The sequence below is a fragment of the Marinomonas profundi genome (assembly GCF_020694005.1).
GTDB classification, from domain to species: domain Bacteria; phylum Pseudomonadota; class Gammaproteobacteria; order Pseudomonadales; family Marinomonadaceae; genus Marinomonas; species Marinomonas profundi.
Window position 1 is genome coordinate 1,499,458 of sequence record NZ_CP073013.1, and the last position, 115,343, is coordinate 1,614,800.

Below are 115,343 nucleotides of genomic sequence, written 5' to 3' on the forward strand. Positions count from 1 at the left end.
TTGTTTTTAAAGGCTGAACCACACGTTACCAAAACAATCTCATTGGACAACGTACGAATTCGCAGACCGCTTTTTATCTCATCAACAGATAACTCACCCTCTTCAAGGTACTTATCCATCAACTCATCATTCGCCTCTGCTGCCGCCTCAACCATGAATTCTCGCCACTCTAGCGCGTCATCAAGCAAATCCGCAGGCACCTCCTCCAAAGTGAAGGTCATCCCATGGTCTTCTTCATTCCACACTATCGTTTTCATCAAGACTAAATCAATAACACCTCTGAAATCTTCTTCAGTGCCAACATTAATCTGAATCGGAACCGCATTAGCACCAAGACGCGTTTTTAACTGACGCACAACCGAAAAGAAATCCGCCCCAGTACGGTCCATCTTATTGACGAAAACCATACGAGGAACTTCATACTTGTTTGCTTGACGCCAAACCGTCTCGGTTTGAGGCTGCACACCCGAAGAACCACAAAGCACAACAACAGCACCATCTAACACACGTAAAGAACGCTCTACTTCAATGGTAAAGTCTACGTGCCCAGGCGTGTCTATAATATTGACACGGTGCTCTTCAAACTGTTTATTCATTCCACTCCAGAAGCAAGTTGTTGCTGCTGAAGTTATCGTGATACCACGCTCTTGCTCTTGCTCCATCCAATCCATTGTTGCCGCGCCATCATGCACTTCACCAATTTTATGAGACAAGCCAGTGTAAAAAAGAACGCGTTCAGTTGTCGTCGTTTTACCTGCATCAACGTGCGCACAAATACCGATGTTACGGTAGCGGTTGATAGGTGTTTTACGTGCCACTGTGTATCCTTCTCCGGATGATTAGAAACGGTAGTGAGAGAATGCTTTGTTAGCTTCTGCCATGCGATGAACGTCTTCACGTTTCTTAACAGCAGAACCTTTGTTTTCAGCAGCATCTAGGATTTCGCCAGCTAGACGTAAAGCCATGGATTTTTCACCACGCTTACGAGAAGCATCAACCAACCAACGCATAGATAAAGCGGCGCGGCGAGCTGGACGAACCTCTACAGGAACTTGGTAAGTCGCACCACCAACACGGCGAGATTTAACCTCAACCATTGGCTGGATAGACTCTAGTGCTTTTTCGAAGATAGCCATAGGCTCTTCAGTCTTAGCGCGTGCTGCAACAGTGTTTAGCGCATTGTAAACGATGCTCTCTGCAACAGACTTCTTACCACTAACCATTACATGGTTAATGAATTTAGCGAGAATCTGGCTTCCGTGTTTAGGATCCGGAAGGATTTCACGCTTAGCGACGACGCGTCTTCTAGGCATATCTATATCCTCTTCAGGTTCGCCCGAGACAATGCAATTATTGCTCGGCCTTACTGTATTAAAAAATTATGTCTAAACGATGAACTAAGCTGTTTTAGCTTACTTCTTAGGACGTTTAGTACCGTATTTAGAACGGCCTTGCTTACGATTTTGTACGCCTGAAGTATCCAAGCTACCACGTACTGTGTGGTAACGAACACCAGGAAGGTCTTTTACACGACCGCCGCGAATCAGCACTACGCTGTGTTCTTGCAGGTTGTGACCTTCACCACCGATGTAGGAAGTAACTTCGAAGCCGTTAGTCAAGCGAACACGACATACTTTACGCAAAGCCGAGTTAGGCTTTTTAGGAGTAGTAGTATATACGCGAGTGCAGACACCGCGGCGTTGCGGACAAGCTTGTAACGCAGGAACGTCACTCTTTGCCACTTTACGTTTACGTGGTTTACGAACCAACTGGTTAACGGTTGCCATTAGACAAGCTCCACAAATCCAATTCTTATGACGGAAATCGCCAAAATTAAGGAGGCGCAAGTTTAATTTGCGCCTATAAAACAGTCAATAGGGAGGCGACTAAAAAATCACCTCCCTTACGATTTAACAGCAAATAACTAGTCTTTCAGTGCAGCACTCAATGCTTCTTCCACATCTGAGGCGCTGACGGTCGAACTTCCTTCTTTTGCTGCTAGCGCAAGCTCTTTCTTTCTCTTGCGCTCACTGTGGTAAGCCAAACCTGTACCAGCTGGTATCAAGCGACCCACAACAACGTTTTCTTTCAAGCCACGTAAGTGATCTTTTTTACCTGTCACCGCACCTTCCGTAAGAACTCGAGTTGTCTCTTGGAAAGACGCTGCTGATATAAAGGACTCAGTAGCCAAAGAAGCTTTCGTGATACCTAGAAGCACGCGTTCAAACTTAGCCGGGAATTTACCCTCAGCTTGGGCTTTTTCGTTTGCATCTAGCAGGCGAGTAAACTCGACCTGATCACCTTGAATAAGATCTGTATCACCAGACTCACCAACCTCTACTTTACGCAACATTTGGTTCACGATAACTTCAATGTGCTTATCGTTAATCACAACGCCTTGTAAGCGGTATACTTCCTGCACTTCGTTGGTGATGTAATCGGCCAAAGCCTCTACACCTTGAAGACGCAAAATGTCATGAGGACTTAGAGGGCCGTCGGCAATAATCTCGCCTTTAGCCACTTCTTCACCATCAAAGATGTTGATTTGACGCCATTTAGGAATCAACGTCTCGACTGGATCATCACCGTTTTGCGGTGTGATAACCAAACGAATCTTACCTTTTGTTTCTTTACCGAAGCTAACCACACCGCTCGTTTCCGCCATAACAGCAGGATCTTTCGGACGACGCGCTTCGAATAGGTCAGCCACTCGTGGCAAACCACCGGTGATATCTTTGTTACCAATAGATTCTTGAGGAATACGCGCAAGCACCTCACCTGATTTCACGGTTGCGCCATGATCTAGGCTCAACAACGCTTTCTCAGGAAGCATGTACTGCACTGGCGATTCAGTACCAGGAATCAATACAGGGTTACCCTCTGCATCCACAACGGCAATCATTGGACGAAGATCTTTACCTGCCGCAGGACGATCACGAACTTCCATGATTTCAATCGTCGTCAGACCTGTCATTTCGTCAGATTGACGACGAATAGTGACATTCTCTTCCATACCGCTGAATTCAAGACGACCTTCCATCTCAGAAACGATTGGGTGTGTATGCGGATCCCAGTTTGCAACGATTTGACCCGCTGTCACTTGATCACCTTCACGTACACTCAATACCGCACCGTAAGGAAGCTTATAACGCTCTTTCTCACGACCCGCTTCATCGGCAATGGCCAATTCAGAAGAACGAGAGGCCACAACCAGATGCCCAGTATGACGCTCGATACTCTTCATCTTATTGAAACGTACCGTACCTGCACTCTTCACTTGAACACTATCGACCGCCGACGCACGAGACGCCGCACCACCGATGTGGAAGGTACGCATGGTTAACTGTGTACCCGGTTCACCGATAGATTGTGCTGCAACAACACCAATCGCTTCACCAATGTTCACCTGATGGCCACGAGCCAGATCACGACCGTAACACTTAGCACATACGCCATGACGCGTATTACATGTGATAACAGAGCGAATAATCATCTCATCCACGCCCGCTGCTTCAATCGTACGAACATCATGCTCGTCAATCAAAGTACCAGCCGCAAGAACGAAATCGCCTTTACCGTCAATAACATCTTGAGCCACGACACGACCCAGCACTCGCTGACCCAGTGGCACAACGACATCACCGCCTTCAATCATGGCAGCAACGAAAATACCGTTTGTCGAACCACAATCTACTTCAGTGATAACCAAATCCTGCGCCACGTCGACTAGACGACGTGTCAAATAACCAGAGTTGGCTGTTTTCAACGCCGTATCGGCTAGACCCTTACGAGCACCGTGAGTCGAAGTAAAGTACTGAAGTACCGACAGACCTTCACGGAAGTTTGCGGTGATTGGCGTCTCGATGATAGAACCATCTGGTTTCGCCATCAGACCACGCATACCACCCAACTGACGCATCTGCGCAACACTACCACGGGCACCAGAGTCGGCCATCATGTAAACCGAGTTGAAAGATTGTTGTTCAACCGTTTCACCCGCTTTGTTGACAGTCATCTCTTTTGCCAAGTTTTTCATCATGGCTTCAGTCACTGTCTCGTTCGTACGAGACCATAAATCGATTACCTTGTTGTACTTCTCGCCTTGCGTTACAAGACCATCAGCGTATTGGTATTCGATTTCTTTAACTTCTTCTTCCGCTTTGGCAATGATCGCGGCTTTTTCAGGCGGAATAACGAAGTCATCCACACCTACAGAAGAACCAGACGCAGTCGCGTAAGCAAAACCTGTGTACATCAATTGGTCAGCAAAGATACAGCTCTCTTTCAAGCCGACTTTACGGTAACACTCGTTGATCAAGTTAGAGATCGCTTTCTTCTTCATGGTTTGGTTAACCACGGAGAACGGTAGGCCATCAGGAACGATATCAAACAACAAAGCGCGACCGACTGTTGTATCTGCAATAAAAGTAGAAGGGACTTTTTCGCCTTCAAGTGTCGTATCAACTTGGCTGATACGGACTTTTACTTTGGCATGCAATTCAACTTGTTTAGCACCATACGCGCGGTGTACTTCTTTGATGTCAGAAAATGCCATGCCTTCGCCTTTGGCATTGATTTTCTCACGTGTCATGTAGTACAGACCCAATACAACGTCCTGAGAAGGTACGATGATCGGCTCACCGTTTGCAGGTGATAGGATGTTGTTCGTAGACATCATCAAAGCACGCGCTTCTAGCTGCGCTTCAATCGTCAATGGAACGTGAACCGCCATTTGGTCACCATCGAAGTCGGCGTTGTAAGCCGCACACACTAGTGGGTGCAACTGAATCGCTTTACCTTCGATCAACATAGGCTCAAACGCTTGGATACCCAAACGGTGAAGGGTTGGCGCACGGTTCAACATCACTGGATGTTCGCGGATAACCTCATCAAGGATATCCCACACTTCAGGCGTTTCACGCTCAACCATTTTCTTCGCTGCTTTGATCGTCGTCGCCATGCCACGAAGTTCAAGCTTAGAGAAAATGAATGGCTTGAAGAGCTCAAGTGCCATTTTCTTAGGCAGACCACACTGATGTAGACGCAGTGATGGACCTACTGTGATTACAGAACGACCAGAATAGTCAACACGCTTACCGAGCAAGTTCTGACGGAAACGACCCTGCTTACCTTTGATCATATCAGCCAAAGATTTCAGAGGACGTTTGTTAGAACCGGTAATCGCGCGACCACGACGACCGTTATCAAGCAAGGCATCAACCGATTCTTGCAACATACGTTTTTCGTTACGTACGATGATATCAGGAGCCGATAGCTCTAATAGACGCTTTAGACGGTTGTTACGGTTAATCACACGACGGTAAAGGTCGTTCAAATCAGACGTCGCAAAACGGCCACCTTCAAGTGGTACCAATGGACGAAGATCTGGCGGAAGAACAGGCAACACATCAAGCACCATCCACTCTGGGTTGTTGCCAGAATGATAGAAGGCCTCAACCAGCTTAAGACGCTTAGAAAGCTTCTTAATACGAGTTTCAGAATTCGTGCTGTTTAGCTCTTCACGCATGCTGTTGATTTCGACAGGCATGTCTAAATCGCGAAGCAACATCTGAACCGCTTCGGCCCCCATACGGGCATCAAATTCGTCACCGAACTCTTCTAGCGCTTCAAAGTATTGCTCATCGTTTAGTAATTGGCCTTTTTCAAGCGTCGTCATACCTGGATCAATCACGATGAAAGATTCAAAATACAAAACTCGCTCAATATCACGTAGCGTCATATCCATGATAAGACCGATACGTGATGGTAGAGATTTCAAGAACCAAATGTGTGCAACAGGCGATGCAAGCTCAATGTGACCCATGCGTTCACGGCGCACTTTAGACAGAGCCACTTCAACGCCACACTTCTCACAGATAACACCGCGGTGTTTCAAACGCTTGTATTTACCACACAAGCATTCGTAGTCCTTAATAGGACCAAAGATTTTGGCACAGAACAAACCGTCACGTTCTGGTTTGAACGTACGGTAGTTGATGGTCTCTGGCTTTTTAACTTCGCCGTAAGACCATGAACGAATCATATCTGGTGACGCCAAGCCAATGCGGATTGCATCGAACTCGTCAGATTGTCCCTGTGATTTTAGAAGACCTAATAAGTCTTTCATGGATATTCGCCCCACTCGTAAAGCTGGGGAGTCTTGCTCCCCAGCAGGTCAAATGTGATTAGTGCTTATTCGTTTTCCAGCTCGATATCGATACCAAGAGAACGAATCTCTTTCACCAACACGTTGAAGGACTCAGGCATGCCAGGCTCCATACGGTGGTCACCATCTACGATGTTTTTATACATCTTAGTACGGCCATTCACATCATCGGATTTCACCGTCAACATTTCTTGAAGCGTGTAAGCAGCACCGTATGCTTCTAGTGCCCATACTTCCATCTCCCCGAAACGCTGACCACCGAACTGAGCTTTACCACCCAGCGGCTGCTGAGTAACCAAGCTGTAAGAACCAGTAGAACGTGCGTGCATCTTGTCATCAACCAAGTGGTTCAACTTCAGCATGTACATGTAACCAACGGTTACAGGACGTTCAAAAGCATCACCAGTACGGCCGTTAAACAATTTAACTTGACCGCTTTCGTTGATTCCAGCCAAGCGCAACATACGTTTAATCTCAGACTCTTTTGCACCATCAAAGGCACCAGACGCCATTGGAACACCACCGGTAAGGTTGGACGCCAAGGTCAAAATTTCTTCATCTGTAAAGCCGTCTAAATCTTCTGTACGCGCGCAACGCAAGTCGCCTTCATAGCCATTGTAGATTTCATCAAGGAAACTACGCAGCTCAGCAACCGCTTCTGCTTTCTCACGCTCTGCAACCAGCATTTCATTGATCTTACGGCCCAAGCCTTTAGACGCTGCACCTAAGTGAGTCTCCAAAACCTGACCGACGTTCATACGCGAAGGAACACCAAGCGGGTTCAATACGATATCAACTGGATCACCGTTCTCATCGTAAGGCATGTCTTCAACTGGCATAATTTTAGAAATTACACCCTTGTTACCATGACGACCGGCCATTTTATCACCTGGCTGGATACGACGCTTGATAGCAACATACACTTTAACGATTTTAAGAACGCCAGGTGCCAAATCATCACCCGTTTGTAGCTTGCGTTTCTTATCTTCGAATTTCGCATCAAGTTCTTTACGACGCTCAATCAAAGCGATTTGTGCTTTTTCAAGCTGCTCACTCGCTTCTTCATTCGCGACACGAATTTTAAACCACTCAGGGTGATCTAGATTCGCCAAGTACTCTTCCGTAATGATCGCATTGCGAGCCAAACCAGGACCGCCTTCTGCTTGCTGGCCGGTTAGAGCCTCAGCAAGACGTTCAAAAGTCGCTTTCTCAACAATACGGAACTCTTCGTTCAAGTCTTTACGAACTTGATCAAGCTGCGATTTCTCAATGAACTTCGCACGCTCATCTTTTTCAATGCCATCACGAGTGAAAACTTGCACGTCGATAACCGTACCGCGCGTACCCGTTTTAACACGCTGTGACGTATCTTTTACGTCAGACGCTTTTTCACCAAAGATCGCTCGCAAAAGTTTCTCTTCAGGCGTCAGTTGCGTTTCACCTTTAGGCGTTACTTTACCAACGAGAATGTCGCCCGGCTCAACTTCTGCACCGATGTAAACGATACCGGATTGATCCAACTTAGAAAGTGCACCTTCACCCACGTTCGGGATATCAGCGGTAATTTCTTCTGGCCCAAGCTTAGTATCACGCGCCACACAGGTTAATTCTTGAATGTGGATAGAAGTAAATCGATCTTCTTCTACAACACGCTCAGAAACCAAAATCGAGTCTTCGAAGTTGTAACCATTCCAAGGCATAAAGGCGATACGCATGTTTTGGCCAAGCGCCAATTCACCCATATCAACAGAAGGACCATCAGCCATAATATCGCCTGATGCTACCTGCTCGCCCTTCATCACCAAAGTACGCTGATTAATACAGGTATTTTGGTTAGAGCGCACATACTTGGTTAAGCTGTAAATATCCACACCCGCTTCACCGGCAATCGTTTCTTCGGAATTAACACGAACAACGATACGGCTAGCATCAACCGACTCAATCACACCGCCGCGATTTGCAACGATACAAACACCAGAGTCTTTGGCAACGTTTTTCTCCATACCCGTACCCACTACAGGCTTATCAGCCTTAAGTGTCGGCACAGCTTGACGCTGCATGTTCGAACCCATCAAGGCACGGTTAGCATCATCGTGCTCTAGGAACGGAATCAAAGACGCCGCCACAGAAACAACTTGACGCGGAGACACGTCCATCAAATTTACTTTTTCTTTTGGAATCAAAGTGGTTTCGTGCATATGACGCACCTGAACCAACTCATCAACCAAACGGCCTTCTTCATCTACATTGGCAGACGCTTGGGCAATAACGTATTTCGCTTCATCAATCGCCGAAACATAAACCGTTTCGTCAGTCTGCTTGCCATCGACAATCTTACGATAAGGCGTTTCCAAGAAGCCGTAGCTATTGGTACGCGCATAAGTCGATAACGAGTTAATCAAACCGATGTTTGGACCTTCCGGTGTTTCGATAGGACAAACACGACCATAGTGAGTCGCGTGTACGTCACGCACCTCAAAACCAGCACGTTCACGAGTCAAACCACCAGGCCCTAACGCTGAAACACGACGCTTATGCGTTACTTCAGATAGCGGATTGTTTTGGTCCATGAACTGAGACAATTGGCTTGAACCAAAGAACTCTTTGATTGCCGCCGCAACAGGCTTCGCATTCAAAAGGTCTTGTGGCATAAGGCCATCCGCTTCTGCCATAGACAGACGCTCTTTCACGGCACGCTCAACACGCACAAGGCCAACACGGAATTGGTTCTCGGCCATTTCGCCAACGGAGCGAACTCGACGGTTACCCAAGTGATCGATGTCATCAACCATGCCGTTACCATTACGGATATCAAGCAAGGTTCTTAGAACCGCAACAATGTCATCATTATTAAGAACGCCCGACCCAGTGTCTTCTTCACGACCTAAGCGGCGGTTGAATTTCATTCGACCAACGCCAGACAAGTCATAACGATCTTCTGAGAAGAACAAACCTTGGAACAAACCTTCGGCTGACTCTTTAGTTGGTGGCTCGCCAGGACGCATCATGCGATAGATTTCAACCAAAGCTTCCAGCTGATTACTGGTTGGATCAATACGAAGCGTGTCAGAAATAAATGGACCATTGTCCAAATCGTTCGTATAAAGCGTATCCACCTCTGCAATACCGGATGACACTAACGCTTCCAGCAAATCAACAGACAGTTCAGTGTTGGCTTCCGCAATCAATTCGCCCGTCGCTGGATGAATAAGATTTTTTGCCGTCACCTTACCAAGCATATATTCAAGTGGGACAGATAAGCGCTCAAGTCCGGCCTTCTCCATCACACGAATATGCTTAGCCGTAATACGACGGCCTTCTTCTACGATTAGTTCACCATTGGCATCGGCAATATTAAACAGAGCCGTTTCGCCACGTAGACGATTTGCCACTAGATCCATTTCAAAACCATCACGCTTCAAATAGAAACGCGTAGAGTCAAAGAAGGTGTCTAGAATTTGTTCTGTTCCGTAACCCAAAGCGCGCAGCAATATAGTAGCCGGCAACTTACGACGACGGTCAATACGAACAAATACGCAATCTTTTGGGTCAAACTCGAAGTCCAACCATGAACCACGGTAAGGAATAATACGAGCAGAATGTAGTAACTTGCCTGAAGAGTGTGTCTTACCACGATCGTGGTCGAAGAACACACCAGGAGAGCGGTGTAATTGAGAAACAATAACACGCTCAGTCCCGTTGATTACAAAGGTACCATTGTCTGTCATAAGCGGAATTTCGCCCATGTAGACTTCTTGCTCGCGAATGTCTTTGATTGCCTTGTTGGACGACTCTTTATCATAAATAATAAGTCGCACACGAACACGTAAAGGTGCCGCGTAAGTGATACCACGCAACTGACACTCTTTAACATCAAAGACTGGCTTGCCTAAACGGTAATCGACGTATTCTAGCGCCGCATTGCCGGAAAAGCTGACCATTGGAAAGACAGATTTAAAGGCCCCATGCAGACCTAATTCCCCACGCTCTGCAAGACTTTTACCTTCCTGCAGAAAATTACGGTAGGATTCAAGCTGAATTGCCAGCAAGTATGGCACATCCAAAACGGGCGGCAGTTTACCGAAATCCTTACGGATACGTTTTTTCTCAGTGTATGAGTAAGCCATCAGCATTCCCCAGCTTGTGCACATTGACGCAAAAGGCCCAAATCAGGCCTTACCATATATGGGAGCATTATCTCCCACGTGAAAATTCTTTTAAGTTTTATTTGAGTTTCAGAAACCCAAAAAGGCCGGTGACAATAATGTCACCAGCCATTCGACTATTGGCCGAAATCTGGAAATGCAAGTATCATTACTTGATTTCGACAGATGCACCAGCTTCTTCAAGAGCTGCTTTAAGAGAGGCTGCATCTTCTTTAGAAACCGCTTCTTTAACAGTCATTGGAGCGCCGTCAACGATAGCTTTAGCTTCTTTCAAGCCTAGGCCAGTCGCTGCACGAACTGCTTTGATTACGTTTACTTTCTTCTCGCCTGCAGCCGTTAGAACAACGTCAAATTCAGTTTGTTCTTCAGCCGCAGCGCCAGCGTCAGCAGCAGGACCTGCCGCTACAGCAGCTGCTGCAGATACGCCGAATTTTTCTTCCATTGCAGAAATTAGTTCGACAACGTCCATTACAGACATTTCTGCTACTGCATTGATGATATCTTCTTTAGTTAGAGCCATGACTCAGATTCCTAGCATTCTTTAAAATTACCCGAAGGTAATAAAACAAAATATTTATCAAGAAGGGATACGGTAAACCGTATTACGCCGCTTCTTGCTCTTTTTGATCGCGAACCGCTGCAAGAGTACGTACAAACTTGCTTGTTGCGCCCTGAATAACACTCATCAGTTTCGCAATCGCTTCGTCGTATGTAGGCAGTGTTGCCAAACGATCAATGTCGCCAGCTGGGATCAACTCACCGTTGAACGCCAACGCCTTCACTTCAAACTTACTGTTAGTTTTCGCAAACGCTTTCAACAAACGAGCAGCCGCACCCGGGTGTTCGTTAGAAAAAGCAATTAGCGTAGGACCAACAAAGCTCTCAGTTAGACATTCGAAGTCAGTGCCTTCAACTGCACGGCGAGCCAATGTATTACGTACTACACGTACATAAACACCTGCTTCGCGCGCTTCTTTACGCAGTGCTGTCATATTGCTCACGGTAACACCGCGAGAATCAGCAACTACTGCAGACAGTGCAGTTTTAGCAGCTTCGCTAACTTCGGCGACAATGGCTTTTTTGTCTTCTAGACCTAATGCCACTGGTTTTCTCCTGGATTAGCAGGGAATAAATTCCCCTATTTTTACCAACTCTCCGATTACTCGAAGTACTTGCTGGTGAGTTAGATCCAGTTAATCTGAATCGGGCCACACCATCTGCGCAGGACAAACATTTTTCAACGTTGTAATTAAACCGTTAGGTTCCTGCGGTCTTTGACGGCCTGCTCAACAAATAAATGAAGGCAGACCCCAAAGCTCATGATCTAGATGCTTACTTAGTTGAGTTAAGCGCGCCTAGATCAATTTGTAGACCAGGTCCCATTGTAGAGGACAAAGTCACTTTTTTCAGGTAAACACCTTTAGAAGACGCAGGCTTAGCACGACGCAAGTCGGCTAAAAGCGCTTCCAAGTTACCTCTGATAGCATCCGCAGCAAACTCAATAGAGCCAACAGCTGCATGAATGATACCATTTTTATCTGTACGGTAACGAGCTTGACCTGCTTTTGCATTTTTAACAGCCGTCGCAACATCAGGCGTTACTGTGCCAACTTTAGGGTTAGGCATTAGACCACGTGGGCCTAAAATCTGACCAAGTTGACCAACGATACGCATCGCATCTGGAGAAGCAATAACGACGTCAAAATCAAGGTTACCCGCTTTAACTTGTTCAGCCAAATCTTCGAAACCAACAACATCTGCACCTGCTTCTTTCGCTGCTTCTGCATTTGCACCTTGTGCAAATACCGCAACACGAACATCTTTACCGGCACCATGAGGCAATACAGTAGAACCACGAACAACCTGATCAGATTTACGTGGATCAACGCCTAGGTTAACAGATACGTCAACAGACTCTTTAAACTTAACAGTAGAAAGCTCAGACAAAAGAGCAACAGCTTCTTCTACAGAGTAAAACTTAGTTGCTTCTACTTTTTCTGCGATCAAACGAGCGCGCTTAGTTAATTTAGCCATTAGTTCACACCCTCAACGTCTAGACCCATAGCGCGTGCGCTACCAGCAATTGTACGAACCGCTGCATCCATGTTAGAAGCAGTCAAATCAGCCTGCTTAGCAATAACAATCTCTTCTAGCTGAGCGCGTGTAACCGTGCCTACTTTCTGAGTGTTTGGACGTGGAGAACCACTCTTCAAGCCAGCTGCTTTTTTAAGCAACACAGCAGCAGGAGTAGATTTCGTTTCGAATGTGAAGCTACGATCACTGTATACAGTGATAATAACAGGCGTTGGAAGACCAGGCTCAACGCCTTGAGTTTTCGCATTAAACGCTTTACAGAATTCCATGATATTCACACCGTGCTGACCCAATGCTGGACCGACTGGTGGACTTGGGTTCGCTTGACCCGCTTTAACTTGTAGCTTGATATAAGCTTGGACTTTCTTAGCCATTTTTCAACTCCAAATGGGTCACCGCCCGAAGGCTACCCGTTCAACAAAATCAGGCTTTTTCAACCTGACTAAATTCCAAATCAACTGGTGTAGAGCGCCCAAAAATAAGCACCGCCACTTTGATTCGACTTTTATCGTAATCCACTTCTTCAACAACACCGTTGAAATCAGCAAACGGACCTTCGCTAACACGAACAACCTCACCCACTTCAAACAATGTCTTAGGACGAGGCTTATCAACCCCATCACTAACGCGCTGTAAAATGGCGTCCGCTTCTCGAGTGGTAATGGGTGACGGCTTATCTGCCGTACCACCGATAAAACCTAACACTCGAGATGTACCTTTAACCAAATGCCAAGAGGCGTCATTCATATCCATTTGAACCAATACATAACCTGGATAGAACTTTCTTTCACTCTTACGCTTTTTGCCATCTCGGATTTCAACCACTTCTTCGGTTGGCACCAAGATATCGCCAAAATTTTCTTCTTGCCCCATAACCTGCACTCGCTCAGTAAGCGAACGCATTACGTGCTTTTCGTACCCTGAGTACGCCTGTACTACATACCATCGTTTGGTCACGAGCAACTCCTAACTAATTACCGAGGAAACGATCCAGCCAAGGAGCGAATCCACCCCCCACAGCACGAGAGACATAAAAATAACAACCGCTAACACTATCAAGGTAGTCTGTACAGTTTCTTGCCTAGTTGGCCACACAACCCTGCGAATTTCAGTTTTAGCTTCTTTTGCCAAAGTAAAAAAAGCCTTACCTTTCACAGTCTGCAACGCAACAAAACCAGCAACACCAGCCAATACCAAAATAGCGATTAAACGATACAATAGTGACTCAGCGGAATAATAGTTATTACCAATCACGCCTACCGCAACCAGCAGAACAACAATCGCCCACTTAAATGCATCTCCGCGAGACGCTTGAGCTTCAGCACTCGAACTCATACTTCAGGTGATCCCTAATTAAGAAATAGGATACGAAAAATGGCAGGCCAAGAGGGACTCGAACCCCCAACAGCCGGTTTTGGAAACCGGTGCTCTACCAATTGAACTATTGGCCTACATTCGTATGGGCGGAGGATAATACCTAAACATGCTACATTAAGCAAGGGTATCTGCCCAAAAAACAGACAATAAAAAAGGCGGTTGAACCACCTATCTTTTGCATTGAAAATGCTGGAGCTCATGAGCAGATTTGAACTGCCGACCTCACCCTTACCAAGGGTGTGCTCTACCAACTGAGCTACATGAGCATTGGAGCGGGTAGCGGGAATCGAACCCGCCTCTTCAGCTTGGAAGGCTGAGGTAATAGCCACTATACCATACCCGCATTTGGTGGAGGGAGGTGGATTCGAACCACCGAAACTTTCGTGGCAGATTTACAATCTGCTCCCTTTGGCCACTCGGGAACCCCTCCACGTACTCAGCGCTACAACGCAACACCCCAAAAGGTGGGAGCCATTATATGAATCGCTTTCACAATTGCAACACCTAGCACGGGTTTTTTTCTAATTTTATCATCATCTTGGTCAGATCAAACCGAGAGAGGAACTGTTCCCAATTTTTTTCATTGACGGGCTGGCCTATATCAACCTGCCAAAGGGAAACCGTCCGCATGTGCTCATACACTTTCACCTGATAGCCAGAGATGTTTTCTATACGCTGACGAGCCTGATCAGCCCTTTCTTTAGAAGAATACAGGCCCAAGGATATTCGGTTTTTCATCTCCGCTCGATTAATAACAAAACTGTCAATCGATTTGGACGCTAGCTCTTTCACTATTGTCTCAGCAAGTTCTGGCGTCTCTGGCGCCGCAATATACAGCCAAAATTTAGGCCTCTTTCCCGACACTTCTCGCTCTTGATAGGGCCAACCAAAATCCTGCAACACTTGAGCAAGCTGTTTTTTGTCTTCCAGTTTCTCTGTTTCCAGGCGCGGACAAAATAGAGCTTCTACATCGCCAGCTGGCGGGCCGATTACTTGATTAATCGCCTCTTCTAGACCTTCATTTGACACTATCCCCGCACTGTAGTCGCGCTCGGTAACGGCAGGAGCCTCTGACAACAAATGGATCTTCTCACTAACAGGTGGTCCATAAATAGATTCTTTAATTTTTTCGGGCGTATCTTGCACAAAACTATGCCAGCTCAAAAAGCCCGCGTTAAGCAACACCACAAACAGAAATAGCCACTTCATTCATTGCCTCTTAAACTGCCTTTTAAACTGCCTTTTAAACTGCCTTTTAAACGCTCATCGCCAACCAACTTTGCACCGAGAGCAACAAGATTAGGCTGATACACCAGCGCAACACCCAGCAAATCTAATAATGTTTTTGCATCTCCTCCTGTCACCACCCACTTAAAAGTCGGATAGCGCTGATAAAGACGCTCTAAGAAACCCAATGCCATCTCATGACACCCCTCCGCCACGGCTCTTGCCGTTGAATTTGGCAGACCATGCCCCGCCACGACCTCATGAGCGTCATAGCGAATCCGTGCGGTTTTAGAAAGCAGCGCTTCTTCCATCATGGTAAGTCCGGGAGCAATGTAACCACCAAGATGAAGACCGTCTTGATTAACCACGTCGACCTTGATCGCCGTTCCAGCATCAACCACCACAACATCGCCTTTTATCAAGTGATGAGCCGCAACCACCCCCAACCAACGATCAATGCCTAGGCGCTCCGGCTCAAGATAGGCATTACGCACCCCACAGACTTGCGCTTGACTACTTAATGTCAGCCACTGACTGTGCGGAAACACCGCCTGAATATCCGCGTGTAACAAGGCACTCAACTCTTTGGAACGAACACTCGCAAAATAAATCACCTCTGGGATGAAATTTGGTTCAGCAGGACAAGTGTCGCCACGCTGAACCCATAATACTTGATCACCGGCCAACGCCGTAAATTTGATGCTGGTATTACCCGCATCAACCACCAGCACATTAAACACGACGGACACTGATTTCCCCTCCATGCAACGCCACCAGCTCACCATCTTCCTCTAGCAGCAACGCGCCTTTTTGATCAATACCTCTGGCAACACCATGGCGCTGCTGAGAAATCGTACTCACTGTCACCGACTGGTTAAAAAGCACATCGTACGCCTGCCATTGATGCTGAAAGTGCTTCATACCATGCCCTTCTTCAAACAATCGGCACACTTCAATCAACTCTTTGCCTAATTCCGCCAAAATAATATTTCGACTCGGGCGAGACTTGAGTCTAGATACCAGATCCGTCCAAGGCTGATCGACATGGGTCATAAAACCCTCGTCCATTTCGACATTAAGACCAATACCTATGACGACATGACATACGTCCTGATCCGCGACCATTTCCAGTAAAATACCACAAATTTTTCGACCATCGACCTGCACGTCGTTTGGCCACTTTAGCCCCGGATTTGGCACGCCGACCTTTTTTAACACTCGAGCAACCGCCACACCCACTGCTAGGCTCAACCCCTCAACCACACTAGGACCATTATCGAAACGCCACACAAACGAACAAGCAATATTTTTCGCCACGCCAGACTCCCATTGTCGCCCGCGACGCCCCTTACCTTGCGTTTGTCTTTCCGTCAAAATCAACGCAGGCAACGGCTGCCCCTGAGCAATATACAGCTTAGCATCACCGTTCGTGGACTCCGTTTCGAACGCCAGCCTAAGGTTAACCTCTTCTGGCAAGCCGCTATCGCGTAACGCTTGTTTGGATAACAGCTCCAGAGGCGACGGCAAACGATAGCCGCGCCCTTTCACTGAATGAACCGTCACGCCAATCGACTCTAACTTTTTTAGCTTTTTCCACACCGCAGCACGAGTCACACCCAAAGCGGCGCCCAACTCTTCACCAGAGTGAAATTCATTATCACTAAGCAGCGCCAATACAGCTTGCATTAATGCTCTCCCCTCTTTATTGACTCTTCATTGTGCGTATTTGACTTAATAAATACGGTCATTTCTTGCATTAATTCGTTAAAGTTCGGATTCCAAGACACTCTTGCGGCATGAGGGCTTTTTTCCAGCAACGCATCTGACTTCTCACCAAACCAATTAGCTTGATCTGTTCGGCATGACTGATACAGATCATCTTCCGAGCGATGCCAATCACAAATACGATACACCCCAGACTCACCATAGTAGCTATTATCAGGACTGCCATGCACCGCCATATGTGAGAGCCCTAAAATCTTCGCCTCTGGCCAGTTGGTATTATAAACCTTGATACGATCCGTATTGGCGCTCATTTGATCTTTACTGTACAGCACCATTTGACTTTTGGAACCTATCATCCCTCGTTTAAATAGCGTTTCTGTCACCGTTGAATCCACTGTCTGATCATCTGCTGACAAAGCAATGAAGACAGGCAAATCCTTCGGGCTATCCAACACGAGTTGCCGCACTTCTTTGGATAATTTATACACCTCAGCAATGGCAGGAAGAGGAATGGACGCGTATTTTGCGAAGTCATCACTAGGGTCATTATCTAACCAATCTTTCACTAACGCTAACCAAGGTGCGAGCCAATCGATATCACTGTTCACCTTAAATACGGGCGAAAATAACAACGCCCCCGCAACACGATCAGCATGCTGCCAAGCGTATTCAGTCGCCAATGCCCCACCCGTAGAAAAGCCGCCCACATATAAAACATCGACTTCTTTGCTGAATTCCTCTGCTGCATTTCGAAACGTATCACGCCAATCATCACGAGATACGTTCAATAAATCTTCCGCCTTCGTACCATGGCCTGGCAATAAAATAACACGCACCTGAAAACAAGCTTCCTGCAATGCACGCGCAGGGTCTCGCATTGAAAATGGGGAATCCGATAAGCCGTGCGACAAAAGCACACCAATATGGGCACGCCCTGCACACACATCTGGATCAGGCAGAAGCTCAAACGGCATCACAGCACCAAGCTCCCTAAACTTATTAGCCGGATTCACCCAGGCTTTATTTTTGCTGAGGTATTCTTCTGCACGCACTACGTAATGCGCAAAGGACTCTTCTGGCTCAAAGACAAAAGCGCTTTGCCCTTCCGCTGCGCTTAACACTCCAGCAATAGGCAAGATAAAAAAACACCCACACCAACGCTTTACTTTTTGCCACATGCCAATCCCTCTCAGTAGTTAAGTCACTCAATCTAACGAACGTTTTTGTACACCACACGCTATGCTAACATTGCGCTTTTAGTCACCACATTAATTCAATACCCATTCATTATGAAAAAACCCTACTCTAATGCTGAACAAGTGCCTTCGCTTTGGTTTCCTTTAGTAAAGAAGTTTTATCAAGCACATTACCCCAGCGGTAAACCGAATAAAGCAGATCCTATTTGGGTAATAAGACATGAAAATAAAATTCTTTGCGCGGTCAGGCTCAAACACATCGCAGGCGCTCAATTACTCACCGCGATGGTAACCGCCCCTTCTCATCGCAATATTGGCCTTGGCAGCCATCTAATCAACAGCATTCATCCTGCTTTAAGTGAAATGCCTACTTATTGCTTTGCATTTACTCATCTTGTGCCTTTCTATCATGCGAATCATTTTACGACCATCTCAGCAAAAATGTTACCAGAAGAACTAGAAAACCGTCTTCGAGCCTATACAGCACAAGGCCGAAACCTTACACCAATGTGCTACATTCGCCGCTAAAAGGCACTTAAAAAGCGCTTAAATAATCTTAAATTACTAAAATGATCACGTCATTATTGACCCTTTTCAATCCCCTCCAGTACCTTTGGAAGCATTACTTACCTTCCCGATGGGAACCAATAAGAATACCGAGGAAATAATGTCTATCAGCCTACCAGCAAACTCAAAAATGCTTACCTCCGATTTTATCTTCGGCGTGGCCACTGCCTCCTTCCAAATCGAAGGCGCAACCGCCGTCGACAATCGCCTACCCTCCATTTGGGACACATTCTGCGCGATACCCGGCAAGGTAAAAGGCGCCGATAACGGTGATATGGCGTGTGACCATTATCACCTCTGGGAGCAAGATATTCAGTTGATCAAAGGCCTTGGTGTAGACGCCTATCGACTATCCATTGCGTGGCCACGCGTAATGGACGAAAAAGGCGAAGCAAACCAAGCCGGACTCGATTTTTATCGCAACTTACTTAAACAGTTGAAAGCCGAAGGCCTAACGGTATTTGTGACACTTTATCACTGGGATCTACCGCAACACTTAGAGGATAAAGGCGGTTGGCTTAACCGAGAAACCGCTTACCAATTCAAACGCTACGCCGATTTAGTGACCAAAGAATTAGCCGAATGGGTCGACAGTTGGGCCACCTTTAACGAACCTTTCTGCGCCGCTATTTTAGGGTACGAATTAGGCATACACGCCCCCGGTTTAAGCAAACCAGAATACGGCAGACAAGCCGCTCACCATATTCTGCTCGCCCATGGTCTGGCCTTGCCCGTTATTCGCAAAAATGCGCCAACATCGCAGGTTGGCATCGTCCTCAACATGAATCGTTCCTACGCAGCCAGTGAGAAAGCCGAAGACCAATTCGCTTGTTTGATGCGTGAAACACTAGACAACCAGTTTTTCATTGAACCCTTAATGAAAGGGCAATACCCACAACTCCTTAAAACCGTAGCGCCGCAATATTTGCCAACGGTATTACCCGGCGACATGGACATCATCAGCCAACCAATTGATTTCTTGGGTATGAACTTCTACACCTGCAATCACAACGCCTACGATGCCGATAACCTGTTCAAAAACGTAAAAAACAGCCAACCAGTTGAATACACAGACATAGGTTGGGAAATCGCACCTCATGCCTTCACCGAGTTATTAGTGACGCTTCATCAACAATATACCTTGCCACCCCTTTATATTACCGAGAATGGCGCGGCGTGCGCCGATCAGATCATTGATGGCGAAATCAACGATGAGCAGCGTATTCGTTATTTGAATGGGCACTTAAACGCGGTGCATCAAGCGATGGAAAGTGGCGTCGATATTCGCGGTTATTTCGCGTGGAGCCTAATGGATAACTTTGAGTGGGCAGAAGGCTATAGCAAGCGCTTTGGGCTCACTTACGTTGATTATCAGACTCAGAAAAGAACCATCAAACACAGCGGTTATGCCTATCGTGACTTTTTAAACCGTCGCAAACGTTAAAAACGCTATCGCCTATAATTGAATAATAAAAACGCCCGATGCATCACATCGGGCGTTTTTTATTGGCTTTTATTGATCGCCTTTTAGTTATAACAAAGACGCTACTTCAAATGCCCCGCATTATGCAGCGCTCTCTCTTCCTCAGCAGGCGGCGTCCACTGGTATTGCCAAGTCTCTGTCAGCGGCTGGCCATTGGCTTCCAAGTGAACCGTTAAGTTAATTGGCTTAGACTTGCCTTTGGGTGGCACTAAATCAAACATGGCACGATAACCATCAATGGAGTGCAGTGGACGAGCCGATTCAATTTCTACTCTTCCCTCGGAAGACGTAATCACCGCATTCACTTTGGTGTCCTTGCCCAGCATGGCCAAAGAACCGCCTGCGAAGTCCACCACAAAGCGTTTGCTATAATAATGGCGCTTCTTACCAATCACACCACCGATGCCCGTAAAGGTGTCGACAACACGAGCGCGATTAGATTGCACCGGTGGATGACTTCCCCAATACATGTTGTAGCTATAGAGCAACTCTTGTCCGGCTTCAACGGGCGCGGCTGGATTCCAAAAAGCAACAATGTTGTCGAACGTTTCGTCCAGCGTCGGAATCTCTACCAATTGCACCGCCCCTTTACCCCAGTTACCGATCGGCTCAATCCACAAACTTGGGCGCTTCTCATAGAAGACACCGTCATCTTGATAATGGTCGAAATTGCGGTCTCGCTGTAACAAACCAAAGCCTTTGGGATTCTCATCACTGTAGGCATTAAATTGTAAGTTCGCAGGGTTGGTTAATGGGCGCCAAATCCATTCGCCATTGCCTGTCTGCATGGCAAGACCATCAGAATCATGGATCTCAGCGCGCCAGTCATAATTGGTTCTACGATCATTTTCACCCACCATAAACATACTGGTCATTGGGGCGATCCCCAAACGCTCGACCGATTTGCGGGGATAAACAGCAGAATCTACGCGCATTTTGAAGGGTTCTCCCGGCGTCATATCAAAACGATAAGCGCCAGTCACACTAGGAGAGTCCATTAAGGCATATACGGTCACTACATCCGAACCCGATGTTGGTTTTTCTAACCAAAAATCCGTAAACGTTGGAAACTCTTCCGGATGCGGCATGGCGGTGTCGATTGCCAAACCTCGAGCAGAAAGACCATACTGCATTTCGCTGCCCACGGCGCGGAAGTAACTCGCCCCTAAAAAGGCGACGACATCACGTTGCCAATCCGTCGCAAACTGCATTCTAAAACCCGCAAAACCAAGATCTTTAGGGAGCTTATTACCGTCCACTTTGGACTTACCGTAGGTAAACTCAGAAGGCATGTAAGGAATTGGCGTTGATTTACCATTTTCCAATTCACTCATATGAATCGGTGTGTCAAAGCCTAAACCAAGATGAAAAAGCTCTGTACGGAACTCTGATTTTTGGTCGCGCCACAAGGCCGCGTCTTTATTAAAGCGAATCTCTTGGTAATCATCCCAATCAAGACGCTTTAAACTCTCTGGCATCTCACCTTGATGGCTTTCATAGGGTTTAGTCGCCAATTGACGAGCATGGCCTTTTAACCAAGCATAGCTGAACGCTTCGCCTTTCTTCGGTTGAGCGGCAGATTGAGAGGCTTGTGACTGCGATGATTGTGATGGGGCAGCACAAGCCGTCAGACTAAACAAAACGCCAACCGCCAATAGAGAGCAACTCGCCAGGCGCTGTAAACGATTAGAGACATTTACCTTGTGAGGCAGCGGCACCACGAATGTTGAGTCCTTCGTGGACTCGGACACACTATGAAAAAGCATATAAGACAACCCTATCAACTTAAAATTTAATGCCTATATTAGCGAATTACGGCCTTACCAAGTGTTCAGATAGAGTAAATATTTAACATATTAACGCAGACAATTTAGGGTAACGCGTCACCTTACCAATGCGGTCAAAACACTCCGCCCAAAACACAGTCAATATCATGATAGCGCTGCTAGCGACTTACCTATAAAATTCTGACAAATCAAACCATCGCAAGGAATTCTAACTATGAAAAATGCCGTTTTAGGCATTCAAATGCTGTTTGTTGCATTTGGCGCCCTCGTACTCGTACCACTACTCACAGGGCTTGACCCTAACGTTGCCCTGTTTGGTGCCGGCGTCGGCACCCTACTATTCCAATTAATGACACGTCGAACCGTTCCCATTTTTCTCGCCTCATCTTTCGCCTTTATTGCTCCGATTATGTATGGCGTGCAAACATGGGGAATTCCCGCCACCATGGGCGGACTAATGGCAGCAGGCCTGGTATACGTCATTCTTGGTGGATTCATTCGCTTAAAAGGTGCCGGCTTTATCCACACATTATTACCGCCCGTGGTAATTGGCCCGGTGATTATGGTAATCGGCCTTGGATTGGCTCCTGTCGCTGTCAATATGGCATTAGGTAAAAGTGGTGATGGCCAACTACAGCTCGTAGATGCTGACATTTCAATTTGGATTGCTATCGCCTCCTTACTCACAACCATCTTCATCAGTGTGTTCGCCAAAGGCCTGTTTAAATTACTACCTGTCTTCGGCGGTATAATAGTCGGCTACATATTAAGCCTGCTATGCGGCATCGTCAGCTTCGAACCTATATATAATGCCCCATGGTTTGCTGTACCTAACTTCACTGCGCCAGAATTCAACATCAACGCCATTTTATTTATGTTGCCTGTCGCGCTCGCCCCCGCCGTCGAACATGTGGGTGATATCCTCTCGATTTCCAACGTCACCGGTAAAAATTATCTGAAAAAACCAGGCCTACATCGCACTATTGCTGGCGACGGTATCGCGACAATGGCCGCCGCTATGGTCGGCGCGCCACCCAACACAACCTACAGTGAAGTGACCGGTGCCGTCATGCTCACCAAAGCATTCAACCCTATCATCATGACCTGGGCCGCGATTGCCGCGATCGCACTTGCATGGATGGGCAAATTAGGCGCAACACTACAAACGATTCCATTACCTGTCATGGGCGGCATTATGATTCTATTATTTGGCTCCATTGCCGCCGTTGGACTCAACACCCTAATCAAAAACCAAGTCGACCTTCATAAGTCACGCAACCTAATCATAGTCGGCGTTACATTGGTATTTGGTATCGGCGGCATGGCATTTGGGATTGGTGAATTTAGTCTACAGGGCATCAGTCTTTGTGGCATCGTCGCGATCACGCTAAACCTCATCCTACCAAAAGATATAGGTGATAATCACATCGTCGACAAAGCACAAATGGAAGACTAATCCTATTTATCGACCTTGTTCCTATTTAAAACGGCCCTAACTTGGGCCGTTTGTTTTTGCATAAGCCTCCGCTATTTACGCCCACTATATTTTTTAAGCATCGCCTAATGTACAAAGCCAACCCAATGGCCATGCTACTAGAACAAGCAGGCGGTAAAGCCCATACCCACACACAACGCATTCTAGACAGCCAACCAGAAGCCATTCACCAACGCGTCGCCGTCATTCTTGCCGTCGCCAACGAAGTGGATAAGTGCCTAAGTTATTAACATTAAAGCCCGCGGGGTTTTTCCATGGCAGTGAATAAATAAAAAACAGCCTTAATCAGCTACACGCGGTTAAGGCTATTTTTATGATTGCAGGTCTTGGTGTTGGATTTCCGCCTTCGAGGGTGTCGCTAAACGGCTTCTGTCGATCTTGTAGGTCGCGATTTACCCTGAAAAAATAACATGCAGACAAAAACTCACCTCGACAAATTACGCCTTGTCGGGCTAAAGCCACGACCTACAAAAAAACAATATAAATCAACCTATTACAGGCTAAATAACGTCACACGCCTGATTACGGTCGTGCCTCCCTCATCAGGCCTACAAACCTATCCAACCTGCGCAAAAGCTCGTCTTGGTGTTGGATTCGCGCTGACGCGTTGAGCCCGCGAAACAGGCGCAAGCGAATGAAATACCAAGACGAGTGTATTTCTGATTTTTCTACAGACAAAAAACTCACCTCGACAAATTACGCCTTGTCGGGCTAAAGCCACGACCTACAAAAAACCAATATAATCAACCTACTATAGGCTAACGCCTGATTACGGTCGTGCCTCCCTCATCAGGCCTACAAAACCTATCCAACCTGCGCAAAAGCTCGTCTTGGTGTTGGATTCGCGCTGACGCGTTGAGCCCGCGAAACAGGCGCAAGCGAATGGAACATCAAGGCGAGTGTGTTTCTGATTTTTCTACAGACGAAAAAAAGCCCTGACAGGATAACCTATCAGGGCTTTCTAAATTAAAGCTTGACGACGACCTACTCTCACATGGGATCTCCCACACTACCATCGGCGATGGCGCTTTTCACTTCTGAGTTCGGGATGGGATCAGGTGGTTCAACGCCTCTATGATCGTCAAGCAATTCTGTTGCGTTCGTTCTGGCTGGACTTTTCGTCTCACCAAAACACGCGAAGACGTGCTTGGATCTTTAACAATTCTGTTTTGAAATAACAATAATCAAGTATTAAACCGATGCTCATCATGACTGATGCGTTATCGTAATCTGTGTCTCTATGTGTTTACTGTTCGACTTTCGTCGAGTCAGCAAAACCACTTTGGTGTTATATGGTCAAGCCTCACGAGCAATTAGTATTGGTTAGCTCAATGCCTCACAGCACTTACACACCCAACCTATCAACGTCCTAGTCTCGAACGGCTCTTTAGGGAACTTAGGTTCCAGTGAGATCTTATCTTAAGGGAGGCTTCCCGCTTAGATGCTTTCAGCGGTTATCCCGTCCGAACATAGCTACCCGGCAATGCCACTGGCGTGACAACCGGAACACCAGAGGTTCGTCCACTCCGGTCCTCTCGTACTAGGAGCAGCTCCTCTCAAATCTCAAACGTCCACGGCAGATAGGGACCGAACTGTCTCACGACGTTCTAAACCCAGCTCGCGTACCACTTTAAATGGCGAACAGCCATACCCTTGGGACCGGCTTCAGCCCCAGGATGTGATGAGCCGACATCGAGGTGCCAAACACCGCCGTCGATGTGAACTCTTGGGCGGTATCAGCCTGTTATCCCCGGAGTACCTTTTATCCGTTGAGCGATGGCCCTTCCATACAGAACCACCGGATCACTAAGACCTACTTTCGTACCTGCTCGACGTGTCTGTCTCGCAGTTAAGCGTGCTTTTGCCTTTACACTCTATGCATGATTTCCGACCATGCTGAGCACACCTTCGTGCTCCTCCGTTACTCTTTGGGAGGAGACCGCCCCAGTCAAACTACCCACCACACAGTGTCCTCGATCCGGATAACGGACCTGAGTTAGAACCTCAAACATACCAGGGTGGTATTTCAAGAGTGGCTCCACGGTAACTGGCGTCACCGCTTCAAAGCCTCCCACCTATCCTACACAAGTAGGTTCAAAGTTCACTGTGAAGCTATAGTAAAGGTTCACGGGGTCTTTCCGTCTAGCCGCGGATACACAGCATCTTCACTGCGATTTCAATTTCACTGAGTCTCGGGTGGAGACAGTGTGGCCATCGTTACGCCATTCGTGCAGGTCGGAACTTACCCGACAAGGAATTTCGCTACCTTAGGACCGTTATAGTTACGGCCGCCGTTTACTTGGGCTTCGATCAAGAGCTTCGCTTGCGCTAACCCCATCAATTAACCTTCAAGCACCGGGCAGGCGTCACACCCTATACGTCCACTTTCGTGTTTGCAGAGTGCTGTGTTTTTAATAAACAGTCGCAGCCACCTGGTATCTTCGACCGACTGGTGCTTACGGGGCAAGCCCTTCACACTGGCCGGCGTACCTTCTCCCGAAGTTACGGTACCATTTTGCCTAGTTCCTTCACCCGAGTTCTCTCAAGCGCCTTGGTATTCTCTACCTGACCACCTGTGTCGGTTTGGGGTACGGTCAATGTATATCTGACGCTTAGAAGTTTTTCCTGGAAGCATGGCATCAACCACTTCGCCCAAAAGAGGGCTCGTCATCAGTTCTCGACATCCTCTCTTAAAGAGTGACCCGGATTTGCCTAAGTCACTTGCCTACCGCCTTAAACACAGACAACCATCGCTGTGCTGGCCTAGCCTTCTCCGTCTCTCCATCGCAATATACATCGGTACAGGAATATTAACCTGTTTTCCATCGACTACGCATTTCTGCCTCGCCTTAGGGGCCGACTCACCCTGCCCTGATTAACATGGGACAGGAAACCTTGGTCTTCCGGCGGGGGAGTTTTTCACTCCCCTTATCGTTACTCATGTCAACATTCGCACTTCTGATACCTCCAGCCTGCCTTACAGCTTGACCTTCAACGGCTTACAGAACGCTCCTCTACCATGCCTAGTAAACTAAGCATCCGTAGCTTCGGTGGCCAGTTTGAGCCCCGTTATATCTTCCGCGCAGGCCGACTCGACTAGTGAGCTATTACGCTTTCTTTAAAGGATGGCTGCTTCTAAGCCAACCTCCTAGCTGTCTAAGCCTTCCCACATCGTTTCCCACTTAACTGGCACTTGGGGACCTTAGCTGACGGTCTGGGTTGTTTCCCTTTCCACGACGGACGTTAGCACCCGCCGTGTGTCTCCCGTAATTGCACTCATTGGTATTCGGAGTTTGCATGGGGTTGGTAAGTCGGGATGACCCCCTAGCCCAAACAGTGCTCTACCCCCAATGGTGAGATACGAGGCGCTACCTAAATAGCTTTCGAGGAGAACCAGCTATCTCCGAGCTTGATTAGCCTTTCACTCCTATCCACAAGTCATCCCCAGCCTTTTCAACGGATGTGGGTTCGGTCCTCCAGTTGATGTTACTCAACCTTCAACCTGCTCATGGATAGATCGCCCGGTTTCGGGTCTATTCCCAGCAACTAAACGCCCTATTAAGACTCGGTTTCCCTACGGCTCCACTAATCGCTTAACCTTGCTACTGAAAATAAGTCGTTGACCCATTATACAAAAGGTACGCAGTCACGGAACAAGTCCGCTCCCACTGCTTGTACGTACACGGTTTCAGGATCTATTTCACTCCCCTCACAGGGGTTCTTTTCGCCTTTCCCTCACGGTACTGGTTCACTATCGGTCAGTCAGGAGTATTTAGCCTTGGAGGATGGTCCCCCCATATTCAGACAGGATAACACGTGTCCCGTCCTACTCGTTTTCATCATTAAGGTGTTTTCGTATACGGGGCTATCACCCTCTATCGCGGCACTTTCCAGAGCCTTCTACTAACACCAAAATCACTTAAGGGCTAATCCCCTTTCGCTCGCCGCTACTTAGGGAATCTCGGTTGATTTCTTTTCCTCCGGGTACTTAGATGTTTCAGTTCCCCGGGTTCGCCTCCTCACAGCTATGTATTCACTGTGGGATACTCTACAAGTAGAGTGGGTTTCCCCATTCGGACATGTTCGGATCACAGCCTGTTTATCGACTCCCCGAACCTTTTCGCAGATTACCACGTCCTTCATCGCCTCTGACTGCCAAGGCATCCACCGTGCACGCTTGGTCACTTGACCATATAACCCAAAGTAGTTTTTACGATTCAATAAAAAGCCATAAATGACTCAGCATAAAAAGTAGAAACAACCATCAGATCACATACCAAAGAGCTTTTGTACCTCTCTGGATTTACGATAATAGAAGTCACTAGGTTAAAGTGAACTTCCACCGGTTTAACACTTGATTTATCGTTATTTCAAAATTCGAATTGTTAAAGAGCAAGTTTAGTGCAAAGCACTAAGTCAGAGACTAAAAATCATCCAACACAATTAAATGTAAGATGTTTAGCGTCTTGCTTAATACTTTGTGCTAATGCTTTTAAGATAGGTATCAGATAATTTGTGTGAACGCTCACCAGAGCCTTCTATCGTTTAAGGAGGTGATCCAGCCCCAGGTTCCCCTAGGGCTACCTTGTTACGACTTCACCCCAGTCATTGACCACTCCGTGGTAAGCGTCCCCCTTGCGGTTAGACTACCTACTTCTGGAGCAATCAACTCCCATGGTGTGACGGGCGGTGTGTACAAGGCCCGGGAACGTATTCACCGTGACATTCTGATTCACGATTACTAGCGATTCCGACTTCATGGAGTCGAGTTGCAGACTCCAATCCGGACTACGACGTACTTTCTGGGATTCGCTCACTATCGCTAGCTCGCTGCCCTCTGTATACGCCATTGTAGCACGTGTGTAGCCCTACTCGTAAGGGCCATGATGACTTGACGTCGTCCCCACCTTCCTCCGGTTTGTCACCGGCAGTCTCCTTAAAGTTCCCACCCGAAGTGCTGGCAAATAAGGATAAGGGTTGCGCTCGTTACGGGACTTAACCCAACATTTCACAACACGAGCTGACGACAGCCATGCAGCACCTGTCTCACAGTTCCCGAAGGCACCATCTGATCTCTCAAATGTTCTGTGGATGTCAAGAGTAGGTAAGGTTCTTCGCGTTGCGTCGAATTAAACCACATGCTCCACCGCTTGTGCGGGCCCCCGTCAATTCATTTGAGTTTTAACCTTGCGGCCGTACTCCCCAGGCGGTCTACTTATTGCGTTAGCTGCGCCACTAAGTCATTACAACCCAACGGCTAGTAGACATCGTTTACGGCGTGGACTACCAGGGTATCTAATCCTGTTTGCTCCCCACGCTTTCGCACCTCAGTGTCAGTATTAGTCCAGGGTGTCGCCTTCGCCACTGATGTTCCTTCCTATATCTACGCATTTCACCGCTACACAGGAAATTCCACACCCCTCTACCATACTCTAGCTAGCCAGTATCGGGTGCCATTCCAAGGTTGAGCCCTGGGATTTCACATCCGACTTAACAAACCACCTACGCGCGCTTTACGCCCAGTAATTCCGATTAACGCTTGCACCCTCTGTATTACCGCGGCTGCTGGCACAGAGTTAGCCGGTGCTTCTTCTGGGGCTAACGTCAAAACATTTGGATATTAGCCAAACGCCCTTCCTCACCCCTGAAAGTGCTTTACAACCCTAAGGCCTTCTTCACACACGCGGCATGGCTGGATCAGGCTTGCGCCCATTGTCCAATATTCCCCACTGCTGCCTCCCGTAGGAGTCTGGGCCGTGTCTCAGTCCCAGTGTGACTGGCCATCCTCTCAGACCAGTTAAAGATCGTCGCCTTGGTAGGCCTTTACCCTACCAACTAGCTAATCTTACGCAGGCTCATCTAATAGCGGAAGGTCACAAGTGATCCCCTCCTTTCCCCCTCAGGGTGTATGCGGTATTAGCATGCGTTTCCACATGTTGTCCCCCTCTACTAGGCAGATTCCTACGCGTTACTCACCCGTCCGCCGCTCGTCAGCAGGAGCAAGCTCCCCTGTTACCGCTCGACTTGCATGTGTTAAGCCTGCCGCCAGCGTTCAATCTGAGCCATGATCAAACTCTTCAGTTAAAAAAGCTTGCTTACTCAAATCTATTACACTAACTATAACTTAATCGACTCACTGCTTCGAAAAACAACAAGCCAACATAAAGCGAATTACTGTATAAACACTCGTAAGACTTCAATTTTTTTGATCAACTACACGACACAAGTGTGCGATGATCTTCTGAAGCCTCCAGCGAGCGCCCACACAAATTATCTGATTATCTATTTTAAAGAGCGGGCTGACTTGAAGTCTTTACCAGATCGTATCTGGTAAAGTTGAACTTGGTCTTCGTTGCTCTGAAGCCTTGTCCGTGTCAGCGAGGGCGTATATTAAGGATCTACAGATTTTGTGCAACCCTTTTTTGAGGTTTTTTATCATTTTGTCATATTTATTTGTATCGACCTCATAAATTGATTAATCACTGATCAATAGACATGAAAAAGGCCATTATCTGCACAAATAATGGCCTTTCCATTTCAAATAAATTTCTCAATTTCGTTATGAACGCGTAGAAAGCTCTCGACGACGTTTCACTTCATAAACAATGGCCAATAAGATAGTAATGGAAATCATCACTAAGCCTAACGCGTTTACCGCTGGTGTCAGACCGGTTCTCACTTTAGAGGCGATATAGACAGTTAGCGTTGTGTCATAACCTTTCACGAACAAGGTGGTATTGTAGTTTTCAAATGATTGCAAAAAGGCTATTGCTGCAGCAGAGATGATCGCCGGCTTTAAGTAAGGCAAAAGAATGCGTCGAAAAGCTTGCCATTGTGTCGCCCCTAAACTCAACGCAGCATGCTCAAGCGTGCGATCAAATCGTTGTAACCGCGCCAACACCATCAGCATGACATAAGCGGTAATAAAAGTCGTTTGAGCAACGACGGTTAAAAACACCCCGCCACTTACCGACAAGCCTTTCCAAAAAATCAGTGTTGATATACCCACAATGACGCCGGGGGTTAAGAGCGGCGACATCATCAAGGTATAAATAAAGGTTTTGCCTTTGCCTTGCACCGTCGATAAAAACAACGCACAACAAATACCGATAGGTACAGCGACCACCAATACACCTGCCGCCACAACAACACTCGTCCATAATGCGGTCCACATTGCCCCATCTTGAGCAAGCGCTTCAAACCACTTAAGCGTTGCCCCCTTCCAAGGCGAAACCGTTGGGAAGCGACTGTCATTAAAAGTCGCCAAGCCCATGATAATAAGCGGCGTGAATAAATAGATAAAAAAGATACCAATATAAAAGCGTACCGCGAAGCGCATAATCGTTTCAGATCTCATTTTGCAATGTCCCCTAATCCGACTTTAAAGATACGCATTACCAAAGCAATGAAACCGATACAAATCACTAATAACAAGAAGGCATAGGCGGCCCCTTGGTTCCAATCGCCGCCTTCAAAGAACCAGTTATAAATAATCTGCGTAAACCAACGGCTACCGGGCGAGCCCAATAACGCTGGCACCGCATAACTGCCGGCGGCCAACATAAAGGTCATGATACAGCCCGTTGCAATGCCCGGTTTAGCATGAGGAATGACGACTCGCCAATGGGTACGAATCCAGCCCGCGCCCAAGTTACGAGCGGCTTTAATCTGGTTACTGTCCAAGCTTTCAATGGCGTTATAAATAGGAAAGATCATAAACAAGATATAGGCATAAACCATACCGATCAACACGCCGCCGTCGCCAGACAAAAATCGAATCGGACGCTCAATAAGCCCCAACCCCAAAAGCAAAGCGTTCAACGGCCCTTTATAAGCAAGGATAATGTACCAAGAAAACGTCCGTAGAATTTCATTGATCCAGAAAGGAATAATAAGCAACAGCAAGCACAACGCCGCTTTTTGTGGCGTGGCAACCTTGGCCAAATAAAAGGCAATCGGATAACTCACCAACAGCGTTAAGGAGGTAACCAACACACTCGACCAGATTGTTTTAAAGAAAATCGCCAAATGTATTTTGTTACTAAACAGCGTTTCGTAATTTGTCAGCGAATACACATCTTTTGCTCCCCCTATGTCCGCAGGCAATAAATTGGGGCGAAAAGAGTAATCCACCATTAAAAGCTGCGGAAGGATAACCAGAGCAATCAGCCAAATAGCAATCATACCCAAGATACCAACCGCCAACCCGCTGCCAAATCGCGCCTTGAGCTGACTAAACATGACCCCCTCCTGCAATCACAATCGCATCTTTTTCATGATAAGAAAGACTGACGGGAGCACCTTGCTTTAATGACTCGGAAAACTGATGAGTAGCCAGCTGAATAGACAACGCCAAATCCGCTGATGTATTGGCATTGAGTGTCAAATACGCACCTTCGAAATTTACTTCATCGATAGTGGCTTGTAAGGTGTGCATTCCCTCTTCGGCTTGCAAGCGGAAATGTTCGGGACGGATAAACAATGTCGCATCGTCGCCAACACTGACATTACCTTGCGAACGGCCCGCCAACTTACCCAGCGGCCCACAATCCAAAACCACAAGATCCGCATTTGCATCAATCACCTTGCCAAGCACGCCATTATTTTCGCCAACAAAAGAGGCAACAAAAGCCGTATGAGGATCACGGTATAAAGTAATGGGGTCAGCAACTTGTTGGATCCGCCCCGCCGACATCACCGCCACTCGATCAGACATGGTCAGCGCTTCGCCTTGATCGTGCGTAATGTAGATAAAAGTAATACCGGTTTTGCGCTGAATCGCTTTCAATTCGGTGCGCATATGTTGACGCAACTTCAAATCTAATGCGGACAAGGGCTCGTCTAACAACAGCACTTGCGGCTCGACCGCCAAGGCACGAGCAATGGCGATGCGTTGTTTTTGGCCGCCCGATAATTCTGCAACTCGCTTTGCCCCACTGTCTTCCAGCGCCACCAGCTCAAGCAGTCGATCAGACGCTTTTTTGCGCTCACTTTTCGAAACACCGCGCACCTCAAGCCCGAACTCAATATTTTCGGCGACTGTCATCAGAGGAAAAAGCGCGAGGTTTTGAAAAATCATCGAGGTTGGACGCTTATTGGCTGGCACGCCACGCATGCTTTGGCCACCAATCTTAATATCGCCTTGTGTTGGATCGATAAATCCACTAATCATGTTCAAAATCGTCGTTTTGCCACAGCCTGATGGGCCTAAAAAACTGAAAAACTCACCTGACTCTATTTTTAAATCGGTTTCCTGTATGGCGGTAAAATCCCCAAATTGCATAATGGTATTATCTAGATGAACACTGCTATCCATATTTTTCTCGCTGATTATTTTTTCTCGATACAAAAAAGCCCCTTGCAAACAATCACAAGGGGCTTTCGAGGTTAGGCAGACAAGTAACGGTCTTGATATTCGTTACGCAAGGCAACATACCAAGGTTCTTGAATTGGCCACCACCAAAGGTTAGCAAGATCTTGTTCACTGTAAGAGTCTTGGAAGAACTGCTTGGTTTCTGCTGGCAACAAGGCATCGGCGCCTTTCGCGGTGGAATTATAGCCTGTCGCTTTGACAAACATGGCACCCGCTTCTGGTGTGTAATACCAGTTAATGAACTCATAAACTGAATCCACGTTGTTGGCATTCTTAGGAATAACAAAACCTTCCATCCACGCCAATGCGCCTTCTTTTGGTGCGCCGTAGGCGATTGGCTCACCTTCCATTTGCAATTTAAACGCCGTGCTATCCCAGGTTTGACCAATGGTCGCGCCATTAGTACGGAAGGCACCCTGAGCCTCATTTTCAGTCGACCAGTATTGAGCGATAGACGATTTGTGTTCAGCCGCGACTTTTAGAATGACATCGAAGTTGGCGCGCATGGCGGTTTCATTTTTGTAAGAGTCAATCAATGGATAAGGCAATTTTCCAGCCTGCTCTAACCACAAACCTATCCCTACTAAAGCAGAATGACCACGCACGGTGACGCCCCCTGCATTCTCCGGCAACCAAAGGTCGCCATAGCTTAATTCTTTGCTAATTTTGGCGTCGTTTTTATGATAAGCAATGGCTTCGGTGCCCCAATCAGATGGCGCAAAGTAACGCTTGCCGTTAACAATGCCGCCAACATCTGAACCAGACAAAGCGCTTTCTAAGCAACCGCTCCAATTGACTCGTTTTACATCCAGTGGCTGCACCAAATCATAGTCCACATAACCCGGTACTCGGTCGACCGTTGGCATGATGATATCGAAGCCCGTGCCATCCGTCGCACGCAAAGAGTTCATCAACTCGTCGTTAGTGCCATAGGGCGTGAACGTCGCATTGATACCGGTTTTAGCTTTGAAATCGGCGAGCATTTCATCGGTAATATAACCAGCCCAAGCATAGATACGCAGCTCTTTATTGGCCGCAATGGCTCTATTAATCGAAAACGGGGTAGCGGCAACAGCGCCCGCGATAGAGGCACCTTTAACAAACTGACGACGAGAAAGGGTCATTCTTGAACTCCTTTGAGTTGATGGTTGTTTTTTTGCGATTTACTAGAAAGCGTTTTCACGCCTTTATTAAACACATGTTTAATATCAACAATTAATTTAATACAAAATAATGACGAAAAAGTGACCAGGGAAGTTTTTTTTCCATTTAGACAGGATTTGCATAATTCACGGCGTAAATCATCAACAATAAGTCGCTTTTAGACAGCAATAAGCTCTCAGCCAAAAAACAGCGAATTAATATCGTCAGCACCCTGCTCGTCATATTTTTGTCACATGTTCATATTAAGGTAGTCGCATTTATTATAATGTGCTGATGAAAGTAGGTTCTGGATTGAAAATTTCCCATGTCACTCGTACCACAACGGTTAGTTATCTTATTATTGCCGCGATGCTGATTGCTCTATTGTTATGGAGCTTAATGAAATTTCGTAGCGCCTTCGAACAAAGCAACACCTACAGTCTCGTCTGGGAATACTCAGCGGTCGAATTAAAGCAGAAAATTGAAGGCTATTTATCATCGGGCGACGCTTCAACATTGCAGCCCACCGAGGCATTCATTGCCACAAAAATACGCCCTGCACTGAGCACACTGCCAGACGACATCAAAAACCCAATCGATGAGCAGCTAATAGAAATCGAAAAAAGCCTCCGGTTTGATATAAGAGCCGCCGGCAAACTCTCTGGTGCTCCTTTTGCTCTGATCGAAAACAACGAACGCCAAATGCTTTTGTCTCTAGATGACTTTGCCGATAAAGTACAATCATTCCAATCACAAAATGACCTTCAAAGCGCCGCCCCCTACCTATCAAGTCAAGCCATTTTATACGCAGATCTTACGCATGTGAGTAGCGCGAGAAATGAGTTTTTAGCCAATAGCAGCCAAGAAAATCAAAGACGCCTACAGCAAGCCGTCAAACAATTTCAATCCCACATACAAGACTTTCACAACCTGCCGATACTGACCTTAAACGAAGCAGAAAGCGCAACCGACACGGATGATTTATCGGCCTTAATGGGCTGGGCGACAGAAGACAGCAACCAAACAGTAGACCCCCTAGAAGAAACAAAAAGCGAATTGCACTCATGGTCAAGCCGCTATCTAAAAGATGTCGACGTCAGCTTATTAAACATAAAACAGGCCCTGACTGCACAAAGCAAAATACGCGCACAAATAAAGCAGCTCGAGGCGACCTTAAAAACCGGCACTCAAAGCATCCAAGACAGCGCGCAAGCCACGCAACAGCAAACCTTGCTCGCTTTTTCTATCTTTGTTGTCTTAATGGTTTTAACCACTATTTTTGTGCATATCTTTCAAAATAACGTGGTCGTGAAAAGCGCAAAAGACTTATACGGTGCAGTCAAAGATCTTGTAGAACACCAAAACATTAACACACTAACAGTAGGCCGCCACAAAAACGAGTTGTCTGACGTCGCACATTATTTGAATCGCTATTTAGAGCAAATCGCCGTACAGCGCCAACAAAGGGACACCGAACTTGGCAATATATCGCTCTCACTCAACGAAATGCTAAACGCTTTTGGACAAGTACATGAATTGAGCATGGCGTCTAAACAAGAACTAGACAGCACTCTGGATATGTCGAACCAAGTCGAAACCCTTGCCAGCAAGGCCGAAGTACGTGCTAAAGAAGTCGCCAGCTATGCGGCGGACACCAATACCGCCATGTCACACAGCGTCGATCAAGCGGCATCGTTGGCGATAGCAAACCAAACGACCGTAGAGCGACTTAATAATAGCAACCAAGCTTTGATCAATTTAGAAACCTCTGTGTCCAACGCCTCTTCCATTGTTGGAGGCATCAAAGACATTTCAGAACAGACCAACCTACTGGCGCTAAATGCCGCGATTGAAGCCGCACGCGCAGGCGAACATGGTCGTGGTTTTGCCGTTGTCGCATCAGAAGTGCGTACGCTATCCAGCCGAACCCAGCAATCTTTAGGGGAAATCACCGAAATATTTTCGTCACTGACCTCTGCCACAGGCCAATTGAAAAAGAACTTAGAGTTGATTGAAAGCGCGTCAACGGAACAAATAAGCTTGACCCAAGCACTTGGACAATCGGCCCAAAACATTTTAGAAAAATCGGAGCAATCAACCCGTCTAGCGAACAAAGCAACAGGCTACGCCGCAGAGCAAAAGCTCGGTATGAACAAGCTCAATACCGCCGTTGTTAAAGTAAGAGAACAGGCAAATGAATCTGAACAGTTTATGGCGAACGTCACGGACAATATCAAACAAAAAATCCAAGACATCACCACAACGCTTGGCATCAACCACTAAAACAGCCTCAGCTAGTCTCGTCCGGCAAAAACGAGCGACATAAAAAAATCCAGCATGGCGCTGGATTTTTTTATGTCATCGACTTGTTCAGTCAACCTTAGCAAGAAACGCCTAGAACAAAACTCGGGCTTTTACCGTTCCGTCTACTTCTTTAACCTTTTCAAGCGCCAGCTCACCAGCCGATGCATCAACATCCATTACCATGTAGCCAAGCTTCTCCGTGGTACGAAGATACTGACCCGTAATGTTAATATTGTTTTCAGAAAAGATAGCGTTAATTTTAGACAACACACCAGGGCGGTTTTCATGAATGTGGAGAATACGATGATTATCAGACTGCGATGGCAAGGCCACTTCAGGAAAGTTAACCGCAGCAATGGTCGTACCCACATCGGAGTATTTAATCAGCTTCTCAGCCACTTCAACCCCAATATTCTCTTGCGCTTCCATGGTGCTACCGCCGATATGAGGCGTCAGAATCACATTGTCCAAACCGCGTAAGGGAGAAACGAACTCTTCATCGTTGCCTTTAGGTTCAACCGGAAAAACGTCGACCGCTGCCCCCCCTAAATTACCCGCTTTAATCGCCTCAGCCACGGCGTCTAGATCCGCAACCGTCCCGCGAGAAGCGTTCATGAAGATAGACCCTTTCTTCATCTGTGACACTTCTTTTGCGCCAATCATCATCTTAGTGGAGTTCGTTTCTGGCACATGTAAGCTGATAATATCGCTGGTAGACAGCAATTCTTTTAGGCTCTTGATTTGACGCGCATTACCCAAAGGTAATTTAGTCACGATATCGTAGAAGCACACTTCCATGCCCAGCGACTCTGCCAAAACGCTCAATTGAGTACCAATACTGCCGTAACCAATAATGCCCAAGCGCTTGCCGCGTGTTTCGAAAGAACCCGCCGCAGACTTGATCCAACCGCCACGATGACAAGCGGCGTTCTTCGCAGGAATACCACGAAGCAAGAGAATTAACTGACCAAGAACCAGCTCGGCAACACTGCGAGTATTGGAATAAGGCGCATTGAATACCACAATGCCTTTCTCACTTGCCGCATCAAGATCGACTTGGTTCGTACCAATACAGAAACACCCAATGGCAACCAATTTATTCGCGTGCTCTAGCACATTGGCGGTTAACTGAGTGCGAGATCGAATACCAATAAAATGCGCTTCCGAAATTTTTTCGATCAGCTCCTCTTCCGCCAAGGCGGTTTTGTGGTATTCAATATTGGTATAACCTGCGTCATGCAATGCATCCAGTGCAGATTGATGAACGCCTTCTAATAACAAGATTTTGATTTTGTCTTTGTCTAGAGAGTTGTTACTCATGGCTCGTTCGACTTCTCTTTGGTGGTGGGGGGAAATTTACGTCAATATGTTACCACAGAACATTCTCTGTCGTATTCAAGCGACAAGAATGTCTTTCATTATGATAAGAGCAAAACTCATACACGCCTTAACGCAAAGCGATCGTGCTAACAGGATAGCAAGATGCCTGCGCTATCTAGACTCAGCATCCGAGACTCAGCGTCCAATCAAGTGAGGCGTTACCGCCCCAACGCTCTCTACTGTTTCCTACGCTCCAAGTAAACACCCGTTTCCACATGATGGGTATAAGGAAATTGATCAAACATGGCATATCGAACCACTTCATGGGTACTTGATAAAGCCTCTAAATTTGCTTTTAGCGTGTCAGGGTTACAGGAAATATACAGAATGGCCTCTATTTTACGAATCAGCTCGACGGTTGCCTCGTCTAGACCTGCGCGAGGCGGGTCAACCAACACAACAGACGGAGAAAGCTCACTCACACCCGCTTGAACAAGTGTTTTGGGCAATTCTGCGTCACCATTCAAGGCCGCCGACACATCTTCACTGGCCATTTTGACCACTTGAACATTGTGCATACCATTTATCGCACTATTCAACTGGGCGGAATTAACCGACACTTTTGAAATTTCCGTCGCCACAACACGTTCAAAATGACGCGCCAAAGGAATAGAGAAGTTGCCGTTACCGCAATACATTTCCAATAAATCGCCTGAAGCCGTTTTAGTCACATCCAGCGCCCATTCGAGCATCTTTTCATTAATACCGGCATTCGGTTGCGTAAAGCTGTTTTCAACTTGCTGGTAATGAAACTTTTGCCCATTCACGGTTAATGTCTCCATGACAAAATCCCGCGTCAGAATTTGCTTTTTCTTACGACTGCGACCAATAAAATGACAAGCAGGAAAGGCTTCATTTAACTGCTGAGCCGCCGCATTCCATTCAGCATCAATCGGCTTATGGTAAAGCAGACTAATCAGGGCCTCACCCGTCGTTGTCGTAAGGAAATCAACCTGAAAAAGCTTATAGCGTAAGACAGGGACATCGCGAACCGCATCAAGCAACGCCGGCATCAGCTCATTAATAAGGCTCGATGCCGCCAGAAATTGGTCGGTACGAATCGGAGTTCTAGGATCAGCAGAATCAAACATCGCATAATATAAATCATCGCCGTCATGCCAAATACGAAACTCGGCCCGCATCCGATAATGAGACGGCTGACTCGCAAATACTTCCATCTCAGGCAATGACAAAGTCGCCATCAATTTGGCTAATTCAGCTTGCTTGTCTTGCAGCTGCTTTTGATACATTTCTGGTTGGATTTGATCCGGTCTCATGACTCATTCTCTTGGAAGCGTTCGATACTGATAGAGCGCGGGATTATACGAGTTCTGTGCCTACAAATCTAATCGGGAGCCGACAAATAAATCTCATCGCGTGCACACCCAGTCTAAAAATAAGGCCCACGGCTAATTCAAATACTCTGGCCCAAGATAAATCGCCAGTGACAAGGTTAATGAAAACACGCCATCAAAATCGTCGTCTGCCTCATGTGTAAATTGAGGTCTCAGCTGACCAACCAGCCAATCCTTGTACAGTAAGCGCTCATATTGGAGATTATACAAAAAACTGTCTGACTCAATCCTATGCGCACCCGACTGAAGAAAGCTTACTTGATACCCAAGGCGGCTTTTTTCGTCCAATACCTGCTCGATAAAAAAGTTCTCACGAAGGTAAAACAGCCCTTCTTTATCGAGCCAGGTCACACCAGCGTCGGCCCCATAACTCAGTGTTGGACTCACCCTATGAGCAAAGCCAAGACCATAACGCGCCCCGATACCTTTCGAGTAGTAAGCAAACGCCTCTTGTTTTTGCCACCACTCCCACGCCCCGGTCACTCTTTCTTGTTTGAGGCGAAAACGTAAAAAAGGGTCGAGAGGAAAATCCACCCGTATACCAGCGTCCACATCCAGGCCAATATCTTGTTTCATATAACGCACAGCAGCTGATACACTCGATTTCAGCGCCGAGTTCACCACACTGTCTTGCTGCGACGATTCCCCGCGCAAGCTCTCCGGTGCGAGAGAGTCAGGTTCAGACTCCACCACTAAGCGCAAACGGTCCTGCGTATTCGGCAGCTTTAATCGAGTGCTAAAATCAAAAAAGCCCGTGTTGTTGTCTTCACCCAACACCGAGCCAAAGCGAATTTGCACATGACTATCCGAGTCTTGATGGCTTTGGTTGCCAGATAAAAACGAATCGATATTCGTCGACCAATGACCAATGGTCTCAGAAACCGATTCATGTGAATCCAGCCACCACGCTGGCTGAATATCCTCGACGCGCTCGTTATCTTGAACTTGAAGCACTTCTTCTTGAACTTGAAGCGCTTCGCCATCGACGTCATTCTCAACCGAGAAAGCAGGCAAAGACCAGCAAGCAACAACACAGATTGCCGTAACAGAAGGCTTGCGCACCGGCATTATTTAGTGGCCTTTTAGCATTTGCTGAATCATCAACGACGAATTTTCAGCGGCGACTTTAAGATACTCTTCAAAGCTTTGTGGTGACTCTTTGCCCGCAATATCAGACAAAGAACGCACGACCACAAAAGGCGTTGCAAATTTAAAACACACCTGAGCCACCGCCGCCGCCTCCATTTCCACCGCCACCAAGCTAGGAAAGACAGCACGCACCGCCTCGACTCTCACCGGATCGTTCATGAAGCTGTCACCGGTTCCGATCAAGCCTACTTTTGCCTGCACTTGAGTCACTGTTTGTAAGGCATTCTTCGCCTGCGTGACCAATTCAACATCCGCCGCATAGGTAGCAGGCATATTTGGCACTTGCCCCATGGCATAACCAAAAGCCGTCACATCCACATCATGATGAACCACCTGATCCGATATCACCACATCACCAACTTGTAACTCAGGGTCAAAGCCCCCCGCGGAGCCGATATTAATGACATATTCTGGCTGAAACTGAGATAACAACAAGGTCGTCGACACCGCCGCATTGACTTTCCCGATACCCGACTTGAGTAAAACGACGTCTTTGCCTTCAAAATGCCCGACAAAAAAATCACAACCCGCAATCGTCTGCTCACGGACATCTGTCATCCACGCTTTGATCACCGCCACTTCTTCGTCCATGGCACCAATTAATCCAATCACACTCATTCATCACTCCTCATTTTTATGTTGTTTTCTGCACAACGTCTTGTAAAAAATATCGTATTTGATCACTAGAATAAGGCTGAGCCATCTCAAACAGTGCCACACTGTCCGGCATATCAGCCCATCTTTGTATGGCAAAAAAGCGCACCAGTGGAAACGCCTCCTGAATCGCCTCGAGTAACAAAGGCGGTGGGGGTTCCAGCAACACCACGATGGCATCAGAATGATAAGACAACACCACAGAGTCGCTGGATAAATCCGTTAACCACTGTGCAGATAGCTCGCACTTTTTCAGCTCCGTATACCAAATAGCCTTGGTTATTCGACTGCCACCGACCATGACCCAAGCGGGCCCTGACTCATTCACCTGTGTCGGCGCCATTCTTTCTAGCGCAAAGGTGTCCGCCAGAACCTTGTGCAAACTGTAATCAAAAGGGCATCCGCTTAGCGTAAATACCTGACGAATAAATGGCGTGACCGGCTCTATTCGATTGATCCAAACAACTGGCAATTGCGGTCGGTTATACTTCAACTGCAAAGCGCGAGTCATATCCATTTGCACCTGACAATCGTCGTCACCCCCTATCAGAATCGCATCAAATGTTGCCATACCTCTGGATCGCATAAAGAAGCTGTCCGCAGAGCGGTATTCTTCAACCTGCAAACCAAGCCTTAACAACATCCGCATTATTTCATCTGCATCGGGGTAATCATTGCTCACCCAAGCAACGCTCTTACCCTGAGTCAATACGTCCTGTTCAGCTTCGCTTTCTTCCATGCTGATACTCAGCTGCAAAGCATGGTTACGTAAGGTCTTTTGTCGCCCCCCAAGGTGCGTTAATAACATACTGATCATCCTGTAAAAAAGAGGTCTGGAGACCATATCGTTCATCGCCGTCAATTCCAATTCGGTGTCATTAAAACGCGCCGTCAAACGCCGTTCAGACATATCGTTTGACATCACCATCATCAACAAGGTGCGCACTAAGCCACGCAAATTACCGTCGACGGCAACGACTCGTGCGCCGACGTCAACCGAACAATCCAATAACGCGCAATGGGTTTCCGTGCCCATCGCCTCAATAACACGAACGCTTTCCTGCCAAAAAACCTCACCTAAAGGCAGATAAACCACATCCCGTTCGACACGGCGGATGTCATCCAATACCGACATAAACAACACAATCCAACCTTGCAGTTGTTTCGCGGTCACGGGCGCGGGCAAATAGGAAAGATACCTTAACTCATTTAAAATCGCGTCCGTATCCACCTTTCTCTTCATCGCGGATGACAACGGCTGTAACTGCTCCAATTGCCACTTCAGACGTGTCTCCTGAGTCGTATTACGCCCCACCAGCAACACACCACGATAAGCGCCTTCATGACGAAATGAATACGCCTGCCATTGATAGATTCGCCCTAAGCGCGCCATGGTTAACTCGAACGTCACGCCCACCTGCCCCTTGAGCGCCTCTTGAATCGATTGATGGCAAGATATCGGCATAAAATCAAACAAGGTCCGCGCCTTCTCCGCATCCGCAAATAAGCGCTTGGCTTCGTCATTAAGCAAGGCGACTTCCGCCACTTCATTCGAAAAAATAACGGCACTGTCAGTCGACGCCATCAACAAGGCGAAACGCTGATCTTTGGTTTTAATCGCCACCTCGTACTGCTGATTTTGTTGCTGTATTGCTTGTAACTCACTAAAAGGCGACAGCGTCTCTTGATGGCGATAAACAAGGGCTTCAAGAGGCTCAAATACCCGCCGCCTGACCAGCTGCTTCACACCAAAATAAAAACACAGCAACACAAAACCAAGCGCCGCAATAGCGGGGAACGTTCGCGCGAGAATGCTCGAAAATAAAACCTCTTGTTGATGGATTTCCAACTGCAAATTGGCCTGCACAGCCGACACCAAGGGTTGACGAGAAGTAAGAGTGGGCATTGATAAATCTATATCCGTGCTGCTTTCTTCCAACAAAGCATGCCCAGACGCTTCATCGTAAATTCGTACCGCGCTGATTTGCGCGCTGCCTAACAACTCACTGACCAAGGCTAAGTTGTCGTTTAACGCAATAAAGCCATACAAAAAGCCTAAGTTCTCTTGCTCTTTGGACAGCAGTTTATGCTTAAACATCAGTAAAATAGCACCGTCTTCCGTCAGGGTAGACACCCAACGATTTATTTGGCCCTGAGGCAACAAGGTTTGGAAATCAACCTGTGTAAACAACCGCGCCCTTGGGTCCATGGCGCTCGTCGCGTCATTCCATTGGATATAAAAAAAGTCTAAGCCACCAGAAAACAACACTTCGTGATGACTGAACAAGAGATCCAACTCTCGCCCTGGCGCATAGTCACTCAACACAAGGTCCTGAGCGATAAAGCGCATTTCATCCTCGGCCCGCGCCAGATAGCCATTAAACGCCTGTTCAACGGCGCGATGTTTCAAGGCTAAATGCTCTTCCGTCGCGGCTCGGGTCAACGTATCGGCAAAATAAAGCACCACCAAGGTGACCGACAGAAAAACAACGCCGACCAAAAAGAACACTTTTTCATGCAACCGATGCTGCAAACTAATGGATTCTACTGCCATAATTCCACCGAATAGTGATGCGCCTGCTGCATCATCAAGCGCAAGCTTTCTGCATCAAGCTCTGCTGGTATCAAGGCAGAGTGAGCCATAAAAAGAGTAGGCATGTTGCGACCTTCAAGGTCCAATTTGATACTTTCAGCAACCGCAATGGATAAATCGTCTTTTCGGAACAACATATTAACTTTCACTGTTTTGACCTGTAATCCGGCCACCCACTTTACCGCCCCACCCCAAGCATTCGTCTGTATTGCGGATTCACCCCGCTCATTTAACGCCGCGATCACGCCATCAGAAATACCCTGAGCACAACTGAAAATAAAATCGGCCGGCTGATCCGCCAGCAGTAGCTGGGCCGCCTCGTACGCCTGTTGCTTGTCATCAGGAACAACCAGCACTCGACTCACGTGGCGTTTGTAGCGCACCATTTCATCTAAAAACACATCACAACGAACATGACCAAGATAGCCATCCGGCAAAACCAAGGCAGAGATACGGCTAGCCGGCGGCAACTGGCGATCTAAATAACTGGCTAGCATTCTCGTGGCCTTTTGTTGATCAAAACCAATATACATTAATGGCGGATGATTGACCCAATGCGTTAACGGTGAGGCAAAATCGTACAAAATAACCTTCGTTTTTCCAGTGCGCAAAAAACGCTCTAAGAACCGGCGTTGCATCGAGCCAAACGTTGTGACCACCAGATAATCAGGCTGAGCCGCCTCTATTTTAAAATACGGCTCATAGTCTTGCTCGTCGGCTCTCTGATCTAGGTAAGTATCCAGCCGATAGTCGATGCCCAGCTCCCGCATGCGGCGTTTAAACGACACCAGCAAGGCTTTATTATCAATCGATTGAGCATCGCCAAACAGCAACAGCGCAATACGCACTGGTTTTTTTTGCGCGACTCGTAGCGGATTGGGAGGGGAATTCACTATGGTGGTAAACTGTTCAGCCAACGCCCTCAGTCTTGGAATAGACTGGTAGGCATCTTGACTGCTCATAAGATCAAGCGCCATGCTTGCCGCTTGAAGCGTAAAAGCAGAGCAGCCCAACACAAGCCATATAACAAAAGAACGAAGCATTCCCATGACTGAATCCGATAAAATAAAGCGTGATAGAAAACTGATTCTACCCAAGTTAACGAACTTTGAAGACAACAGAAACAAGAAAATACACGCAGGATGCCAAGAACGGCATAAATAACGCAAAAACGCTTGAGATAAATTTCAGACATAAAAAAAGCCGACATAAAGTCAGCTTTTTTTAAATTTGGTGCGGAAGGAGAGACTCGAACTCTCACGCCGTGAAGCACTGGAACCTAAATCCAGCGTGTCTACCAATTCCACCACTCCCGCAAGGAATGGCGAGCATTATAGGTAATTGAATTTCCCGGTCAATAGTTTTTTTGCTTTTTTATTAAAAAACCTAAAATTATTTTCCGCCTCCTATTTGCCCACCCGCGTTATTCGACGCTATTGCAGTCAAGGCGAGGTTTAAAAAACGCGACCGCCAGAATATTCACCACGCTCATAACGCACAGCCATTTCTTCTAAATCCATGGTATGAATTCGAGAAGCCTGACCCGCTGAACCAAAGGCTTCATAACGGTCAATACACACCGCCTTCATCGCTTTGATACTTTCGGTTAAATATTTACGTGGATCAAAGTTGCCTTTGTGTTCAGCCAAGCTGCGACGAATCGCGCCGGTTGCGGCCAAACGTAGATCCGTATCTATGTTAACCTTGCGCACGCCATAACGGATCGCCTTGACGATTTCATCAACTGGCACACCGTAAGTTTCTGGAATGTCACCACCAAACTTGTTAATGATTTCCAACCAGTCTTGCGGCACAGAAGACGAGCCATGCAACACAATGTGGGTATTGGGTAACAATTCTACGATTCTTGCAATACGCTCGATATCAAGAATATCGCCCGTTGGTGGACGGGTAAATTTGTACGCGCCATGGCTGGTACCAATCGCTACGGCCAGAGCATCAATGCCAGTCGCATTGACAAAATCTACTGCTTCTTGTGGGTCGGTTAGCATTTGCGCATGCGACAAGATCCCTTCTGCACCCACACCGTCTTCTTCACCAGCCTGACCGGTTTCTAGAGAACCCAGCACACCCAACTCACCTTCGACAGAAACGCCACAAGCATGGGCAAATTCCACCGTACGACGCGTCACATCAACGTTGTAATCGTAACTCGCTGGGGTTTTACCATCCGCCATCAAAGAACCGTCCATCATCACAGACGAGAAACCAAGCTGAATAGAGCGTTGGCAAATCGCAGGAGACGTACCATGATCCTGATGCATCACAACTGGAATATGCGGGTAATCTTCAATCGCTGCGGCAATCAGATGACGCAAAAAGTGAGAACCTGCGTATTTACGAGCACCCGCCGATGCTTGCATGATAACCGGCGAATTCACTTCGTGAGCGGCTTCCATGATCGCCTTAACTTGCTCCATGTTATTCACATTGAAGGCTGGCAAACCATAGCTGTGCTCTGCAGCGTGATCGAGCAGTTGACGCATACTAATTAAAGGCATAAAAGGTTTCCTCTGACAATTTTGTCTTGTTTTGTATTTATAACGCTTGGAGTTATGGTGTTAGATAACTCGCTGTATTGGTTATCATGGCTCGGTTTATCACCGAGCCATGTGGCTTACGCCTTATCATTATTGTCATATTCAGCTTACGCCAAATAGGTCACTCTCTAGTTTTATTATTTATAAAGTGCTTTAGAATGATCTTTGCCATTCTTTAATACTAATTTTGCGCGCGAGTTTCCAACATCGCAACCGCTGGCAACACTTTTCCTTCAACAAATTCCAAAAACGCGCCACCGCCCGTTGAAATATAAGACACTTTATCAGCAATATCGTACTTATCAACCGCCGCTAACGTGTCACCGCCACCCGCAATGGAGAATCCGTTGCTATTGGCAATCGCCAACGCTAGGGCTTTGGTTCCACCACCAAACTGGTCAAATTCAAACACGCCGACGGGGCCATTCCAGATAATGGTCTGAGACTCTTCCAGCAAGGCCGCAAACGCCAGCGCCGCTTTTGGCCCGATGTCCAAAATCATATCGTCTGGGCCCACGTCGGCCGCATTTTTCACCGTTGCCACCGCATCAGGAGCAAACGCCGTCGCCACCACCACATCTTCAGGCAATGGAATGCTGGTTTTTGCCATTAAAGCTTTTGCCTGAGGGATTAAGTCTTCTTCATACAGCGACTTCCCAACCGGAAATCCAGCAGCTGCCAAGAAAGTATTGGCAATACCGCCACCAACAATCAATTGATCGACTTTATCAGACAAGGATTCCAACACTGTCAACTTGGTCGATACTTTTGACCCACCGACAATGGCGGCCATTGGGCGAGCAGGTTTTGCCAAGGCTTTCTCTAATGCTTCAAGCTCGGCAGACAACAAGGGGCCAGCGCAAGCAATAGGAGCAAATTTCGCCACGCCGTGAGTAGACGCTTGTGCACGGTGTGCGGTGCCAAAGGCGTCCATTACAAACACATCACATAAAGCCGCCATTTTTTTAGACAAGGCTTCGTCATCTTTATTCTCGCCTAGGTTAAAACGCACGTTTTCAACCAAAACAAGCTGACCGGCTTCAACATCAACGCCATCCAACCAGTCTTTTGCTAACGGTACATTTTGCCCTAGTAAACCAGCAAGGTGTGTCGCAACCGGCTGCAGCGAATACTCTTCTTCGTACAGACCTTCTGTTGGACGCCCAAGGTGAGACATCACCATGACTTTCGCGCCAGCAGCCAACGCCAACTGAATCGTTGGCAACGCCGCTCGAATACGTGCATCACTGGTAACTTTGCCATTTCTTACTGGCACGTTTAGGTCTTCACGAATTAACACGCGCTTATTCGTCAGGTCGATATCTTTCATCTTAATTACGGTCATGTACGATGTCCTCATTATGTAACGTTCCGCTGGATCAAACCTAATTGGCGGGTTTGATCACAGCAGACCAATATTTGGCCACGTCTAACATACGGTTAGCGTAGCCCCATTCATTATCAAACCAACACAGCAACTTCACCATACGCTGATCTATGACTTGGGTTTGCGTGCTGTCGATAATCACCGAACGTGGATCATGATTAAAATCCACCGACGCATGGGCTTCTTTGGTAAAGCCCATTAACCCTGCGTATTGTGAGTTTGCTGCGTGTTCTAACTGTTGATTGATTTGCTCGACGGTCACGTCTCGCTCGGTGCGCAAGACTAAATCAATCACCGAGACGTTTAAGGTCGGCACGCGCACTGCGTTACAGCCCATTTTACCTTCCAATTCTGGCATCATGCGCGTGATGCCGCGCGCCAATCCGGTATCCACCGGAATAATGGAACTCAAAGCGGCGCGCGTCAAACGCAAGTCTTTGGTGTGATAGCCGTCAATCACCGGCTGATCATTCATCGCCGAGTGAATCGTCTGGGTCATGCCATGCACCACACCAGAAAATTGCTTCACAATATCCAAAACCGGAATCAAGCAATTCGTCGTACAAGATGCCGCCGAAACGATACGATGATCCGCTTGAATATCATGGTGATTAAAACCATACACAATGGTTGCATCCACATCGGCGGCCGCAGGCTGGGAAAGCAACATTCTGGGTACACCGGCGTTCAAATAGGCTTGCGCGCCTTCGCGTGCAGAAAAGCTGCCAGAACACTCCAGCACCATGTCTAACTCAAGAGACGACCAGTCGAGCTCGTCGGGAGACGCACAAGAAAAACACAGAATCGCATCATCGCCGATAAGCAATGCATTGCCTTGGGTCAAAACTGGCTGGGGAAAGCGGCCATGCGTCGTGTCATAGCGCGTCAGATAACTGATTGTCTCAATATCAGACAATTCATTAATAGCAACCACTTGAATGTGATCGCGGTAGCCGTTCTCATACAGCGCTCGCAATACCGAGCGTCCGATACGACCATAACCATTGATAGCGACTCGCAACATAGTCCTACTACTTCATCGCAAAGAAAGTGACCAGAAAACCATCACCCTCCGCCTTAATAAAAGGAAAAAGAGACGCACAAACGCACGCCTCTTTTCTTAGCAAGCAAGCACCTTACGCGGCGAGAATTTTCTCCGCCGTCGCAACCACATTGTCTACCGTAAAGCCGAAATGTTTCAGCAAATCGCCACCAGGCGCAGATTCGCCAAAGGTCGTCATGCCAACCATTGCGCCGTCAAAACCCACGTACTTGTACCAGTAATCCGCGTGAGCCGCTTCGATAGCGACACGCTTAGTCACACTGCTTGGCAACACAGACGCTTTATAAGCCGCATCCTGTGCATCAAACACGCTGGTAGATGGCATGGAAACAACGCGTACTTTCTTGCCTTTCGCGGTTAAAGCTTGAGCCGAGTCCATTGCCAGACCCACTTCAGAACCGGTTGCGATCAGGATAAGATCAGGCGTACCCGCACAATCCTGTAACACATAACCGCCTTTTGCCACGTTCGCTAATTGCTCAGCATCACGGGCTTGCGCTGGCAAACCTTGACGGGAGAAAACCAACGACGTTGGACCGTCACGGCGTTCAATACCGGCTTTCCAAGCCACCGCTGTTTCCGCCGCATCACATGGACGCCATACCGACATGTTGGGTGTCATGCGCAAGTTAGCAAGTTGCTCTACTGGCTGGTGAGTCGGGCCGTCTTCGCCTTGACCAATCGAATCGTGGGTGTAAACAAACAGGTTTTGAATGCCCATCAACGCCGACATACGCACCGCATTGCGGGCATATTCCATGAACATCATAAAGGTCGCACCGTAGTTGATAAAACCACCATGCAAAGACGCACCGTTCATAATGCCGCTCATACCAAATTCACGAACGCCGTAGTAAATGTAATTACCCGCTGGATCGTCTTGAATGCCTTTCGAGCCAGACCATAACGTCAAGTTAGAACCGGCAAGATCGGCCGAACCGCCAAGCAATTCTGGCAACATAGCACCAAAGAAACCAATCGCATTTTGTGACGCTTTACGGCTGGCAATGCTTTCGCCCTTGTCTTGGCTTTGCTGAATAAAAGCTTGTGCTTTGGTTTCAAAATCCGCTGGCAATTCACCTTTTATCACACGACGCTCAAACTCGGCTGCCAATTCTGGGTAAGCCGCTTTATAGGCTTCAAACTGAGCATTCCACTGAGTTTCACGGGCCGCGCCGGCTTCTTTTGCATCCCAGCCAGAATAAACCTCCGCAGGCACTTCAAACGGTGCGTGTGGCCAACCCAAGAATTCACGAGCGGCGGCGATTTCTGCATCACCAAGAGGCGCGCCGTGGCAATCGTGGCTGCCAGATTTGTTTGGCGAACCAAAACCGATAATCGTCTTGCAGCAAATTAGCGTCGGTTTAGTGGTTTCGGCTTTTGCCGCTGCAATGGCCGCTTTGATCGCTTCTGGATCATGTCCATCTACGTCAGCGATAACATGCCAGCCGTAAGCTTCAAAACGTTGTGGCGTGTTGTCTGTAAACCAGCCTTCAACATGACCATCGATAGAAATACCATTGTCATCCCAAAACGCCACCAATTTACCCAGACCTAACGTTCCCGCTAAAGAGGACGCTTCGTGAGAAATACCTTCCATCAAGCAGCCATCGCCAAGGAAGCAATAGGTGTTGTGATCCACAACAGTGTGGCCTTCACGGTTAAATTGCGCCGCAAGTGTTTTCTCAGCAATCGCCATACCGACGGCATTACTGATACCCGCGCCCAATGGGCCTGTGGTGGTTTCTACGCCATCGGTGTAACCGTATTCTGGGTGACCTGGGGTTTTAGAATGAAGCTGGCGGAATTGTTTCAACTCTTCGATTGGCAACTTGTAACCGGACAAATGCAATAAAGAATAAATCAGCATAGAACCATGGCCGTTTGACAACACAAAGCGGTCACGATCTACCCATTTTGAATTATTAGGGTTGTGCTTTAAAAAATCATTCCATAGCACTTCAGCGATATCCGCCATGCCCATTGGCGCACCTGGATGGCCTGAATTGGCTTTTTGTACGGCATCCATACTCAATGCGCGTATGGCGTTAGCAAGTTGTTTCCGAGACGACATGGTTCCACTCCTGATAGCTTAACGAATGATAGAAGCAACATTCTCTATGGGATGGTGCCACCATGCAATGCTAGCACCATCGAGACGCCCGAAGATTGGGCAAAGAAAATGAAACAACATAGAAATATTCGCTATCCTAACAAAAAAACCGCGCTTTGCCTCATTAAAATCCATTGTTCGGGTTGATATTTAAACAGCGCTAGTTCATTATTCACGCCATTAAAGCGTCGATTTGTCTCGGCTTGCGGGCGCTATATAAACTCAGCTAAACAGATACGCAAGAACCTGTTTAGCTTTTATTGGCGCTAAACAGGTTTTTTTATGCCTGTTTAGCCACTAACCCAGCTAAAGAGGAAGACTCAACATGTCAGAATATTCTTTATTTACCTCAGAATCCGTTTCTGAAGGTCACCCAGATAAAATCGCCGACCAAGTGTCCGACGCCATCCTAGACGCCATTTTGGCCGAAGACCCAGAAGCCCGTGTTGCCTGCGAAACCCTAGTGAAAACTGGCATGGTATTGGTGGCGGGTGAAGTACGCACCAACGCTTGGGTTGATATCGAAGAAATCGCCCGTGGCGTGATTCGTGAAATTGGCTACAACAGCTCCGACATGGGGTTTGACTGGGAATCTTGCGCGGTAATGAACGCCATCGGCAAACAATCTGCCGACATCGCAGTAGGCGTGGATGAAGCCGGTGAGCACGAGCAAGGCGCTGGTGACCAAGGTTTGATGTTTGGCTTTGCGACTAACGAAACTGACGTTTTGATGCCTGCGCCTATCACTTACGCACACCGTTTGGTTCAACGCCAAGCAGAAGTACGTAAAAACGGCACACTAGACTTCTTGCGCCCAGATGCCAAAAGCCAAGTGACTTTCCGCTACGACGAAAACGGTAAGCCCTGCGCAATCGACGCGGTGGTGCTTTCTACGCAACACAGCGCGTCGGTCAAACAAGCCGATCTTCGTGAAGCAGTCATGGAAGAGATCATCAAGCCGGTTCTTCCAGCGGAATGGTTATCGAAAGAGACAAAATACTTCATCAACCCAACCGGCCAATTTATCATTGGCGGTCCGGTTGGTGATTGTGGTTTAACGGGTCGTAAAATCATCGTTGATACCTACGGCGGCATGGCTCGTCATGGTGGCGGCGCTTTCTCTGGTAAAGATCCATCCAAAGTTGACCGTTCTGCCGCCTACGCAGGTCGCTATGTGGCGAAAAACATTGTCGCGGCCGGTCTAGCGGACAAGTGTGAGATTCAAATCTCTTACGCCATCGGTGTCGCCGAACCAACCTCGATCAGCATCAACACGTTTGGCACGGGCAAAGTCAGCGATGCAGTGATTACACAGCTCGTTCGTGAGCACTTTGAATTACGCCCAGCCGGCCTAATCAAGATGCTGGATCTAAAACGCCCAATCTACCTACCAACGGCGGCTTACGGCCACTTTGGTCGTGAAGGCGAGAACTTTACTTGGGAAAGAACCGACAAAGCCGACGCATTGCGCAAAGCCGCGGGTTTATAATTTTCTGATTTTCCGTTATAAAGCCTTCTTCTGCCTGACTCTTTTATTAGATAACATGTGCAGAGGAAGGCTTTTTTTATGGCTATCTTTTTATCTATTCGAAAACATAAGGCAACGCATGCGTATTCCACGAATTTTTATCGACACCGAACTCAACGAGAATACCAGCCTTGCCTTACCGGATTCGGCGTTTCAACATCTTTGCAAAGTACTACGTCTAAAGTCTGACCACCCGATTCGCGTTTTTAACGGTAAAGCCTTTAATGGCCGAGGCGGTCAATTTAACGCCACACTGTGCGATGTCGAAAAACGTTCCGCCAATATCAAGGTGGCAGAGTTTGAAGCGCTCGACAATGAATCCCCCATCCAAGTCACCATAGGGCAAACCTTGTCCCGTGGCGAACGCATGGATTACGCTATTCAAAAATCGGTCGAAGCGGGAGCCTTTGCCATTCAGCCACTGTTTAGTGAACGCTGTGAAGTCAAATTGCAAGATAGCCGCGCTGAAAAACGTCAACAGCATTGGCAACAGGTTGCCATTAGTGCCGCCGAACAGTGCGGTCGAGGCATGGTTCCCATTGTCCATCCTCCGCTAGCATTAAGCGAATGGGTGACGAATTGTAACGAAATGTTAAAACTCACCTTACATCACCACAGCGCAAAACCGATTCGTCAGTTTCAACAACCGACCAACAACCGTATTGCTTTGTTGATTGGGCCGGAAGGCGGCCTCACTGAAAAAGAGGTTCAACTGTCTGAAAAGTCAGGCTTTAATGCCATTACATTAGGACCGAGAGTACTACGAACAGAAACCGCGCCAATTGTCGCACTCAGTGTGATCAATACACTGTGGGGAGACATTTAATAAAGGCCAAGCCCAAAAAGAGTAAACAGAATCACTACATATCCAGACTATAAATGGCTTTATCATTGGCGTAGAACATCATAAAAGGACAGAGAATCACATGTTTTACCGAACTATTTTAACTTGCCTGATTTATCTAGGGACAGTATTTCTACCCGCTATCGCACACGCTATCACGCTCGAAGAAGCCACCTACATTGCCATCGAAAACAGCCCAACGGTTAGACAAGCCATTGCTGAGTATCGAGAATCAAAAGAAAATGCCGATATTGCCCGTCGCTCTGGTTATTACCCAAGTGCCGACCTATCCGCTGGAATAGGCCACGAAACCACCTATGCCGATAACATCACCCCAGACGACGTGGAGCTTACTCGGCGGGAACTGACACTGTCGCTGAATCAACCGATTTTCGACGCTTCCACCCAAAATGAAGTAGAACGGCTAAACAGCGAAACCGAAGCCAACCGTTGGAAAGCCTTAATTTCGGTTGAAAATACCGCGCTAGACGTCGCTCAAGTGTTTGCCAATGTGCTGCGTTTTAGAGAACTGGTCAGCTTGGCACAGCTCAACTTGGAAACCCATGAGCGTATTTATGGGCAAATCAAATTGAAAACCGATTCGGGCATAGGCCGTCAATCCGATTTAAGCCAAATCACCGCTCGCCTCTCGAAAGCTCATGCCAATCATTTAGCCGCGGTGAATAATCTAAGAGATGCCGACAGTAATTATCATAATATTGTCGGCGAACTCCCCCCTCAAGACCTGATCTACCCAGTGCCAGATAAAGCCCTGCTGCCGCAAGACTTAGACTCCGCCATCCGTGAATCACTAAAACAAAACCCCGCCATAGAAGGCGCGTATTGGGATGTCGCCGCGACTGAAAGTGCGCGAAAATTGGCCGATGCAAGCAAATACCCGACCGTAAATTTCGCCTTAGAACGCACATGGAACAATAATATAGGCGGCGATAAAGGCCCAAGTGAAAGTCTATTAGCCATGGTGCGTCTGAACTACAACTTGTACAGCGGCGGCACCCAAAAGCGCCGAAAAGAAGTCGCTGTACAGCAAGGCGTTCAGGCCAGTGAAATTCGTCGCAAGACCATCCGAGACACCGAACTCACAGTACGATTAGCCTGGGCCGCGTTTGAAGCCACCACAGGGCAAAAAGAGCATATTCGCCAATACGTTATTGCCACCAAAGAATCGCAAGTCGCCTATGAAAAACAGTTTCGCCTCGGTCGTCGAACATTGCTGGATGTATTGGACAGCGAAAACGAACTATTTCAAGCACGCCAAGATTACGTTAACGCCGACTATGACGAGCTCTTTTCAGAATTTCGCTTATTTAATGCCAAAGGGGAGCTCATGCGTGCGTTTCGCATTTATCGCCCACAAGTGCTCGGCTTTAATGATAAATTTGATGAAAAACCACTACCGCCAACCGTCACCCCAAGCGCGATGGACGAGCTAAACGAGGCAGAAAAAGCCTCTCAAAAAGCCTTCCAGCCCACCTCTCCCGCCGCGGATGAAAACACACTGGAAAGTGAACTGTTTTTAGACGCAGGTGAGAATTCAGAAGGCTGGTAGTAAAAGCAACCTGGCGACACAGAAAAAGTAGCCAGGTTGCTTAGCGATTGCCCATCGATTCACCTAAGTTTCCTGCGCTCTTTTGGTAAGCGTTGTCACAATCTGCACAATCAATCACATAATAGCGGTGTTTTTTCTTCTCAGCGCCCCCATATTTCTATAGCATCACTATCCATCAATCGATCTAACGGCTTTTGTTTTAGGAACTGTCATATGACCATCAAACTCGGCATTGTTATGGACCCAATTGCATCCATAAACTACAAAAAAGACACGTCTCTCGCCATGTTATGGGCCGCGGCCGAAAAAGGCTGGCAACTTATTTATATGGAACAAAAAGACTTATTTTTAGACCATGGCAAAGCCTATGCCATGGCGCGACCATTAACCGTCTATAAAGATCCTGCCCACTTTTACGACCTTGGCGAAGAAAGCAAAATGGCCATGGGCGATATGGACGTGATCTTAATGCGAAAAGATCCGCCATTTGACAGCGAATTTGTCTACAGCACCATGATTTTAGAGCAAGCAGAGCGAGACGGCGCACTGGTCGTCAATGATCCAAAAAGCTTACGAGACTGCAACGAAAAACTCTTCGCCACTCAGTTTCCACAATGCTGTCCACCGGTTTTGGTAACCAGACGTGCAGACTTACTCAAAAGCTTTCACAAAGAGCATGGCGACGTCATTTTCAAGCCACTAGACGGCATGGGCGGCAGTTCTATTTTCCGCATTAAACCAGACGATTCAAACATCAGTGTGATTATTGAAACCCTCACCAACATGGGTGGCGAGCAAATCATGGCGCAAAAGTTTATCCCCGAGATCAAAGACGGTGACAAGCGCATCTTGGTGGTAAATGGCGAGCCTGTACCTTTTGCTCTGGCGCGCATTCCTGCATCAGGCGAAACCCGCGGCAACTTAGCCGCTGGCGGACGTGGAGAAGGTCGACCTTTAACCGATCGCGATCGCTGGATCTGTGAGCAAATTATCCCGTCACTAAAAGAAAAGGGCTTAATGTTTGTTGGCTTAGACGTAATCGGCGACTATCTCACTGAAATCAACGTCACCAGCCCAACTTGCGTTCGTGAACTAGACACTCAGTTTGATCTAAACATTGCCATGATGTTGATAGAAGCCATAGAAAAACGTCTTCAGTAATAGCAACATGCGAGTAATCGATAAATTCTCTATCGCGCTTTTCATCGCCATTAGCCTTCACGTGCTAATGGTGATGGTCATCGGTTTCGATTTTGAACTGCCAAACCCTAAGCCTAAAACGCTTGAGGTCACCCTAGTACAACATACTTCAAACGCTCCTGCCGAGGCTGACTTTATTGCTCAAGCCAATCAGCAGGCCAGCGGTACTGAAGTTCGTAAACAAAAACTCACCACCACAGAAAATGCACAATTTTTAGCGGACACCATTCAGGAAATATCACCACCGGTTCAACCCCAACTGGCGTCTGCAGAACCCATTGATGAACCAAGCTTGCTCGCCACACAAAATCAAGAAGCAGCATTTGAGATAGTAAATGAAACAGAAACCCAGCCTAAAACACTAGAAGAACGGTTTCGCGGTGAAACTCAGATACCGAGCCATCTGTCGAATGACATAGCAACATTAGAAGCGCTGCTCGATCAGCAACGCCAATCTTACGCCAAACGACCAAGAATTCGCCGCCTCACCTCCGTCTCAGCCAAAGCCGCGGTAGACGCCCAATATCTCGACGATTGGCGCCGCCGGATTGAACGCATTGGCAACATTCACTACCCAGAAGAGGCGAAACGCAACCAGCTCTATGGCGAACTGCGTTTGGCGGTTATCTTGCTGCCCAATGGTTATGTCGACGACATCGAAGTATTACAGTCTTCTGGCATTAGAGTATTAGATGACGCCGCCATGCGCATTGTGCGTCTAGCCGAGCCGTTTCAGGTGTTTCCAAGCGAACTCAAAAAAGACGTGGATAAGCTGGAAATTATTCGCACATGGCGATTTGTGCCAGGCAATCAGCTACAAAGCCAATAAACAGTAAACACTAGACGTAAAAAATAATAGCCATAAAAAAGCCCTCATATAAAGAGGGCTATTGGTATTTGCTTGTTAAGCTCTTGCTTCTTTCTTAAGCACCAGGATCAGTCAAACTGACCATCGCCCATCGCAAGACGAATCTTCTTCATTGCGTTCTTTTCAAGCTGACGAATACGCTCCGCTGAAACGCCATATTCATCGGCCAAATCATGCAAGGTCGACTTGGCATCAGACAACCAGCGCTGCACTAGAATATTACGGCTACGCTCGTCAAGGTCCGCCATAGCAACCTCAAGGCGCTGATTGGAATCTTCTTCCCAATTACCGTTTTCCAGTAGCATGGCTGGGTCAGAGCGATGATCCTCTAAATACTGCGAGGGCGCTTGAAACGCGCTGTCATCATCGTCATCAGCCGACGCATCGAACGCCATATCAGAAGAACTCAAACGCCCTTCCATTTGACGCACCACTTCAGGCGTTACCCCTAAATCACTCGCCACCGATTCTACTTCTGAGTTGCTGAACCAAGACAAAGATTTTTTCGCACTGCGCAAATTAAAAAACATTTTACGCTGTGCTTTGGTGGTGGCCACTTTCACAATGCGCCAGTTTTTCAGAATAAATTCATGGATCTCGGCCTTGATCCAATGCACCGCAAAAGAAACAAGACGTACACCCACTTCTGGGTTGAAACGTTTAACGGCTTTCATCAAACCAACGTTGCCTTCTTGAATCAAATCGCCTTGCGCTAAACCATAGCCAGAATAACTTTTCGCAATATGCACAACAAATCTCAGATGCGACATAACCAAGGTCCGCGCCGCCTCAAGATCTTCTTGATAATAAAGACGCTCGGCCAATGTTTTTTCTTCATCCGCTGTCAAAATCGGAATTCTACCAATAGCTTGCATATAGGATTCTAGGCTCTGACCTGGAATCATCATGTCTGTAGGCTGAAGAGCTTTACTCATCTCTATTTCCACCTTTCTAATTGTTCATACTGTATACAGCAAAATATACCAAGTAAATTTCACCTGTGTGTGACATAAATGTGAATAAACCATGGCGATTCTCTTTGTACTGATTTTCGCCTTTCTTTGTCACTGCAATTCGATGTCTGTTATGTGCCGATTGACGGCAATCCACGCACCAACAACCCCTACGAATGCGCTAATAGTTAAACACAAAACAATTTCGTCTGCATTAAAAGTCTGCAATTGAAAGCCGCTTTGATAGAGCTCAATCAATCGTTCCGCTGGTGCACTCACCCACCAGCTAAGCAAGAGAATACAAAGGCTGGCAAAAAAACCACCCAGCACGCCAAACCAAAATCCCATGTACAAAAACGGTCGGCGGATGTACGCATCTGTGGCGCCAACTAACTTCATTACCAAAACTTCCGAACGCCGACTTTCAACCGCCATGCGAATGGTATTGCCCACAATGAGAAATACCGCCACCACCAGCAAAACCGACAAAGCATAGACAAATCGCTGCCCAAAACTCAGTATATTGGCAAGGCGCTGTAACCATTGTGCATCCAATTCTGCATATTCGACTTCTTTTTGCGCTGCAAGCTGGTCCCGTAGCGCTTGCAAGCTAGACAAGGTAGTAATATCAACCACCTGTTTTGGAATCACTTGCAACACAATGGGCAAAGGGTTTTCTGGCAACGCCGACATAATCTGTTCGTAACCGCTCGAGCGCTCAAAGTAGCGCAGACCTTCTTCCTTAGAAATATACTCAACCGACGCCACCTCCGCTTGTGCAGAAAGACGATGCGACAAGGCAAGCGCTTGCGTGTCTTCTAGATTCGGAAAGAGGTACAAGGTAATCACCGACTGTTGTTCCCATTGATCCGTCACGGACTGCACGTTTTTCAACAAAACATACAAACCACCCGGCAAAGACAAGGCTATCGCGATCACCATCACTGTCATAATGCTGGCCAATGGATAACCCAACAGTCGCATAAAACTTTCAGTTAATGTCGCTTGATGCTGACGCAAATACTGGCTAAGGCTAAAAGAGGTTCGCGTCGGCCAATTATGTTTGGTCGCTTTAATCGATTCTCTGGTCGCGCCTCGTTGATTCGGCTTCTGTGCCATTTAGCCAAATCCTCCATCATTGACCATTCGACCTTGATTTAAGGTCAACACACGGTGGCGCATACGGGCCACCAGCGCCAAATCATGACTGGCCACCAAAACGGTCACCCCAACCTGATTGAACTCTTGAAATAAAGTCATGATTTCAGCGGACAACTTAGGATCTAGATTCCCCGTTGGCTCATCGGCCAACAACAATTGCGGTTTATTCACCACCGCTCGAGCAATGCCGACCCGCTGTTGCTCACCGCCAGATAACGCCATGGGGTTGTATTTTTCTTTGTCCAACAAGCCCACTTTATCCAACGCGGCTCGCACTCGTTTGGCGATCTGCTGAGGGTCAGCTCCGCTCACCTGTAAGGGCAAGGCAACATTATGGAAAACGCTTCGATCTAACAACAGCTGATGGTTTTGAAACACCACGCCGACTCGACGTCGATGATGAGGAATCGCTCGACGACTCAAGGTGCGCAAGTCCACCCCATCGACCAAAATTTGCCCCGAGGTTTGGCGCTCAATCATCATCATGAGTTTCATCAAAGTACTTTTACCGGCACCAGAGTGTCCGGTAAGAAAGGCCATTTCACCTTGGCGCAAATGAAAACTCACCTGCGACAAGGCTTCTTGTCCGCTTTCGTACTTTTTACCCACTCGTTGAAATTCGATTTCCACGCTAATCCAGCATCCTTAGTTCAGAAGAAAGAAAGTAGGAAGAACCCATGGTCGCTTATTCGCTATCAAATAAGGCATCCACAAACTCTTCCGCAACAAAGGGGCGCAAATCATCGGCTTGCTCACCCACACCAATATAACGTATTGGCAAACCGAACTGTTTCGCGATGGCGAAAATAATACCGCCTTTTGCGGTGCCATCCAGTTTGGTGAGCGTAATGCCACTCACCCCAACCGCTTCGGAAAACAGCTTAGCCTGACTGATCGCATTTTGGCCAGTGCCCGCATCCAACACCAACATCACTTCATGGGGCGCGTTTTCATCCAGCTTTTTCATCACCCGCACAACTTTCGATAACTCATTCATCAAGTTGGCTTTGTTTTGTAGACGACCCGCTGTGTCCGCAATCACGATGTCGATGCCTTTCGCCTTGGCAGACTCAATGGCATCGTAAATGACCGACGCCGAATCCGCGCCAGTATGCTGCGCGACCACAGGAACATTATTGCGTTCGCCCCAGACTTGCAGCTGCTCAACGGCCGCCGCACGGAAGGTGTCACCCGCCGCCAACATAACACTTTTGCCTTCAGCCTGATATTTTTTCGCCAGCTTACCAATGGTGGTGGTCTTACCGACGCCATTCACGCCCACCATCAAGATCACAAAAGGGCCGTCTTGGCTAACAAGATCAAGCGCTTGCTGAGATTGGCTAAGAATACGGCCCATGTCGGCTTTTAGATGCGTTAACAGCGCCGTCGAGTCGCTTAGTTCTTTGCGGTTTAATTTGTCGGTTAATCCACTGATCAAGGTTTGCGTCGCATCAATGCCTACATCCGCCATCAATAACTGCGTTTCCAGTGCTTCCAGTAAATTATCGTCGACCTTTTTATGCCCTCCGATCACCGCCGACAGTCCGCTACCCAAACCGTTACGTGTCCGCGACAAACCCGACTTAATACGCTCGGACCAAGACAGAGCCGGCAAAGGCGAGCTAGCGTGGTCAACCACTGGATCTTGAGACTCGACGTCCACCGCCAGATTCACCTCATCGGCAGAAGACGTGTCTGGCACGGTGCTGTCGCTTGCCGCAGATTCGGGTGACGTTTCATTCGCCGCCGCATCTTTTTGTTTGGCGATGGCAATGTCTGCGTTCATTTTATTGACAAAACGACGGCGAATAACAAACGCAATGACCGCTAACAAGGTGCCGATAACAATAGGGACATAACGCGCATATTCACCAAGATACGGTGTAAAAAAAGCTACAATTTGATTAACAACTTCCATTAAATCGGTCTCTTAATTTTGACTGATGCGGTGCGCAACAGTGAAATGCTATGATTGGATACAGTGTCACTCAGGCAGAAACCTCTTCATTGGCACAATTCGTATCAAACAAAGGTTTCATAGACACGTATAAGTGATTATTTTACCATCATTCTGGCTCGCAAACAGGCTTAGTTTTCATCAAACACCTACCTCTTTTTAAGGTAAATTATGTCCGACAGTAGCAAACCTCTCTTTAGTCGCCCCGTTTTAGCGGCCATCATGCTGTTCGCTACGCTGGCTATTTGGCTACTGAATTTAACCGCCAGCAGCACACTGCCCACTCCCACCATTGAAACCTGGACCACCACGTCTGGCATCCCTGTCGTCTGGTTAAAACAAGCACAATGGCAAGGCAGTGATAAGCTCGAAGTGCGCTTTGCCTTCCGCTCCGCCAATCGTAACTATGACCATAACAAGGGCAACGACCATAACAAGGGCAACGACCATAGCAAGGTCAATGACAACAACAGTGAACTCGCTCAAGCGACGCTGGCCATGTTAATGAGCGACTCGCTGCCGCTAAGCACCGCGTCGATTAACCAGAGATTAGCGCCTTTGGCGGCCCGCGTAAGCAGTTATTATGACCACGAAAGGCAAGTCATCGGCGTAACCTTAAGCAATGAACCGAGCTATTTAGAGCCAACTTTATCGTTAATCACGCACTGGCTAAAAGCCCCCGACTTTAAGCCCCGCTCCTTTGACAGCTGGCAACGTCAGCAAAAATCCGCCCCGCCAATACGACACGAACTTGAACAAATATTGTTTTTAGACACTACTAAGCGACAAAACGCCGCCAACACCCAGCGTGTTTCGCTTGAACAAATATCAGACTATTACCAAGGTTTAAAAACATCTGCTGCCGGAATTTTTATTGCCGGAGACCTATCCACAGAGGCAAAACAGCGCATTCAAAACGCCATGAACACCATCAGCCAAGATTACCAGCGCGCTAATGCCGGCTCAGCCGATAGGATCCGCGATGCAGCGCTTAGCACCACCATTCAGCAAAATGAGGGCGATCTTTGGCAAACCCGTAGCGCCATCGCGCTACAACCCATCACCTCAGTAACAGAATGGGCGAGTTTGCAAATCTGGGGTACAGACCTAGTAACCAACCTCAATCAGCAACCACATATCGATTTTGTTGAACTGAACCTTACCCTATCGCCACAGCATCCATGGGCAGGGTGGAATATCCAATATGGCGATAATACGGCAACCACCCTGACAAATGACCGCACAGATAACGACCATTCGCTTGGTTTTCGTAACGCAAAAAGCTTCGTGTTTGTAGAGCAAGTGCCCTCCGTCAACGATGCAACGATCTTTCAAACACAGCTGGACAACCTCAAACAGAAACTTGAACAGCAGGTTTTATCGCCCACTTGGTGGAGCAACATCGCCGCCCAAGTGACCAATGAAAATGGCCCATTAACACTGGAAGCGTTCGCCAACAGCTATCAACAAGCGATTGACGACCTCACCCTAGAAGACTACCAAAGCGCCTTAAAAAAACTATTAAAATCATCATCTTATCAAGAGATCCAGGTCTATCAATGAAAAAAAACACACCCAATAGCCCATTAAACAAAAGCAAAGCGAAAGTGTCAAAACTGCGCATCATCGCCGGTGAATGGCGCTCGCGTCAGCTGCCCATTCCCAATGTTGAAGGCTTACGCCCTACGCCAGACAAAGTACGCGAGACCTTATTTAACTGGATCAACGCGCATATTCCGGGCGCCATTTGCGGCGACTTATTTTGTGGCTCAGGCGCCTTAGGGCTGGAAGCGCTTTCTCGTGGCGCAAAGCACCTCACCTTTGTGGATAATTCACGGGTGGTGTCACAACAAATGAACGCCAACCTAGCCACATTAAATGCCACAGACAAAGCCAATGTCATTGCACAAAACGCCGCCGTTTTTCTAGACACAGCCACGCCACAGGCACTGGATATTGTGTTTTTAGACCCACCGTTTCGCAAAGGCTGGCTCGGCCAAATTATTCCCTTATTAGAAAAAGGCTGGCTCGCGCAACGCGCGCTGGTGTACATAGAAATGGAAAAAGAAGCGGAACTACCGGCTCTGCCAAGCCATTGGTCTTTGATAAAAGAGAAAAACGCCGGACAATTAGTCTATCGACTGTTCGAAATCAACCAATAATCAGCTGCAAAACCGCCCTAACCACATTAGGGCTTTTAATTACCAATAAAAAATAGCCAACAAAAAGGCCGCAGAACCGCTTTCTCTCGCCCGCATTCTCTAGCAACCTCTTGATGACACCAGACGCAAACGCTAGACTGTGTGGCATCATTCATCGAGATACCTTCCCACTCTTCTTCACGGGAATTCGAGCACTTTCTTTAGGACTTTACTTTAGGATAAAAACAAACCTATGCCGGACGTCATTCCAGCCGATTCTGTTGGTATTGTTACGCCACAGACTGCGCAATTCGACACACCGTTGGCCTTATCCTGCGGGCAAACCTTGTCATCATATCAATTGGTTTACGAAACCTATGGAACGCTCAACAAAAACGCGTCCAATGCCATTTTAATTTGTCATGCCCTAAGCGGCGACCATCATGCCGCTGGCTACCACAAGATGACAGACAACAAACCAGGCTGGTGGGATACCGCCATTGGGCCTGGTAAAGCCATTGATACCAATACCTTTTTTGTCGTTGCCCTAAATAACTTAGGCGGTTGCAGCGGCTCAACCGGGCCGACCAGCATCAACCCACAAACGGGGCAACGCTGGGAAGCCAGCTTTCCGATTGTCACGGTAGAAGATTGGGTCGAAAGCCAAGCCCGCTTGGCGGATGTATTAGGTATTCAAACCTTCGCGGCGATTGTCGGCGGTAGCCTTGGTGGCATGCAAGTCTTGGAGTGGAGCATTCGCTTCCCTACACGCTTGAAGTCAGCAGTGATTGTCGCTTCAGCTCCCAAGCTGTCGACTCAAAACATCGCCTTTAACGAAGTCGCGCGTCAGTCCATTCGCCGTGATCCTGAGTTTTTCGATGGCAATTATCTCGACAATCACTCGGTGCCAACCAACGGCCTTGGTTTGGCGCGTATGTTAGGTCACATTACCTACCTGTCGGACGATGCCATGGGCGCTAAATTTGGCCGCCAAATGCGCCATGACAATTACCAATACAACTACGGCATTGAGTTCGAAGTAGAAAGCTACTTACGCTATCAAGGCGAAGCATTTACCAAGCGCTTTGACGCCAATACCTACATGCTCATGACCAAAGCATTGGATTATTTTGATCCCGCCTCGCAAACAAACGGCGACTTGTCGGCGGTACTGAGCCGAGCGCAATGCGCATTTTTATTGGTTTCTTTTACGACTGATTGGCGTTTCGCACCGGAACGCAGTGAAGAAATTGTTAACGCACTGATCAAAGCTGGTAAGCCCGTTTCTTACGCAAAAATCGAAGCGACTGAAGGCCATGACGCCTTTCTTTTTCCCATTCCTCGCTATATGGCGGTGCTAAATACCTTCTTGACTCGTATCGCCAATCACATCATCACGGAGGTCAAATAATGCGCTCTGATTTAGAAATAATCGATGAATGGGTTCAGCCCAATATTCGAGTGCTCGATTTGGCTTGTGGTCCCGGTGAATTACTGCATCACCTGATTAAAAACAAACAGGTCAATGGCTATGGTTTGGAAATTGGCCCGGACGATTTAAACACCTGTATCGAAAAAGGCATCCCCGTTTTAGAGCAGAACATTGACGAAGGTTTGCAGAATTTCGACGATCAAAGTTTTGACTTGGTGTTAATGACGCACGCCTTGCAACAGTTCCGCCGCCCAGATTTACTGATCGACGAAATGCTGCGCATTGGCAAAGAATGCATTATTACTTTCCCGAACTTTGGCCACTGGCGTAGTCGCCTGCATTTGGCATTAAAGGGCCGCATGCCCGTATCAGACTTCTTACCGTACAACTGGTATGACACGCCGAACATTCACTTTTTTACCTTCCAAGATTTTGAACGTTTATGCCATGAAAAAGACATCAAAGTCTTACGTTGGGCCGCGGTGGATGGTCAACTAAAAGATCATTGGTGGATTCGTTCCATGCCGAATTTATTCAGTGAAACGGCTATTTTTCATATCAGTCGCTAGACGTCAAAGAGGAACACACGATGCACAAAACCATCGTACTCGCCAGCAACAATGCCGGTAAAATCAAAGAATTCAATGCCTTGCTTGGCGACATGGGCATCGATGTGAAACCACAAAGTGAATTTAACGTCGAAGAAGCCGACGAGACTGGCTTGAGTTTTATTGAGAACGCCATTTTAAAAGCACGCAATGCCTGTGCGCACACCGGTTTGCCTGCCTTAGCGGACGATTCTGGCATTGAGGTGGATTATCTTAATGGCGCGCCGGGCATTTACTCGGCTCGCTTTGCGGGAGAGCACGGCAATAACGACGCGAACAACAAGCTACTATTGGAAAAATTAGACGGCGTGCCTGAATTAGAGCGCACGGCGCGCTTCCACTGCGTCTTGGCGTACATGCGCCATAAAGACGATCCAACGCCACAGGTCTTTCATGGCGTATGGGAAGGCCGCATCTTAACCTCAGCCGAAGGCCAAGAAGGCTTTGGTTATGATCCCATATTTTATGTACCCGAATGCGCTTGCAGTGCGGCGAGCCTACCAAAAGAAGTAAAGAACCAAATTAGCCATCGCGGTAACGCCATGAAACAGCTTTTTGCAGCCTTTCAGTCGCCCTCTTTTCCGCCACAAGGTAAGCCATTTTGAGCACCCAGTTACCACCACTAAGTTTATACATCCATTTACCTTGGTGCGTGCGAAAGTGCCCTTATTGTGACTTCAACTCTCATCAAGCGGATCGTTTTGAAGCCAATGGCAAACTGCCAGAAGACGCCTATCTCGCGCAGCTGCTGGCAGACTTAGACGCAGATTTGCCTTATGTGGCAGGACGAGCAATCCAAACCGCGTTTATTGGCGGCGGCACGCCCAGCTTGATGAGCGAAGACTTCTATTATCGCTTAATGGATGCGCTGCGCGAGAAACTCACTTGGGCAGATAACGCTGAAATCACCATGGAAGCCAACCCGGGTACTTTTGAACAGGAAAAATTCCGCCATTTTCGCCAAGCCGGTATTAATCGTTTGTCGATTGGCATCCAAAGTTTCCAGCCAAACCTGTTGAAAACCCTAGGAAGAATCCACAACCGCGACGAAGCCATACAGGCTGTGGATAAGTCGAGAGTCGCTGGTTTCGATAACATCAACCTCGATTTAATGCATGGCTTACCCGATCAAAGCCTAGATATGGCCTTAGAAGACTTGTCGCTGGCGATTGAGCTGAATCCTGAACACTTGTCTTGGTATCAACTCACCATCGAGCCGAATACTGAATTTTATCGTCGCCCTCCTACCCTGCCAGAAGACAATACCTTGTGGGGCATTCAAGACGCCGGACAAGCATTGCTCACGCAGCACGGCTACGCTCAGTATGAAGTGTCAGCGAACGCAAAGGAAAACCGTCGTGCCGCACACAATCTTAACTATTGGCGCTTTGGCGACTATATCGGCATTGGCGCGGGGGCTCATGGCAAGATCACACTGGCTAACGGCGAAATCTTTCGTACACGAAAGACTCGCCACCCCAATCATTACTTAAACAACCTGCCTGAAGCCTTGGTCATCAAAGACGCCATCGAGCAAGCCGACCTTCCACTTGAATTTATGATGAATCGGCTGCGCTTATTCGAAACCTTTGAGTTACAGGATTATCAGCGATTTACCTATCAAAGTGTCCCAGACGCATTGATTAAAGCCTGTGAAATAGCGCTAAAGCAAGGTCTGCTAGAAGCCGATGAATGGAAAAATCAACGCGTCACAACGACAGAAAAAGGCAAATTATTCCTCAACGAATTGCTCGAACTCTTTCTGCCTTAACCCTTGTTTTCACTGTCATGAGTCTGGTCATTTTATTTACTATAATTTGACATCTAACTAAATTGGTGCAACCCTTAACTCTGTAAAAATTAAAAAAGGCCATTCTAGATGGCCTTTTTTAGCTTCATGGGTAACCACACTTTAGTGGCGTTCCCAATAAATGATCTTTTTAAACGAAAAAAATTAGCCCATCGCGTTGTTCTTATTCAACAATTTATGGCTTTTTAGCCTGATGTTTTCGCCTTTTATTGGAGGCAGGTCAGGCTAGATTAATCAGCAGAATTATTCGCCCAATTAGGCATGAATTGTGAAAACAGAACAAAATACGTCGTATTAAGAACAATCTAGTAATGAAAATTCTTTTAGGGTGAAGTAGTGAATTGTGCAAAAACGCTCATGTTGATTTTCGTTTAAAAAGATTCGAAAGGGTTACACTCATTCAGGAGAATGTTTATGAGTAATAAAGTACCCGACAATGGTCGGGCCGAATACAACACCTCGTACAAGGTAGGACAAGATAACGTACAGTTTCTTGGCCTAGATGTACTCAATCCAGTATTTAGTACCAGCGCGCTGATTATTTTTGCCTTCATTATCGGCAGTATTCTTTTTCCTGCAGATGCGAGCACAGTCTTATCGGGCGCCAAAAACTGGTCAATCAGCAACTTTGATTGGTTTTTTATGGTCGCTGGTAATATTTTTGTACTCTTTTGTTTGGTGCTTATTTTCCTGCCTGTGGGTAGAATCCGCCTCGGTGGCACAGAAGCAAAAGCAGAACACTCGACCATCACCTGGTTCTCTATGCTGTTCGCAGCAGGCATGGGCATCGGTCTGATGTTTTGGAGTGTGGCAGAGCCTGTAGGTTATTATACTGGCTGGTTCGGTACACCATTCGATGTGGCGGCTAACACACCCGAAGCGCGCGATCTGGCCATGGGTGCCACCATGTTCCATTGGGGTCTTCATCCTTGGGCTATTTATGCCGTAGTGGGTTTGTCGCTGGCCTTTTTTGCCTACAACAAAGGCTTACCACTGACCATTCGCTCTGCTTTTTACCCCTTATTTGGCGAAAAGGTATGGGGCGCAATCGGTCACTTCATTGATGTCATTTCTGTGATTGCGACCATTTTTGGTTTGGCAACCTCACTTGGCTTTGGTGCGATGCAGGCCGCCAGTGGACTCAATTTTTTATTCGATATTCCCAATTCTTTAACAACGCAAATTGTGGTGATTTGTGCGGTCACGGCGGTTGCCATTATCTCGGTAGCACGTGGTTTAGAAGGCGGGGTTAAACTGCTTTCAAACGTCAATATGATTATCGCTGCTGCTCTGGCGATCTTCGTGATTATTGTCGGCCATACTGGCGCGATCTTCATGGCGATGGGCTCGTACTTATTCAATTACGTGGAAAACATTATTCCTTTAAGTAACTGGATTGGCCGTGAAGACACAACCTTCTATCATGGTTGGACAGTATTTTACTGGGCTTGGTGGATTTCTTGGTCACCATTTGTCGGCATGTTTATCGCGCGGGTTTCTCGTGGTCGTACGGTACGTGAATTTGTGATAGCGGTGCTATTAGTACCGACCATTGTGTCCCTTGTGTGGATGTCGGTTTTCGGTGGCTCTGCGTTAGAGCAATCGGCAAATGGCATTGGTGCATTGGCAAATGGCATAACCGATTCCTCTTTGGCCATGTTCCAAATGTTTGAGAATTTACCTCTCACCTCTGTCATTTCCTTTGTGGGTATTGTTCTGGTGCTGGTTTTCTTTGTCACCTCTTCAGACTCTGGCTCCTTGGTCATTGACGGTATTACCGCCGGCGGTAAAACCGATGCGCCGATGATTCAGCGCGTGTTCTGGGCGGTGCTAGAAGGTGTTATCGCGATTGCTCTATTGATTGGCGGTGGTTCTGAAGCGCTAGGGGCGATTCAAGCCGCGGCGATTACCATTGGCTTACCTTTCACTCTGCTTATGTTGATCATGTGTGTGAGCTTGTGGAAAGGCTTAAAAACCGATATGCATCTTTATAAGTAATACTAAAAAGTCGCTAACAAGGTAAACGGCCTAACCGTTTACCTTGTTTTTTTTTGTTAAAGCTTTTACTATCAGCGCCCTCTTAGGGGAGTAATCTTCTTTGCACCTACAACCTATGTACTGCAAAGATTCTTTGTCAACATAATTGAGCCTCACGCTTGTGGCAAAGAAGTCCTGATCCGATGCTGATCGACGGGATTGATGAGACTTAAGACAATGACTTGGCTCAGGTGGGCACAGGTAGTTGTCTTTCGTTTTATTGCCCACCTAGGACCTATCAAAAATGGAAGCATTACTCACTTCTATCTCTACTGTTGCCCTTGCTGAAATGGGCGATAAAACTCAACTTTTGGCTTTGTTCCTAGCAACGCGTTTTGCCTCTAAAATGTCGATTGTGCTGGGCATTCTTGCTGCGACCTTACTTAATCACGCGTTGTCTGCTTGGTTAGGGGTCGAAATTGCTCAATGGATACCAGAAAGCGCAATCAGTTGGATTGTTGGCCTAAGCTTCATTGCTGTCGGCTTATGGTTATTGATTCCAGATAAAGACGATAGTGAAGACAATCAAATTCTAAAATACGGGGCGTTTAGCGCCACCTTTGTGTTGTTTTTCCTAGCTGAAATTGGCGACAAAACACAAATTGCCACCGTCTTATTAGGCGCTCACTATGGCAGTGTTTGGATGGTCTTAATCGGTTCAACGTTGGGCATGATGCTGGCAAACGTGCCAGTTGTGTTTGCAGGTAACTGGATAATGGACAGAATCAATGCTGACCGAACTCGTCAGCTGGCGTGCTTACTTTTTCTCATCATGGGAGCCGTGACCATCACAGCGCCATTGCTTTCATAAATAGGCTTTAATACACAGGAACCTAAGATGGACGTCGAATTAACCGAAATACTCGAAGCACTTTGCCAGCACGCGCCGTTTAATGAGATTGCCGACGATCCGCAACTCAACGACATGACCAAAGAAATAGAGATTCAGTATGTTCGTGCTGGGGAGTGGGTCATCGCTCCAAGCGCACTGAACAATACGCTTTTCTTTATCCGTAGTGGGGCGATAGAGGTACTGAGCAAAGAGAACAAGTTAATTCGACGTATGAATGAAGGCGAACTCTTTGGCTATTTTTCTCTGTTGCGCGGCGGTAAGTCGTCACAATCCATGCGCACCATAGAAGACAGCTTGTTATATCGCATTCCGGCGCGCTGGTTTCTAAAGCTATACGAAGAAAACGACGCATTTTCTGACTTTTTTCAATTAGCTCGAGAAGTGCGTCTTCGGGTTGCAATGGACTCACAAAGCTCAGACGTGTCGTTAATGACCTGTCCTGTTGTTAGCTTATTGCGACGTCCTCCGATTAGCGCAGATATCAGCTCAGATATTCTGACGTCTGCGCAAATCATGGCGGAGCATCGTGTTTCAAGCTTACTGATTACTGAAAATGACGAACTTATCGGTATTGTCACCGACCGAGACCTGCGCACGCGCGCGGTTGCCAAAGGCCTTGCCTACGACACCTCTGTTGCCGACATTATGACCCGCGATCCGATCGTCATGGACAGCGGTGACTATGCCTCTGAGGCCGTGTTGAAAATGATGGAACGCAACGTCCACCATATTCCCATCGTCAAAAATGGTCGCCCGATTGGCGTGGTCAGTACTGGCGACATTATCCAAAAGGAAAGCCACGGCAGTGTCTACCTGATCAGTGATATCTATAAGCAAACCAGCATTGAAGGGTTAAAAAGCATCAGTCGTAAAATGACGCATACCTTTACCCATCTGGTGGTAGCGGATGCCAATACGCAGATGATTGGCAATGCCATGTCGCACATAGGTACCGCTTTTGTAAAACGTCTTTTGCAACTGGCGGAAGAAAAATTCGGCCCACCACCGGTGCCTTATTGTTTTATTGCTTTGGGCTCACAAGCCAGAGAAGAGCAAACCATTAAAACCGACCAAGATAATGCCCTGATACTAAGCGACAAATATGATAAACAGCTACATGGTGAGTATTTTGAGGCGCTAACCGATTGGGTCTGTCGACACCTTGACGATTGTGGTTACGATCTTTGCTCAGGCGATATCATGGCATCGAACCCGCGTTGGCGTCAGCCGCTGAGTGTTTGGAAAGACAACTTCAGCGAGTGGATCCAAAAACCCAAAGCCGAAGCCCTGTTGCGCCTCTCGATTTTCTTTGATTTACGCGGCATCTACGGCGATAAAACCCTCGCCAAGCAGCTGAATCAACACATACGCCAAGAAGCCAAACAACATTCCGGTTTTTTAACCTTTATGGCGAGAAACGCCAATCAACGCAAGCCACCATTGGGATTTTTCCGCCAATTTGTCTTGGATGGTGAAGGCAAACAATCACGCACCTTTAACTTAAAAGAAAGGGGCATCGCGCCGATCATCGACATAGTACGAGTCCATGCGCTCGCCTGCGGCAGTGACAAGCTCAATACCTTGGAGCGCATCGAAGACATAGACGCGGCTGGATTACTCCCGGATGGCCGAGCCAAAGATCTGGCGCTGGCGCTAGAAATGATTGGCATGGTGCGTATTCGCCATCAAAAAGAACAAATAGAAGCGGGGGAAGAACCCAATAATCATGTCAATCCCGAAAACTTGTCTTCCTTTGAGAAACGTCATCTACGAGACGCTTTTCACATCGTTTCACGCCAACAGGAATTTATTAAATTTCGCTATGCAGGGAAACGCAGCTAGATGAGTAAACCATTGAAAGACAAAGCAAAAGAAGAAATGCAAGATTGGCAAGTGATGTTCGCAGAGTGGGCAAATGAAGCACCAGAAGGCCCGCTAAAACGCTTTTACCAAGCTGGCATGATAGCGCCCGAAACCGCCCTTCGAGACACGCCGTTACTGGCGCTAGACTTGGAAACCACGGGGCTAGATCCGAGTAAAGATGAAATCATCAGCCTTGGCCTGATTCCACTCAATCATCAAATCATTCGTTGCCAAGGCGCCCAGTATTGGATGGCAAAACCTGAACGGTCGCTCAACGCAGAATCCGTCACCATTCACGAAATCACGCACTCGGAGCTGGCTGAAGCGCCGCCTTTACATGCCATTTTGGATGACATCTTAGTCGCGCTCACTCATCAGGTGGTGGTGGTACATTGTGTTGCCATTGAGCGGCAATTTTTACTCGAGGCCGCCATGAAAGTATATGGTTATCCGCTCTATTTCCCGGTAATAGACACCATGGATATTGAGCGTCAAGTGACCTTTAAACCTTGGTGGAAACGCTTTGGCCGACAGCCTTCATTGCGCTTAGACGCCTGTCGCCAACGTTATAAACTACCGCGTTATAAAGCCCATCACGCGCTGACCGATGCGCTGTCTTCCGCCGAATTATTGCAGGCTCAAATTGCCCATCATATGGACCCAAACGCGGCTATTTCACGCTATTGGGTATAAACCAGAAGAGGCCTCTAAATCATTCAAAATCGTTAAGCGACTGCAGATTCCATGAGCAAAGGACAGCTTTCTCGAATCACCAATTCGGTTTCCAGCACCACATCTTTGGCCTCTCGTAGGCCTAAAAACACTTCCGCCGCAACACGGCCTTTTTCCACCGTATGTTGATGGATGGTGGTGATAGATGGGTGAATATTAGCGCTTTCAGCAATGCCATCAAAGCCCACCACTTGCAGGTCTTCTGGCACACGTAACCCCATATGCAAGGCCGCTTGAACCGCCGCAATGGCAATACAATCACTCATACACAACAGCAGTTGCGGGCGCTTAGCCATGGTTAAGGCTTCACGGGCAGCCTGATACGCCAGCTTGTGATTGTTTTCAGGAATGTTCCAGATATGTTCGGACGCAACCGACAATTGATGCTCTTCCAAGGCTTGAAAGTAGCCATATAAACGCTGAATAGAAATAGACGCAGCACGATCAAACAGCTCGTCTTCGCGTATACGACACACCCGATCTGTCGCCAACAGACTCAAGCCTAAAATCGCCACGGCTTCAGGCTTGTGCTTTAAGGCATGGCAGGCAATTCGATAGGCGCCACTGTGGTTTTCTATGTTGACCGACGTCGTCCCCGGAATGAAACTGTCCACCGTGATGATATTCTTATTCGGCATCAACCAAGGCGCGTTAATGCATTGCTGTGGTTTATGACCATAGACAATAAAACCATCCACCATGGACGATTGCATACGACTTTGCGCGTCTTGCTCCACCTGATCAGAAGACAGCAACAGCATGTTATATTCGTTGGCTTCAAACACCTCCGCCATGCCTTTCAGAAACTGGTTTGCCACAGGGTCGGTTAAGCTATAACTCAGGTCATCAGATAGCACAATGCCAACAATTCCCGTCCGCCCAGTACGCAAACTACGCGCCGCCGCATTAGGCCCAAAATAGCCCATCCGCTCGCATTCGCTCAGAATATTCTCACGCAAACTCGCCGACAATTGATCGGGGCGATTAAACGCATTTGAAATCGTCGCCGTGGACACTTCTAAGCGCTCAGCGACATCTTTTAAAGTCAGTTTTTTTATATTTTTTGTCATACCAACCGCTCTTCACCAAAAAAGAGCGCGCCGACAAACAAGCCGATTTACGTATAACGTAAATCGGCTCATGCTGAATCACTGCGCGCTACATTAAAAACCACACCAAATTAAGACAACCGAGCAAAAAACGCTTGATAAGCGGGTAAAGTCAAAGCTTGTCCTTCTAGATTGGATGTAAAACCATGACCCTCAATTTCAACCAGAGCGTCGCTCAGGGTCGCCTGTTGAGTAGCGCCGGTCATATTCAACACCACCAACAAGCGAGTACCCTGATATTCTCGCACCAAAGCAACTAATTGCGCATTGCCCACATCAAGCTGAGACAATTCACCGTTGACCAAAGCTGGCTGCTGCTGACGCCAATGAATCAACTGACGAACCTTGTGTAACAAAGCGTCAGGATTGGCTTCTTGTTGCGCCACACTCAAGGGCAAATGAGCCGCATCGACAGGTAACCAAGGCTCCACCGTCGAGAATCCACCTAACGTCGAGTCATCCCACACCATGGGTGTACGACAGCCGTCACGGCCTTTAAATACCGGCCACAAAGGAATGCCATAAGGGTCTTGAATACGTTCAAACGGTACCTCCGCTTCCGGCAAACCAAGCTCTTCACCTTGATACAAACACACACTGCCACGCAAGGACAAGATAAGCGCTAAAGCGATCAGCGGATAGGCTTCTGGGTCTTCCTCTGCACCCCAACGCGTGCGCGAGCGCACCACATCATGATTCGATAAGGCCCAACACGGCCAACCATCACCGACAATTTCCTGCATGTTTTTCAACACATTACGGATATATTCTGGCGAATGAGGCTTGTTCAAAAAGTCAAAAGTATAGGCCATATGCAGCTTGTCACCGCCCGACGTATACTCTGCCATGCGTTTAAGCGGGAAGTCATCACCGATTTCACCCACCGCCGTGGTGCCAGGGAAGGCATCCATCATGGTGCGCATGTCTTTCAAAAAGTCTAAGTTTTCGGGGCGACTCAAATCATATACGTGGCGCTGATAGGTATAAGGGTTATCGTGTGGCGCCCCCATGGTTTTGGGTTCACCCGCTGGCACAGGAGGATTGTCTTCCAAACCTTCACTGTGGAAATAGAAGTTCACCGTGTCCAAACGGAAACCATCTACGCCCAGTTCCAACCAAAAACGCATGTTATCCAAATGCGCCTGACGAACGTCTGGGTGATGAAAGTTAAAATCTGGCTGAGACTCTAAAAAGTTGTGCAAATAATACTGCAAACGGCGGCTGTCCCATTTCCACGCGCTGCCACCAAAAATAGATAACCAGTTATTCGGTGGCGAACCATCTGGTTTTGGATCGGCCCATACATACCAATCGGCTTTCGGATTGGTTTTATCTTGGCGGCTCTCTTCAAACCAAGGGTGCACATCGGCCGAATGACTGAGTACCTGATCAATCATGACTTTCAAACCCAGCTCATGAGATCGGTCAACCAAGGCCTTAAAGTCCGCTAACGAACCAAACATAGGGTCGATATCACAATAATCCGATACATCGTAACCAAAGTCTTTCATGGGTGAGGTAAAGATAGGCGACAGCCAAATACCATCTACCCCTAGCGAAGCAACATAATCAAGCTTACTGGTAATCCCCGCCAAATCGCCAATGCCATCACCATTCGCATCCATAAAACTACGTGGGTAAATTTGATAAATAATCCCACCTTTCCACCAGTTCAAATTGGTTGTCATCAGACTCTCCAAACAAGATAAAACATGGGGCAATGCACCGCACTGCCCCAATTAAAATAACGCTTAATAGTACATTTTTAACAACAAGCTTTTAACAACAAGCTCTTAACGGTAAGTTCTTAACAACCAATAGTTAACGAGTATAAGACTGCTCGTTTTCATCAAACAAATGCATTTTTTCCAGCGCCGCTGACAAATGCACAGTATCGCCACGCTTAGTCGGTAACGTACCCGCTTGCTTAGCAATAATCATGTCATCACAACCAGGCACTTGCACATACAGCAAAGTCGCCTCGCCCAATGATTCAACAAAAGACACTTCCCCAGACAAGAAAGCCTGTTCTTGCGTCGCCACCACCAACATATCTTCTGGACGAATCCCAAAGAAAGCCGCCTTAGATTGCTCGCCAGCGTCGGTCGTAATGGGGGTATCCACCATTACCGAAGAAGACAAAGCAACACGCGTTTGCTCACCGGCTTGTTCAATTCGACAAGGCACGATATTCATCGCAGGCGAACCAATAAACTTCGCCACAAACACATTCGCTGGATGCTCATACAGTTCCAACGGCGAGCCGACCTGCTCAATATTGCCCGCAGACAATAAAACAATGCGATCCGCCAACGTCATCGCTTCCACCTGATCGTGGGTCACATAAATCATGGTCGAATCTGGCATGCTGTCTTTCAGATTGGCGATTTCCATCCGCGTTGCGACGCGCAATGCCGCATCCAAGTTAGACAAAGGCTCATCAAACAAAAACACTTTAGGGCGGCGCACAATCGCACGGCCTATCGCCACACGCTGGCGCTGACCACCGGAAAGCGCCTTCGGCAAACGGTCCAAATACGGCGTGAGCTGCAACATATCCGCCGCTTTACGCACTTGTTGATCAATATCTGCTTTGCCTATCTTGGCGATTTGCAAACTAAACGCCATGTTGTCGTACACCGACATATGGGGATACAAGGCGTAACTTTGAAACACCATGGCAATGCCGCGCAATGCCGGCGGAACATCATTGACCACAGTACCATCAATTTCTAACGTACCGGCTGAAATTTCTTCCAGCCCAGAAATCATCCGCAACAAGGTAGACTTGCCACAACCAGATGGACCCACAAAGACAATAAACTCGCCTTGCTTAATGTCCAAATTAATATCTTTTAGTACTTCTACTTTATTTGAGTAGATTTTTTTAACATGGGTTAACTTTACATCTGCCATGGTTCGATTGCCTCAATCTAAATGCTTACCTTGAGTGAGGAGCCAAGCTCAACCCACTCGCTTAGGTGGTGTTATTTCACAGAGCCTGCCAGCAAGCCGCGCACTAAATAGCGCTGCAAACTAAAGAAGACACACAAGGGAACAATAATGGTAATAAAGGCCGACGCCGTCAGAATCTCCCAGTTACCGCCACGCGACCCCAACAGCTCACGCAACTGACCAGTCAGCACCAAATGCTCTTCGTTATTGCCCAGGAAAACCATGGCAATCAACAAATCATTCCACACCCAAAGGAATTGGAAAATCGCAAACGACGCCAAGGCAGGGAAAGACAAAGGCAAGATAATCTTACGGAAAATATCAAAGTCAGACGCCCCATCAACACGCGCAGATTCAATAATTTCGGCAGGCAGACCGGCAATATAATTGCGCAATAAATAAATTGCCAAGGGCAAACCAAACCCCGTGTGCGCCAGCCAAATCCCCACATAGGTTTTCGATCCCACCCCAAAAAACTCACCGATTAGGTTATAGCTTTTCAACAACGGAATAAGCGACATTTGCAACGGCACGACCAGCAAACCAACCACCGCAGCCACCAACAAAGCCCGACCCGGAAAGCGCATCCAAGCTAAAGCATACGCAGCAAATGCGGCCACCAAAATAGGAATAATGGTCGCGGGTATCGTCACCGTCAAAGAGTTCAGAAATGACTTACCTAAACCTTCTGTGCCCAGTACTTCACGATAATTGTCCAAGGTGAAACGAGGTGGCACTTCCGCGGTATAGAAAATGCGCTGACTACGCCCTTGCCATGGGGTCGGCGAAGAAAACGCATAATCGCCATTTTCCATCACTTGTAAGGTTTGTTCTTTCCTAAGGTCGACTACGGCTCCCGCTTCAAATGCTTCAGGTTGCAAAGAACTCGAACCAAATAACGTAATTTTGCCCGACGCGCCTTCCAAAACATTACCACGAATGACGAAGTGATCGCCTTCCTGAACCTGTGTTTTAGGGTCATTGGCACGGGTGACAAGGCGCTGCTCAGACGTCGACAAAGCCGTCCACCAACCCGAGACCGACAACTGATCCTTGTCTCGAATAGACGAAATAAACAAACCGGCGGTCGGAATCGTCCAGATAATCACCAAAAACAACACAGTGGCATGAACCAAGTAGGTCAATGGCGACCGTTTAGAGGATGCAATCATATTAACGGCCCTCCATTTCTGCGTTTGCACGCTTAATATTCCAAATCATAATCGGGATTACCAACACCATAATAACAATCGCCACCACGGCGCCACGACCGAAATCGCCACCACCACGGAACATCCAGTCAAACATCTGATTCGCCAACACTTGTGTGTCCCACTGACCATTGGTCATCGCCAAGACAATATCGAACACCTTTAATACAAGAATGGTAATCGTCGTCCACACCACCGCAATGGTTCCCCATATTTGCGGCACCATAATTTTAAAGAAAATCTGCACCCCATTCGCGCCATCCAAGACCGCCGCTTCAATGGTTTCATCCGGAATACCACGCAGGGCCGCCGACAAAATCACCATGGCAAAGCCGGTTTGAATCCACACCAAAATGATCATCAAAAAGAAGTTGTTCCAGAAAGGAATGGTGATCCAGTTTTGCGGCTCACCACCAAAAAACACCACGACCGCATTCAACAAACCAATTTGTGCATCCCCGCCACTGCGGAAGTCATAGATAAATTTCCAAATGACCGACGCACCGATAAAGGAAATCGCCATCGGCATAAAGATCAGGCTTTTCGCAATGTTGCCCCACCAAATACGGTCCGTCATGGTGGCGATAACCAAGCCTAAAAAAGTCGCCGCGGTTGGTACAAAAATCAACCACAGCATGTTATTGCGGAAAGACTCAAAAAACTCATCACTGCCAAACAACCACACATAGTTAGACAAGCCGACGAATTCGTCACCACTGCGGTCAAAAAAGGACAATCGAATCGAGTCAATCACGGGATAAAATAGATAAAACGTCAGCAACAGCACCGCGGGGCCTAAAAACAACCAAGGGCGAACGCCGTTGGCAATACGTAAGTTACGAGCCACTTGTTGTGCCGGTCCACTTTTCGTCGGGAAAATTTTATCTAATAAAATATTGGAACCATAAAAATAGACAGCACATCCCAGTACCCCCAAGATCATGGTTATTAACGCGGAAGCGAGCTGAGCCATAGCATCTCCAAAAAATACATCTAGCGCATGAATAAACGATTGCGTCATTCATCTTTCATTAGGCAACCAAGAAAACAAACCGCTACTCCATCGTCTGAGTAGCGGCTTGCATAAGCCGTTTTATTTTAAGGCATCCCACGTTTTCTGAATGTCAGTGGCCACTTCTTTTGCGGCTTTACCGCCCGTGTAATCCACCATACCCGTCCAGAAAGAACCGGCACCGATTTTACCCGGCATCAAGTCAGAGCCATCAAAACGGAAAGTGGTCGCGTAGCGCAAAATCTCACCTTGTTTCTTCGCCGCCTCACTGGAATACAGTTCAGGGTTGGCGCCTAAATGCGCAGACAAGAAACCAGTTTGCGCCATCCATACTTCATGGGCGATAGGAGAGCGAATGAAGTCAATAAAGGCACGCGCCCCTTTTGAATCATTGGTAATGCTCATCAAGGTGCCGGCACCCAAGACAGGGTTACCCAAATCTTTGGACGCATAAGATGGAAGGTAGAAGAAATCGGCATCTAGGCCAAGCTGAGTACCTGCTGGGAAGAAAGCCGGAATAAACGACGCCTGACGATGCAAATAACACTTAGGTGGCGACTGGAACATGCCTTTAGGGCTGTCACGGAAGTCCGTAGAAGAGACCGCGCCAGCGCCGCCATCAACGAACGCATCGTTACGAGCAAACCAACCAAACTCTTCAATCGCACCAACAATGCGAGGATCATCGAACTTAATGTCATTGGTGACCCAGCCGTCATAGACAGACGCGGGCTGAGTGCGAAGCAATAAGTCTTCTACCCAATCCGTGGCAGGCCAACCCGTTGCCGCGCCGGAGCCCAAACCGATACACCAAGGCGTACCGCCATCAGCGACAATCTGTTCCGTTAAGGCTTTTAAGTCTTCCATGGTTTCAGGCACATCGTAACCCGCATCCATAAAGTTATCTGGAGAGTACCAAACCAAGGATTTCAAATCTGCACGATAAAAAACACCGTAGAAATCGTCCTGCCCTTTCTGGTTTTTAAAGGTAGCAAGGTCAACCCAAGATTGGCCAGCGGCGTAATCTTTTACCACAGCGTCTTTCACTGTGTCATTTAACGGTGTAATAAAACCTTTAGCGGCCAAATCCGCGGCCAAACCCGGCTGCGGAAAAACCGACACGTTCGGGGCACTGCCGGCTTGAGCATCGATTACGATTTGCTGTTCAAAAGAATCTGAGCCCGCGTAGTTCACTTTAGCGCCTGTCGCCTGCTCAAAATAAGCAACGACTCGCTCGAAGTTGGTTTTTTCATCGCCCATCCAAGGGCCAAAAACGGAAACCGTTTCACCGGATAATTTAACCGATTTTAACGCTTCGTAGCTTTCCCAATTAAATCGAGAATCTTCACCAGGTGTAAACAAGAGGTCTGCTGCGTGCACAGCATTTGCAGAAAGAGTCAGGGCGATTGCCGCCGACAAAAAAGATTTTTTCATCATTGCTCCTTACAGGCCTAGCAGGGAATCCCTAATACGCCTTTATTTTTTATTATCATAGGTCGAAACAAGGTAAAACAGTCTTCTATAAGGATTAAGAAGAAAATCGATTATTCACAAACAAAACCCGCGCTTCAAGCGCTTCACATCCTTAATATTGACTTAATTGTTTTTAAATTTAGTCGAGCTTGATCAAAACGCGAATCTTATTTTATCGGAAATGGGCGTATAAAAAACAAACAACAAAGACTTTTCTCTCTAAATTCAGCGGGTTAAAGATAAGAAAAATTTTTCTAGGGGACACTTTTATAATTTTTATTTGCGTATTTTGTGCATATTTAAAACAAAAAAAGCGTGAACCTCACGCTTTAAAATTGTCTTATTATTTTGCAAAATAGTTTTTTAGCGCGCTGACTCAATCCTTGCCAAACGCTAACAATCGATTTTGGGCGCCATTTTTCTTTAAAAACGGCTTAACTGCGCCTGCGCTTCTTGCAAAGAGGGCAAAGACGGATAAGCACCCAATTTCGTCACCGAGTCCGCGCCACAAGCCGCCGCAAAACGCACAATGTCGACTAATTGATCTGACGACAATGCCGCTAAAGACGCCTGATCACCGCCTAATTCAGCCAATTTATACAGCAAGCCGCCCACAAACGCGTCGCCCGCCGCGGTGGTGTCTTTCACGTCTACTTTTGGTGTAATCACTTCACCCTCACCATGAGCCTCGGTATAAAAGCGAATGGGATTGGCGCCGTCGGTTAAGACAAACAAGGTCACACCCGCCGCTAACGATTCATCGATTAACGCGAAAGGGTCCGCCGCTAATACCGCCAACTCTTCTAAACTCGCTTTGACCACATCGCCACTTTGCATCCAATCAATAACGCGTTTGGTATCTACCTGGCCATTTGGCCAAAGGTTGATGCGCAAATTAACATCAATACTAACGACCCAGTTCGCCGCACGCGCCATGCTAACCCCCGCCAACGTCGCCTTGGTAATATCAGCATCGGTTAAGGTATTAGAGCAGGTGTGAAAAACGCCTTGGTGATCAAACCAAGTCGCATCAAAATCGGCGGCTTTAAATAGGATATCTGCAGAAGGGCTGCGATAAAACTCAAAACTACGCTCGCCGGTTTGGTCCAAACTGACAAACGCCAAGGCCGTTTTGGCTTCTTGGGTCATCAGCATATTGCTGGTATTCACGCCATAGCCATTGAGAGAGTGCTTTAAGAAATGGCCAAACGCATCGTCGCCCACTTGCCCAACAAAATGGCTATTGCCCCCTAAACGCGCCACCGCCACCGCCACATTCGCTGGCGCGCCACCAGGAAACTTAGTAAAGGATTCAAGCTCACCCGCTTGAGTGGCTCCATTAGAAAGAAAATCGATTAAGGCTTCACCGAACGCCATTACTTTTGTTGTCATTGTTCTGCTCTCTATGTCAATCGAAGGTAAAATAAGGTTAGTCGAAAAATTATGCAGGGCTGACACGATTAAATCAATTTAATTTATTTAAAGCGTGTCGATCCGTTCCCGGATATGGTAATTGGTTCACTGTCACTTTCTTGTTAGACTCAAGCCCCTATAACATTCCTTACACTAACCTTCATTGAGCAAAAAAATGACCCAAGCTAAATGTCTCTATGTTGTAGACGATGATGATGATATCCGCAGCCTGCTCAAAACCTACTTAGAAAAACACCAATTTAACGTGCTAACGGCCGATTCTGGTGAGGCATTTTTAGCCAATTTTCGCGCCGATCAAGAAGTTGATCTGGTCATTTTGGACATTATGTTACCAGGCCAAGATGGCTTCGCGGTGTGCCGATCACTCAGAGCGCAGTCACAAGTGCCCGTCATTATGCTGACGGCAAACTCCGATGAAATGGATCGTATTATTGGCCTTGAAATTGGCGCAGATGATTATCTTGCCAAACCGTTTAATCCCCGTGAGTTATTGGCGCGGATCAAGGCTATTTTACGCCGTATGGAACACAGCGAAGTGGTAGAAATCGCCCCCGTGAGTCAGCGTTTTTATCGTTTTGCACAATTTACGCTGGATACCCTGTCGCGGGAATTGCATATTGGCAATGAAAAAGAGTCTTTGTCTGGCGCCGATTACAACCTGCTCATGCTGTTTTTAACCCACCCAGGCGCGGTGTTAACGCGTGAACTGATTGCTGAAAACACCCGCGGACGCGACAGTGCACCACTGGATCGCTTTATTGATGTGCATGTTAGTCGTTTGCGCCAACGCCTACGAGAAGACGCACGTCAACCACAGCTGATCAAAACCGTTCGTGGCCAAGGTTACATATTGACCGCCAGTGTCGAAGCGATTAGCGATGCCAACTAACCACCCTGCCAGCAATCGCTCGCGATTAAAGCGTTGGTCGCAATCACTTACCGGCCAAATTTTAATCGTCATGGCATTAGGTGTTGCCAGTGCGCAGTTCGTCAGCTCAAGCATTTGGCTGCGCCAATTAGAGTCCGACACCGAAGAAAACGTCCGCGAGGTGTCCAAACACATGGCGTTTCGTATCGCCGCGACGGTCAGCTATTTCAAATCCCTGCCCACCAACTATCGACACATTGTCATCGACCAATTACAAGACATGGGCGGAACGCGCTTCTTTGTGACCCTTAATAAAGAAGAAATTCGCATCAACAATATTCCCGACTCGCCGCTCAAAGACATTGTTAAAAACGAAGTACAGTCGACACTGGTTAAACAACTGGGTATTCACAACGCCAAGATCGCCTTTTCCAGTCCCGACGACCTGCATGTGATCAACAATCATACCCGTCTTGTCGATTTACCCGAGCGCTGGGGACACCACAGCTTGTTAGTAAAGCCGCTTACGCCACCCATTATCGTGATTCAAATTCCTATTAATGATAAAGACTGGCTGTACCTTGCGAGCTTGACACCTGACCCGTATTTTTTAGATGGTGCGTCTGCGCTGAGCGAAGATCGCTTGTTTTCCATGGCGATGTCGGTGATTACCGTGCTGTTACTCAGCATCATTATACTCAGGCGCGTGACTCGACCGCTCGCCATGCTAGCAAGAGCGGCGGAACGCTTTGGTCAAGGGGACTGGAAGCCCATTAAAGAAGTCGGCAGTATCGAAGTACGCAACACCGCCAAAGCCTTTAACGACATGCAACGGCGCATCCAGCGTTATCTGAATGACCGGGAACGGCTTTTTGCGTCTATTTCCCATGATCTAAAAACCCCCATCACACGCTTACGCCTACGCGCCGAAATGCTCGACGAAGACGACCTTCGTGACGCCATGATTCGAGACCTTGAAGATTTGGATATGTTGGTAAAAGGTGCCCTTCAGAGCGTAAAAGAAACCGATATTCATGAAAATCGCATCGAAGTGAACATTTCAAGAATGCTCAAAGACATGCAGTCAACGGCCAATTTACACGACATCAAACTCACCGTGGTGGGCGAGTTGAAACACCCTTTCATAGGCAAGCCGCTGGCGATAAAACGTTGCCTAGGCAATCTGGTTGATAACGCCTTGTACTATGGGAAAACCGCGACGGTTTTCATTGAAGACGACGAAGATGAGGTCTGTCTTCGCATCTGCGACCAAGGCCCCGGCATTCCCATTGACAAAATGGACAAGGTTTTTCAGCCCTATACTCGCCTGACGCCAGACCATTCCGGCCACCCTGGTGGTATGGGATTGGGCTTGAGTATTGCGCGTAATATTGCCCGCGCTCATGGCGGGGAAGTCACGCTTAACAATCACCCTAAACAAGGCCTTGAAGCCAAGCTCTGGTTACCCCGACACTGACGCCACAACGCCTTTGCCTGCACGCGATTTGTGCAGGCAAAGCGCAATAAAATCGACAACAAACAGCAAGCCTGCAAGACTTTGTTACAGTAGGTTGCTCTATTTTACCCATTCTTGCCAGATCCTTTGCTAGATTCTATATTTCGTACGCTAGCTTAACGTTAAATCAAGCCGCGACGATGCATAATAAACGCGACATCAAAATATTGAATGATTTTGATTAAACGACATAACAATAACAAAGGTTACTATCATGAAAAAAATTGCTTTCGGTTTAACCACAGTTGCACTTTCTCTAGCCGCTGCAACCGCTCAGGCTGGTGAAGTAGAAGTTCTCCATTGGTGGACATCAGGTGGCGAAGCCGCTGCGATCAATGTACTTAAAGAACAAATGGTAGAAGCTGACCACACTTGGAAAGACTTTGCAGTCGCCGGTGGTGGCGGTGAATCGGCCATGACAGTACTAAAATCTCGTGCCATTTCTGGCAACCCACCTTCTGCCGCACAAATCAAAGGCCCAACCATTCAAGAATGGGGCGATCTTGGCTTCCTAACGAATCTTGATGATGTCGCAAAAGCCGGCGAATGGGACGTGATCCTGCCTCAAGTGATTAGTGATGTGATGAAGTACGACGGTCATTACGTGGCGGCTCCAGTTAACGTTCACCGAGTAAACTGGATGTGGGCGAACCCTGAAGTGTTCCGTAAATCTGGCGCGTCTATCCCAACCTCATGGGAACAATTCATTGTTGAAGCGAAAAAAATCAAAGCAGCGGGTTTCACGCCACTTGCTCACGGTGGCCAGAACTGGCAAGACGCAACATTATTCGAAGCCATTGCCTTATCTAAAGGCGCTCGTTTCTACAGCAGCGCCTTCATCGGTTTGTCTGATACTGCGCTACGCAGCCAAGACATGATCGATGTATTTGATACCTTCAAACAAATGCGTGAATTCGTCGACCCAGGTTTCTCTGGTCGCGATTGGAACATCGCAACGTCTATGGTTATCAATGGCGATGCGGCCATGCAAATCATGGGTGACTGGGCGAAAGGCGAGTTCACTGCTGCAGGTAAAAAAGCTGGCGTAGATTACGTTTGTTACCCAGCGCCAGGCACAAGCGGTGCGTTTACGTTCAACATTGACTCGCTAGCGATGTTCAAAGTAGAAGGCAAAGACAAACAAGCTGCACAGAAAGACCTTGCTCGTTTGATTCTTGAACCGAAATTCCAAGAAACATTCAACTTGAACAAAGGTTCTATCCCTGTTCGTTTGAACATGCCTCGCGACAAGTTTGACACTTGTGCACATGCGTCAATGGATTCTTTCCTAGCCAGCTCAACAACGGGCGACCTAGTACCGAGTATGGCACATGGCATGGCGGTAAATTCTATGGTGCAAGGCGCTATCTTTGACGTTGTGACAAACTTCTTCAATGATGAGTCTATGACCTCTGAAGAAGCTGTCGATAAACTCGCTCGCGCTGTTAAAGCCAGTATGTAAGATCTAACGCTGCACACCTAGTGTGCAGCAAACATACGAGGCTGGCCCTCTGGCCAGCCTTATCTTAAGATTTTCTAGAGAATGTAAAAACGTCACGAGCAAAGATGCGTCAGGTTTTAACCGTATCATTGAGCACCGTCGTCTTATCGCACTCTCTTCTATAGTGAAGCATCAAATATGAACACTAAAGCCGCCAATTCTGGGTCAGGACAGACTCAGTCAGGACGTCCTGCACGCCTAAGCTTGGCTGACTGGATGCCTAAAATCGTCATGGCCCCCACGGTACTGGTTACCTTGGTGTGCATTTACGGCTATATGATTTGGACCGCCGTACTCTCTTTCACTGGCTCTCGTATGCTGCCGTCGTACAATTTTGTCGGCTTTGAACAATACGAGCGCCTCTTCAATAACGACCGCTGGATGGTAGCACTGACTAACCTGGGTATTTTCGGGGGTTTGTTTATTGCTATCTGTTTGTTCCTTGGCGTTATTTTAGCCATTTTCTTGGACCAGAAAATCCGCGCTGAAGGCGCCATCCGTACTATTTATCTTTACCCTATGGCGATTTCATTCATCGTCACGGGTACCGCTTGGAAATGGTTGCTTAACCCAACCAACGGTCTCGAAAAAATGATGATCGATTTCGGCTTTGTTAACTTCAAGTTCGACTGGCTGATTAACCCCGACATGGTGGTTTACTGTTTGGTTATTGCCGCTGTTTGGCAAGCATCCGGCTTCGTTATGGCCTTGTTTTTAGCGGGTCTACGTGGCGTCGATGGCGACCTTATTAAAGCCGCTCACCTAGACGGTGCAAGCACCTTTACGACCTATCGCCGCATCATTTTGCCATCGTTAAAGCCTGTGTTCTTCAGCGCCTTAGTCGTCTTATCGCACATTGCGATTAAGAGCTTCGACTTGGTCGCCGCGTTAACCAATGGTGGGCCAGGTTACGCATCGGATTTACCCGCAAACTTTATGTACACCTACACCTTCACCCGTAGCCAAATCGGCTTAGGCTCAGCGTCCGCTATGGTCATGCTAGGCTGTGTGCTGGCGATTTTGGTTCCTTATTTGTACTCAGAATTGCGAGGTAAACGCCATGAGTAACGTTGATTCTATGAATAAACATGCGATTGCCCGTAAAACGTCTGGCCTAGACAAAGTCTTACGCGTTGCCTTGTACACGGTACTCATCGTAGTGGCTGCATTCTATTTGATGCCTTTCATCGTCATGCTGCTAACGTCGCTAAAAGACGTAGAAGAAATCCGCACCGGCACCCTTTTATCTTTGCCTGGTGCCTTGCATTTTGACTCATGGGCAAAAGCTTGGTCTAGCGCTTGTACGGGCAGCAGTTGTGGCGGTATTTCGCCTTACTTCATGAACTCGTTTCAAATCGTTATCCCCGCAGTTATCATCTCTACCCTGTTGGGCGCCATTAACGGTTACGTCATTTCCTTATGGAAGTTTCGTGGCAGCGATTTGTTCTTTGCCGCCATGCTGGTGGGTTGTTTCATTCCTTTCCAGGTCATCTTGCTGCCAATGGCGCAAACCTTGGGCTGGTTAGGCATCGCCAATACCACCTCTGGTTTGGTGTTTGTTCATGTGGTGTACGGTGTGGCGTTTACGACCTTGTTCTTCCGTAACTTCTACCAATCGATTCCAGGTGAATTGGTCAAAGCCGCTCGCCTTGATGGCGCAGGATTCTTTACTATTTTTTACCGCATCATTTTGCCGGTTTCTACGCCGATTATTGTGGTCACCGTGATTTGGCAGTTTACGCAAATCTGGAATGACTTCTTATTTGGGGTGGCTTTCTCTGGTTTTGATACACAACCGGTAACAGTGGCCTTGAACAACTTGGTCAACACCAGCTTTGGTGGTAAGGAATACAACGTCGATATGGCCGCGGCTATTATCGCGGCGCTACCCACATTGGCAGTTTACGTGTTCGCCGGAAAATACTTCGTCCGTGGCTTAACCGCTGGCGCTGTAAAAGGCTAATAACGGCTCTAAAACGCAGCAGAATATAAAAAAACGCACTGGCGCCTTCTACCTAACACCGCCCCAGTGATAAGACAAAATTTGGAGTAACAACATGGCAAACCTCGTCATTGATAATGTTAAAAAGCGCTACGGCAACACAGAAGTGTTGAAAGGCATCAATATTTCCATCAAAGCAGGCGAGTTCCTGATTTTGGTTGGCCCATCAGGCTGTGGCAAATCCACCTTGATGAACTCGATTGCGGGTCTTGAAGATGTCACTGAAGGGCGCATTTTGATCGCCGACAACGACGTCACTTACACCAGCCCAAAAGACCGCGATATCGCGATGGTGTTTCAGTCTTACGCCTTGTATCCGAATATGACGGTAGGGCAAAACATTTCGTTCGGCTTGGAAATGCGCAAAGTACCAAAAACAGAGCGTGAGATCGAAGTGAATCGCGTGGCGGATATGTTACAAATCAGCCACCTACTAGACCGTAAGCCAGCGCAATTGTCTGGTGGTCAACGTCAACGTGTTGCCATGGGACGCGCCTTAGCTCGTCGTCCTCAGCTTTATTTGTTTGATGAGCCATTGTCTAACCTAGATGCCAAGTTACGCGTAGAGATGCGTACCGAGATCAAGAAGCTGCATAAAAAGCTCGGCACGACTATCGTGTACGTTACCCACGATCAAATCGAGGCCATGACGTTAGCGGATCGCATCGCCGTAATGAAAGACGGAGAAGTACAGCAGCTTGGTACACCACAAGAAATCTATGACAACCCAGCCAACTTATTCGTGGCGGGCTTCATGGGTTCACCCGCGATGAACTTCATTCCAACCAAAGTGGTTGAGCAAGATGGCGTGCCCATGTTGGAATTAGCCACCAGCACCTCTGTGGCTTTGCCCTTTCCAAAACCAGAAGCGCTCAAAGACTACGTGGGCAAAACCGTCTTACTTGGCTTGCGTCCTGAAATGATCACCGAGCCTCAGCCGCACAAAGAAGGCCAGCCTTTTGTGACCACAACCGATGTTGAAGTCGAAGTAACAGAACCAATGGGCGCAGATACTATGATTTTAACTCGTGTTAATGATGCTGAAATCAACTGTCGCTCTAACCCAATGTACCCCGCCGACGCTGGTTCGATCATCAAAATGATGTTTGATACCTCTAAAGCCGTGGTATTTGATCAGGAATCGGGTCGCCGCCTTGATCTTTAAGGCTCGACTTTTGTAACCTTTTTAGCCGTTAAGGCAGGCCTGTGGCAAAATTCATTTTTTGTCCACAGGCTTTTTTTTGTCTAGTCCTCTCATTTATTGCACAAATGGTCAAAATTACGACACTGTCTCTCGAACTTGTCATAAATATGAGATACATTTTGAGCAGCGTAATCAACAAAGCCACGCTATAAGTGGTATTTGATTATCTCGAATCGAAGAATGACCAACGAATATCATGTAAAGGAACCAAGTCATGAAATTAACCAAACGTTTTATCACGCATATTGCGGTAACAGGCGTCGCATTATCCGTGACAGCCTGTTCGATGGGGCCACAAAAACCGGACTGGCAAGAAGACAAAGAATACAAGGTCACCATCTTGCACACCAATGATCATCATGGTCGTTTTTGGCAAAACAATAATGGCGAATACGGCATGGCCGCTCGTAAGACCCTGATCGACAATATTCGTGAAGAAGTCGTGTTAGACAACGGCAACTCTTTATTATTATCCGGTGGTGACATCAACACCGGCGTACCAGAATCCGATTTACAAGACGCAGAACCAGACTTTCGCGGCATGAAAATGCTGAAGTACGATGCCATGGCGCTGGGTAATCACGAGTTTGACAACCCGCTTTCAGTATTGAAAAAGCAACAAGAATGGGCCGGATTCCCCTTCCTTTCGGCGAATGTTTTTGACGCCAAAACAGGCAAGCTGCTGTTTGATGCCTATAAAATATTCCAAGTAGACGACCTTAAAATCGCCGTAGTCGGTTTCACCACCGACGATACGATAAAACTGGGCAACCCAGAATTCCTCGACGGCATCAAGATTACATCGCCCATAACAGCGGCTAAAAAACTTGTTCCTGAGCTGCGTAAAAAAGCCGATCTTGTGATTGCGGTAACGCACATGGGCCATTACAAAGACGGTCACCATGGCGGCAATGCGCCCGGCGATGTGACTTTAGCACGCACGGTGCCGGGCATTGACATCATTGTCGGTGGTCACTCACAAAACCCACTAACCCAGCCAGATGAACAAAACGGCACCTTGATCCTGCAAGCTCACGAATGGGGGAAATACCTTGGCCGCTTAGATTTTGTTTATAAAAACGGCGCCATCGTCTGGTCTGAATATGAGCTAATCCCAGTTAACTTAAAGAAAAAAGTCACCACCGCAGACGGCAAATCTGAACGCGTCTTCATTGCCGAAGAAATCAGCCAAGACCCAAGCATGCTCGCCATGCTAACGCCATTCCAAGAAAAGGGTCAGCAAGGGCTAAATATCGAAGTGGGTTTCTCAACCTCTGATTTTGTCGGCGATCGCGATGTTGTGCGTAACCAAGAAACCAACTTAGGTAACTTGATTGCGCTGGCGATGAAACAAAAAGTCCATGCCGACATCGGAGTGATGAACTCAGGTGGTATCCGCGATAACCTAGAAAAAGGCATCGTGACTTATAAAAGTGTGCTGACCGTGCAGCCGTTCGGCAACATGGTGTCTTATGTGGATTTCAACGCCAATGAGCTGACAGACTACCTTTCAGCGCTGGCGTCGAAACAAGCCGGCACGGGGGCATTTGCTCAGTTCAGCGGCGTTTCCTTGATGCTTAAAGACGGTAAAGCCACCAACATCATGGTCAATGGTAGCGCTCTCAACACTGGCAAAACTTACCGTATTGCGATGAACAACTATTCCGCATCGGGTGGCGATGGCTATCCTAAAATCACCGATCACCCAAATTACGTCAACTCAGGTTATGTCGATGCTGATGTGTTAGTGGAGTATATTCAAAAAAATACCCCGCTTGATGGCGCGAAATTCGCTCCAACGGGTGCTGTGACACGTTAATCGAGATCGGTCCAGTCGCCGCGTAAGCGACCACTAAAAAACCCCAATAGGTTGACGCCTATTGGGGTTTTCTATCACTGATAACCCAACACTCACGACTTTTACTGTTTAGGGTCAGTCTTATTGCTTAAAAGTAACTGCTTAAAAGTAAGTGCTTACTGTTTGTGATAAGTGAGCGTCCACGTCAGTGGTTTAGGAATTTTGTCTGACTCAAGCGTGGTGGTATAACGCATTTCGTTGTCGCTGACGATCTGCCAAACATTGGTCCGTTTGCCTCGATCAGACTCCAGAATCGTTGCCACACGATCTTCAGATTGCTGCAACGTACCGTGAATCAAACGGCCATCGTCACTCATCATTTCGCTTTTATTGGCGCTTAAAGCAAGCTCACCAGGCGGGCTCTCATCACATTGCCACAAAAACTGCGTGGCGTCCGTCGCCAACAGCCAGGTGTTACAAATCTGCGTCTCTTTTTCTAATACTGGCCGTGCCAAGGCGCGAATAAAAAAGTTAATTTCTTTGACAACATCTTCCACCGCCGCATCCAGCTTGGCTTGCGTATTGTCTGCATCTTGCAGCACCCATGTTCCTTCTAGGTTCGCCGCTTGCACGCCAGAACCCAACGTCATAGCCACCACTATTCCAGCACGAACGCCAACACCGATCAGTTTATTCACCTTGCTTCTCCTTATTTTTATTGTGAACGGATGATCGCAAAGAATCCTTACTTTGTGAGGCGCAAAAACGCGCACAATAACTGACATTTAGCGCCAAGCAAGCAGTATTAGGCGTTTTGATGTTGGAGTGGAAAGGTCACCTTGTCGCAAAGATACCGCGTTGCCACCTCACTTTTAACCGGCTCAGAAAAATAATACCCCTGATACCGGACGCAACCTATGCTTTCCAAAACGTCTTTTTCTGGGGCGTTTTCCACACCCTCAGCCAAGACAGACAAATTCATATGGTCGGCCATAGACACAATGGTGTTAACAATAACCTGACTATTCAAATCGTTGGATAAGTCACGTACGAACGACTGATCCACTTTTAGCTGATTCAAAGGAAAGTGCTGCAAATATCGCAATGAGGAATAACCCGTACCGAAATCATCAATGGAGAAACGAACGCCCTGCTCTTTCAAGCGCCACATTTTTTCTGCCACGGACGGAATATTTTCGACCAACATGCTTTCCGTAATTTCTAAATCCAGCAGGCTTGAGTCTATTTGGGTGCTATCGATCACCGCTTTCACGGTATCGACAAAGCTGTCTTTGGCAAATTGATACGGGCTGATATTAACGGCAACGCCTTCAAATAACGCCGGCAACCCTATCTCTTGCCACACTTTCAGCTGTTGGCAAACGTCCTCCAGCACCCAGCAGCCAATCTCGTCGATTAGCCCTACTTCTTCCGCGATGGCAATAAAACGATTCGGCGCCACCAAACCAAGCTCATCACTTTGCCAGCGTAACAAGGCTTCAAAGCCTATTAGTTGCCCGTGTTTATTGACTTGAGGCTGATACACCAAATAAAACTCATCATTGGCGATGGCACTGTGTAAGGCTTTTTCTATTGCCGCTCGATCAGTCACCTGTTGTTGCATTTCTTGGCGATAAAAGTGGAAACCGTTACGTCCCGTGGCTTTGACATCGTACATGGCCGTATCCGCCTGACGAAGCACCTGCGAACCATTAACATCCTCCATGGGGAACAAGCTGATACCAATACTGGCCGAAATAAACAAATCGGTTTGCTCTAAACAAAAGGCCTGCGACAATTGCAACAACAACACCTCAGACAAATGCGTGACTCTTTGCTGCGCCTCTTCGACATCCTCCCCCAACACCGGCAGCAGTATGACAAATTCATCCCCACCGATGCGCACAGCAATGTCAGCGTCAGACAAACAGGACACAATACGTTTGGCCGCCTCAACCAACAAAGCATCGCCCACATGATGGCCCATCGAATCATTCACATTTTTAAAGCGATCTAAGTCGATAAACAACAAGCCGCCAACCTGACCGTCACGGCGTGCCGTGGTAATCACCTCGTCCAAATGCTGATTCAAAAAGCGCCGATTAGGTAAGTTGGTTAACGCGTCGTAATAGGCCAAAAAGCGCACTTGTTCTTGGTCTTTTTTGCGCTGTGTAATATCCCGAAAAGACGCCAAAAATCGCGTTTCATGATCTAATATGATGATATTGGCGCACACTTCGACAGGAAAGCACTCGCCATTACTACGACGGTATTGCGTCTCAAAAATCTTCGGTTCGCCTTGGGTGTGTTGCGACCATTCTCGCAGCAGACAGGGGGTTTGTTCTGGATCAATATCGATAATATTCAATGCCAATAACGTCGGCGCATCGTAAGCCAACAGGCGGCAGGTTTCATTGTTGCAATCCAATATTTGACCTTTCAAATTTGTCAGCAACATACACTCACTGGACTGATGCAAAACCGCTTTAAAATAGGCCTCACTTTTGGCCAATTCGTTTTCGACTTTTTTACGCTTATGCCAAAGCGCCGTAATAGTACGCACCAAAATCCCCAGCTCATCGTCTCGGGACGTTTGCTTAAATTGCAACTGGGCGGGGTCGTTCTCTTCTTTTTCCAGCAGGCTCAACTGGCCGATCAAACGCGAAAGAGGGTGTGAGATTTGTATATAAAACAACATGAACATCGCCACGCCCAACAAAAGCGCAGACGCCATGGAGGTCATGATCAGGCGAATACTACGGCGAATAAAACCATTCGTCACCGTGCCGCTGTCGATCGTGACCATAATGGCGCCGACCGACAAATGGCTACTTCGATTCAACTCTAAACGAAAGCTTTCTGGCAGGTCATTAAACACCTTCTCAGACAGCCAGCGTAAAGATAACGGCTCCAATGGGCGATACATACTGGCCAACTCATAGCCCAAATCATCTTCCAACCGCGCCTGATGAAAACTGTTTGAACGCATAAGACCAATTAACACTTTTTTAGCCAAGCCTTCATCCAATGAATAGGCGGCCTCGACGGCTGAGTTTTCAACAATATGCAGTGTCGACATCACCTGATTCTGAATTGTGGCTTTTTCTTCTTGCCAATCCATAAAAATTTGCAGAGCACTCATCACCAAACTCAGCGACAGCAAGAGCAACAAGGCCCATTTCGCTTGTTTATAAGAAAGACGCTTACGCAGAGCTAACATAATCCCTCACAGAGTCACACTTAATCCAGTGTGGAAGAAAAACCATACCGTTTAAAAATTTCTTCTTTTTTCCCGCTTCTCTCTAGCTCATCCAGTCCTTTGTTTAACCGGTCGCGCCATTTCTTTGAGTCTGGGTATTGCTTACTAAAACACACCGAATAGTGATCTAAACTCAACGCCGTCACATCGTAAAAACTTAACCTACTCATGACCCCCATTTGCTTTGCAACAAACATAACGCTGTCACGTTCCGTCATAAAAATATCGTGATTACGCCGTAAAACAAGGTTAATCCCTTGCTCCAGTCCCGTTACAGAAAAATAGGGGATTTTAGCGTCATCCAATATATTGGTCTGCGCCCAGCCATTGACCGCCGCCACTTGGTATCGTTGCAGAATATCCAGCGTGGAAGGTTCCGCGTCTAAATACCCTCGACGGGTCACAAAGGTGCTGACGGAGTTGCTCAAAGGGTTTGAAAAGTCAGCGAACGCTTCTCGTAGCGGCACTTGACGACAAGAAATCGCCCCCAGCACCAACCCCTCTTCAACATCTCGCATGACACGCTTCCACGGTCGCAGTTCAATACGCACCGTCACGCCTTGGGTGGCATAGGCCGCTCGTAATATCTCGACATCAAAGCCATACACAGAACCCGCATCGGCAAAACCCGCCGGTGGCGGTAGTATCGCAGCATCAATAATTCGTGGCGGTAAATGCACCGTTTGCAGCACAATTTCTTCCGCACTGACAGAGGAAACGGAAAGGCCTGTCGCCCATCCACACAACCATAAAAGCCGACTCAACCGTTTCATTGTGTTTCTCCACCTCGCTGTATTGATCATAAAGCGAGCTATTTCGCTCAAATATGACCCAGAAAACGCTCACACTCAAGTACTATCCGCGACGCATGGCTGTTTATAAGTAAAAGATGTCCATTCCTATGATAAAACACAAACAACAGGCAAAAAAAATCTAGCCGAAGCTAGACTTTAGAAAACAGAAAACACATGTCTCGGATTGTTTCAGACACTTATTTCTCTGCTTTTATTTATCCGTTTTTATTTATCAACTTTTATTTATCAAGTAAGGCCGCACGTTGTGCTGCCATGATTTCTGTAATGCCTTTACGCGCCACGGCGAGCATCCCCATCATGTGTTCATCACTAAAGGCTTCGCCTTCGGCGGTGCCTTGAATCTCAATAAAACCACCTTTGTCGTTCATGATGACATTCATGTCTGTTTCAGCATTAGAGTCTTCTGGGTAATCCAAATCCAATACCGGCACGCCTTTGTACACGCCAACAGAGATCGCCGCGATTTGCGAGACGATAGGATTTTCTTTGACTTTCTTGTTCTCAACCAAAACGCGCATGGCATCGGCCAAGGCCACAAAACCACCGGTAATAGAAGCCGTACGCGTACCGCCGTCGGCTTGAATCACATCACAGTCAATGGTGATGGTATTTTCGCCGAGTTTTTTAAGATCCACAGCAGCGCGCAAAGAACGACCAATCAAACGCTGAATTTCCACGGTACGGCCACCTTGCTTACCGCGAGCCGCTTCACGGTCCATACGACTGTGCGTAGAGCGAGGCAACATACCGTATTCTGCCGTGATCCAACCTTGACCCTTACCTTTCAAAAAACGCGGCACGCCAGAAACCACAGTGGCCGTACAAATAACCTTAGTGTCGCCACATTCGATCAGCACCGAGCCTTCGGCATGTTTAGTGAAATTACGTGTGATTTTAAGGGGACGTAATTGATCTGCTTCTCTTCCGCTTGGACGCATACTTATCTCTCTATCTGGTTAACCATCATAAAGCCGCAATTATAATGATCTTGGATAAAATTGCGCCCCTTCCCTGCGAAACTCTTAACGATAGGCTACAATATCGCCTTTATTTTTTATTGCATTTTTAATTAGGTATTCAACATGACAGCAAGCATGACCGCCTTCTCACGCCAAGAAGCCGTATACGATTGGGGCACCATCAGCTGGGAAGTTCGCTCCGTCAATCAGCGCTACCTAGAACCTAACTTTCGCCTACCCGAAAACTTCCGCGAGCTTGAGTTTGCCTTTCGTGATGTGCTGCGCAAAAAGATCAACCGTGGCAAACTCGAATGCCAACTGCGTTTCCAAGCCGTAGACAAAGCCGCTACTAACTTAACCATCAACGCCAGTAACGCCCAGGCCTTGGCCAACGCCATCGACACACTCGGCACTTGGTTTAAAGACCTAAACCCGGCCAACCCACTCGACATCCTAAAATGGCCAGGCATTCTCAGCGACGAAGGCAGCGACTTTGAACTGATGAAAAAAGCCGTCGTCGAACTCTTCAACCAATCTGTCGACGAACTCATTCAAGTACGACTACGTGAAGGCGCACAACTGAAAGACATCATCGAACAACGCCTAGACGCCATCGACGCCATCGTCGTCGAAGTGCAAGCCAAACTGCCGACCATCATCGCCGCACAGAAACAAAACCTACTCGACAAACTCGACGCCGCCAAAGTCGACCTCGACCCCATGCGTGTCGAAGCGGAAATCGTCCTACTGGCCCAAAAAGCCGACGTCGCCGAAGAACTCGACCGCCTCGCCACACACACCAAAGAAGTGCGCCGCCAACTACAACAAAACGGTCCTATTGGCCGCCGCCTCGACTTCTTAATGCAAGAACTCAACCGCGAAGCCAACACGCTTTCATCGAAATCCATCGTCGTCGAAACCACCCAAAGCGCAGTGGAACTGAAAGTTCTGATTGAACAAATGAGGGAACAGATACAGAATATTGAATAAGCTCTTGGGTAGAAAATCACTTGTCTAACAATGTCTTAGAAGTGCTTTAATGCAGCCGGATAAAGACACAGCGCCCAACCAAACACTTTAATGCGCGTAAAAATGATAAATTACGCACTTTTATGCGCATTAAAGTGTAAGTTTCGTTATAGTACAGGCTGTTAACAATCTTAATTGGCGAGAAATGACAATGCAGCGTAACTTACTCAACGCCTTAATAGCATGGAAAAACCAACCTGCACGCAAGCCATTATTGATCGATGGCGCAAGACAAACAGGTAAAACGTATCTGCTGCAAGAGTTGTTTGGTAACACCTTTGCCAACATCCTTCGTATCGACTTTCTTGAAAATCCCGCCTACAAAGAAGCGTTCGATGGCTCACTGTCACCTGACGAGCTATTAATGAACATTGAGTTGTTAACCAACCAAGCGTTCAACCCAGAAACCGACTTGCTGATATTAGATGAAATTGGCGAATGCGAACGTGCCGTTACTTCGCTTAAATATTTTGCTGAAAAAGCACCGTCCTATTTTGTCGCAGCCAGCGGTTCGAACATTGGTTTGCTCAACACCTTCCCTGTGGGCAAGGTAGAACAATACAATTTACGACCACTGACCTTCCAAGAATTTATTTACGCATCCAACGAGCAAGCACTGATCAAAGCATTTGATAGTCAAGCAAGCACACCGGCGGTGCACACTAAATTAATGGATAAACTAACAGACTACTTTTTTACCGGTGGTATGCCGGAAGCCGTTTCTGCTTGGTATCAGTTTAAAGATTCCAGCATTTTAGAGCGTGTTGAAAAAGTCACAAAAATTCATGCCGATTTAGTTGAAGGTTATCGCCGTGATTTTGGTAAGTACGCGGGCAAGGTCAATGCCACACTGATTGAATCGGTGTTTAACAGTATTCCAGCGCAGCTATCACTTGTGAGCGATGAGTCCGTTAAACGCTTTAAATTTAAACATGTGCATGAGCGTAAATCTCGTTATAGCGATTTTGAAACCGCGATTCATTGGCTTAACTGCTGCCGCTTAGCCTTGCCAAACTACCCTATTGAAGGGCTGCCGAAATCGCCTCTGGCGGCCTATAAAAAAGAAAATATGGTCAAGCTGTTTCTGTTTGATGTGGGCCTGCTCAATCATATGCTGGGCAGCAGTTATAAAGAGATTAAGCAACAAAATTACGAACTGTCTGTTTATAACTACAGAGGCTATGTGGCTGAAAACTTTGTGCAACAAGAGCTCACTGCTATTGGCGTTGACCCAAGCTATTCATGGAATGACGCCCGCGCCGAAATCGAATTTATTTTGGCAACCGATGAAGGCAATATCGTCCCTGTTGAAGTCAAAAGTGGCAAACGTACAAGAGCTAAATCGTTGGCATCCTACGTTGAAAAATGTACTCCAAGTAAAACCTTTAAGTTAGCGGGCACACAAGGCTCATCCGCGTTAGAACAAACCAATATCGTGATGCCTTTGTATTTCACGCAGTATTTACCTCAGAGATGGTAAAAGCGCGTTGCTTAGAATTCCGAGGTCTACACAAAGTTACTTAATAGATAATAATCTGTAGACCTATTAAGTGACTTGCGGTATTCCGCTTGATCACAGTACGAGCACAATAGTGTCTATATTGAGCTTTTTTCTATGGAATTGGATACTGTAAAAAACTCCCCATTCTCACATCCACTCCAGATAAGATGCTACATTCACTTGTTGGAATAGAAGCCGTTAAACAACACGCCTTAGCGTTTACTCAATTTAAGAGAGCAGTGAAGTAGGCTTTAGATTGCAGATTCATAATCAGACAATCATTCGTATATAATTCGTAACGACTAACATCTGACCGCTCTAGGATCTGAATGTAGAAATCACGCTGAGGTGGCACTATGCTCGATAGAAATAAGCTAATTCAAGCCATACAACAGCTAATGCCAAAGGCTAGGTTAATTTACCTGTTTGGCTCTCAAGCTGATGGTAGTGCTACGGCTTCCAGTGATATTGATATTGCCGTGCTACTGGACAAAAAAATGGACTCAGTAGCACGCTTTGATCTCCAAGAAACACTCGCCATCGAACTGAATCAGGACGTGGATTTAGTCGATTTGCTAACGGCTTCGACAGTCTTACAAAATCAGATCATTATGAATGGTGAGTTGCTTTTCGGTAGCAAAGACGAGCAAACTAAGTTTGAAATGCAGATCATGTCTATGTATCAACACTTGAACGAAGAACGAGCTGACCTATTGCAGGACTATTTACAATGAACGACTCAATTATTAATAAGCTCGCTTCTACTGATCGCTGCCTAGATCGTATTCGGGAGGTTTACGCTTTAGCAAAAGAAAACTTCGACACAGACTACACCAGACTGGTATCCCACAGAGTAGCCGCGACAGCTTTGAACTGCTTAAAAAAGCAGGCTTTATCCCTGCTCCACTAGCCTTAAACTTGCAGAAGATGGTTGGCCTTCGCAATATCGCGGTTCACGACTATCAGATCCTTAACTTAGAAATAGTGAAGCATGTTGTAGAGCATAGGCTTAGTGATTTTGAAGAGTTTGTTAAAGCAATGAAAAGCCTTAATCTATCCAATCTATGAAGAAACCTAGACATCCTCACTCCTTCCCTTTCTTCATATCCCGACGCAGTTCCTTCAGCTCTTGCTGAAGTTGTTGCATTTGCTCAAGTAGCTGTTGCTGAGTGGCTTTCTCTGCGTCGAGCTCTTCTTGATGATCGTCGTCGTGTATGGTTTGCACGGCGTTGACGATAACGGCAATAAAGAGGTTCAGCATGGTAAAGGTAGCAATAAGAATAAAAGGGACGAAGAACGCCCAAGCATAGGGAAAGGCTTCCATGACGGGGCGCGCGATGCCCATCGACCAGCTTTCTAAGGTCATCACTTGGAACAAGGTATACAGGGAAGCGCCAAGGCTACCAAACCAGTCTGGAAACGCCTCACCAAATAGCTTGGTGACCATCACGGCGGCCACGTAATACACCAGCCCCAACACCATGGCGATGGACAACATGCCATTCAGGGATTGAATTAAAGCACCAACAATTTTACGCATCGATGGCACAAAGGTCAGTACGCGCAACACACGCAATACTCTGAGCGCACGCAACACAGCAAAAGGCCCACTGGCTGGCACTAAGGCGATCCCCACGACAATGAAGTCGAACACACTCCAACCGTCTTTGAAGAACGCGAAACGATGCACAAGCAAACGGATGAGGATCTCAATCACAAACACCGCCAGTATGGCCTTGTCCAAAGCCATTAAAAACGGGCCAACGACGGCCATCACCGCAGGGGAAGTTTCTAATCCGAGTATCGCGGCATTGATTAAAATCAACGCCAACAAAATACCTTGTACCGTCGAATTTTCAATAAACGTCTTTAGACGCTGACGAATGGAATCCATTGGAACAAGCGATGTACTGGGCATGTCTCACCTCAATCTTGAATTATCCCGAACTTGGGCTAAATTGACGCCATTCTATGCCAGAGCCGAATAAGGTCAATCCCTTGACCCGTCACGGCAGTAGGTTCTTTCTCCCTCATTAATGTATTTTCGTACTCTTTTGTCATTATTCTTTTATACGCTTTTTAGTATTCACACCGTTTACTAAACGTTCGATATTGAGAGGGTTGTCATTTTTCAACGCGTCAGGGAGAACGGAGTCTGGATAATTTTGAAAACAAACTGGACGCAAGAATCGGTCGATAGACAACGTTCCTACTGATGTGCCACGAGCATCTGAAGTGGCCGGAAATGGCCCGCCATGCACCATTGACAAAAGGGAACCATGCTTCCTTAAATGATCATCCATATTGGAAACCACGGAGTTAACCTCAATTCCTCGCCATAGTTAAGCAAAGTCAGCTTTATATCAAACGTCCGATATGTATAAAAAACTAGAAAAATTATACATGTCACCAGTCACATGTATAATTTTTCACAAGATGTATGTCGATACCATCGACATTTCAAGCTGTCATGTCGAAATCCCCTCACTTTTTCGACATGAAAAGACCAAATCCTTACAACATGTCTATTTTTTCGTGTTTTTTATACATAACCCAAAATCACCTCAACAAGCTTTTGCGGTCTCGCCAGCAGCCGTCGGCATAGCTGTCTATCCTGTAAATCGTTTTCGAACTCATATCTTTACTAGCATAAGTGTTTATTTTCGTATTCACCTTCACATAAAAGAAATTATAAATTCATTAATCATCAAATATTAAAATTATAGTTTCAATTTATTACGCGTTCCAGAGTTTTTTGTTCTTGTCTGTTTATGCCTATTTCATTAGCGTAAACCTGCCAGTTGCTGACCACATTTTGTAGCTCCGAGAGAATTTGCTTCGCTTCTGTCGCGGATAGCTGGAAATAAGGCGCAACCTCTAGCGCTAAGTCTAGGCTTAGCTCGTTAGAATATTCATCAATATTAAGATGAAGCCCTGTGGCACCTATGGAAATATTGATGTCATAAGCTGGCGATAGTCGCCAGCCAGAACCCTCTTCTACCAATATAAAGCCATGATTTCTTAGGTGGTCATCGCTATTGCGAACCATAATATTGAAAGCCAAACGCCGCCAAAGTTGGGCTAGATCAGCTTGAGTATTTGCCCCTTGTTCCATTAAAAATTGCGCAAGTTCAAGGTAACTCGCTCCGGCATCACCATCGTAGTAACCAAGCTGAGTCATGGCAGAGGAAAAATGATGTCTTGTTTCTCCCTCTCGATCAAAGCGTTGCGTTAAAAAAGTATGATGAGGACTATTAAATTGTAAGATTTTACAAGGTGCCATATTGATCCCAGCATCGATGGCCATGCGATACACCAAGTACTCCCAAGCGCCTATGTCATGATTGTCATAACGGCTGGGGAATTTCGCTAACCAGAGTTCCTCTCCATCCATAACACAGGCTTTTGGACGTGCTCCACCAAGTGACGATCCAGGAGAGATCAACATAAACAGCCACTTAAGATAGTCTGGGTTATCTACATCTGGATCTTGCTCTATCTGACTAACGGCATGCTCTAATTCTCGTAAGCTCGACATGGGAGGCGTAGCAAACTGTTGATCGTTGTCTAAAAAAGGGCCATCTTTGGATAACTTGAAGCGTAAAGCCCCCATTCTGTAGGTGTCATGAACGCCAAGCAGGTAATCCGAATCATTCAATCTTCGAATTTGTCGTTGCTCACGCCTTGCTAAAACGGCTTCTCTCCGTTGCATTAGCAAACGCCCCCAACGATCTGGGCAGGAGTCTAGGAAGGCCCGAAAATTCCGCGCATCGTTATTGAATTGATCGCCTCTGAATAGCTGTAACTGAGGGTCTATCTGCATGGCAAAAGGCGAAGTTAGCCAATTCTCGTCATAAGAAAATCGATACACTTCAACGCCTCGAACGAGGTCTGTTTCTAGCGCCCCCACAAGTTCAGGTTGCGCCATGGTGTGCCAATGAGCATAGACATAAATAGATCGACTCATGACGGTTGGCTCGTTGGTTTCTTTTTATGTTTGGCGGTTAGTAGTTCAATATCTTGCAACCTTCTACCAAACTCATCGTCCAGAGCAACTTTGCCAAGGTCGGCAGCTAATCCAAGCACAGATAACACCACAAGGTAATGGCCAATCGACACACTCGGCTCGCCTCGGGTGATGTTACGTAACGTCGGCATAGAAAGGCCTGTTCGTTCGGATAACCTTGTCTGAGTGATTTTTCGACGTTTCATCGCCAAGGAGATATTCTCACCCAATATTTTCAGCATTCGTAAATCTTTGGGGAACACCACAGCAGATCGAGAAGACATAAACTAAACCTTCATAAAATAATAATTTTTAAAATTATAGTTTCATTTTGTTGTTATGTCACTTGCTGTATTCTGCATTTAGCCGAGACAAAAATCGTAAAGATAGCTTTCCTCGCTTTAGTGATGCTGTCGATATAAGACGTTGGCATACTCGTTGGTGGTGAGTGCTTTTATTCCTTTTTGATTAAATACTGATATTAAAATAATTAAACTGATAGCTTTTTAAAATTTATCATTCCGTCCCTTAGGGACTAGTATAAAAGGCATAAAACTTACCCTTCTTCCACGCGTGGCATTACGACCCCTGGAGTTGGGAGAAAAAACCGGCCTCTGGCCGGTTTTTTTACTTCTAAGGATAGAGCAGTGAAAACCAAAGTGTATATCGATGGATATAATTTATACTATGGATGCCTCAAGAACACCCCATACAAGTGGCTCGATTTACATCGGTTAATTGAGTTACTTATCTCAAGATCCGATCACCCAGACGCTAATATAAATACCAAACACGCCATTAAATTCACAACAGCTGATATAAGCCCAAAAGCCGCGTCAGATCAGAACTCTCCAAACGACCAACGCTCATATCACCAAGCACTGTATCTCTACAGACCAACTATTGAGATCATTAAAGGTGCCTACTCTATAGAAAAAAGCACATATCCCATCGTCGAACAAGACGAGTCAGGCAAAGATAAATCGCCTAGCGAAAGCCAGCGAATGATGGTCTGGAAAATCGAGGAAAAACAGAGCGATGTCAATGTCGCTTTGGAAGCAGTCTATGACGTACTCACAGACTCAACATTAGAGCAAGTCATATTCGTGACAAATGACACAGACATAATACCCGCCTTAAAAAAGATTCGGCTTATCAATGATGAACGCCCAAATAGCACTGTTCAAATAGGATTAATTACCCCATCAAGGGTCGGAAAACACCAACGCACAACGAACCCTAACCTAAGTAAATTAGCGACATGGACGATTGAGTACATAACAAATGAAGAATTAGAAACGTCTCAATTACCTAGCAGAGTATCAGGCAAAAAAAGTTCAGCCATAAAACCCACGTCTTGGTTCAAGCATGCACAAGAGGTTCAAGAGATACTTGATATCCTAACTCATTTAGACGTGCTTGGCTCAATACCACGTGCTTGGCGTTGGTTATCAGAGCCAAAACCAGAAGTAGAAGGATTGCCTATATTAGTCTCTACACCAGATCGTATGCTAAATACACTTGCTGGAATTGAAGCAGTGAAACTACATGCGATTACATTTGCCCAGTACAAAATAAACCAACAGAAAAAGTGAGAAAACCCAAAAAACTCTTTTTACCCTGCCTATCGTTCAGTAGAAAAGGCGTTTTTCAACGCGTCGAACAGCCATTGATGAGCAGGGCCGCGCAAGGCGCCTTTTTTGCAAACGAGGTCGACGGGGACGGACCAAGGTTTGTGGTCGAAGGTGACGTCTATATTTTGCAATAGTCCTGATTGCACAAAAGGCTGAACCAGTGACAGAGGCAAATAAGCCCAGCCTATTTGTTGCTTCACTAATTCCAACACGCTGTAGTTACTGGAACACCACCAGGCATTTGGCGTCATGCTGATGAGCACTTGTGACTCACGCTTTTGCTGGCCTCTCACGGCAATTTGACGATAAGGCATGAGATCCGATTCGGATAAACGTCGCAAGGCCGCTAAGGGAGAATCCACATGGCAAACAGCGACAAAGTCGACACTGCCCACGTAACAGAAATCCACTTTTTTATTGGCTTCCACTTCTGAAAACATCACACCAATGTCCACGTTGCCATCGGCCACAATGGGAATAATATCGGGAGACGCCAAGGAAATAAGATCAATCTCCACATGAGGAAAGGCTTGGGCAAACAAGGCTAAAATAGCCGTTACATATGGCGTTAATAGCGCGTCGTCAACGGCAATTGTCAACGCACCTTCTTCATGGCGCGTTATGGATTCGGCAATTTTTTCGAACTCATGGGACTGCGCTAATAAGGCTTTTGCGCTGCGCAGTAAGCGCTCCCCTTCTGGCGTGAGCTTGGGGCTACGGGAGGTGCGATCAAACAATTCAACGCCTAAGTCTATTTCTAAATTGTTAATCCCATGACTGACGGCCGATTGCACTTTACCGAGCTTTCTGGCGCACGCAGAAAAAGACCCCAACTCTGCGGACAGCACCAGCATATTAATTTGTTCTAGACTCAACATATGAATTATTTCGATGGTTATTAACTTTTAAATGTCACAATTATTGATAGTCTAGCGTGCAAATAACGTTGTCTTCAACACATTAAGGGGTAAGGCATGAGTTGGTTGTATTTGTTGTTGGCGGGATTAACGGAAATCGGTTGGCCTGTGGGGCTAAAAATGGCGCAATCTGGCGGCTCAAAAGTGCTGGGCATCGCCATTGCGGTTGGCTTTATGGCCGTTAGCGGCACCTTACTTTGGTTGGCACAAAAAGAAATTCCCATGGGCACCGCCTATGCGGTTTGGACAGGAATCGGCGCGTCTGGCACCTTTTTATTGGGCATTTGGTTTTATGGCGACCCGACCTCTTTGCTGCGCTACATGGGCGTGTTGCTGATTATTCTAGGTGTGGTGGTGTTAAAGTTTGCCCATTAAACTGTTTGCCCATTAAGCTGGGCAATTCACCTTGCGTTATGATGAGTAAAGCCGAAAAATAAGCCGACCACTATGTCAGCCTGTGAGCCTATCGAGATGATCCACCGTGTTAACCTAAATTTGTTGCGTTCGTTAAAGGTACTGCTGGAAGAGCGTCATGTTAGCCACGCGGCCAATAAATTGAATCTGACACAATCCGCCGTCAGCCGTCAGCTTAGTCAGCTCAGGCATTTATTTGCGGATCCATTGCTCATTCGCGAAGGCAACACCCTGATCCCCACACCTAAAGCGCTACAACTGCAAACGAAGCTGACTCATTGGTTTCTGGAGTTGGATGATTTGCTGGTAGAAGAGGCATTCGAGCCGGCAAAATGGCATGGCGAGTTTGTGCTCTCGTCCAGCGATTATGTGGCGCAGTATATTTTGCCTGATATTGTCGAGGCCTTGGCGATACAAGCGCCAAATGCATCAATGCAGTATCGTTTATGGCAGCCAGATTTATTGCCTCAGCTTGCCACCTCCGATATTCAGTTGGCATCAAGCATGTCTTTGACACAACCAGAAGGTGTGTCTTCTGTTCAAATAGGCGAAGACTCCCCCGTTTGCATGATGAGTGATGCTCACCCTTTGGCAACGCAGGACACTCTGAGTATTGCCGATCTACTCGCCTACGCTCATATTAAAGTGATCGGCGGTGGCGACAAAGACAGCTACGTGGATGAGGCGTTAGCCAAGCTAGAAAAGCGGCGGCGCTTTGCGCTAAAAGTGCCATTTTTCTATGCGGCAGCGCAATCACTGTGTCAAAGTCAGTACCTTTTGGTGATTCCAGAACACATTGCTCGAAATTTAAAAAACCACTTCTCACTGACCTATAAACAGCTTCCCATCACAACACCACGCCATAAGTACTGGCTCATTTGGCATGCAAAATACGACAACGACTCTTCTCATCTATGGGTAAGAAGCCTCGTGTTGCAGGTGATGTCAAAAGCCGCTTATTCCATTGGCTATGATAAAGAATCATAACCATTATGAGAAAAGATGATTTCATATAATACCAAGGGCTTGCTAATCTGCTTCAATCATTAAGGAGCAGCGTATGTCACTGTCTATTTGGTTTTCCCTGTTTACCATTTGTTTGCTTGGTGCCATGTCACCAGGTCCGAGTCTCGCGATGGTCATCAAGCACAGTTTGGCGGGTGGTCGAGCAAACGGTTTGGCCACTTCTTGGGCACACGCGACTGGCTTTGGCTTGTACGCGCTGCTTTCCATGCTGGGTTTGGCGGTGATTTTCCATCAGTTGCCTTTGCTGTTTTATGTTATCAGTTACGCGGGGGCGGCGTATTTGGCTTACCTTGGTTTAAATGCCCTACGTTCCAAAGGCGGCATTGCGGCTAAGTTAGAATCAGGCACTCGCGTTAGCGTGTTTCAGTCAGCCAAAGAAGGTTTTCTGGTCTCTATTTTAAGCCCAAAAATCGCCTTATTTTTTGCCGCGTTATTCAGCCCTTTTGTAGTAGAAGTCCATCAGGTAAGTGGAAAAATGCTCATGGTAGCAACGCCTTGGCTGGTGGATGGTCTTTGGTACTCCTTAATTGCATGTCTTTTATCGAATGCGCGCTACTTGGAAAAATTGCGCAGCAAAGCCATGTGGATTGATCGCTTATCTGGCTTGGCGTTAATTTTCTTGGCGCTGTATATTCTCACGACGGTCTAAGCGAACCCTGACGGGGCGCTCTGTCACTCCTTTCCCCATCGTTCGATCCGATATTGTCTTGGGGATTTACCCAGCGCCTTTTTGAAGAAGGTGATGAAGGCGCTGACGGAATCGTAGCCGAGCTCTTCAGAGATGGTTTGGATGGGTAGATTAATGGCGAGTTTTTGTAACGCCAGCACAATGTGCAGTTGGCTACGCCATTGACCGAAGGTGAGTTGCACGTGGCGTTTGATCATCCGCGCTAAGGTGCGCTCGCTCATGGCGAAGTCACTGGCCCATTCTCCTAAAGTGCGTTTTTCACTGGGTCGGGCGATAAGTTCAAGCGCAAGGCGATTTAATACCGGCTCATCGGGAATCGGAAAATCGAACTCTTCTCGCTCTAATTGAATCAGTTGATCAATAAGCACATCCACCAGCCGATCCGTCGCTGGGTCTGTCTTTTCATAGTCTTGTTGCCTGTGCAGATGCAATATTAGCTCGCGCACAAAAGGTGTGACGGTTAAGGTGCAGGCCCTGTCTGGCAAAGACAAATCGCGGCTGTCGACAAACAACATGCACACGTCCGCATTGGGCGAAATCTGGTTGCGATGCATCACATTACTGGGAATCCACACCGCGCAGCGTGGCGGCACCAGCCACATTTTGTCATCGATAAAGCTGGTCACGACGCCCGTTAACGGCAATACCAGCTGGCCTTTTTGATGTTGATGCCACGGCGTTTCCTCAGGGTGAGGCACAGATTGGGAGCGCAATACCAAGATGCGATGCGGGTAGTGATCGGCAAAACAGAGGTTCGTTAGCGATTCAAAAATGGTTTTGTCTGTATTTCGCAATTTATTGTCCAAGTCTCTCAATTCAGCAAGCAGCGTAACTCATATAATAGTCAATCGACAATCTCTCTTTGAGGACTTGGCATGACAGCTCTTTTTTTAGAAGAATGGACACCATGAAACGATTACAACGATTAGCACAACACGACGCGGCCTTTTTACTGTTATTTATTTTTTTGGTGGCATTGAGCTTACGCGGCCCAGTCACAGGCTTGCCGCCATTATTAGACAGAATCAGTACGGATCTAAATCTCAGCAGCTCGCAATCTGGTTTGCTCACCAGCTTGCCCTTGTTGGCGTTTGCTTTTTTTGCGCCGGTGGCGTCTTGGCTGACTCGGCATTTTACCATTGAGCGAATTCTCGCGTCGGGTGTGGGTCTGATTGCCATTGGCATGGTGATTCGCACATTCGGCTCGATTAGCAGCTTGTATCTTGGAGCGGTTTTTATCGGCGCCGGCATCGCCATTGGTAACGTATTGCTGCCCAGTTTGCTAAAGCGCGAGTTTCCCCATCACGTGGTGCAGCTTACCGCCATCTATGTATTGATGATGAGCATCGGCGGTTTTTTAATGTCGAGCTTTGCCGTGCCATTAAGTCTGTACGCGGAACAGACCACGTTTCACTTGCCCATGAGTGGCTGGTCCTTTGCGTTGGCGTGCCAAAGCCTGCTGATTCTATTGCCCTTGGTGGTGTGGTTTAGCTGCAAAATCACTCAGCATCAAACCTCAAAAACTGGCAATGTCGAGGTGGCGACCTCGGTTTGGCGTTCCGTCACGGCATGGCAAGTGGCTAGCTTTTTGGCGGTCAACTCGCTGATTAATTACATTGTTGTTGCTTGGGTACCGGCTATTTTAATGAGCAATGGTTACACGGATTCTACCGCTGGACTTTACCAAGGCTATTTGCAATTAGCCGGTGCCATTCCGTCGTTGATTCTAGCGCCCTTTATTAATCGTTTGGGCAGCCATCGACGCTTATGTTTGTTTGCTACTGGGCTGACGTCTTTGAGCGTGGCGGGCTTGTTATTTATTCCGAGCTGGTCTGGCGTCTGGTCAGTATCGTTTGGGTTCGGCGTCAGCATGGGCTTTATTTTAGGTTTATCGTTCGTCAGCTTACGAACCAACAGCCCAAAACAAGCCGCCGCCTTGTCTGGCATGGCGCAGTTAATTGGTTACACGCTGGCGGCAGTAGGGCCCGTCTTGATTGGGGCGCTGTACGACTGGCATGCTTCGTGGCAAGCGCCTCTGTATGTCATTCTGGCCATTGGTTGTGTATGGATGCTGCTAGGTTGGCTGGCCAGCCCAACGCCACAGCCGACAACAAAGCAAGAAAAAAGCCTGTAGGCAAAACCATAGGAAAAGGAAAACAGCGAGACATAAGGCCATGTGATATACTCATCCGTCTCTTATATCGACCCTGATTATCGGATGTATAGGCTCCTATGGATCAACACACTGGCAACTTATTTATACTGTCTGCGCCTTCTGGTGCAGGCAAGTCTTCATTATACAAAGCCTTGTTACAGGCCGACGATAAAGTACGCATCTCCATTTCTCATACCACTCGCGCCCCACGCGCGGGCGAAGAGCATGGCCGAGAATACTACTTTATCGATGATGAATCCTTCTTAGATATGATCGCGGAAGACGCCTTTTTCGAACACGCCCAAGTGTTTGATCATTACTACGGCACGTCGAAAGCGTCTATTTTTAACCTGTTAGAACAAGGTCTGGATGTCATTCTAGAAATAGACTGGCAAGGGGCGCGCCAAGTTCGCCAGCTCTACCCGAATGCCATCGGCATCTTCATTTTGCCTCCCTCGCTGTCCGCATTAGAAGCGCGCTTAAAAAGTCGTGCGACAGACACCGACGATGTCATTCAGCGTCGTATGTCAAAGGCGGTGAGTGAAATGTCGCATTATCATGAGTACGACTTTGTTATCGTCAATGACGATTTTGACGTCGCTCTTGCAGAAATGTCGTCCATTTTTATGGCAATGCGGACAAAAACCCCTGTTATGCAACAAAAACATGGCAATCTTATAAATGATCTCTTGTCATTGTGAGAAGCCGTTAAGTAGAATTACCCTTGGAAAAATAGATAACCGAACACAGAGGTCAAAATGGCTCGAGTTACCGTAGAAGATTGTTTAGAAAACGTTGATAACCGCTTTGAACTAGTGATGGTCGCGTCAAAACGCGCACGTCAACTCGCCACCGGCGGCGAAGACGCCAAAGTGCCTTTAGAAGGCGACAAAGTGACTGTAATTGCACTACGTGAAATAGCGGAAAATTTGATCAACGCTAAAAATGTTGATCAGCAAAAACGCCCATTGCACGAGTTTTAATCTCTATGGTGTCGCTCATTGCACAGTTGTCGTGTTTCTTTTCTGCCAATGTGAGGTGAGCGATGTATACCATTGAAGATTTAGCACTAACCCTAAGTCAGTACTTGCCCTACGAGCAAGTCGCCAAAGTAAAACGCGCCTACTACTACGCCCAGCAAGCCCACGACGGGCAGCGACGCAAAAGTGGCGAGCCTTATGTCACCCATCCTCTCGCGGTCGCCGAAATTTTGTCAGAACTTCGGATGGATTGTGATGGATTGACAGCGGCATTACTGCACGATGTGATTGAAGACACTGGCATCAGCCGCGAAGCACTCACTGAGCAATTTGGTGAAGGTGTGGCGGGCCTTGTAGATGGCGTCAGTAAATTGACCCATTTAGAATTCAACAGCCAAGTCGAAAAACAAGCCCATAACTTCCAAAAAATGGCCATGGCCATGGCCGATGATATTCGCGTCATTTTGGTTAAGTTAGCGGACAGATTGCACAACATGCGCACCTTAGATGCCATGCCAGCCCATAAAAAACGCCGAATCGCCCGTGAAACCTTAGACATTTATGCGCCTATCGCCAACCGTTTAGGCATGTACAACGTCAGGGTAGATTTAGAGTCGCTCGCCTTTCAAGCCTATTACCCAATGCGCGCGCGTATGTTGCAAAAGGCCATCCATAAAAAGTATGGTCAGCAGCGCATCAAAGATACGCAAAAGCTGGAAGACACGATTCGATCGGAATTGGCCGCCGACTATATTGAAGCCAGTATCAGCGTTCGAGAAAAGCACATTTACAGCATTTATCAGAAGATGGACAAAAAACGCCGTTCTTTAGATGAAATCATGGACGTTATGGGCGTACGCATCGTAACCGACCGCCATGACAGCTGTTATCGCATTCTTGGCGTTATTCACGCGCTTTTCAAACCGATTGAAGGCCGTTTCAAAGATTACATCGCGGTACCAAAATCCAATGGTTACCAATCGCTTCATACCACGGTATTAGGCGCCAACGGCATTCCGATGGAAATTCAGATCCGCACAGAAGAAATGGATTTGGTGGCCAATAACGGTATTGCCGCCCATTGGGCTTACAAAGTCAGTGGCACATCCAACATGCCAAGTAACCATGACCGCGCCACAAAATGGGTGAAAAGCTTGTTGGAAATTCAGCAAAAAGCCCGTAATCCAGTGGAATTTGTTGATAACGTCAAAAGCGATTTGTTCCCTGACGAAGTGTACGTTTTCACCCCTAATGGCCAAATTATTGAACTGCCTTCTGGGGCAACGCCGGTGGATTTTGCCTATGGCGTTCATACGGAAATCGGCAACACCTGTATCTCTTGTCGCATTAACCGTCGTCTCGCGCCATTAAGCACACAGTTGGAAAGCGGCCAAACGGTTGAAATCATTACGGCCAAAAACGCCCAGCCCAATGTGGCTTGGCTAAGCTTTGCGATTACCGGTAAAGCGCGCACCAACATTCGTCATTATTTAAAAGACAAACAACGCGAGAACGCCATCTCCATTGGCAATCGCCTGCTGACTCGCTCACTCAATGCCTTTAAGACCAACATTGAAGAATTAACCACCGAACAAATCGCACAAGTGTTAGCCAACCACCAGCTCACCAGTATGGACGATTTATTAGAGTCCATCGGCAAGGGCCGTCATGTGGGCTATCTGGTCGCCCGTGAACTCTTCCCGAATATTGACGAAGACACCTTGGTGACGCCAAAATCCTTTAAAGTAAATGGCTCAGAAGGCATGTTGATTTCTTATGCCAAATGTTGCGCACCGATTCCTGGCGACCCGATTGTGGGTTATGTTCAAGTCGACAAAGGCATTATTATTCATCATCTTAATTGCCCAAATGTGCAAGACCATTTATCCAGCCCTGAACGCTTTATCCATATGGCATGGGGCAAAGAGATCGAAGAAGAGCTGCATATTAGCCTTATCGTGACTTATATTAATGAGCGTGGTGCGGTAGCGAACATCGCCAGTTCGATCAGCGATACGGACTTCCAAGTGTCGAATCTTGATATTATTGAACGCGGCCGCGTCAGTCGTTTACGCCTGAGCATTACCATTTCCAGCCGCGTTGGTTTGGCCGACGTAATGCGTCGCATCAAAGCGGTTCGTTGTGTGGAAAAAGTCTCGCGCGAAACCATTGTGGGACGCTAACCTGTCTTAATTTACTCTGCTACTTACATTCCCTAAAAAAGGCTACTTATTTATGTCAAAACAAGTGATTCACACTGAAAACGCCCCAGCGGCGATTGGCCCATATTCTCAAGCGGTACGCGCTGGCAACACAGTGTATTTGTCTGGTCAAATTCCTTTGGTGCCAGAAACCATGGAAGTGATCAGCGAAGACATCGTTGAGCAAACCACTCAAGTCTTCAAAAACCTACAAGCGGTTTGTGAAGCGGCTGGTGGCTCCCTAGAAAACGTGGTGAAATTCAACATTTTCATGACAGATCTAGGCAACTTCGCCACCGTCAACGAAGTGATGATGCAATTCGTTAAACAACCTTACCCCGCTCGCGCAGCAATGGGCGTTCGTGCTTTGCCGAAAGGCGTTCAAGTAGAAATCGAAGGCATTATGGTATTGGAAGACTAACCTCTTCCACTCCATCCTTTGAGTCAAAATAAAAAAGAGGCCGCGGCCTCTTTTTTTATAGCTGTTTTACATCAAGCTGTTATCACAAAGCATTAAACTCACGCAACAGTTCATGATAACCCGCCACATAACTCGGATACTTTAACTGCCAACCTTGTGACAGCAAGTATTGCCCTTGAATACGCTTTCCAGAAGTCGGCACAAAGCCTTCGCCGCTGTTTACCGTCACGTTGGCACCAAGGCAAGTGGCCAACCAAAGCTTGACTTCCCACATAGAAACCGGCGTTTGGTCGGTTACGATCACCTGTTCTGGCAATGGTTTTTCCGCTAGCGCACCCTTCGCCAACAACACCAGAGCGGAAACAACGTCATCTCGGTGAATCCGATTGGTCCAGCTGTTAGCGCCCCAGTCTTTTTCACTTAATACCGTCTCTAATAAGCGAAAGCGCCCCGGACCATAAATACCAGAACAACGCACGGCGACACTCGAAAACGCGGCCGCTAATGATTGTTCGGTGTCGAACAAAATCTGCGCAGTGACAGAAGCGGGTTGTGCTGGCGTCATTTCATCTATCCATTCCCCTTGACTCTGCCCATAGACGCTGGTGCTGGAGACAAAAAACACCTTTGGTTGTGCGTCTCTTGCGTGATAACGACGAATCAACACCTGAGCCGTCTCAAAATACGCCAAACGATAGGCGTCTTCATGGCGACCATTAGGCGTCATAATCAAAAACACCATATCCACATCCGGCAGGCGCTCATCATTCATATCGAGTAAATCGCCCGTAATGCCAACAACGCCATCAGGGAACTGTGCTTTGGTTCGACGAATACCAGTCACCTCATGACCATTTATCACCAACTCGGCGGCCAAACCTGAGCCTAAATCACCACAACCCGCGATGAGTATTTTTGCCATTTTCCTTCTCCAAGCGCTCATGATGAGCCCTGTCTGTCGCTTACGTTGAAAGCCTCTTGCAAGAAATTTCGCCAAGAAAAAGACTAAGTGTTATTAAATTATGTATTATCATAGTTATTAACAATGAATCAGCCAAGGGTAAAAGGTGTGTTATGACATTAACGGAATTGAAATACATCGTAATGCTGGCGGAAGAAAAACATTTTGGTCGTGCTGCAGAGCGCTGCTATGTCTCGCAGCCAACACTGAGTGTCGCGGTTAAAAAGTTGGAAGAAGAGCTCGGCACCGCCATTTTTGAACGCAGCAAAAGCTCCGTTTATGTTACGCCTATTGGCGAGCAGATCATTACCCAAGCGAAGCGTGTGCTTGATCAGGCCAATACCATCAAAGAGCTGGCCTCTTCGGGCAAAAACCAATTAAAAGGCGCTCTCAAGGTTGGTGCGATTTTTACCATCGCGCCTTACTTGTTTCCTTTTATGATTCCCTCTTTGCACAAAATCACCTCGGGCATGCCCTTAATCATCGAGGAAGATCTCACTGAAAACTTACGCCCTAAACTGCGTAACGGCGAATTAGACGCCATTATTGTGGCGCTGCCTTTTCGGGAACCGGATGTGGTCACCCAACCGATTTACGAAGAAGAATTCATGGTGCTCATGCCCAAACATCACCCATGGACCAAGTTATCCAGCATCGACACGGATCAGCTCTCCACCGATAACCTGTTGCTGCTTGGCAAGGGCCACTGTTTTAGTGAACAAGTGCTCGAAGCCTGTCCATTGGTTAACGAAAGCGAATTTGGTGACGGCCGTACCATAGTCAATGGCAGTTCACTGGAAACCATTCGCTATATGGTGGCATCAGGATTAGGCGTCACCGTCTTACCCAAATCGGCGGCCATGAACATTAATCACGAGATGCTGGAAGTGCGCCCGTTTACGGCACCCGCCCCCAAACGCACCGTGGCGTTAGCTTGGCGCGCCAGCTTCCCTCGCCCCAAAGCGATCGAAGCCGTTAGTCAGTCAATCCGTGATGCTTGTAAGCAACTAGACCTTTAGAGCAGTAGATTATTAGATTTATAGAACGGTTGGATTGATAGAACGGTTGGATTGATAGAGAGTAGATATGATCGATGGATTAGACACTCAGGACGTACGTGAGCTAAAGGGCGTTGGCGATGCGATGGCGGAAAAGCTCGCCAAGCTGCATTTGCACACGGTGCAAGATCTGCTATTTCATTTGCCGATTCGCTATCAGGACAGGACGCGGGTTGTCCCTATCGGAATGCTGCGCTTTGGCGATGAAGCCGTCATTGAAGGAGAAGTCACTGGCGCTGAAATCAAAATGGGCAAACGCCGTAGTTTGCTGTGTCGTATCAAAGATCATACTGGCACCTTGTGTTTGCGTTTTTTTCATTTCTCGGCCGCGCAAAAAAAACAACTGGAATCCGGCAAGCGAGTTCGTTGCTTTGGGGAAATTCGCCGTGGCAGTACAGGCTTTGAAATCTATCATCCTGAATACAAAGTGATTGGCGACGACGAAACACAAGAAGAAACCGCGCAACTGACACCAATTTATCCGCTGACTGATGGTTTAACACAAACCAAAATTCGCCAACTTTGCGAGCAAGCGTTAGAGCGATTAACCCCTTACAACTTACAAGAATGGCTACCTGATGAAATCCGCACCCAATTCAGCCTACCACCGCTGAGCGATGCGATTCACTTTCTGCATCATCCATCAAGAGAAGCCAATCTCGAATTACTAAGATCGGGCACTCATCCCGCGCAATATCGTTTGTCTTTTGAAGAACTCATGGCGCACCAGCTTTCTTTAATCGGTAAGCGTATGAAAGCCAAGCAGGATGTCGCCATCCAAGTGCCAGCCGCCGGTGAATTAAGCCAACGACTCCTACAACAGCTGCCGTTTTCGCCAACCAATGCGCAAAGTCGAGTGTTTCAGGAGATCCTTCATGACCTCGGCTCAGGTCATCCTATGCTGCGTTTGGTGCAAGGGGACGTAGGATCGGGGAAAACCTTAGTCGCCGCGTTAGCTGCGGCGTCTGTCGTACAGTCGGGCTATCAAGTCGCCATCATGGCGCCAACCGAAATTCTTGCCGAGCAGCATTATCTTAATTTCACCCAATGGTTTGCACCGCTCGGCCTGAAAGTCGCGTGGATGATAGGCAAACTCAAAGGCAAAACACGAGAAAAGGAGCTGGCCGATATTGCTTCTGGACAGGCTCAAATCATTGTTGGCACCCATGCGTTATTTCAAGACACGGTCGAGTTTGACCGCTTAGCACTGGCTATTATCGACGAACAACATCGCTTTGGCGTACATCAACGTATGGCGCTGCGCGAAAAGGGCATGAAGCATGGCTTCCAGCCCCATCAGCTGATTATGACCGCCACGCCG

At 47.3% G+C, this 115,343-nt stretch carries 93 protein-coding genes, 5 tRNA genes, 3 rRNA genes and 1 pseudogene (2 of these 102 only partly in view); 42 read left to right on the top strand and 60 right to left on the bottom strand.

Features of this window, described 5'->3' with window-relative positions:
• The 19 genes from fusA to J8N69_RS07165 form a co-directional block, all read right to left on the bottom strand.
• Nucleotides 1-818, bottom strand: partial view of an elongation factor G gene (gene fusA / locus J8N69_RS07075; RefSeq protein ID WP_168826624.1) — the beginning only. The gene continues 1,276 nt to the left of window position 1, outside the view; the window shows 818 of its 2,094 coding nt (coding positions 1-818); the start codon lies at nt 816-818; the stop codon falls past the left edge of the window.
• Between the two features lie 21 nt (nt 819-839).
• Nucleotides 840-1,313 (bottom strand): 30S ribosomal protein S7, encoded by a 474-nt coding sequence (rpsG, locus tag J8N69_RS07080; protein WP_012071940.1) that lies wholly within the window; start codon nt 1,311-1,313, stop codon nt 840-842.
• Nucleotides 1,314-1,412: 99 nt separating this feature from the next.
• The gene (rpsL, locus tag J8N69_RS07085; RefSeq protein WP_012071941.1) at nt 1,413-1,787 is read right to left on the bottom strand and encodes a 30S ribosomal protein S12; all 375 of its coding nucleotides are present in this window, start codon (nt 1,785-1,787) and stop codon (nt 1,413-1,415) included.
• A 137-nt stretch (nt 1,788-1,924) separates the two neighbouring features.
• Nucleotides 1,925-6,127, bottom strand: a complete 4,203-nt coding sequence (gene rpoC, locus J8N69_RS07090) for a DNA-directed RNA polymerase subunit beta' (RefSeq protein ID WP_168826622.1) — start codon at nt 6,125-6,127, stop codon at nt 1,925-1,927.
• 65 nt (nt 6,128-6,192) lie between these two features.
• Nucleotides 6,193-10,293: a DNA-directed RNA polymerase subunit beta gene (gene rpoB, locus J8N69_RS07095; RefSeq protein ID WP_168826620.1), complete on the bottom strand. Its 4,101-nt coding sequence runs from the start codon at nt 10,291-10,293 to the stop codon at nt 6,193-6,195.
• Between the two features lie 187 nt (nt 10,294-10,480).
• Nucleotides 10,481-10,852: a 50S ribosomal protein L7/L12 gene (gene rplL, locus J8N69_RS07100; RefSeq protein ID WP_168826619.1), complete on the bottom strand. Its 372-nt coding sequence runs from the start codon at nt 10,850-10,852 to the stop codon at nt 10,481-10,483.
• Between the two features lie 82 nt (nt 10,853-10,934).
• A complete protein-coding gene (gene rplJ / locus J8N69_RS07105) occupies nt 10,935-11,435 on the bottom strand; it encodes a 50S ribosomal protein L10 (protein ID WP_168826617.1) in 501 nt (166 codons plus the stop codon).
• A gap of 229 nt (nt 11,436-11,664) precedes the next feature.
• On the bottom strand, nt 11,665-12,366 hold the full coding sequence (rplA, locus tag J8N69_RS07110; RefSeq protein WP_168826615.1) for a 50S ribosomal protein L1: 702 nt from the start codon (nt 12,364-12,366) through the stop codon (nt 11,665-11,667).
• Nucleotides 12,366-12,800 carry a 50S ribosomal protein L11 gene (gene rplK / locus J8N69_RS07115; RefSeq protein WP_168826613.1) on the bottom strand — a complete coding sequence of 145 codons (435 nt, stop codon included), beginning with the start codon at nt 12,798-12,800 and terminating at the stop codon, nt 12,366-12,368. Before rplK ends, rplA begins: the two co-directional genes overlap by 1 nt.
• A gap of 49 nt (nt 12,801-12,849) precedes the next feature.
• On the bottom strand, nt 12,850-13,383 hold the full coding sequence (gene nusG, locus J8N69_RS07120) for a transcription termination/antitermination protein NusG (RefSeq protein WP_168826611.1): 534 nt from the start codon (nt 13,381-13,383) through the stop codon (nt 12,850-12,852).
• Between the two features lie 9 nt (nt 13,384-13,392).
• On the bottom strand, nt 13,393-13,761 hold the full coding sequence (gene secE / locus J8N69_RS07125; RefSeq protein ID WP_168826609.1) for a preprotein translocase subunit SecE: 369 nt from the start codon (nt 13,759-13,761) through the stop codon (nt 13,393-13,395).
• A gap of 40 nt (nt 13,762-13,801) precedes the next feature.
• Nucleotides 13,802-13,877: transfer RNA gene (locus J8N69_RS07130), tRNA-Trp, on the bottom strand.
• A 116-nt stretch (nt 13,878-13,993) separates the two neighbouring features.
• Nucleotides 13,994-14,069, bottom strand: a tRNA-Thr gene (locus J8N69_RS07135).
• A 2-nt stretch (nt 14,070-14,071) separates the two neighbouring features.
• A tRNA-Gly gene (locus J8N69_RS07140) sits at nt 14,072-14,146 on the bottom strand.
• A gap of 3 nt (nt 14,147-14,149) precedes the next feature.
• Nucleotides 14,150-14,233: transfer RNA gene (locus J8N69_RS07145), tRNA-Tyr, on the bottom strand.
• A gap of 74 nt (nt 14,234-14,307) precedes the next feature.
• The gene (locus J8N69_RS07150) at nt 14,308-15,012 is read right to left on the bottom strand and encodes an SPOR domain-containing protein (protein WP_168826607.1); all 705 of its coding nucleotides are present in this window, start codon (nt 15,010-15,012) and stop codon (nt 14,308-14,310) included.
• Nucleotides 15,009-15,779, bottom strand: a complete 771-nt coding sequence (locus J8N69_RS07155) for a type III pantothenate kinase (RefSeq protein ID WP_168826605.1) — start codon at nt 15,777-15,779, stop codon at nt 15,009-15,011. The genes J8N69_RS07150 and J8N69_RS07155 overlap by 4 nt, the downstream gene beginning before the upstream one ends.
• Nucleotides 15,763-16,716: a biotin--[acetyl-CoA-carboxylase] ligase gene (locus tag J8N69_RS07160; protein WP_168826603.1), complete on the bottom strand. Its 954-nt coding sequence runs from the start codon at nt 16,714-16,716 to the stop codon at nt 15,763-15,765. The genes J8N69_RS07155 and J8N69_RS07160 overlap by 17 nt, the downstream gene beginning before the upstream one ends.
• On the bottom strand, nt 16,716-17,933 hold the full coding sequence (locus J8N69_RS07165; protein WP_168826584.1) for an alpha/beta hydrolase: 1,218 nt from the start codon (nt 17,931-17,933) through the stop codon (nt 16,716-16,718). Before J8N69_RS07165 ends, J8N69_RS07160 begins: the two co-directional genes overlap by 1 nt.
• A 45-nt stretch (nt 17,934-17,978) precedes the next feature.
• On the opposite strand from J8N69_RS07165, the gene J8N69_RS07170 reads away from it, so the two are divergent.
• Both J8N69_RS07170 and J8N69_RS07175 read left to right on the top strand, forming a co-directional pair.
• A complete protein-coding gene (locus J8N69_RS07170; RefSeq protein ID WP_227804004.1) occupies nt 17,979-18,479 on the top strand; it encodes a GNAT family N-acetyltransferase in 501 nt (166 codons plus the stop codon).
• A 139-nt stretch (nt 18,480-18,618) separates the two neighbouring features.
• Nucleotides 18,619-19,962: a GH1 family beta-glucosidase gene (locus tag J8N69_RS07175; protein ID WP_168826582.1), complete on the top strand. Its 1,344-nt coding sequence runs from the start codon at nt 18,619-18,621 to the stop codon at nt 19,960-19,962.
• 101 nt (nt 19,963-20,063) lie between these two features.
• Here J8N69_RS07175 and J8N69_RS07180 read toward each other — a convergent pair whose 3' ends face one another.
• Nucleotides 20,064-21,767: a glucan biosynthesis protein gene (locus J8N69_RS07180; protein ID WP_168826580.1), complete on the bottom strand. Its 1,704-nt coding sequence runs from the start codon at nt 21,765-21,767 to the stop codon at nt 20,064-20,066.
• Nucleotides 21,768-22,002: 235 nt separating this feature from the next.
• On the opposite strand from J8N69_RS07180, the gene J8N69_RS07185 reads away from it, so the two are divergent.
• On the top strand, nt 22,003-23,244 hold the full coding sequence (locus J8N69_RS07185) for a uracil-xanthine permease family protein (protein ID WP_168826578.1): 1,242 nt from the start codon (nt 22,003-22,005) through the stop codon (nt 23,242-23,244).
• A 107-nt stretch (nt 23,245-23,351) separates the two neighbouring features.
• Nucleotides 23,352-23,513 (top strand): hypothetical protein, encoded by a 162-nt coding sequence (locus J8N69_RS07190; protein ID WP_227804005.1) that lies wholly within the window; start codon nt 23,352-23,354, stop codon nt 23,511-23,513.
• Nucleotides 23,514-24,254: 741 nt separating this feature from the next.
• Here J8N69_RS07190 and rrf read toward each other — a convergent pair.
• The 7 genes from rrf to J8N69_RS07225 form a co-directional block, all read right to left on the bottom strand.
• A 5S ribosomal RNA gene (rrf, locus tag J8N69_RS07195) occupies nt 24,255-24,369 on the bottom strand.
• A 206-nt stretch (nt 24,370-24,575) separates the two neighbouring features.
• Nucleotides 24,576-27,474: ribosomal RNA gene (locus J8N69_RS07200) — 23S ribosomal RNA — on the bottom strand.
• Nucleotides 27,475-27,829: 355 nt separating this feature from the next.
• Nucleotides 27,830-29,367, bottom strand: a 16S ribosomal RNA gene (locus J8N69_RS07205).
• The 16S, 23S and 5S rRNA genes sit together here, the layout of an rRNA operon.
• A gap of 475 nt (nt 29,368-29,842) precedes the next feature.
• Complete coding sequence (locus J8N69_RS07210; protein WP_168823977.1) at nt 29,843-30,640, bottom strand: ABC transporter permease; 798 nt, start codon at nt 30,638-30,640, stop codon at nt 29,843-29,845.
• Nucleotides 30,637-31,524, bottom strand: a complete 888-nt coding sequence (locus tag J8N69_RS07215; RefSeq protein ID WP_168823975.1) for an ABC transporter permease — start codon at nt 31,522-31,524, stop codon at nt 30,637-30,639. The genes J8N69_RS07210 and J8N69_RS07215 overlap by 4 nt, the downstream gene beginning before the upstream one ends.
• On the bottom strand, nt 31,517-32,599 hold the full coding sequence (locus J8N69_RS07220; RefSeq protein ID WP_168823973.1) for an ABC transporter ATP-binding protein: 1,083 nt from the start codon (nt 32,597-32,599) through the stop codon (nt 31,517-31,519). Before J8N69_RS07220 ends, J8N69_RS07215 begins: the two co-directional genes overlap by 8 nt.
• Nucleotides 32,600-32,670: 71 nt before the next feature.
• Entirely contained in the window at nt 32,671-33,780 is a 1,110-nt protein-coding gene (locus tag J8N69_RS07225) for an extracellular solute-binding protein (RefSeq protein ID WP_168823971.1), read from the bottom strand.
• Nucleotides 33,781-34,111: 331 nt separating this feature from the next.
• Between J8N69_RS07225 and J8N69_RS07230 the strand changes: the two genes are divergently transcribed.
• Complete coding sequence (locus J8N69_RS07230) at nt 34,112-36,082, top strand: methyl-accepting chemotaxis protein (RefSeq protein WP_227804006.1); 1,971 nt, start codon at nt 34,112-34,114, stop codon at nt 36,080-36,082.
• A gap of 111 nt (nt 36,083-36,193) precedes the next feature.
• Here the strand turns inward: J8N69_RS07230 and serA are convergent, their stop codons facing one another.
• The 11 genes from serA to tkt form a co-directional block, all read right to left on the bottom strand.
• Nucleotides 36,194-37,423, bottom strand: coding sequence for a phosphoglycerate dehydrogenase (gene serA / locus J8N69_RS07235; RefSeq protein WP_168823969.1), 1,230 nt, complete (start codon nt 37,421-37,423; stop codon nt 36,194-36,196).
• Between the two features lie 236 nt (nt 37,424-37,659).
• Entirely contained in the window at nt 37,660-38,760 is a 1,101-nt protein-coding gene (trmA, locus tag J8N69_RS07240) for a tRNA (uridine(54)-C5)-methyltransferase TrmA (protein ID WP_168823967.1), read from the bottom strand.
• A gap of 132 nt (nt 38,761-38,892) precedes the next feature.
• On the bottom strand, nt 38,893-39,906 hold the full coding sequence (locus J8N69_RS07245; RefSeq protein ID WP_168823965.1) for a hypothetical protein: 1,014 nt from the start codon (nt 39,904-39,906) through the stop codon (nt 38,893-38,895).
• Between the two features lie 3 nt (nt 39,907-39,909).
• Nucleotides 39,910-40,605 (bottom strand): 5'-methylthioadenosine/S-adenosylhomocysteine nucleosidase, encoded by a 696-nt coding sequence (gene mtnN, locus J8N69_RS07250; RefSeq protein WP_168823963.1) that lies wholly within the window; start codon nt 40,603-40,605, stop codon nt 39,910-39,912.
• A gap of 16 nt (nt 40,606-40,621) precedes the next feature.
• A complete protein-coding gene (locus tag J8N69_RS07255) occupies nt 40,622-43,195 on the bottom strand; it encodes a nitrogen regulation protein NR(II) (protein WP_168823961.1) in 2,574 nt (857 codons plus the stop codon).
• A complete protein-coding gene (locus J8N69_RS07260; RefSeq protein ID WP_168823959.1) occupies nt 43,186-44,283 on the bottom strand; it encodes a substrate-binding domain-containing protein in 1,098 nt (365 codons plus the stop codon). The genes J8N69_RS07255 and J8N69_RS07260 overlap by 10 nt, the downstream gene beginning before the upstream one ends.
• A gap of 182 nt (nt 44,284-44,465) precedes the next feature.
• Nucleotides 44,466-44,550, bottom strand: a tRNA-Leu gene (locus J8N69_RS07265).
• A 138-nt stretch (nt 44,551-44,688) separates the two neighbouring features.
• Nucleotides 44,689-45,756 carry a class II fructose-bisphosphate aldolase gene (gene fba / locus J8N69_RS07270; RefSeq protein WP_168823957.1) on the bottom strand — a complete coding sequence of 356 codons (1,068 nt, stop codon included), beginning with the start codon at nt 45,754-45,756 and terminating at the stop codon, nt 44,689-44,691.
• 220 nt (nt 45,757-45,976) lie between these two features.
• A complete protein-coding gene (locus tag J8N69_RS07275) occupies nt 45,977-47,140 on the bottom strand; it encodes a phosphoglycerate kinase (RefSeq protein WP_168823955.1) in 1,164 nt (387 codons plus the stop codon).
• A 40-nt stretch (nt 47,141-47,180) separates the two neighbouring features.
• Complete coding sequence (locus tag J8N69_RS07280; protein WP_168823953.1) at nt 47,181-48,206, bottom strand: type I glyceraldehyde-3-phosphate dehydrogenase; 1,026 nt, start codon at nt 48,204-48,206, stop codon at nt 47,181-47,183.
• Between the two features lie 112 nt (nt 48,207-48,318).
• A complete protein-coding gene (tkt, locus tag J8N69_RS07285) occupies nt 48,319-50,319 on the bottom strand; it encodes a transketolase (protein ID WP_168823951.1) in 2,001 nt (666 codons plus the stop codon).
• Nucleotides 50,320-50,683: 364 nt separating this feature from the next.
• Between tkt and metK the strand changes: the two genes are divergently transcribed.
• The 5 genes from metK to J8N69_RS07310 all read left to right on the top strand — a co-directional run bounded on the left by metK (nt 50,684) and on the right by J8N69_RS07310 (nt 56,329).
• Nucleotides 50,684-51,847 (top strand): methionine adenosyltransferase, encoded by a 1,164-nt coding sequence (gene metK / locus J8N69_RS07290; protein WP_168823949.1) that lies wholly within the window; start codon nt 50,684-50,686, stop codon nt 51,845-51,847.
• 118 nt (nt 51,848-51,965) lie between these two features.
• The gene (locus tag J8N69_RS07295) at nt 51,966-52,712 is read left to right on the top strand and encodes a 16S rRNA (uracil(1498)-N(3))-methyltransferase (protein WP_168823947.1); all 747 of its coding nucleotides are present in this window, start codon (nt 51,966-51,968) and stop codon (nt 52,710-52,712) included.
• A 100-nt stretch (nt 52,713-52,812) separates the two neighbouring features.
• The gene (locus J8N69_RS07300; RefSeq protein WP_168823945.1) at nt 52,813-54,300 is read left to right on the top strand and encodes a TolC family outer membrane protein; all 1,488 of its coding nucleotides are present in this window, start codon (nt 52,813-52,815) and stop codon (nt 54,298-54,300) included.
• 213 nt (nt 54,301-54,513) lie between these two features.
• Nucleotides 54,514-55,461, top strand: a complete 948-nt coding sequence (gene gshB / locus J8N69_RS07305) for a glutathione synthase (protein WP_168823943.1) — start codon at nt 54,514-54,516, stop codon at nt 55,459-55,461.
• Nucleotides 55,462-55,468: 7 nt separating this feature from the next.
• Nucleotides 55,469-56,329: an energy transducer TonB gene (locus J8N69_RS07310; RefSeq protein ID WP_168823941.1), complete on the top strand. Its 861-nt coding sequence runs from the start codon at nt 55,469-55,471 to the stop codon at nt 56,327-56,329.
• A gap of 107 nt (nt 56,330-56,436) precedes the next feature.
• Here J8N69_RS07310 and rpoH read toward each other — a convergent pair whose 3' ends face one another.
• The 4 genes from rpoH to ftsY form a co-directional block, all read right to left on the bottom strand.
• Entirely contained in the window at nt 56,437-57,303 is an 867-nt protein-coding gene (rpoH, locus tag J8N69_RS07315; RefSeq protein WP_168823939.1) for an RNA polymerase sigma factor RpoH, read from the bottom strand.
• 129 nt (nt 57,304-57,432) lie between these two features.
• Nucleotides 57,433-58,440 carry a permease-like cell division protein FtsX gene (gene ftsX, locus J8N69_RS07320; protein ID WP_168823938.1) on the bottom strand — a complete coding sequence of 336 codons (1,008 nt, stop codon included), beginning with the start codon at nt 58,438-58,440 and terminating at the stop codon, nt 57,433-57,435.
• On the bottom strand, nt 58,441-59,112 hold the full coding sequence (ftsE, locus tag J8N69_RS07325) for a cell division ATP-binding protein FtsE (protein WP_168823936.1): 672 nt from the start codon (nt 59,110-59,112) through the stop codon (nt 58,441-58,443).
• A gap of 55 nt (nt 59,113-59,167) precedes the next feature.
• On the bottom strand, nt 59,168-60,400 hold the full coding sequence (gene ftsY / locus J8N69_RS07330; RefSeq protein ID WP_168823934.1) for a signal recognition particle-docking protein FtsY: 1,233 nt from the start codon (nt 60,398-60,400) through the stop codon (nt 59,168-59,170).
• Between the two features lie 210 nt (nt 60,401-60,610).
• On the opposite strand from ftsY, the gene J8N69_RS07335 reads away from it, so the two are divergent.
• From J8N69_RS07335 to J8N69_RS07380, 10 genes are all read left to right on the top strand, one after another.
• On the top strand, nt 60,611-62,002 hold the full coding sequence (locus tag J8N69_RS07335; protein WP_168823932.1) for a peptidase M16 family protein: 1,392 nt from the start codon (nt 60,611-60,613) through the stop codon (nt 62,000-62,002).
• On the top strand, nt 61,999-62,601 hold the full coding sequence (gene rsmD, locus J8N69_RS07340) for a 16S rRNA (guanine(966)-N(2))-methyltransferase RsmD (protein ID WP_168823930.1): 603 nt from the start codon (nt 61,999-62,001) through the stop codon (nt 62,599-62,601). Before J8N69_RS07335 ends, rsmD begins: the two co-directional genes overlap by 4 nt.
• Nucleotides 62,602-62,833: 232 nt before the next feature.
• Complete coding sequence (metX, locus tag J8N69_RS07345; protein WP_168823928.1) at nt 62,834-63,991, top strand: homoserine O-succinyltransferase MetX; 1,158 nt, start codon at nt 62,834-62,836, stop codon at nt 63,989-63,991.
• A complete protein-coding gene (metW, locus tag J8N69_RS07350) occupies nt 63,991-64,581 on the top strand; it encodes a methionine biosynthesis protein MetW (RefSeq protein ID WP_168823926.1) in 591 nt (196 codons plus the stop codon). Before metX ends, metW begins: the two co-directional genes overlap by 1 nt.
• Before the next feature lie 20 nt (nt 64,582-64,601).
• On the top strand, nt 64,602-65,225 hold the full coding sequence (gene rdgB / locus J8N69_RS07355; protein ID WP_168823924.1) for an RdgB/HAM1 family non-canonical purine NTP pyrophosphatase: 624 nt from the start codon (nt 64,602-64,604) through the stop codon (nt 65,223-65,225).
• A complete protein-coding gene (gene hemW / locus J8N69_RS07360) occupies nt 65,222-66,391 on the top strand; it encodes a radical SAM family heme chaperone HemW (RefSeq protein ID WP_168823922.1) in 1,170 nt (389 codons plus the stop codon). Before rdgB ends, hemW begins: the two co-directional genes overlap by 4 nt.
• 453 nt (nt 66,392-66,844) lie before the next feature.
• Complete coding sequence (locus tag J8N69_RS07365) at nt 66,845-68,428, top strand: BCCT family transporter (RefSeq protein ID WP_168823920.1); 1,584 nt, start codon at nt 66,845-66,847, stop codon at nt 68,426-68,428.
• 283 nt (nt 68,429-68,711) lie between these two features.
• Nucleotides 68,712-69,278 carry a TMEM165/GDT1 family protein gene (locus J8N69_RS07370; RefSeq protein WP_168823918.1) on the top strand — a complete coding sequence of 189 codons (567 nt, stop codon included), beginning with the start codon at nt 68,712-68,714 and terminating at the stop codon, nt 69,276-69,278.
• A gap of 27 nt (nt 69,279-69,305) precedes the next feature.
• Nucleotides 69,306-71,162, top strand: coding sequence for a DUF294 nucleotidyltransferase-like domain-containing protein (locus tag J8N69_RS07375; RefSeq protein WP_168823916.1), 1,857 nt, complete (start codon nt 69,306-69,308; stop codon nt 71,160-71,162).
• Nucleotides 71,163-71,876 carry a 3'-5' exonuclease gene (locus tag J8N69_RS07380; RefSeq protein WP_168823914.1) on the top strand — a complete coding sequence of 238 codons (714 nt, stop codon included), beginning with the start codon at nt 71,163-71,165 and terminating at the stop codon, nt 71,874-71,876. It begins immediately after the preceding gene.
• A 32-nt stretch (nt 71,877-71,908) separates the two neighbouring features.
• On the opposite strand, the gene J8N69_RS07385 is transcribed toward J8N69_RS07380, so the two are convergent.
• From J8N69_RS07385 to J8N69_RS07415, 7 genes are all read right to left on the bottom strand, one after another.
• Nucleotides 71,909-72,985, bottom strand: coding sequence for a LacI family DNA-binding transcriptional regulator (locus J8N69_RS07385; RefSeq protein WP_168823912.1), 1,077 nt, complete (start codon nt 72,983-72,985; stop codon nt 71,909-71,911).
• A gap of 110 nt (nt 72,986-73,095) precedes the next feature.
• Nucleotides 73,096-74,712 carry an alpha-glucosidase gene (locus J8N69_RS07390; RefSeq protein ID WP_168823910.1) on the bottom strand — a complete coding sequence of 539 codons (1,617 nt, stop codon included), beginning with the start codon at nt 74,710-74,712 and terminating at the stop codon, nt 73,096-73,098.
• A gap of 133 nt (nt 74,713-74,845) precedes the next feature.
• On the bottom strand, nt 74,846-75,940 hold the full coding sequence (locus tag J8N69_RS07395) for an ABC transporter ATP-binding protein (protein ID WP_168823908.1): 1,095 nt from the start codon (nt 75,938-75,940) through the stop codon (nt 74,846-74,848).
• Between the two features lie 71 nt (nt 75,941-76,011).
• A complete protein-coding gene (locus J8N69_RS07400) occupies nt 76,012-77,151 on the bottom strand; it encodes a carbohydrate ABC transporter permease (protein WP_168823906.1) in 1,140 nt (379 codons plus the stop codon).
• A gap of 1 nt (nt 77,152) precedes the next feature.
• Nucleotides 77,153-78,163, bottom strand: a complete 1,011-nt coding sequence (locus tag J8N69_RS07405; RefSeq protein WP_168823905.1) for a carbohydrate ABC transporter permease — start codon at nt 78,161-78,163, stop codon at nt 77,153-77,155.
• 120 nt (nt 78,164-78,283) lie between these two features.
• Nucleotides 78,284-79,636, bottom strand: a complete 1,353-nt coding sequence (locus J8N69_RS07410; protein WP_168823903.1) for an ABC transporter substrate-binding protein — start codon at nt 79,634-79,636, stop codon at nt 78,284-78,286.
• Nucleotides 79,637-80,098: 462 nt separating this feature from the next.
• On the bottom strand, nt 80,099-81,067 hold the full coding sequence (locus J8N69_RS07415) for a carbohydrate kinase family protein (protein ID WP_168823901.1): 969 nt from the start codon (nt 81,065-81,067) through the stop codon (nt 80,099-80,101).
• Between the two features lie 196 nt (nt 81,068-81,263).
• Here J8N69_RS07415 and J8N69_RS07420 point away from each other — a divergent pair, with 196 nt between their 5' ends.
• From J8N69_RS07420 to ushA, 7 genes are all read left to right on the top strand, one after another.
• The gene (locus tag J8N69_RS07420) at nt 81,264-81,998 is read left to right on the top strand and encodes a response regulator (RefSeq protein ID WP_168823899.1); all 735 of its coding nucleotides are present in this window, start codon (nt 81,264-81,266) and stop codon (nt 81,996-81,998) included.
• Nucleotides 81,988-83,454: an ATP-binding protein gene (locus tag J8N69_RS07425; RefSeq protein ID WP_168823897.1), complete on the top strand. Its 1,467-nt coding sequence runs from the start codon at nt 81,988-81,990 to the stop codon at nt 83,452-83,454. The genes J8N69_RS07420 and J8N69_RS07425 overlap by 11 nt, the downstream gene beginning before the upstream one ends.
• 253 nt (nt 83,455-83,707) lie before the next feature.
• On the top strand, nt 83,708-84,955 hold the full coding sequence (locus J8N69_RS07430) for an ABC transporter substrate-binding protein (protein WP_168823895.1): 1,248 nt from the start codon (nt 83,708-83,710) through the stop codon (nt 84,953-84,955).
• A gap of 177 nt (nt 84,956-85,132) precedes the next feature.
• Nucleotides 85,133-86,062 (top strand): carbohydrate ABC transporter permease, encoded by a 930-nt coding sequence (locus J8N69_RS07435; protein WP_168823893.1) that lies wholly within the window; start codon nt 85,133-85,135, stop codon nt 86,060-86,062.
• Complete coding sequence (locus tag J8N69_RS07440) at nt 86,055-86,957, top strand: carbohydrate ABC transporter permease (RefSeq protein WP_408631802.1); 903 nt, start codon at nt 86,055-86,057, stop codon at nt 86,955-86,957. The genes J8N69_RS07435 and J8N69_RS07440 overlap by 8 nt, the downstream gene beginning before the upstream one ends.
• Nucleotides 86,958-87,051: 94 nt before the next feature.
• A complete protein-coding gene (locus tag J8N69_RS07445; RefSeq protein ID WP_168823891.1) occupies nt 87,052-88,161 on the top strand; it encodes an ABC transporter ATP-binding protein in 1,110 nt (369 codons plus the stop codon).
• Between the two features lie 253 nt (nt 88,162-88,414).
• On the top strand, nt 88,415-90,019 hold the full coding sequence (ushA, locus tag J8N69_RS07450) for a bifunctional UDP-sugar hydrolase/5'-nucleotidase UshA (RefSeq protein ID WP_168823889.1): 1,605 nt from the start codon (nt 88,415-88,417) through the stop codon (nt 90,017-90,019).
• A gap of 155 nt (nt 90,020-90,174) precedes the next feature.
• Here the strand turns inward: ushA and J8N69_RS07455 are convergent, their stop codons facing one another.
• The 4 genes from J8N69_RS07455 to rph all read right to left on the bottom strand — a co-directional run bounded on the left by J8N69_RS07455 (nt 90,175) and on the right by rph (nt 95,010).
• Nucleotides 90,175-90,696, bottom strand: coding sequence for a hypothetical protein (locus J8N69_RS07455; protein ID WP_168823886.1), 522 nt, complete (start codon nt 90,694-90,696; stop codon nt 90,175-90,177).
• Between the two features lie 107 nt (nt 90,697-90,803).
• A complete protein-coding gene (locus tag J8N69_RS07460) occupies nt 90,804-93,218 on the bottom strand; it encodes a sensor domain-containing protein (RefSeq protein WP_168823884.1) in 2,415 nt (804 codons plus the stop codon).
• Between the two features lie 20 nt (nt 93,219-93,238).
• Nucleotides 93,239-94,030: a substrate-binding periplasmic protein gene (locus J8N69_RS07465; protein ID WP_168823882.1), complete on the bottom strand. Its 792-nt coding sequence runs from the start codon at nt 94,028-94,030 to the stop codon at nt 93,239-93,241.
• A gap of 260 nt (nt 94,031-94,290) precedes the next feature.
• A complete protein-coding gene (gene rph, locus J8N69_RS07470) occupies nt 94,291-95,010 on the bottom strand; it encodes a ribonuclease PH (RefSeq protein ID WP_168823880.1) in 720 nt (239 codons plus the stop codon).
• 144 nt (nt 95,011-95,154) lie between these two features.
• Between rph and J8N69_RS07475 the strand changes: the two genes are divergently transcribed.
• The 4 genes from J8N69_RS07475 (at nt 95,155) to hepT (ending at nt 98,629) form a co-directional block, all read left to right on the top strand.
• On the top strand, nt 95,155-96,021 hold the full coding sequence (locus J8N69_RS07475; protein ID WP_168823878.1) for a YicC/YloC family endoribonuclease: 867 nt from the start codon (nt 95,155-95,157) through the stop codon (nt 96,019-96,021).
• A gap of 190 nt (nt 96,022-96,211) precedes the next feature.
• Nucleotides 96,212-97,540, top strand: coding sequence for an ATP-binding protein (locus tag J8N69_RS07480; protein ID WP_168824009.1), 1,329 nt, complete (start codon nt 96,212-96,214; stop codon nt 97,538-97,540).
• A gap of 377 nt (nt 97,541-97,917) precedes the next feature.
• A complete protein-coding gene (gene mntA / locus J8N69_RS07485; protein ID WP_168823876.1) occupies nt 97,918-98,295 on the top strand; it encodes a type VII toxin-antitoxin system MntA family adenylyltransferase antitoxin in 378 nt (125 codons plus the stop codon).
• A gap of 109 nt (nt 98,296-98,404) precedes the next feature.
• Entirely contained in the window at nt 98,405-98,629 is a 225-nt protein-coding gene (gene hepT / locus J8N69_RS17175; protein ID WP_408631803.1) for a type VII toxin-antitoxin system HepT family RNase toxin, read from the top strand.
• A gap of 16 nt (nt 98,630-98,645) precedes the next feature.
• Here hepT and J8N69_RS07495 read toward each other — a convergent pair whose 3' ends face one another.
• The 4 genes and pseudogenes from J8N69_RS07495 to J8N69_RS07510 form a co-directional block, all read right to left on the bottom strand.
• Entirely contained in the window at nt 98,646-99,479 is an 834-nt protein-coding gene (locus tag J8N69_RS07495) for an ion transporter (protein ID WP_168823874.1), read from the bottom strand.
• Between the two features lie 142 nt (nt 99,480-99,621).
• A pseudogene (locus tag J8N69_RS07500) lies at nt 99,622-99,828 on the bottom strand (aldehyde dehydrogenase (NADP(+))); the annotation flags it as partial.
• A 461-nt stretch (nt 99,829-100,289) separates the two neighbouring features.
• Nucleotides 100,290-101,528 carry a type II toxin-antitoxin system HipA family toxin gene (locus tag J8N69_RS07505; protein WP_168823872.1) on the bottom strand — a complete coding sequence of 413 codons (1,239 nt, stop codon included), beginning with the start codon at nt 101,526-101,528 and terminating at the stop codon, nt 100,290-100,292.
• Nucleotides 101,525-101,851 carry a helix-turn-helix domain-containing protein gene (locus J8N69_RS07510; RefSeq protein WP_168823871.1) on the bottom strand — a complete coding sequence of 109 codons (327 nt, stop codon included), beginning with the start codon at nt 101,849-101,851 and terminating at the stop codon, nt 101,525-101,527. The genes J8N69_RS07505 and J8N69_RS07510 overlap by 4 nt, the downstream gene beginning before the upstream one ends.
• 363 nt (nt 101,852-102,214) lie before the next feature.
• Between J8N69_RS07510 and J8N69_RS07515 the strand changes: the two genes are divergently transcribed.
• Complete coding sequence (locus J8N69_RS07515; RefSeq protein ID WP_211084931.1) at nt 102,215-103,162, top strand: NYN domain-containing protein; 948 nt, start codon at nt 102,215-102,217, stop codon at nt 103,160-103,162.
• 29 nt (nt 103,163-103,191) lie between these two features.
• On the opposite strand, the gene J8N69_RS07520 is transcribed toward J8N69_RS07515, so the two are convergent.
• Nucleotides 103,192-104,079 carry a LysR family transcriptional regulator gene (locus J8N69_RS07520; RefSeq protein WP_168823869.1) on the bottom strand — a complete coding sequence of 296 codons (888 nt, stop codon included), beginning with the start codon at nt 104,077-104,079 and terminating at the stop codon, nt 103,192-103,194.
• Nucleotides 104,080-104,175: 96 nt separating this feature from the next.
• On the opposite strand from J8N69_RS07520, the gene J8N69_RS07525 reads away from it, so the two are divergent.
• From J8N69_RS07525 to J8N69_RS07535, 3 genes are all read left to right on the top strand, one after another.
• Complete coding sequence (locus J8N69_RS07525; protein ID WP_137170626.1) at nt 104,176-104,493, top strand: DMT family transporter; 318 nt, start codon at nt 104,176-104,178, stop codon at nt 104,491-104,493.
• A gap of 72 nt (nt 104,494-104,565) precedes the next feature.
• Nucleotides 104,566-105,519: a LysR family transcriptional regulator gene (locus tag J8N69_RS07530; protein WP_211084929.1), complete on the top strand. Its 954-nt coding sequence runs from the start codon at nt 104,566-104,568 to the stop codon at nt 105,517-105,519.
• A 73-nt stretch (nt 105,520-105,592) separates the two neighbouring features.
• Complete coding sequence (locus tag J8N69_RS07535) at nt 105,593-106,207, top strand: LysE family translocator (protein ID WP_168823866.1); 615 nt, start codon at nt 105,593-105,595, stop codon at nt 106,205-106,207.
• A gap of 23 nt (nt 106,208-106,230) precedes the next feature.
• Here J8N69_RS07535 and J8N69_RS07540 read toward each other — a convergent pair whose 3' ends face one another.
• Complete coding sequence (locus J8N69_RS07540; protein WP_227804007.1) at nt 106,231-107,040, bottom strand: AraC family transcriptional regulator; 810 nt, start codon at nt 107,038-107,040, stop codon at nt 106,231-106,233.
• A gap of 113 nt (nt 107,041-107,153) precedes the next feature.
• Here J8N69_RS07540 and J8N69_RS07545 point away from each other — a divergent pair, with 113 nt between their 5' ends.
• The 5 genes from J8N69_RS07545 to J8N69_RS07565 all read left to right on the top strand — a co-directional run bounded on the left by J8N69_RS07545 (nt 107,154) and on the right by J8N69_RS07565 (nt 112,003).
• Complete coding sequence (locus J8N69_RS07545) at nt 107,154-108,380, top strand: MFS transporter (RefSeq protein WP_227804008.1); 1,227 nt, start codon at nt 107,154-107,156, stop codon at nt 108,378-108,380.
• A 98-nt stretch (nt 108,381-108,478) separates the two neighbouring features.
• Nucleotides 108,479-109,102: a guanylate kinase gene (gene gmk, locus J8N69_RS07550; protein ID WP_168823862.1), complete on the top strand. Its 624-nt coding sequence runs from the start codon at nt 108,479-108,481 to the stop codon at nt 109,100-109,102.
• 57 nt (nt 109,103-109,159) lie between these two features.
• Complete coding sequence (rpoZ, locus tag J8N69_RS07555) at nt 109,160-109,384, top strand: DNA-directed RNA polymerase subunit omega (protein WP_168823860.1); 225 nt, start codon at nt 109,160-109,162, stop codon at nt 109,382-109,384.
• Between the two features lie 62 nt (nt 109,385-109,446).
• Nucleotides 109,447-111,564 (top strand): RelA/SpoT family protein, encoded by a 2,118-nt coding sequence (locus J8N69_RS07560; protein WP_168823858.1) that lies wholly within the window; start codon nt 109,447-109,449, stop codon nt 111,562-111,564.
• Between the two features lie 52 nt (nt 111,565-111,616).
• Nucleotides 111,617-112,003 carry a RidA family protein gene (locus tag J8N69_RS07565; protein ID WP_072839391.1) on the top strand — a complete coding sequence of 129 codons (387 nt, stop codon included), beginning with the start codon at nt 111,617-111,619 and terminating at the stop codon, nt 112,001-112,003.
• An 82-nt stretch (nt 112,004-112,085) separates the two neighbouring features.
• Here the strand turns inward: J8N69_RS07565 and J8N69_RS07570 are convergent, their stop codons facing one another.
• Nucleotides 112,086-112,925, bottom strand: a complete 840-nt coding sequence (locus J8N69_RS07570; protein ID WP_168823856.1) for an NAD-dependent epimerase/dehydratase family protein — start codon at nt 112,923-112,925, stop codon at nt 112,086-112,088.
• Nucleotides 112,926-113,077: 152 nt separating this feature from the next.
• Here J8N69_RS07570 and J8N69_RS07575 point away from each other — a divergent pair, with 152 nt between their 5' ends.
• Nucleotides 113,078-113,983, top strand: a complete 906-nt coding sequence (locus J8N69_RS07575; RefSeq protein ID WP_168823854.1) for a hydrogen peroxide-inducible genes activator — start codon at nt 113,078-113,080, stop codon at nt 113,981-113,983.
• A gap of 67 nt (nt 113,984-114,050) precedes the next feature.
• Nucleotides 114,051-115,343 carry the 5' portion of an ATP-dependent DNA helicase RecG gene (gene recG / locus J8N69_RS07580; protein WP_168823853.1) on the top strand. It continues 789 nt past the right edge of the window, so the window shows 1,293 of its 2,082 coding nt (coding positions 1-1,293); the start codon lies at nt 114,051-114,053; its stop codon lies beyond the right edge, outside the window.

Bases quoted from the DNA above. Each gene is read 5' to 3' on its own strand.
- J8N69_RS07385 (WP_168823912.1), bottom strand. From the start codon at position 72,985: ATGACAAAAAATATAAAAAAACTGACTTTAAAAGATGTCGCTGAGCGC.
- J8N69_RS07365 (WP_168823920.1), top strand. From the start codon at position 66,845: ATGAGTAATAAAGTACCCGACAATGGTCGGGCCGAATACAACACCTCG.
- J8N69_RS07415 (WP_168823901.1), bottom strand. From the start codon at position 81,067: ATGACAACAAAAGTAATGGCGTTCGGTGAAGCCTTAATCGATTTTCTT.
- rplL (WP_168826619.1), bottom strand. From the start codon at position 10,852: ATGGCTCTAACTAAAGAAGATATCATCAATGCAGTAGCAGAAATGTCT.
- rplA (WP_168826615.1), bottom strand. From the start codon at position 12,366: ATGGCTAAATTAACTAAGCGCGCTCGTTTGATCGCAGAAAAAGTAGAA.
- J8N69_RS07160 (WP_168826603.1), bottom strand. From the start codon at position 16,716: ATGCAAGCTGTATTGGCGCTGCTTAGTGATAATGAATTTCACTCTGGT.
- J8N69_RS07510 (WP_168823871.1), bottom strand. From the start codon at position 101,851: ATGTCTTCTCGATCTGCTGTGGTGTTCCCCAAAGATTTACGAATGCTG.
- J8N69_RS07495 (WP_168823874.1), bottom strand. From the start codon at position 99,479: ATGCCCAGTACATCGCTTGTTCCAATGGATTCCATTCGTCAGCGTCTA.
- J8N69_RS07165 (WP_168826584.1), bottom strand. From the start codon at position 17,933: ATGTGGCAAAAAGTAAAGCGTTGGTGTGGGTGTTTTTTTATCTTGCCT.
- gmk (WP_168823862.1), top strand. From the start codon at position 108,479: ATGGATCAACACACTGGCAACTTATTTATACTGTCTGCGCCTTCTGGT.
- J8N69_RS07335 (WP_168823932.1), top strand. From the start codon at position 60,611: ATGTCCGACAGTAGCAAACCTCTCTTTAGTCGCCCCGTTTTAGCGGCC.
- trmA (WP_168823967.1), bottom strand. From the start codon at position 38,760: ATGAGACCGGATCAAATCCAACCAGAAATGTATCAAAAGCAGCTGCAA.
- J8N69_RS07445 (WP_168823891.1), top strand. From the start codon at position 87,052: ATGGCAAACCTCGTCATTGATAATGTTAAAAAGCGCTACGGCAACACA.
- mntA (WP_168823876.1), top strand. From the start codon at position 97,918: ATGCTCGATAGAAATAAGCTAATTCAAGCCATACAACAGCTAATGCCA.
- tkt (WP_168823951.1), bottom strand. From the start codon at position 50,319: ATGTCGTCTCGGAAACAACTTGCTAACGCCATACGCGCATTGAGTATG.
- J8N69_RS07260 (WP_168823959.1), bottom strand. From the start codon at position 44,283: ATGGGAATGCTTCGTTCTTTTGTTATATGGCTTGTGTTGGGCTGCTCT.
- J8N69_RS07575 (WP_168823854.1), top strand. From the start codon at position 113,078: ATGACATTAACGGAATTGAAATACATCGTAATGCTGGCGGAAGAAAAA.
- J8N69_RS07180 (WP_168826580.1), bottom strand. From the start codon at position 21,767: ATGCTTTTTCATAGTGTGTCCGAGTCCACGAAGGACTCAACATTCGTG.
- J8N69_RS07545 (WP_227804008.1), top strand. From the start codon at position 107,154: ATGAAACGATTACAACGATTAGCACAACACGACGCGGCCTTTTTACTG.
- J8N69_RS07565 (WP_072839391.1), top strand. From the start codon at position 111,617: ATGTCAAAACAAGTGATTCACACTGAAAACGCCCCAGCGGCGATTGGC.
- J8N69_RS07185 (WP_168826578.1), top strand. From the start codon at position 22,003: ATGAAAAATGCCGTTTTAGGCATTCAAATGCTGTTTGTTGCATTTGGC.
- ushA (WP_168823889.1), top strand. From the start codon at position 88,415: ATGAAATTAACCAAACGTTTTATCACGCATATTGCGGTAACAGGCGTC.
- J8N69_RS07280 (WP_168823953.1), bottom strand. From the start codon at position 48,206: ATGTTGCGAGTCGCTATCAATGGTTATGGTCGTATCGGACGCTCGGTA.
- secE (WP_168826609.1), bottom strand. From the start codon at position 13,761: ATGAGTTCGAGTGCTGAAGCTCAAGCGTCTCGCGGAGATGCATTTAAG.
- J8N69_RS07220 (WP_168823973.1), bottom strand. From the start codon at position 32,599: ATGGATAGCAGTGTTCATCTAGATAATACCATTATGCAATTTGGGGAT.
- J8N69_RS07150 (WP_168826607.1), bottom strand. From the start codon at position 15,012: ATGAAGTGGCTATTTCTGTTTGTGGTGTTGCTTAACGCGGGCTTTTTG.
- rsmD (WP_168823930.1), top strand. From the start codon at position 61,999: ATGAAAAAAAACACACCCAATAGCCCATTAAACAAAAGCAAAGCGAAA.
- rpsG (WP_012071940.1), bottom strand. From the start codon at position 1,313: ATGCCTAGAAGACGCGTCGTCGCTAAGCGTGAAATCCTTCCGGATCCT.
- metW (WP_168823926.1), top strand. From the start codon at position 63,991: ATGCGCTCTGATTTAGAAATAATCGATGAATGGGTTCAGCCCAATATT.
- rph (WP_168823880.1), bottom strand. From the start codon at position 95,010: ATGCGTCCAAGCGGAAGAGAAGCAGATCAATTACGTCCCCTTAAAATC.
- J8N69_RS07425 (WP_168823897.1), top strand. From the start codon at position 81,988: ATGCCAACTAACCACCCTGCCAGCAATCGCTCGCGATTAAAGCGTTGG.
- J8N69_RS07560 (WP_168823858.1), top strand. From the start codon at position 109,447: ATGTATACCATTGAAGATTTAGCACTAACCCTAAGTCAGTACTTGCCC.
- J8N69_RS07435 (WP_168823893.1), top strand. From the start codon at position 85,133: ATGAACACTAAAGCCGCCAATTCTGGGTCAGGACAGACTCAGTCAGGA.
- J8N69_RS07480 (WP_168824009.1), top strand. From the start codon at position 96,212: ATGCAGCGTAACTTACTCAACGCCTTAATAGCATGGAAAAACCAACCT.
- rpsL (WP_012071941.1), bottom strand. From the start codon at position 1,787: ATGGCAACCGTTAACCAGTTGGTTCGTAAACCACGTAAACGTAAAGTG.
- J8N69_RS07535 (WP_168823866.1), top strand. From the start codon at position 105,593: ATGTCACTGTCTATTTGGTTTTCCCTGTTTACCATTTGTTTGCTTGGT.
- J8N69_RS07225 (WP_168823971.1), bottom strand. From the start codon at position 33,780: ATGACCCTTTCTCGTCGTCAGTTTGTTAAAGGTGCCTCTATCGCGGGC.
- metX (WP_168823928.1), top strand. From the start codon at position 62,834: ATGCCGGACGTCATTCCAGCCGATTCTGTTGGTATTGTTACGCCACAG.
- rpoB (WP_168826620.1), bottom strand. From the start codon at position 10,293: ATGGCTTACTCATACACTGAGAAAAAACGTATCCGTAAGGATTTCGGT.
- J8N69_RS07400 (WP_168823906.1), bottom strand. From the start codon at position 77,151: ATGATTGCATCCTCTAAACGGTCGCCATTGACCTACTTGGTTCATGCC.
- J8N69_RS07430 (WP_168823895.1), top strand. From the start codon at position 83,708: ATGAAAAAAATTGCTTTCGGTTTAACCACAGTTGCACTTTCTCTAGCC.
- J8N69_RS07505 (WP_168823872.1), bottom strand. From the start codon at position 101,528: ATGAGTCGATCTATTTATGTCTATGCTCATTGGCACACCATGGCGCAA.
- gshB (WP_168823943.1), top strand. From the start codon at position 54,514: ATGACCATCAAACTCGGCATTGTTATGGACCCAATTGCATCCATAAAC.
- J8N69_RS07390 (WP_168823910.1), bottom strand. From the start codon at position 74,712: ATGACAACCAATTTGAACTGGTGGAAAGGTGGGATTATTTATCAAATT.
- J8N69_RS07245 (WP_168823965.1), bottom strand. From the start codon at position 39,906: ATGCCGGTGCGCAAGCCTTCTGTTACGGCAATCTGTGTTGTTGCTTGC.
- ftsX (WP_168823938.1), bottom strand. From the start codon at position 58,440: ATGGCACAGAAGCCGAATCAACGAGGCGCGACCAGAGAATCGATTAAA.
- J8N69_RS07175 (WP_168826582.1), top strand. From the start codon at position 18,619: ATGTCTATCAGCCTACCAGCAAACTCAAAAATGCTTACCTCCGATTTT.
- rpoH (WP_168823939.1), bottom strand. From the start codon at position 57,303: ATGAGTAAAGCTCTTCAGCCTACAGACATGATGATTCCAGGTCAGAGC.
- fba (WP_168823957.1), bottom strand. From the start codon at position 45,756: ATGCCTTTAATTAGTATGCGTCAACTGCTCGATCACGCTGCAGAGCAC.
- J8N69_RS07380 (WP_168823914.1), top strand. From the start codon at position 71,163: ATGAGTAAACCATTGAAAGACAAAGCAAAAGAAGAAATGCAAGATTGG.
- mtnN (WP_168823963.1), bottom strand. From the start codon at position 40,605: ATGAGTGTGATTGGATTAATTGGTGCCATGGACGAAGAAGTGGCGGTG.
- J8N69_RS07300 (WP_168823945.1), top strand. From the start codon at position 52,813: ATGTTTTACCGAACTATTTTAACTTGCCTGATTTATCTAGGGACAGTA.
- J8N69_RS07520 (WP_168823869.1), bottom strand. From the start codon at position 104,079: ATGTTGAGTCTAGAACAAATTAATATGCTGGTGCTGTCCGCAGAGTTG.
- J8N69_RS07405 (WP_168823905.1), bottom strand. From the start codon at position 78,163: ATGGCTCAGCTCGCTTCCGCGTTAATAACCATGATCTTGGGGGTACTG.
- J8N69_RS07465 (WP_168823882.1), bottom strand. From the start codon at position 94,030: ATGAAACGGTTGAGTCGGCTTTTATGGTTGTGTGGATGGGCGACAGGC.
- rplK (WP_168826613.1), bottom strand. From the start codon at position 12,800: ATGGCTAAGAAAGTCCAAGCTTATATCAAGCTACAAGTTAAAGCGGGT.
- J8N69_RS07570 (WP_168823856.1), bottom strand. From the start codon at position 112,925: ATGGCAAAAATACTCATCGCGGGTTGTGGTGATTTAGGCTCAGGTTTG.
- J8N69_RS07215 (WP_168823975.1), bottom strand. From the start codon at position 31,524: ATGTTTAGTCAGCTCAAGGCGCGATTTGGCAGCGGGTTGGCGGTTGGT.
- J8N69_RS07275 (WP_168823955.1), bottom strand. From the start codon at position 47,140: ATGACCGTAATTAAGATGAAAGATATCGACCTGACGAATAAGCGCGTG.
- J8N69_RS07460 (WP_168823884.1), bottom strand. From the start codon at position 93,218: ATGTTAGCTCTGCGTAAGCGTCTTTCTTATAAACAAGCGAAATGGGCC.
- J8N69_RS07410 (WP_168823903.1), bottom strand. From the start codon at position 79,636: ATGAAAAAATCTTTTTTGTCGGCGGCAATCGCCCTGACTCTTTCTGCA.
- J8N69_RS07375 (WP_168823916.1), top strand. From the start codon at position 69,306: ATGGACGTCGAATTAACCGAAATACTCGAAGCACTTTGCCAGCACGCG.
- rpoZ (WP_168823860.1), top strand. From the start codon at position 109,160: ATGGCTCGAGTTACCGTAGAAGATTGTTTAGAAAACGTTGATAACCGC.
- J8N69_RS07525 (WP_137170626.1), top strand. From the start codon at position 104,176: ATGAGTTGGTTGTATTTGTTGTTGGCGGGATTAACGGAAATCGGTTGG.
- J8N69_RS07190 (WP_227804005.1), top strand. From the start codon at position 23,352: ATGTACAAAGCCAACCCAATGGCCATGCTACTAGAACAAGCAGGCGGT.
- J8N69_RS07370 (WP_168823918.1), top strand. From the start codon at position 68,712: ATGGAAGCATTACTCACTTCTATCTCTACTGTTGCCCTTGCTGAAATG.
- J8N69_RS07420 (WP_168823899.1), top strand. From the start codon at position 81,264: ATGACCCAAGCTAAATGTCTCTATGTTGTAGACGATGATGATGATATC.
- J8N69_RS07395 (WP_168823908.1), bottom strand. From the start codon at position 75,940: ATGGCAGATGTAAAGTTAACCCATGTTAAAAAAATCTACTCAAATAAA.
- J8N69_RS07310 (WP_168823941.1), top strand. From the start codon at position 55,469: ATGCGAGTAATCGATAAATTCTCTATCGCGCTTTTCATCGCCATTAGC.
- serA (WP_168823969.1), bottom strand. From the start codon at position 37,423: ATGAGTAACAACTCTCTAGACAAAGACAAAATCAAAATCTTGTTATTA.
- J8N69_RS07295 (WP_168823947.1), top strand. From the start codon at position 51,966: ATGCGTATTCCACGAATTTTTATCGACACCGAACTCAACGAGAATACC.
- rdgB (WP_168823924.1), top strand. From the start codon at position 64,602: ATGCACAAAACCATCGTACTCGCCAGCAACAATGCCGGTAAAATCAAA.
- ftsY (WP_168823934.1), bottom strand. From the start codon at position 60,400: ATGGAAGTTGTTAATCAAATTGTAGCTTTTTTTACACCGTATCTTGGT.
- J8N69_RS07440 (WP_408631802.1), top strand. From the start codon at position 86,055: ATGAGTAACGTTGATTCTATGAATAAACATGCGATTGCCCGTAAAACG.
- J8N69_RS07210 (WP_168823977.1), bottom strand. From the start codon at position 30,640: ATGAGATCTGAAACGATTATGCGCTTCGCGGTACGCTTTTATATTGGT.
- J8N69_RS07255 (WP_168823961.1), bottom strand. From the start codon at position 43,195: ATGGCAGTAGAATCCATTAGTTTGCAGCATCGGTTGCATGAAAAAGTG.
- J8N69_RS07530 (WP_211084929.1), top strand. From the start codon at position 104,566: ATGTCAGCCTGTGAGCCTATCGAGATGATCCACCGTGTTAACCTAAAT.
- metK (WP_168823949.1), top strand. From the start codon at position 50,684: ATGTCAGAATATTCTTTATTTACCTCAGAATCCGTTTCTGAAGGTCAC.
- J8N69_RS07475 (WP_168823878.1), top strand. From the start codon at position 95,155: ATGACAGCAAGCATGACCGCCTTCTCACGCCAAGAAGCCGTATACGAT.
- rpoC (WP_168826622.1), bottom strand. From the start codon at position 6,127: ATGAAAGACTTATTAGGTCTTCTAAAATCACAGGGACAATCTGACGAG.